The sequence below is a fragment of the Streptomyces sp. NPDC014864 genome, from assembly GCF_043081525.1.
GTDB lineage: Bacteria > Actinomycetota > Actinomycetes > Streptomycetales > Streptomycetaceae > Streptomyces.
Genome location: NZ_JBIBWT010000010.1, coordinates 1 through 115,343, shown reverse-complemented (window position 1 = coordinate 115,343; position 115,343 = coordinate 1). Strand labels below are relative to the sequence as shown.

Annotated in this window: 93 protein-coding genes and 6 pseudogenes (1 of these 99 running past the window's edge); 57 read left to right on the top strand and 42 right to left on the bottom strand. The window is 72.9% G+C overall.

Annotated elements, in window-relative coordinates:
• The 3 genes from ACF1A5_RS19780 to ACF1A5_RS19770 form a co-directional block, all read right to left on the bottom strand.
• A protein-coding gene (locus ACF1A5_RS19780) for a futalosine hydrolase (RefSeq protein ID WP_392194153.1) crosses the window boundary here: on the bottom strand, positions 1-240 show its beginning. It extends 507 nt beyond the left edge of the window; only the first 240 of its 747 coding nucleotides appear in the window; the start codon lies at positions 238-240; its stop codon lies beyond the left edge, outside the window.
• Positions 210-683, bottom strand: a complete 474-nt coding sequence (locus ACF1A5_RS19775) for a DUF2771 domain-containing protein (protein ID WP_392194152.1) — start codon at positions 681-683, stop codon at positions 210-212. Before ACF1A5_RS19775 ends, ACF1A5_RS19780 begins: the two co-directional genes overlap by 31 nt.
• A gap of 85 nt (positions 684-768) precedes the next feature.
• Positions 769-2,211, bottom strand: a complete 1,443-nt coding sequence (locus ACF1A5_RS19770; protein ID WP_392194151.1) for an MFS transporter — start codon at positions 2,209-2,211, stop codon at positions 769-771.
• Positions 2,212-2,591: 380 nt separating this feature from the next.
• On the opposite strand from ACF1A5_RS19770, the gene ACF1A5_RS19765 reads away from it, so the two are divergent.
• From ACF1A5_RS19765 to ACF1A5_RS19750, 4 genes are all read left to right on the top strand, one after another.
• Positions 2,592-3,521 (top strand): DUF3027 domain-containing protein, encoded by a 930-nt coding sequence (locus ACF1A5_RS19765; RefSeq protein ID WP_392194150.1) that lies wholly within the window; start codon positions 2,592-2,594, stop codon positions 3,519-3,521.
• 586 nt (positions 3,522-4,107) lie between these two features.
• A complete protein-coding gene (locus ACF1A5_RS19760) occupies positions 4,108-7,218 on the top strand; it encodes a sacsin N-terminal ATP-binding-like domain-containing protein (RefSeq protein ID WP_392194301.1) in 3,111 nt (1,036 codons plus the stop codon).
• Positions 7,219-7,434: 216 nt separating this feature from the next.
• A complete protein-coding gene (locus ACF1A5_RS19755; RefSeq protein WP_392194149.1) occupies positions 7,435-8,316 on the top strand; it encodes a calcium-binding protein in 882 nt (293 codons plus the stop codon).
• A gap of 257 nt (positions 8,317-8,573) precedes the next feature.
• Complete coding sequence (locus tag ACF1A5_RS19750) at positions 8,574-9,437, top strand: hypothetical protein (protein WP_392194148.1); 864 nt, start codon at positions 8,574-8,576, stop codon at positions 9,435-9,437.
• Positions 9,438-9,551: 114 nt separating this feature from the next.
• Here the strand turns inward: ACF1A5_RS19750 and ACF1A5_RS19745 are convergent, their stop codons facing one another.
• Together ACF1A5_RS19745 and ACF1A5_RS19740 are read right to left on the bottom strand one after the other, a co-directional pair.
• A complete protein-coding gene (locus ACF1A5_RS19745) occupies positions 9,552-11,945 on the bottom strand; it encodes an HAD-IC family P-type ATPase (RefSeq protein WP_392194147.1) in 2,394 nt (797 codons plus the stop codon).
• Between the two features lie 98 nt (positions 11,946-12,043).
• Complete coding sequence (locus tag ACF1A5_RS19740) at positions 12,044-12,331, bottom strand: DUF2530 domain-containing protein (protein WP_392194146.1); 288 nt, start codon at positions 12,329-12,331, stop codon at positions 12,044-12,046.
• 268 nt (positions 12,332-12,599) lie between these two features.
• On the opposite strand from ACF1A5_RS19740, the gene ACF1A5_RS19735 reads away from it, so the two are divergent.
• Entirely contained in the window at positions 12,600-14,051 is a 1,452-nt protein-coding gene (locus ACF1A5_RS19735) for an NCS2 family permease (RefSeq protein ID WP_392194145.1), read from the top strand.
• 55 nt (positions 14,052-14,106) lie between these two features.
• On the opposite strand, the gene ACF1A5_RS19730 is transcribed toward ACF1A5_RS19735, so the two are convergent.
• A complete protein-coding gene (locus tag ACF1A5_RS19730; protein ID WP_392194144.1) occupies positions 14,107-14,289 on the bottom strand; it encodes a ribbon-helix-helix protein, CopG family in 183 nt (60 codons plus the stop codon).
• Between the two features lie 166 nt (positions 14,290-14,455).
• Between ACF1A5_RS19730 and ACF1A5_RS19725 the strand changes: the two genes are divergently transcribed.
• The 3 genes from ACF1A5_RS19725 (at position 14,456) to thpR (ending at position 16,994) form a co-directional block, all read left to right on the top strand.
• Entirely contained in the window at positions 14,456-14,893 is a 438-nt protein-coding gene (locus tag ACF1A5_RS19725) for a MarR family transcriptional regulator (RefSeq protein ID WP_356189020.1), read from the top strand.
• 26 nt (positions 14,894-14,919) lie between these two features.
• Complete coding sequence (locus tag ACF1A5_RS19720) at positions 14,920-16,284, top strand: MFS transporter (protein ID WP_392194143.1); 1,365 nt, start codon at positions 14,920-14,922, stop codon at positions 16,282-16,284.
• A 137-nt stretch (positions 16,285-16,421) separates the two neighbouring features.
• Positions 16,422-16,994, top strand: coding sequence for an RNA 2',3'-cyclic phosphodiesterase (gene thpR / locus ACF1A5_RS19715; RefSeq protein ID WP_392194142.1), 573 nt, complete (start codon positions 16,422-16,424; stop codon positions 16,992-16,994).
• 215 nt (positions 16,995-17,209) lie between these two features.
• Here thpR and ACF1A5_RS19710 read toward each other — a convergent pair whose 3' ends face one another.
• Together ACF1A5_RS19710 and ACF1A5_RS19705 are read right to left on the bottom strand one after the other, a co-directional pair.
• Entirely contained in the window at positions 17,210-18,202 is a 993-nt protein-coding gene (locus ACF1A5_RS19710) for an aldo/keto reductase (RefSeq protein ID WP_392194141.1), read from the bottom strand.
• Between the two features lie 218 nt (positions 18,203-18,420).
• On the bottom strand, positions 18,421-19,098 hold the full coding sequence (locus tag ACF1A5_RS19705) for an SGNH/GDSL hydrolase family protein (RefSeq protein ID WP_392194140.1): 678 nt from the start codon (positions 19,096-19,098) through the stop codon (positions 18,421-18,423).
• A 97-nt stretch (positions 19,099-19,195) separates the two neighbouring features.
• On the opposite strand from ACF1A5_RS19705, the gene ACF1A5_RS19700 reads away from it, so the two are divergent.
• Entirely contained in the window at positions 19,196-20,167 is a 972-nt protein-coding gene (locus ACF1A5_RS19700) for a WD40 repeat domain-containing protein (RefSeq protein WP_392194139.1), read from the top strand.
• Positions 20,168-20,234: 67 nt separating this feature from the next.
• Here the strand turns inward: ACF1A5_RS19700 and serC are convergent, their stop codons facing one another.
• A complete protein-coding gene (serC, locus tag ACF1A5_RS19695; RefSeq protein ID WP_392194138.1) occupies positions 20,235-21,353 on the bottom strand; it encodes a phosphoserine transaminase in 1,119 nt (372 codons plus the stop codon).
• 212 nt (positions 21,354-21,565) lie between these two features.
• Between serC and ACF1A5_RS19690 the strand changes: the two genes are divergently transcribed.
• The 11 genes from ACF1A5_RS19690 (at position 21,566) to ACF1A5_RS19640 (ending at position 37,465) form a co-directional block, all read left to right on the top strand.
• A complete protein-coding gene (locus tag ACF1A5_RS19690; RefSeq protein ID WP_392194137.1) occupies positions 21,566-24,448 on the top strand; it encodes an FAD-linked oxidase C-terminal domain-containing protein in 2,883 nt (960 codons plus the stop codon).
• 189 nt (positions 24,449-24,637) lie between these two features.
• Complete coding sequence (locus ACF1A5_RS19685; protein WP_392194136.1) at positions 24,638-25,624, top strand: DMT family transporter; 987 nt, start codon at positions 24,638-24,640, stop codon at positions 25,622-25,624.
• Positions 25,625-25,808: 184 nt separating this feature from the next.
• On the top strand, positions 25,809-26,612 hold the full coding sequence (locus ACF1A5_RS19680; RefSeq protein ID WP_392194135.1) for a TIGR03084 family metal-binding protein: 804 nt from the start codon (positions 25,809-25,811) through the stop codon (positions 26,610-26,612).
• The gene (locus ACF1A5_RS19675) at positions 26,609-28,303 is read left to right on the top strand and encodes an acyclic terpene utilization AtuA family protein (protein WP_392194134.1); all 1,695 of its coding nucleotides are present in this window, start codon (positions 26,609-26,611) and stop codon (positions 28,301-28,303) included. The genes ACF1A5_RS19680 and ACF1A5_RS19675 overlap by 4 nt, the downstream gene beginning before the upstream one ends.
• Positions 28,300-29,898: an acyl-CoA carboxylase subunit beta gene (locus tag ACF1A5_RS19670; RefSeq protein ID WP_392194133.1), complete on the top strand. Its 1,599-nt coding sequence runs from the start codon at positions 28,300-28,302 to the stop codon at positions 29,896-29,898. Before ACF1A5_RS19675 ends, ACF1A5_RS19670 begins: the two co-directional genes overlap by 4 nt.
• 8 nt (positions 29,899-29,906) lie before the next feature.
• Positions 29,907-31,748: a biotin carboxylase N-terminal domain-containing protein gene (locus ACF1A5_RS19665; RefSeq protein WP_392194132.1), complete on the top strand. Its 1,842-nt coding sequence runs from the start codon at positions 29,907-29,909 to the stop codon at positions 31,746-31,748.
• 78 nt (positions 31,749-31,826) lie between these two features.
• Positions 31,827-32,987, top strand: a complete 1,161-nt coding sequence (locus ACF1A5_RS19660; protein WP_392194131.1) for an acyl-CoA dehydrogenase family protein — start codon at positions 31,827-31,829, stop codon at positions 32,985-32,987.
• 93 nt (positions 32,988-33,080) lie between these two features.
• Positions 33,081-34,712 carry a 4-coumarate--CoA ligase family protein gene (locus tag ACF1A5_RS19655; protein WP_392194130.1) on the top strand — a complete coding sequence of 544 codons (1,632 nt, stop codon included), beginning with the start codon at positions 33,081-33,083 and terminating at the stop codon, positions 34,710-34,712.
• Positions 34,709-35,443 (top strand): enoyl-CoA hydratase family protein, encoded by a 735-nt coding sequence (locus tag ACF1A5_RS19650; RefSeq protein ID WP_392194129.1) that lies wholly within the window; start codon positions 34,709-34,711, stop codon positions 35,441-35,443. Before ACF1A5_RS19655 ends, ACF1A5_RS19650 begins: the two co-directional genes overlap by 4 nt.
• Complete coding sequence (locus ACF1A5_RS19645) at positions 35,431-36,039, top strand: TetR/AcrR family transcriptional regulator (RefSeq protein ID WP_392194128.1); 609 nt, start codon at positions 35,431-35,433, stop codon at positions 36,037-36,039. Before ACF1A5_RS19650 ends, ACF1A5_RS19645 begins: the two co-directional genes overlap by 13 nt.
• 385 nt (positions 36,040-36,424) lie before the next feature.
• Entirely contained in the window at positions 36,425-37,465 is a 1,041-nt protein-coding gene (locus ACF1A5_RS19640) for an isopenicillin N synthase family dioxygenase (protein WP_392194127.1), read from the top strand.
• A 74-nt stretch (positions 37,466-37,539) separates the two neighbouring features.
• Here ACF1A5_RS19640 and ACF1A5_RS19635 read toward each other — a convergent pair whose 3' ends face one another.
• Entirely contained in the window at positions 37,540-38,640 is a 1,101-nt protein-coding gene (locus ACF1A5_RS19635) for a citrate synthase 2 (RefSeq protein WP_392194126.1), read from the bottom strand.
• A gap of 368 nt (positions 38,641-39,008) precedes the next feature.
• Here ACF1A5_RS19635 and pdxH point away from each other — a divergent pair, with 368 nt between their 5' ends.
• Together pdxH and ACF1A5_RS19625 are read left to right on the top strand one after the other, a co-directional pair.
• Positions 39,009-39,638, top strand: a complete 630-nt coding sequence (pdxH, locus tag ACF1A5_RS19630) for a pyridoxamine 5'-phosphate oxidase (protein WP_392194300.1) — start codon at positions 39,009-39,011, stop codon at positions 39,636-39,638.
• Between the two features lie 319 nt (positions 39,639-39,957).
• Positions 39,958-40,349: pseudogene (locus ACF1A5_RS19625) on the top strand (RidA family protein).
• Positions 40,350-40,377: 28 nt separating this feature from the next.
• Here ACF1A5_RS19625 and ACF1A5_RS19620 read toward each other — a convergent pair.
• Entirely contained in the window at positions 40,378-41,799 is a 1,422-nt protein-coding gene (locus ACF1A5_RS19620) for a PAS domain-containing protein (protein WP_392194125.1), read from the bottom strand.
• Between the two features lie 229 nt (positions 41,800-42,028).
• A complete protein-coding gene (locus ACF1A5_RS19615) occupies positions 42,029-42,784 on the bottom strand; it encodes an SIS domain-containing protein (protein WP_392194124.1) in 756 nt (251 codons plus the stop codon).
• Positions 42,785-43,162: 378 nt separating this feature from the next.
• Here ACF1A5_RS19615 and ACF1A5_RS19610 point away from each other — a divergent pair, with 378 nt between their 5' ends.
• The 3 genes from ACF1A5_RS19610 (at position 43,163) to ACF1A5_RS19600 (ending at position 46,185) form a co-directional block, all read left to right on the top strand.
• Positions 43,163-43,855, top strand: coding sequence for a metal-dependent transcriptional regulator (locus ACF1A5_RS19610; protein WP_392194123.1), 693 nt, complete (start codon positions 43,163-43,165; stop codon positions 43,853-43,855).
• Positions 43,856-44,352: 497 nt separating this feature from the next.
• The gene (locus ACF1A5_RS19605; RefSeq protein ID WP_392194122.1) at positions 44,353-45,291 is read left to right on the top strand and encodes an alpha/beta fold hydrolase; all 939 of its coding nucleotides are present in this window, start codon (positions 44,353-44,355) and stop codon (positions 45,289-45,291) included.
• Between the two features lie 72 nt (positions 45,292-45,363).
• Entirely contained in the window at positions 45,364-46,185 is an 822-nt protein-coding gene (locus ACF1A5_RS19600; RefSeq protein ID WP_392194121.1) for a class I SAM-dependent methyltransferase, read from the top strand.
• Positions 46,186-46,314: 129 nt separating this feature from the next.
• Here ACF1A5_RS19600 and ACF1A5_RS19595 read toward each other — a convergent pair whose 3' ends face one another.
• The 3 genes from ACF1A5_RS19595 to ACF1A5_RS19585 form a co-directional block, all read right to left on the bottom strand.
• Positions 46,315-47,931: a transporter gene (locus ACF1A5_RS19595; protein WP_392194120.1), complete on the bottom strand. Its 1,617-nt coding sequence runs from the start codon at positions 47,929-47,931 to the stop codon at positions 46,315-46,317.
• Positions 47,928-48,719, bottom strand: coding sequence for an ABC transporter ATP-binding protein (locus ACF1A5_RS19590; RefSeq protein WP_392194119.1), 792 nt, complete (start codon positions 48,717-48,719; stop codon positions 47,928-47,930). Before ACF1A5_RS19590 ends, ACF1A5_RS19595 begins: the two co-directional genes overlap by 4 nt.
• Before the next feature lie 284 nt (positions 48,720-49,003).
• A complete protein-coding gene (locus ACF1A5_RS19585) occupies positions 49,004-49,669 on the bottom strand; it encodes a bifunctional DNA primase/polymerase (protein WP_392194118.1) in 666 nt (221 codons plus the stop codon).
• 315 nt (positions 49,670-49,984) lie between these two features.
• Here ACF1A5_RS19585 and ACF1A5_RS19580 point away from each other — a divergent pair, with 315 nt between their 5' ends.
• On the top strand, positions 49,985-51,370 hold the full coding sequence (locus ACF1A5_RS19580; RefSeq protein WP_392194117.1) for a transcriptional regulator: 1,386 nt from the start codon (positions 49,985-49,987) through the stop codon (positions 51,368-51,370).
• Between the two features lie 292 nt (positions 51,371-51,662).
• Entirely contained in the window at positions 51,663-53,297 is a 1,635-nt protein-coding gene (locus ACF1A5_RS19575) for a hypothetical protein (RefSeq protein ID WP_392194116.1), read from the top strand.
• A 39-nt stretch (positions 53,298-53,336) separates the two neighbouring features.
• On the opposite strand, the gene ACF1A5_RS19570 is transcribed toward ACF1A5_RS19575, so the two are convergent.
• Positions 53,337-54,647 (bottom strand): ABC transporter substrate-binding protein, encoded by a 1,311-nt coding sequence (locus tag ACF1A5_RS19570; protein ID WP_392194115.1) that lies wholly within the window; start codon positions 54,645-54,647, stop codon positions 53,337-53,339.
• Positions 54,648-54,764: 117 nt separating this feature from the next.
• Between ACF1A5_RS19570 and ACF1A5_RS19565 the strand changes: the two genes are divergently transcribed.
• Both ACF1A5_RS19565 and purU read left to right on the top strand, forming a co-directional pair.
• Positions 54,765-55,265, top strand: a complete 501-nt coding sequence (locus ACF1A5_RS19565) for a hypothetical protein (protein ID WP_392194114.1) — start codon at positions 54,765-54,767, stop codon at positions 55,263-55,265.
• 160 nt (positions 55,266-55,425) lie between these two features.
• Positions 55,426-56,307, top strand: coding sequence for a formyltetrahydrofolate deformylase (purU, locus tag ACF1A5_RS19560; RefSeq protein ID WP_392194113.1), 882 nt, complete (start codon positions 55,426-55,428; stop codon positions 56,305-56,307).
• Positions 56,308-56,351: 44 nt separating this feature from the next.
• On the opposite strand, the gene ACF1A5_RS19555 is transcribed toward purU, so the two are convergent.
• Together ACF1A5_RS19555 and ACF1A5_RS19550 are read right to left on the bottom strand one after the other, a co-directional pair.
• On the bottom strand, positions 56,352-57,629 hold the full coding sequence (locus ACF1A5_RS19555; RefSeq protein WP_392194112.1) for a zf-HC2 domain-containing protein: 1,278 nt from the start codon (positions 57,627-57,629) through the stop codon (positions 56,352-56,354).
• Positions 57,626-58,207: a sigma-70 family RNA polymerase sigma factor gene (locus tag ACF1A5_RS19550; protein ID WP_392194111.1), complete on the bottom strand. Its 582-nt coding sequence runs from the start codon at positions 58,205-58,207 to the stop codon at positions 57,626-57,628. Before ACF1A5_RS19550 ends, ACF1A5_RS19555 begins: the two co-directional genes overlap by 4 nt.
• Positions 58,208-58,663: 456 nt before the next feature.
• On the opposite strand from ACF1A5_RS19550, the gene ACF1A5_RS19545 reads away from it, so the two are divergent.
• Positions 58,664-59,032, top strand: coding sequence for an STAS domain-containing protein (locus ACF1A5_RS19545; protein WP_392194110.1), 369 nt, complete (start codon positions 58,664-58,666; stop codon positions 59,030-59,032).
• A gap of 212 nt (positions 59,033-59,244) precedes the next feature.
• A complete protein-coding gene (locus tag ACF1A5_RS19540) occupies positions 59,245-59,757 on the top strand; it encodes an EF-hand domain-containing protein (protein ID WP_392194299.1) in 513 nt (170 codons plus the stop codon).
• On the opposite strand, the pseudogene ACF1A5_RS19535 reads toward ACF1A5_RS19540, so the two are convergent.
• Positions 59,736-60,043, bottom strand: a pseudogene (locus tag ACF1A5_RS19535) (cyclohexanecarboxylate-CoA ligase); the annotation flags it as partial. The gene ACF1A5_RS19540 and the pseudogene ACF1A5_RS19535 overlap by 22 nt on opposite strands.
• Positions 60,044-61,093: 1,050 nt before the next feature.
• Here ACF1A5_RS19535 and ACF1A5_RS19530 point away from each other — a divergent pair.
• The gene (locus ACF1A5_RS19530; protein WP_392194298.1) at positions 61,094-61,561 is read left to right on the top strand and encodes an ATP-binding protein; all 468 of its coding nucleotides are present in this window, start codon (positions 61,094-61,096) and stop codon (positions 61,559-61,561) included.
• A gap of 647 nt (positions 61,562-62,208) precedes the next feature.
• Here ACF1A5_RS19530 and ACF1A5_RS19525 read toward each other — a convergent pair.
• The gene (locus ACF1A5_RS19525; RefSeq protein WP_392194109.1) at positions 62,209-63,204 is read right to left on the bottom strand and encodes a GlxA family transcriptional regulator; all 996 of its coding nucleotides are present in this window, start codon (positions 63,202-63,204) and stop codon (positions 62,209-62,211) included.
• A gap of 71 nt (positions 63,205-63,275) precedes the next feature.
• Here ACF1A5_RS19525 and ACF1A5_RS19520 point away from each other — a divergent pair, with 71 nt between their 5' ends.
• Entirely contained in the window at positions 63,276-64,619 is a 1,344-nt protein-coding gene (locus ACF1A5_RS19520) for an MFS transporter (protein ID WP_392194108.1), read from the top strand.
• Between the two features lie 152 nt (positions 64,620-64,771).
• Here the strand turns inward: ACF1A5_RS19520 and ACF1A5_RS19515 are convergent, their stop codons facing one another.
• Complete coding sequence (locus ACF1A5_RS19515; protein WP_392194107.1) at positions 64,772-65,986, bottom strand: flavin-containing monooxygenase; 1,215 nt, start codon at positions 65,984-65,986, stop codon at positions 64,772-64,774.
• Between the two features lie 149 nt (positions 65,987-66,135).
• Here ACF1A5_RS19515 and ACF1A5_RS19510 point away from each other — a divergent pair, with 149 nt between their 5' ends.
• The gene (locus ACF1A5_RS19510; RefSeq protein ID WP_392194106.1) at positions 66,136-66,867 is read left to right on the top strand and encodes a GNAT family N-acetyltransferase; all 732 of its coding nucleotides are present in this window, start codon (positions 66,136-66,138) and stop codon (positions 66,865-66,867) included.
• 39 nt (positions 66,868-66,906) lie between these two features.
• A complete protein-coding gene (locus tag ACF1A5_RS19505) occupies positions 66,907-67,767 on the top strand; it encodes a GNAT family N-acetyltransferase (protein WP_392194105.1) in 861 nt (286 codons plus the stop codon).
• Positions 67,768-67,886: 119 nt separating this feature from the next.
• On the opposite strand, the gene ACF1A5_RS19500 is transcribed toward ACF1A5_RS19505, so the two are convergent.
• Both ACF1A5_RS19500 and ACF1A5_RS19495 read right to left on the bottom strand, forming a co-directional pair.
• Positions 67,887-68,552 (bottom strand): pyridoxal 5'-phosphate synthase, encoded by a 666-nt coding sequence (locus ACF1A5_RS19500; protein ID WP_392194104.1) that lies wholly within the window; start codon positions 68,550-68,552, stop codon positions 67,887-67,889.
• Positions 68,553-68,719: 167 nt separating this feature from the next.
• A complete protein-coding gene (locus tag ACF1A5_RS19495; protein WP_392194103.1) occupies positions 68,720-69,343 on the bottom strand; it encodes a LysE family translocator in 624 nt (207 codons plus the stop codon).
• A gap of 82 nt (positions 69,344-69,425) precedes the next feature.
• On the opposite strand from ACF1A5_RS19495, the gene ACF1A5_RS19490 reads away from it, so the two are divergent.
• A complete protein-coding gene (locus tag ACF1A5_RS19490) occupies positions 69,426-69,878 on the top strand; it encodes an Lrp/AsnC family transcriptional regulator (RefSeq protein WP_392194102.1) in 453 nt (150 codons plus the stop codon).
• 107 nt (positions 69,879-69,985) lie between these two features.
• On the opposite strand, the gene ACF1A5_RS19485 is transcribed toward ACF1A5_RS19490, so the two are convergent.
• Positions 69,986-70,621 (bottom strand): TetR family transcriptional regulator, encoded by a 636-nt coding sequence (locus ACF1A5_RS19485; RefSeq protein ID WP_392194297.1) that lies wholly within the window; start codon positions 70,619-70,621, stop codon positions 69,986-69,988.
• A 134-nt stretch (positions 70,622-70,755) separates the two neighbouring features.
• Between ACF1A5_RS19485 and ACF1A5_RS19480 the strand changes: the two genes are divergently transcribed.
• The 3 genes from ACF1A5_RS19480 to ACF1A5_RS19470 all read left to right on the top strand — a co-directional run bounded on the left by ACF1A5_RS19480 (position 70,756) and on the right by ACF1A5_RS19470 (position 74,701).
• Positions 70,756-71,484 (top strand): VOC family protein, encoded by a 729-nt coding sequence (locus ACF1A5_RS19480; protein ID WP_392194101.1) that lies wholly within the window; start codon positions 70,756-70,758, stop codon positions 71,482-71,484.
• Between the two features lie 191 nt (positions 71,485-71,675).
• On the top strand, positions 71,676-74,015 hold the full coding sequence (locus ACF1A5_RS19475; RefSeq protein ID WP_392194100.1) for a PQQ-binding-like beta-propeller repeat protein: 2,340 nt from the start codon (positions 71,676-71,678) through the stop codon (positions 74,013-74,015).
• Between the two features lie 101 nt (positions 74,016-74,116).
• A complete protein-coding gene (locus ACF1A5_RS19470; RefSeq protein WP_392194099.1) occupies positions 74,117-74,701 on the top strand; it encodes a hypothetical protein in 585 nt (194 codons plus the stop codon).
• Between the two features lie 131 nt (positions 74,702-74,832).
• Here the strand turns inward: ACF1A5_RS19470 and ACF1A5_RS19465 are convergent, their stop codons facing one another.
• From ACF1A5_RS19465 to ACF1A5_RS19455, 3 genes and pseudogenes are all read right to left on the bottom strand, one after another.
• Complete coding sequence (locus ACF1A5_RS19465; RefSeq protein ID WP_392194098.1) at positions 74,833-75,012, bottom strand: hypothetical protein; 180 nt, start codon at positions 75,010-75,012, stop codon at positions 74,833-74,835.
• 205 nt (positions 75,013-75,217) lie between these two features.
• Positions 75,218-78,166, bottom strand: coding sequence for a BTAD domain-containing putative transcriptional regulator (locus tag ACF1A5_RS19460; RefSeq protein ID WP_392194296.1), 2,949 nt, complete (start codon positions 78,164-78,166; stop codon positions 75,218-75,220).
• A 290-nt stretch (positions 78,167-78,456) separates the two neighbouring features.
• Positions 78,457-78,726: pseudogene (locus ACF1A5_RS19455) on the bottom strand (phosphoesterase); the annotation flags it as partial.
• 205 nt (positions 78,727-78,931) lie between these two features.
• Between ACF1A5_RS19455 and ACF1A5_RS19450 the strand changes: the two are divergent.
• From ACF1A5_RS19450 to ACF1A5_RS19430, 5 genes are all read left to right on the top strand, one after another.
• Complete coding sequence (locus tag ACF1A5_RS19450; protein ID WP_392194097.1) at positions 78,932-79,783, top strand: LLM class F420-dependent oxidoreductase; 852 nt, start codon at positions 78,932-78,934, stop codon at positions 79,781-79,783.
• Positions 79,784-79,849: 66 nt separating this feature from the next.
• On the top strand, positions 79,850-82,435 hold the full coding sequence (locus ACF1A5_RS19445) for a bifunctional FO biosynthesis protein CofGH (RefSeq protein ID WP_392194096.1): 2,586 nt from the start codon (positions 79,850-79,852) through the stop codon (positions 82,433-82,435).
• A 90-nt stretch (positions 82,436-82,525) separates the two neighbouring features.
• Positions 82,526-83,092 carry a hypothetical protein gene (locus ACF1A5_RS19440; protein ID WP_392194095.1) on the top strand — a complete coding sequence of 189 codons (567 nt, stop codon included), beginning with the start codon at positions 82,526-82,528 and terminating at the stop codon, positions 83,090-83,092.
• Between the two features lie 60 nt (positions 83,093-83,152).
• Positions 83,153-83,602 (top strand): hypothetical protein, encoded by a 450-nt coding sequence (locus ACF1A5_RS19435; protein WP_392194094.1) that lies wholly within the window; start codon positions 83,153-83,155, stop codon positions 83,600-83,602.
• A gap of 215 nt (positions 83,603-83,817) precedes the next feature.
• Positions 83,818-84,936, top strand: a complete 1,119-nt coding sequence (locus ACF1A5_RS19430; protein ID WP_392194093.1) for an ADP-ribosylglycohydrolase family protein — start codon at positions 83,818-83,820, stop codon at positions 84,934-84,936.
• 278 nt (positions 84,937-85,214) lie between these two features.
• On the opposite strand, the gene ACF1A5_RS19425 is transcribed toward ACF1A5_RS19430, so the two are convergent.
• The 3 genes from ACF1A5_RS19425 to ACF1A5_RS19415 form a co-directional block, all read right to left on the bottom strand.
• On the bottom strand, positions 85,215-85,406 hold the full coding sequence (locus ACF1A5_RS19425; protein WP_356188912.1) for a DUF397 domain-containing protein: 192 nt from the start codon (positions 85,404-85,406) through the stop codon (positions 85,215-85,217).
• A gap of 216 nt (positions 85,407-85,622) precedes the next feature.
• The gene (locus tag ACF1A5_RS19420; RefSeq protein ID WP_392194092.1) at positions 85,623-86,480 is read right to left on the bottom strand and encodes a helix-turn-helix domain-containing protein; all 858 of its coding nucleotides are present in this window, start codon (positions 86,478-86,480) and stop codon (positions 85,623-85,625) included.
• Between the two features lie 294 nt (positions 86,481-86,774).
• Entirely contained in the window at positions 86,775-87,527 is a 753-nt protein-coding gene (locus ACF1A5_RS19415; protein ID WP_392194091.1) for a GPP34 family phosphoprotein, read from the bottom strand.
• Positions 87,528-87,778: 251 nt separating this feature from the next.
• Between ACF1A5_RS19415 and ACF1A5_RS19410 the strand changes: the two genes are divergently transcribed.
• Positions 87,779-90,382 carry a D-alanyl-D-alanine carboxypeptidase gene (locus ACF1A5_RS19410; RefSeq protein ID WP_392194090.1) on the top strand — a complete coding sequence of 868 codons (2,604 nt, stop codon included), beginning with the start codon at positions 87,779-87,781 and terminating at the stop codon, positions 90,380-90,382.
• 260 nt (positions 90,383-90,642) lie between these two features.
• Positions 90,643-92,511 carry an MFS transporter gene (locus tag ACF1A5_RS19405; RefSeq protein WP_392194089.1) on the top strand — a complete coding sequence of 623 codons (1,869 nt, stop codon included), beginning with the start codon at positions 90,643-90,645 and terminating at the stop codon, positions 92,509-92,511.
• Between the two features lie 108 nt (positions 92,512-92,619).
• Here ACF1A5_RS19405 and ACF1A5_RS19400 read toward each other — a convergent pair whose 3' ends face one another.
• From ACF1A5_RS19400 to ACF1A5_RS19385, 4 genes and pseudogenes are all read right to left on the bottom strand, one after another.
• Positions 92,620-93,135 carry a glutathione peroxidase gene (locus ACF1A5_RS19400; RefSeq protein WP_392194088.1) on the bottom strand — a complete coding sequence of 172 codons (516 nt, stop codon included), beginning with the start codon at positions 93,133-93,135 and terminating at the stop codon, positions 92,620-92,622.
• 55 nt (positions 93,136-93,190) lie between these two features.
• Positions 93,191-93,802 (bottom strand): annotated as a pseudogene (locus ACF1A5_RS19395) (ArsR/SmtB family transcription factor); the annotation flags it as partial.
• Positions 93,803-93,859: 57 nt separating this feature from the next.
• The gene (locus tag ACF1A5_RS19390; RefSeq protein WP_392194087.1) at positions 93,860-94,801 is read right to left on the bottom strand and encodes a slipin family protein; all 942 of its coding nucleotides are present in this window, start codon (positions 94,799-94,801) and stop codon (positions 93,860-93,862) included.
• A gap of 114 nt (positions 94,802-94,915) precedes the next feature.
• Positions 94,916-95,581 carry a hypothetical protein gene (locus ACF1A5_RS19385; RefSeq protein ID WP_392194086.1) on the bottom strand — a complete coding sequence of 222 codons (666 nt, stop codon included), beginning with the start codon at positions 95,579-95,581 and terminating at the stop codon, positions 94,916-94,918.
• 325 nt (positions 95,582-95,906) lie between these two features.
• Between ACF1A5_RS19385 and ACF1A5_RS19380 the strand changes: the two genes are divergently transcribed.
• From ACF1A5_RS19380 to ACF1A5_RS19365, 4 genes are all read left to right on the top strand, one after another.
• Positions 95,907-96,401: a DUF4234 domain-containing protein gene (locus tag ACF1A5_RS19380; protein WP_392194085.1), complete on the top strand. Its 495-nt coding sequence runs from the start codon at positions 95,907-95,909 to the stop codon at positions 96,399-96,401.
• A gap of 381 nt (positions 96,402-96,782) precedes the next feature.
• The gene (locus tag ACF1A5_RS19375; RefSeq protein ID WP_392194084.1) at positions 96,783-97,973 is read left to right on the top strand and encodes an acyltransferase family protein; all 1,191 of its coding nucleotides are present in this window, start codon (positions 96,783-96,785) and stop codon (positions 97,971-97,973) included.
• A 203-nt stretch (positions 97,974-98,176) separates the two neighbouring features.
• On the top strand, positions 98,177-99,583 hold the full coding sequence (locus ACF1A5_RS19370) for an MFS transporter (RefSeq protein ID WP_392194083.1): 1,407 nt from the start codon (positions 98,177-98,179) through the stop codon (positions 99,581-99,583).
• A gap of 464 nt (positions 99,584-100,047) precedes the next feature.
• Positions 100,048-100,257, top strand: a complete 210-nt coding sequence (locus ACF1A5_RS19365; protein WP_392194082.1) for a hypothetical protein — start codon at positions 100,048-100,050, stop codon at positions 100,255-100,257.
• A 333-nt stretch (positions 100,258-100,590) separates the two neighbouring features.
• Here the strand turns inward: ACF1A5_RS19365 and ACF1A5_RS19360 are convergent, their stop codons facing one another.
• Positions 100,591-100,944: a hypothetical protein gene (locus ACF1A5_RS19360; RefSeq protein ID WP_392194081.1), complete on the bottom strand. Its 354-nt coding sequence runs from the start codon at positions 100,942-100,944 to the stop codon at positions 100,591-100,593.
• 1,112 nt (positions 100,945-102,056) lie between these two features.
• On the opposite strand from ACF1A5_RS19360, the gene ACF1A5_RS19355 reads away from it, so the two are divergent.
• From ACF1A5_RS19355 to ACF1A5_RS19335, 5 genes are all read left to right on the top strand, one after another.
• Positions 102,057-103,697: an FG-GAP-like repeat-containing protein gene (locus tag ACF1A5_RS19355; protein ID WP_392194080.1), complete on the top strand. Its 1,641-nt coding sequence runs from the start codon at positions 102,057-102,059 to the stop codon at positions 103,695-103,697.
• 30 nt (positions 103,698-103,727) lie between these two features.
• A complete protein-coding gene (locus tag ACF1A5_RS19350; RefSeq protein ID WP_392194079.1) occupies positions 103,728-104,270 on the top strand; it encodes a hypothetical protein in 543 nt (180 codons plus the stop codon).
• 516 nt (positions 104,271-104,786) lie between these two features.
• Positions 104,787-105,374 carry a hypothetical protein gene (locus ACF1A5_RS19345; RefSeq protein ID WP_392194078.1) on the top strand — a complete coding sequence of 196 codons (588 nt, stop codon included), beginning with the start codon at positions 104,787-104,789 and terminating at the stop codon, positions 105,372-105,374.
• A 75-nt stretch (positions 105,375-105,449) separates the two neighbouring features.
• Positions 105,450-107,195 (top strand): M28 family peptidase, encoded by a 1,746-nt coding sequence (locus tag ACF1A5_RS19340; RefSeq protein ID WP_392194077.1) that lies wholly within the window; start codon positions 105,450-105,452, stop codon positions 107,193-107,195.
• Between the two features lie 283 nt (positions 107,196-107,478).
• Complete coding sequence (locus ACF1A5_RS19335) at positions 107,479-107,919, top strand: hypothetical protein (protein WP_392194076.1); 441 nt, start codon at positions 107,479-107,481, stop codon at positions 107,917-107,919.
• A gap of 205 nt (positions 107,920-108,124) precedes the next feature.
• Here the strand turns inward: ACF1A5_RS19335 and ACF1A5_RS19330 are convergent, their stop codons facing one another.
• The 5 genes and pseudogenes from ACF1A5_RS19330 to ACF1A5_RS19310 all read right to left on the bottom strand — a co-directional run bounded on the left by ACF1A5_RS19330 (position 108,125) and on the right by ACF1A5_RS19310 (position 112,389).
• Positions 108,125-108,349 (bottom strand): cold-shock protein, encoded by a 225-nt coding sequence (locus ACF1A5_RS19330; protein ID WP_392194075.1) that lies wholly within the window; start codon positions 108,347-108,349, stop codon positions 108,125-108,127.
• Positions 108,350-108,514: 165 nt separating this feature from the next.
• The gene (locus tag ACF1A5_RS19325; RefSeq protein WP_392194074.1) at positions 108,515-109,963 is read right to left on the bottom strand and encodes a protein kinase; all 1,449 of its coding nucleotides are present in this window, start codon (positions 109,961-109,963) and stop codon (positions 108,515-108,517) included.
• A gap of 433 nt (positions 109,964-110,396) precedes the next feature.
• A pseudogene (locus ACF1A5_RS19320) lies at positions 110,397-110,807 on the bottom strand (transposase); the annotation flags it as partial.
• A gap of 482 nt (positions 110,808-111,289) precedes the next feature.
• On the bottom strand, positions 111,290-111,550 hold the full coding sequence (locus tag ACF1A5_RS19315) for a hypothetical protein (RefSeq protein ID WP_392194073.1): 261 nt from the start codon (positions 111,548-111,550) through the stop codon (positions 111,290-111,292).
• A gap of 632 nt (positions 111,551-112,182) precedes the next feature.
• Positions 112,183-112,389, bottom strand: a complete 207-nt coding sequence (locus ACF1A5_RS19310) for a hypothetical protein (protein ID WP_392194072.1) — start codon at positions 112,387-112,389, stop codon at positions 112,183-112,185.
• A 122-nt stretch (positions 112,390-112,511) separates the two neighbouring features.
• Between ACF1A5_RS19310 and ACF1A5_RS19305 the strand changes: the two are divergent.
• A pseudogene (locus ACF1A5_RS19305) lies at positions 112,512-112,613 on the top strand (integrase); the annotation flags it as partial.
• A 586-nt stretch (positions 112,614-113,199) separates the two neighbouring features.
• Here ACF1A5_RS19305 and ACF1A5_RS19300 read toward each other — a convergent pair.
• A complete protein-coding gene (locus ACF1A5_RS19300; RefSeq protein WP_392194071.1) occupies positions 113,200-113,562 on the bottom strand; it encodes a DUF6924 domain-containing protein in 363 nt (120 codons plus the stop codon).
• 75 nt (positions 113,563-113,637) lie between these two features.
• Positions 113,638-114,126, bottom strand: coding sequence for a MarR family winged helix-turn-helix transcriptional regulator (locus ACF1A5_RS19295; RefSeq protein ID WP_392194070.1), 489 nt, complete (start codon positions 114,124-114,126; stop codon positions 113,638-113,640).
• 58 nt (positions 114,127-114,184) lie between these two features.
• Between ACF1A5_RS19295 and ACF1A5_RS19290 the strand changes: the two genes are divergently transcribed.
• Positions 114,185-115,057, top strand: a complete 873-nt coding sequence (locus ACF1A5_RS19290) for an alpha/beta fold hydrolase (RefSeq protein WP_392194069.1) — start codon at positions 114,185-114,187, stop codon at positions 115,055-115,057.
• Positions 115,058-115,343: the final 286 nt, after the last annotated feature.

Here is a 115,343-nt window from a genome sequence, read left to right as displayed (position 1 = left end):
GCCGAGGGCGGCGGCGGTGAGGGCGGCGGCGGTCGACGCGGCGGACAGGGCCGGTCCGACACCGGCGGCGAGCAGGTCGCAGCCGGCGGTGCGGCGCAGGGTCGCCCCGGGCAGCGCGACCTCGTGGAACGGCCCCGGGAACGCCCGGGCCACCGCGTCCCGTTCGACGGGGACCGCGGTGGCCACGAGGACGCGTAGGGAGGACGTGGTCAGGAGTTCTTCTGGAGCTTGAAGGACCACAGACCGGTCACTTCCTTGTCGCCCTCCTTGACGGAGACCAGCGTCGAGTTGCCGCTGGCGCCGTACTGGGCGTTGAAGAACACGCTGCCCGGGATCGTGCGGTAGGTCTTCGTGCTGGCGTCGGTGAGCGGCTGACCGTTCATCAGAATGGTCCAGCCCTTGTCGGCGATCTCCGGGTCGACACCGAAGCGTACGGTCTCGTCCGGGTCGACCTTGATCGACTTGATGTCGGTGTCCTTGAGGCACTTGGCCAGGTCGGCCGTCTGCAGCGACTTGCCGTCGTTGTAGCAGCTGGCCTCCGAGCTGACCGAGGACTGGCCGACGGTGATCGTGGCCAGAGGCGTCGGCTTCTCGCAGGCCGTGAGGACGAGCAGTCCGGCGAAAACGGCACCGGCAGCGGCGACGGCGCGGCGGCGTCGCACGGCGGATTGCAGCGTGGTCATGGCCGAAGGCTATCGGGCACCTCGGGCGGACCGCCCACGCGGGGGTACGGCGTGCCGCCCGGCCGGTACGCCGGAGTGCCGCGCGTCAGGCCACACGGGGCCGGGGGGCGCCCCCGTGCCGGGCCGAGGCCAGCAGGCCGCGGACGGTGGTCAGCCATCCGGCGGCCACGATGGCGGCGGCCACCGACAGGCCCAGGGTGCCGTTCAGCGGCAGCACGATGCCGATCGCGCCGCCGAGTACCCAGGCCATCTGCAGCAGCGTCTCGGAGCGGGCGAACGCCGAGGTGCGCACGAGCTCGGGCACGTCCCGCTGGATGAGCGCGTCCAGGGACAGCTTGGCCAGCGCCTGCGCGAAGCCGGCGATCCCGGCCAGGCAGGCCACCACGAACGTGCCGAAGAAGATGGCCGCCGTGATCGCCGTGCCCAGCACGATCGCGACGACGGTCACGATGATCAGCTCCGGCGCCCGCGACCGCAGCCACGCGCCGACCGCCGTGCCGAGCGCGTTGCCCGCGCCCGCGGAGACGCCGACGATCCCCAGGGACACCGCGGCACTGGCCCCGCCCAGCGGGTGCTCCCGCAGCAGGAAGGCGAGGAAGAAGATCAGGAAGCCGGACAGGCAGCGCAGCGTGGCGTTCGCGGCCAGGGCGTGCGTGACCGCCGCGCCGACGGTGCGCAGGCCGGGCCGCTTGACCGGCTTGCGGTGCGGGCCGTGCAGGTGCTGCGCGTCCGCGGCGAGCAGGGCCCGGTCCTCGCCCTTGGCCGAGTCCACCTTCGGGGGCAGCGAGAGGGACAGGAAGGTTCCCGCCACGAAGATCACGAAGGCGCCGTAGAGCGGATAGGGGGAGCCGAGGACCTGCAGGCCGGCGCCGATCGGCGCGGCGACGCCCGTGGCGAGCAACCCGCCGAGCGTCACTCGCGAGTTCGCCTTCACCAGCGAGAACCGGGGTGGCAGCAGCCGGGGCACGACGGCGCTGCGGACCACGCCGTACGCCTTCGAGGCGACCAGCACGCCCAGCGCGGCCGGATACAGCTCCAGGCTGCCGCTGGCCGCGGCCCCCGAGATGATCAGCGCGAGCAGGGCGCGGGCCAGCATCGCGCCGGCCATCGCGGCCCGGCGGCCGTGCGGCAGGCGGTCCAGGAGGGGGCCGATGACGGGCGCCAGGATCGTGAACGGCGCCATGGTGACGGCGAGATAGAGAGCGACCCGGCCGCGCGCCTCGTCGGTGGGCACGGAGAAGAAGACGGTGGAGGCGAGCGCGACGGTGATCATGACGTCGCCCGCGCCGTTGACCGCGTGCAGTTCGATCAGCTTGCCGAGCCCGGACTCACCCGCTCCGTGCGCGTGCGTGGCCTTCCGGATACCCCGGGCCGCGCCGGTGAACGGGAGGTGCAGGGCACGGCCGACCGCGCGGACGGACCCGCCGAACCGGCCCGAACCGCTTCCCCGGCCACTTCCCTTCATCCCCTTGAGCCCCTTGGTCTCACCGATCCCGGCGGCTCCCGGAGGCGTCCTCGCGGCTGCCACCCCGTCATAGTGCCCCGAGACGGGCACGGGTAGTGCGATTACGGCACGGAAGGGACCGAAGGGCCCGCCGGAACACACCCTTGCGGTGCCGTCCGGCGGAGCGGGCCAGGTCGGGGGCGGGAAGAAAAGTGCCGCCGCGCAGCGGCGAAGCACCCCGTCGGTGTAGGCCGACGGCACGCGAGAAGGTAGCGTGCACAGCGCGCCGTGGCGAACGTTCTCGGCCGCGCGCCTTACGGGCATACCGCAGAATGGATGACGTAGGTGCGCCCGAGCGCGATCGGGCGCGGACGTCGACGCGGTCCCCGGGCTCCGCTCCGTCCGCCCCGCCCGCCTTCAGGCCGGCGCACCCTGAGAGACGGCGTAGGAGAGAAGCGATACCTGTGAGCGCAGCGACCACGCGAAGCCGCACCCCCGACCGCCTGTGCGCCGAGGCCGTCGACCTCGCCCGCGCCGCAGCCGAGGAGGCTGCCGCGCCCGGCGTCGTCGGGGAGCACACGGGCGTGGTGTCCGAGGGCGACCGCGTCGTCACGCACTTCTTCGAGTGCAAGGAGCTGGGATACCGCGGCTGGCGCTGGGCCGCGACCGTGGCCCGCGCCTCCCGCGCGAAGATCGTCACCCTGGACGAGGTCGTCCTGCTGCCCGGCCCCGACGCGCTGCTCGCCCCGGAGTGGGTGCCGTGGAGCGAGCGCCTGCGCCCCGGCGACATGGGCCCCGGCGACCTGCTGCCCACGGACGCCGAGGACCTCCGGCTGGAGCCCGGCTACAGCGGCGAGGACGAGCCGGTGCCGAGCTCCGCGGTCTCCGCGGACATGGCCGAGCTGGTCGAGGCGGAGGACGCCGAGGTCACCGCCGGCACGCCGCGCAACCTCCCGGCGGCGCCCCTGCGCGGCTCGATCGCGGCCGTCGCCGAGGAACTCGGGATGCGCCGGGCGCGGGTGCTCTCCCGGTACGGCCTGCATGTCGCCGCCGACCGCTGGGAGAAGGCCTTCGGGCCGAAGACACCGATGGCCCAGGCGGCCCCCGCGGCCTGTGTGAGCTGCGGCTTCCTGATGCCGATCGGCGGTTCCCTGGGCCAGGCCTTCGGCGTGTGCGCGAACGAGTTCTCCCCGGCCGACGGACATGTGGTGTCGCTGGCGTACGGGTGCGGCGGGCACTCCGAGGCCGCCGTCATGCCGAAGCCGCCGCAGCCGCCCCCGCCGGTGGTCGACGAGACCCAGGTCGAACCCTTCCCGCTGCGCCCGGCCCGCGACTCGGGATCGGTCCCCGCGGCGGTCGCGGACGAGGAGACGGCCGAGCTGGGCCACTCGTAGGGTCCGCGGCCCGCGTGAGCGTGGCGCCCGCGTAGCCGTGGCGCCCGCGCGCGTGATGCCCGCGCATCCTTGGGGCCCGTGGTGCCCGAGCTCCGCTGGGGCCCGTGGTGCCCGCGTGTCCGGCGCGCGCCCCCCTGGGGCCGGGTGCGCCGGTGCGGCGTCGGCCCGTGCGTGATGGGCGGTCAGGGGCCGCACGGCGGCGGTCGGCCGCGGTCAGGTCCGGCGGCGGCCGGTGCGGGTCCGCGCGCGGTGTGGAACGGGCTTGGTCACTCGTCCTCTGGCGGGTGGGGCTTGGTGGGGTTCTTCCTCTCCCACGTTCCTTGGGAAACGGAGCCGTCGGCACCGGGTTCGTGGATGCGCCCCCGATACGGAGCGTGCCGCCGATCCCGTAGAGCGTCGGCCGGAAGTCCCTCCCGGGTACGCGGCCGTGCGTGACGGCGTCGGCCGCCGGCTCGGCCGCGAGGTGCCCCCGGTCCGTACCGGGAGTGGGGCTATTGCCTGCGGGGGCGGAGCCCTGGACGGTGCGGACGGTGTCCGGCGGGGCGGTACCGTCGACCTCACATATGCGAGGAGATGCAACGTGAGCATGATCGTGCCGTCGCCGGCCGAGGGTGTCGATCCCTTCGGGACGGCGCGTCTGCGCCGCGGCGTGCTGGACGCGTGGGCCACCAGCCCGGCCCGTTTCCGTGAGGACGCCAACGCCGAGGAGGACCTCGTCCTCGGCGGCTACCGGGACCGTCTCGTCGTCGAGCTGGCGCAGAACGCCGCCGACGCCGCCGCCCGCGCCGGCGTCCCCGGGCGGCTGCGCCTCACCCTCCGCGACGACGTCCTGGTCGCCGCCAACACCGGTGCCCCGCTGGACGCGGCCGGCGTGGAGTCGCTGTCCACGCTGCGCGCCTCCGCGAAGCGGGACACCCCGTCGGTCGGCCGCTTCGGCGTCGGGTTCGCCGCCGTCCTCTCCGTCACCGACGAGCCCGCGGTCGTCGGCCGGCACGGCGGGGTGCGCTGGTCCCTGGCCGAGGCCCGCGACCTCGCCGAGGAGACCGCCCGGCACAGCCCCGGCCTGGGCGACGAGATCCGCCGTCGCGACGGGCACGTACCGCTGCTGCGCCTGCCCTTCACCGCCGAGGGCACCGCGCCCGACCCCTACGACACGGTCGTCATCCTGCCGCTGCGCGACACGGCCGCCGCCGACCTGGCCGAACGGATGCTGCTCGCCGTCGACGACGCCCTGCTCCTCGCCCTGCCGGGGCTGGAGGAGGTCGTCGTGGAGATCGGCGACGCCGGTCCGCGCACCCTGCGCCGCCGCACCGAGGGCGCTCTGACCGTCGTGGAGGACACCCGCGAGGGCACGACCCGCTGGCGCACAGCGGAGGCGCACGGTCCGCTCACCCCGGACCTGCTGGCCGGTCGGCCGGTCGAGGAGCGCCTGCGCCCGCACTGGTCGGTCACCTGGGCGGTGCCCGTCGACCCCGACGGCGGCCCGGCCCGGCCCCGTACCAGCCCGGTCGTCCACGCGCCCACGCCCAGCGACGAGCCGCTCGGCGTCCCCGCCCTGCTCATCGCCTCCTTCCCGCTGGACACCACCCGCCGCCGCGCCGCGCCCGGCCCGCTGACCGACTTCGTGGTCGCTCGCGCGGCGGACGCCTACGCCGAACTCCTCGCCGACTGGCGGCCGGTGACGGCCGGGATCATCGCACTCGTGCCCGGTCCGCTGGGCAAGGGCGAGCTGGACGGCGCGCTGCGCCAGGCGGTCCTCGACCGGCTGCCGCGCACGTCCTTCCTGCCGCCCGCCGCCGAGCCGAAGGAGGCCGACTCCGACCTGCCCGAGTCGCTGCGGCCGCGGGACGCGGAGGTGGTGGAGGGCGCGGGTGCCGACACCGTGCGCGTCCTCGCCGAGGTGCTGCCCACCCTCCTGCCCGCCGGTCTCGAACGGCGCGTGGAGCTGCGCACGCTGGGCGTGGCCCGGGTGCCGCTGACCGACGCGATCGACCGGCTGGCCGGGCTGGAGAAGGAGCCGGTCTGGTGGCGGCGGCTGTACGACTCCCTCGCGGGCGTCGATCCGGACCGGCTGTCGGGACTGCCGGTGCCGCTGGCCGACGGGCGGACGACGCTCGGGCCCCGGCAGGTGCTGCTGCCCACCCCGGACGCCGCCCCGGTCGACCCGGAGATGCTCGCCCGGCTCGGCCTGAAGGTCGCCCACCCGGACGCCGCCCACCCGATCCTGGAGAAGCTCGGCGCCCTGCCCGCCACCCCGCGCGCGGTGCTCACCACCCCCCAGGTGCGGGCCGCCGTCGCCGCCTCCCTCGACGACGACGCCGGGGCGTGGGACGAGGACACCCCGGACGCCGAGGAACTCGCCGACACCGTCCTCGCCCTGGTGCGGGACGCGGGCCTGGAGCCCGGCGACGAACCCTGGCTCGGCGCGCTCGCCCTGCCCGACGAGGACGGCGAACTCGCCCCGGCCGGTGAACTGGTCCTGCCCGGCGCCCCGTTCGCGGAGGTCATGCGGGAGGGCGAACTGCCCGCGGTCGACGCCGAACTCGCCGCCCGGTGGGGCGAGCAGCCGCTGGCCGCCTGCGGGGTGCTCGCGCACTTCGCCCTGGTGCGGGCCACCGACGTCGTCCTCGACCCCGACGAACTGGAGCCCCGGGAGGGCGACTTCCCCGAGCCGGACGACCCCGGACTGCTCGACGCGGTCGACGTGTGGTGCGAGGACGTCCTCGACCGGTTCCCGGACACGCCCGTGCCGCCGGTCGCCACCGAGATCGTCGCCGTGCGCGACCTGGACCTCGTCGACGACGACCAGTGGCCCGACGCCCTCGCCCAGCTGGCCCGCCCGCCGCTGCGGGACGCACTGGTCCAGCCGGTGCGGATCCTGCTGCCGGACGGCACCCACGAGATCGTCCGGCCTTACACCGCCTGGTGGTTGCGCGGGCATCCGGTGCTCGGCGGACGCCGCCCGGCCGGTCTGCGCGCCGCCGGCTCCGACCCGCTGCTGCGCGGCCTGTACGACGAGGCCGACGCGACCGGCTTCGACGACGAGCAGGTGCTGCGCGCGCTGGGCGTGCGGACGAGCGTCGCGGCCCTGCTCGACGAGCCCGGCGGCGCCGCGGAGCTGCTCGACCGGCTCGCCGAGCCGGAGCGCCCGGTGACCTCCGCCCAACTGCACGCCCTGTACGGCGCGCTGGCCGAGCTGGACCCGGATCAGGTGACGCTGCCGGACGAGCTGCGGGCCGTGGTCGACGGGCGGGTGGAGGTCGTGGACGCGGCCGACGCCGTGGTGTGCGACTCGCCGGACCTGCTGCCGTTCACCGAGGGCGTCCCCCTGCTGCCCGTACGGCCGTCGCGGGCGGCCGAGCTGGCCGAGCTGTTCCAGGTGCGCCGGCTCAGCGAGTCGGTCACCGGCGAGGTGGACTCCGAGGGCACCGAGCACGACGTACCGGAGCCGGTGCGGGCGCTGCTCGGGCCGCGGGCCCCCGGGACCTACGTCGAGCACGAGGAACTCGTCGTGGACGGGACCGAGTTGGACTGGCGTCTGACGGCGGACGGGGTGCTGCACGCGGCGACCCTGGAAGGCGTGGCCGCCGGGCTGGCCTGGGCGGCGGGTCAGTGGCCGCGCCGGTTCGAGGTCGCGGCCCTGCTGGAGGACCCGTCCCGGACCGAGGAGCTGGCGCGGGACCGCTGGTTCGACTGAACCGCGCGGGCGCCCGCGCCCGGAGGACCGAAACGCCCACGCACCCGCGTCCGAACACCGGGTAAACCCGGGCTCAAAAAAACTTCACAGGGTCGTACAACCTTTCACAATCGCCTCGGGTCTCGTCTGTGGAGTCAGCGGACTCCACAGATTCGACTCGGGCATCGCGAAAGCTCTTGAGCCGCACGCGATCCCCCTCCAACGTGGGGACAACACATGCGCATTCGTGCCTCTGTCGCCGTCGTGACCGGCGCTCTGGCCCTCACCGCCCTCGCTGTTCCGGCCGCGCAGGCGGACGGCCGGGGGAACCTGGCCGCGCACATCCCGACGCTCACCAAGAGCTCGACGGGCTTCAAGGCCGCGCCGTCCGTGGCCGACGCCCCGGCGGACGAGACCCTGGGTGACACCCAGATCACGAGCGTCTCCGTCAACGCCGGCAAGGACATCGTCGTCGGCGTCTCGGCGAAGAAGACCTTCACCGTCTCGGTGACGGCGACCGACCCCAACGGGATCTACGACGCCTTCCCCGTCCTGTGGCACGGCCCGGACATGGACAACATCGACGGCGTGATCGAGCCGACCACCATCGACAACGACCAGGTCGGCTCCTGCACCGCCGTCAACGCGACCACCTCGACCTGCAAGGTCACGATGGTCGCCGACCCGCTGGACAACATCTACAGCAACATCCTGGCCGGCACCTGGAAGGTGTGGGTGGGCGCCGCCGGCAACGACGGCGACTACGTCATCAAGGACGCCTACAAGACCGCCCGGGTCCAGCGCTACTCCAAGCTGACCGTCAACGCCTCGCCGGAGCCCGTCTACAAGGGCAAGACCATCACGGTCACCGGCAAGCTGTCCCGCGCCAACTGGGACGACCTGCAGTACCACGGCTACGCCAACCAGTACGTGAAGCTGCAGTACCGCAAGTCGGGCTCCAGCACCTACACCACGCTGAAGACCATCAAGTCGGACTCGTACGGCAACCTGAAGACCACCACCACCGCGAGCGCCGACGGTTACTACCGCTACAGCTTCGCGGGCACCACGACCACCCCGGCGGTCAACGCCACGGGTGACTTCGTCGACGTGAAGTAGTCCCCGGCGCCGCGTCGTTCCCGAAAGACCCGCACCGCCGCTCCCGACCTGTGGGGGCGGCGGTGCGTCGCGTAATGAGCACGTCAAGCGTTGGGCCGCGGGCGACAAAATCGTGAGCGCCCGCCACAACCTTTTCGGCCGGTCGCGGATCTGATCGCGTGAGTCAACAGACTTCAAGATCCTTTGGGCCCCGCGCCGCCGAAGACGAGCCGTAAGGAACGACCTGCGGCCGGGCCCCTTCTCCCACTGGGGAACGCATGCGTATTCGAGCCACCGTGGCCGCCGTCTCCGGCGCCCTGGCCCTCGCCGCCTTCGCCGTGCCCGCCGCGCACGCCACCGACGCCCCGTCCTACAAGGCGCAGGCCGAGAAGGCAGTTTCGGCCTCCGGCAAGTCCGCCTACACCGCCGGGACCGCCGCGGACCTGGACGTCACCTTCTCGAACCTGAAGATCGCCTCCGCGATCAAGGTCGGCACGACCAACCACGTCTCCGCCACGGTCACGTACACGATGACCTTCGGGCCGGGCTACCAGCTCAACGGCGACGACTTCGACAACGGCCCCTTCATCTACAAGGGCTCCTCGCCCGACACCGCGGTCAACGTGCTGTTCGGCGACGCCCCGGCGACCTGCACCGCCACCTCGTCGACGACCGCGTCCTGCAAGGGACTCGTCGACATCCGCCCCGCCGACGGCGACCTGCTCAACTCCGACGCCGGCACCTGGTCGGCCGGCGCGCTGGCCGTGCAGTACAGCACCAACGACGAGACAGTCCAGGGCGGCCTGGGCAGCACCAAGGTCCAGCGCTACTCCAAGCTGACCGTCAACGCCGGCCCGGAGCCCGTCGCCAAGGGCAAGACCCTGACCGCGACCGGCAAGCTCTCCCGCGCCAACTGGGAGGACGGCCTGTACCACGGCTACACCAACCAGCCGGTCAAGCTCCAGTTCCGCAAGGCGGGCACGACCACGTACACCACCGTCAAGACGGTGTACTCCGACTCCTACGGCAACGTGAAGACCACCACCACCGCCAACTACGACGGCTACTGGCGCTTCAGCTTCGCCGGCACCTCGACCACCCCGGCGGTCAACGCCACCGGCGACTACGTCGACGTGCAGTAAGCAACTCCGCTGGGGCCTTTCCTTCGGCTCGGGCCGGCTCGGGCAACGGTGCCTTCCGAGGTGCCAGACCCCGCGACCCCGGCAAGATCCGAAAGAGAGGCCCTTAGGAGGCCCTTAGGCGGGGAAGCGGCGGCCGACCCACTTCCACAGCAGTTCCAGGGCGGCCGCCGCCACCGCGGCGATGCCCACCGCGACCCACGGCAGCGTCGTCCCCACCAGCTCCAGCGCGAAGAAGCGCTGGAGCCCGGGAACGACGAGCACACACAGGAACGCGGCCCCCATGGCCGCCACCAGCGCGATCCGCCACCAGGTGTACGGCCGGGCGATGATCGCCAGCACCCACATCGAGACCAGGAAGAGCGTCAGCGTCGCCGCGCTGGTCTCCGCCTCCAGGGAGCCCGGCCCGGTGTAGTGGTGCCGGGCGACGAGATAGGCGGCGAAGGTCGCCACGGCGGCCACCACCCCGCCCGGCACCGCGTAGCGCATGACCCGCCGGACGAAGTGCGGGCGGGCCCGCTCCGTGTTGGGGGCCAGCGCGAGGAAGAAGGCCGGGACGCCGATGGTGAGGGTGGACAGCAGGGTCAGGTGCCGGGGCAGGAACGGGTACTCCACCTGCCAGGCGGTGACCAGGAGGGCCAGCAGCACCGAGTAGACCGTCTTCACCAGGAACAGGGTCGCGACCCGGGTGATGTTGCCGATGACCCGGCGCCCCTCGGCGACCACGGACGGCAGGCCGGCGAAGCTGTTGTCCAGCAGCACGATCTGCGCCACGGCCCGGGTGGCCTCGGACCCCGAGCCCATCGACACGCCGATGTCGGCGTCCTTCAGCGCGAGCACGTCGTTCACGCCGTCGCCGGTCATCGCGACCGTGTGCCCCCGCGACTGCAGAGCTGCCACCATGTCCCGCTTCTGCCGCGGGGTGACCCGCCCGAACACCGTGCCCTCCTCCAGCGCCCGCGCCATGCCGTCGCGGTCCGCGGGCAGCCGGCGCGCGTCGACGGCGGAGCCGGTGAGACCGACCTTCGCGGCGACCGCGCCGACGGAGACCGCGTTGTCGCCGGAGATGACCTTGGCGCGCACGTTCTGCGCGGTGAAGTAGCCGAGCGTCCCGGCGGCGTCGGGACGCAGCCGCTGCTCCAGCACGACCAGGGCGGCGGGCGTGACGGACCGCGTGATGCCGGGGTCGTCGAGGTCGCCGCCCGCACGGGCGAGCAGCAGCACCCGCAGGCCCCGCTCGTTCAGCCGTCCGGTCTCGGCGAGGGCGGGGGAGCCCTCGGGCAGCAGTACGTCGGGGGCGCCGAGCAGCCACGTGCTCGCCTGCCCGTCGCCCTCGCTGAAGGTGGCGCCGCTGTACTTGCGGGCGGAGGAGAAGGGCAGCGACTCCACGCAGCGCCACTCCTCGCTGTCCGGGTAGGCGTCGATGATCGCCCGCAGGGAGGCGTTCGGGCGCGGGTCGGACTCGCCGAGGGCGCCGAGCACTTGTCGGACGTACGCCTCGTCGTAGCCGTCCAGGGCCCTGAGCTCGCCGACGTCCATGCCGCCCTCGGTGAGGGTGCCGGTCTTGTCCAGGCACACCGTGTCGACGCGGGCGAGGCCCTCGATGGCGGGCAGCTCCTGGACCAGGCACTGCCTGCGGCCCAGCCGGATGACGCCGATGGCGAAGGCGACGGAGGTGAGGAGCACCAGCCCCTCCGGGACCATGGGCACGATCCCGCCGACGGTCCGGGCGACGGAGCTCTTGAGGTCGCTGTGCTTCACCACGAGCTGGCTGACGACCAGGCCGATCGCGGTCGGGACCATCATCCACGTGACGTACTTGAGGATGGTGGAGATCCCGGTGCGCAGCTCGGAGTGGACGAGGGTGAAGCGGGAGGCCTCCTCGGCGAGCTGGGCGGCGTAGGCCTCGCGGCCGACCTTGGCCGCCTGGTAGGCGCCGCCGCCGGCGACGACGAAGCTGCCCGACATGACGGTGGCACCGGGCCGCTTGAGCACCGGGTCGGCCTCGCCGGTGAGCAGCGACTCGTCGATCTCGAGACCGTCGGCCTCGACGCAGACGCCGTCGACGACGATCTTGTCGCCCGGCCCGACTTCCAGCAGGTCGTCGAGGACGATCTCGCCGGTGCCGACCTCGGCGGCGGCGCCGTCCCGCCGGACGGTGGGCCGCGCCTCCCCGATCACGGCCAGCGAGTCGAGGGTCTGCTTCGCCCGCCACTCCTGGACGATGCCGATCCCGGTGTTGGCGAGGATCACGAAGCCGAAGAGGCTGTCCTGGATCGGCGCGACGAACAGCATGATCAGCCAGAGCACACCGATGATCGCGTTGAACCGGGTGAGGACGTTCGCACGGACGATCTCGGGCAGGGAACGGCTGCTGCGCACCGGTACGTCGTTGACCTGCCCGCGCGCGACGCGCTCCGCGACCTCGGCGGCGGTCAGCCCGCCCGCCCGCACCGGCGCGCGCACGGGGTGCGCCTCGGCCGGCCCGGCGCCCGCGTCGATGTGCGTCATGCCTTCGACGGTACGTGCGGTTGTACGGCTTCACCCGCCGAGTGGGCGGAAGATCCGACCTGGGGAGGAGGCGTCGTACGGCGGGTGGACCCGGGGCGTCACTCCGCGGACGTCGGCTGCTGCTCCGACTCGGGCGCGGGCGAGTCCGCCGCCCGACGGAGCGCGGCGTCGCGCCCGCGGACGTACCAGATGCCGATGAGGCCGAGGCCGGCGCCGGCCAGGCAGGTCCAGACCCACCAGGCGCGGCCGTGGTCCTCGAGCCGGCCGTAGAAGGGGAGCTGGACCAGGAAGAGGACGAACCACACGATCGTGCCGCCGATGATGGTGGCTATCACGGGGCCCTCCAGGGGCTCCGGCGCCTCGTGCTTGGGGGTCCACTTCGCCATGGCCCTCAGCTTACGGCCCCCGTGCCGCGGCTCCTCGCGGCCGTCGGTGATCGTTTCGGATCCCTTGCCCGCCAGGGGTCTACGCGCGGAGATGGCCTTTTGGCGTTTATATGTTCATACTGAAACAGTCTGAGTCTGGCCACTTCTGTTCGTAGGAAACACCAACAGAGCCCTGGGGGAGACCTGCTGGTGACCCGAAGGCGGCGAGACTCGATCATGTTTCCGGCCCCGGTACCCCCGTACCCCCCGCACCCCTGAGGTCACCCGCATGTCCACCTCGGCCACCGCCAAGGCTCCCGCTCCCGAGCAGCCGGGCACGCCGCCCGCCTACGGCGCTCTCGACCGCTACTTCAAGATCTCCGAACGGGGCAGCACGCTGTCCCGCGAGATCCGCGGCGGTTTCGCCACCTTCTTCGCGATGGCGTACATCATCGTGCTGAACCCGATCATCCTCGGCAGCGCGAAGGACATGTACGGGCATCAGCTCGACAACGGCCAGCTGGTCACCGCCACCGCCGTGACCGCCGCGTTCACCACGCTCCTCATGGGCGTCATCGGCAACGTCCCGATCGCCCTGGCCGCCGGCCTCGGCGTGAACACGGTCGTCGCCCTCCAGCTCGCCCCGCGGATGTCGTGGCCCGACGCCATGGGCATGGTCGTGCTCGCCGGCTTCGTCGTCATGCTGCTGGTCGCCACCGGCCTGCGCGAGCGGGTCATGAACGCGGTGCCGCTCGGCCTGCGCAAGGGCATCGCCATCGGCATCGGCCTGTTCATCATGCTGATCGGCCTGGTCGACTCCGGCTTCGTCTCCCGCATCCCGGACGCCGCCCACACCACCGTCCCGCTCCAGCTCGGCGCCGACGGTCACCTCACCGGCTGGCCGGTCCTGATCTTCATCCTGGGCGCGCTGCTCACCCTCGCCCTGATCATCCGCAAGGTGCCCGGCGCGATCCTCATCTCGATCGTCGCCATGACGGTGCTCGCGATGGTCGTCGACGCCCTCGTCAAGGTGCCCTCCTGGGGCCTGACCACCCCGAAGTGGCCCGGCAACCCGGTCTCCACCCCCGACTTCGGCCTGATCGGCAAGGTCAGCCTCTTCGGCGGCTTCTCCCAGGTCGGCCTGCTGACCGGCATCCTCTTCGTCTTCACCGTGCTGCTGTCGTGCTTCTTCGACGCGATGGGCACGATCATGGGCGTCAGCGACGAGGCCAAGCTCACGGACGCGCAGGGCCAGATGCCCGGCATCAACAAGGTCCTCTTCGTCGACGGCATCGCCGTCGCGGCGGGCGGCGCCAGCTCCTCCTCGGCCACCACCTGCTTCGTGGAGTCCACGGCCGGCGTCGGCGAGGGCGCCCGCACCGGTTTCGCCAACGTGATCACCGGCGCGCTGTTCGCCGTGGCGCTCTTCCTGACCCCCATCGCCACGATGGTCCCGTCCCAGGCGGCCACCCCGGCCCTGCTCGCGGTCGGCTTCCTGATCCTGGCGGGCTCGGTCAAGGACATCGACTGGGCGGACTTCACGATCGCCGTCCCGGCCTTCGTCACCATGGTGATGATGCCGTTCACCTACTCGATCACCAACGGCATCGGCATGGGCTTCATCACCTTCGCGGTGCTGCGCCTGGCGGTCGGCCGCGGCCGCGAGGTCCCGGCGGCGATGTACGTGGTGGCAGCGGTCTTCGCCTTCTACTACCTGATGCCGGCCCTGGGCCTGACCTGATCCCGCCCGACGGGGTCACGCGAGGCCCGCGCCCGCGCACCCGGCGCGCCCGCGCTCACGTGACCCCGTAGAACTTCTCCGTCTCCTCGACGGCGGTCTGGAACCGCTGGTCGAAGTCATCGCGAATGAGCGTTCGGACGACATAGTCCTGGACGCTCATTCCCCTTTTCGCGGCGTGGCACCGGAGCCGTTCGAGCAGCTCACGGTCCATACGCAGGCTGAGCACGCTGGTCCCCATGCCAACGAGGGTCGCCGCACGCTTCCGCGCGACGTGTCACGTTCCGCGCCGGGATCACCCGTATGGGTGATCTATGGGCGATCCGCCCCCGCAGTGGCCGGGCTCACGGGCATGGGGATGCGTCCCCGTTGGTCTTTAGTCAGGGTAATGAGTTACGCTAAAGAACATGCCGGACCTTACCCATGGCGACGACGCTGCCGCCGTGAACGCCCTGCGCTCCGCCGTGATGCGGTTGTCCCGTCGGCTCAAGCATCAGCGCGTCGACGAGTCGCTCAGCCCCACCGAGATGTCGGTGCTGGGCACCCTGTCCAACTGCGGCAGCGCCACCCCGGGCGAGCTCGCCCGCAAGGAGCACGTCCAGCCGCCGTCGATGACCCGCATCGTGGCGCTGCTGGAGGCCAAGGGCCTGGTCCGTCTGGAGCCGCATCCCGAGGACCGGCGCCAGAAGGTCGTCACCAGGACCGAGCAGGCCGAGACCATGCTCGAGGAGAGCCGCCGCAAGCGGAACGCCTTCCTGGCCGGCCTGGTCGACGGCCTCGACGAGGACGAGTGGGCGAAACTGCGCGCCGCCGCCCCCGTACTGGAGAAGCTCGCGCACCTGTAAGCACGCCGATCGAGGAGGCGACCCTTTTGAGTACGGGATCCGGAGCAGACTCCGCCCCCGCACCAGCCGCCCACTACTCCCCGCCCACCCCCCGCAGCGGCACCTCCGCGAAGTCCTCGATGTTCAGCTCACTGAGGATCCGGAACTACCGCCTCTTCTTCGTCGGCCAGGTCGTCTCCAACACCGGCACCTGGATGCAGCGCATCGCCCAGGACTGGCTGGTGCTCGGCCTCACCGGCTCCTCCGCGGCCGTCGGCGTCACGACGGCCCTGCAGTTCCTGCCGATGCTCCTCTTCGGCCTCTACGGCGGTGTCCTGGTCGACCGTCTGCCCAAGCGCCCCGCGCTGCTGGTCACCCAGTCCGCGATGGCCGCCACCGGCCTCGCGCTCGCCGCCCTCACCCTCACCGGCCACGTCCAGGTCTGGCACGTCTACCTCGCCGCGTTCGCCGTCGGCCTCGCCACGGTCGTCGACAACCCGGCCCGCCAGTCCTTCGTCTCCGAGATGGTCGGCCCGAAGCAGCTGCAGAACGCGGTCAGCCTGAACTCGGCCAACTTCCAGTCCGCCCGCCTGGTGGGTCCCGCCGTCGCGGGCGTCCTGATCACCGGCGTCGGCACCGGCTGGGCGTTCCTCCTCAACGGCCTGTCCTTCGTCGCGCCCATCGCCGGCCTGCTGCTGATGCGCGCCCGCGAGCTGCACGTCGTAGAGCGCGCCCCGCGCGGCAAGGGCCAGCTCCGGGAGGGCCTGCGCCATGTCGCCGGGCGGCCTGAGCTGATCTGGCCGATCGTCCTGGTCGGCTTCATCGGCACCTTCGGCTTCAACTTCCCGGTCTGGCTGTCCGCCTACGCCGACGACGTCTTCCACGCCGGGGCAGGCGCCTACAGCCTCTTCAACACGCTGATGGCGGTCGGCTCGCTGGTCGGCGCGCTGCTCGCCGCCCGGCGCGGCACGGCCCGGCTGCGGGTGCTGATCGCCGCGGCGGCCGCCTTCGGCACGCTGGAGATCGTGGCCGCGCTGACCCCGTCGTACTGGCCCTTCGCGCTGCTGATGATCCCGATCGGGATCTTCGGCCTGACGGTCAACGTCACCGCGAACACCGCGGTCCAGATGGCCACCGACCCGGCCATGCGCGGGCGGGTGATGGCCCTGTTCATGATGGTCTTCATGGGCGGTACGCCGCTGGGCGCGCCGGTCGTCGGCTGGGTCACCGACGTCTACGGTCCCCGTATCGGCTTCGTCCTCGGCGGCGTGGTCTCGGTCGCCGCGGCCGTCACCGTCGGCCTGCTGCTCGCCCGGGTGGGCGGCCTGCGCCTGTCGGTCGGCTGGCGGGGCGGCCACCCGCACGTCCGCTTCGTACCCCGCGAGTGCCGGGAGGAGCCGGCGCCGGCGTAGGCCCCCGCCCCCCGGCCCCGCCGGGGGCCGGTCCAGTCCCGGGGCAACTCCTCGGTCCCGAGGACCGGGCCGACAGGGGTGTCGGCGGTCACCAGGGCACGCCCGCGCGCACGGACGGGCAGAGCGACACTGGTGGCATGAGGCTCTTCGCCGCCGTGCTGCCGCCGGAGGACGTTCTCCGCGAGGTCGATCGCGCGGTCGCCGGGTTGCGGAGGCTGCCCGGCGCCGCGGATCTGCGCTGGACCGGCCGCCCCGCCTGGCACTTCACGCTCGCCTTCTACGGCGAGGTCGACGAGGAGCTCGTAGCGGAGCTGTCGGCCCGGCTGGAGCGCGCGGCCCGGCGCACCGAGCCGTTCCCGCTGGCCCTGCGCGGCGGCGGGCAGTTCGGGCGGGGCCGGGCGCTGTGGGCCGGGGCGGAGGGCGACCTGGCGACCCTGCGGCTGCTTGCCGACCGCTCGGAGGCGGCGGCGCGCAAGGCGGGCCTGCCGATGGGGGAGCACCGCCCCTACAAGGCCCACCTGACCGTCGCGCGCAGCCGGGCCGCGGTGGACGTCCGGCCACACGTGGAGGCCCTGGGCGCCTTGGGCAGCCGCCGGTGGACCGTGGACGAGATCATCATGTTCCGCAGCCATCTGCCGACGTCCGGGGTGCCCGGCGAGCAGCCCCGGTACGAACCGGTCGCCCGCTGGCCGCTCGGCGGGGCCGGTTAACCTCGACTACGTGGACCCGAAGACCCGGAACCGGATCATGGCCGGTGCGCTCGTGCTGATGTTCGCCGTCGTCGCCGTGGCCGCCGCGCTCGGCAGGTGAACGCCGGGCGCGGCGGCCCGGACGTGCCCCGGCGAGGGGCACACCCGGACCGACCCGGATGTGCCTCAGCGAGGGAGACGCCCGGACGTGCCTCGGCGCGTGACGCGGACGGCCGTCACCAGGCGAAGGCCTCCGGGGACGGCCCCGGCCCCGGGAAGATCTCGTCCAGCGAGGCCAGCAGCTCCTCCGACAGCTCCAGCTCCGCCGCCCGCAGCGCGGAGGCGAGCTGCTCGGCGGTGCGCGGGCCGACGATCGGGCCGGTCACGCCCGGCCGGGTCAGCAGCCAGGCCAGCGCGACCTCGCCGGGCTCCAGGCCGTGCTTGTCGAGCAGGTCCTCGTACGCCTGGATCCTGGCGCGCGCGGAGGGGTCGGCCAGGGTCTCGGCGGCGCGTCCGGAGGCGCGCCGGCCGCCCTCGTGCTCCTTCTTGAGCACACCGCCCAGCAGGCCCCCGTGCAGGGGCGACCAGGGGATGACCCCGAGCCCGTAGTCCTGGGCGGCCGGGATGACCTCCATCTCGGCGCGGCGCTCGGCGAGGTTGTAGAGGCACTGCTCGCTGACCAGGCCGATGGTGAGGTGGCGGCGGGCGGCGATCTCGTTGGCCTGGGCGATCTTGTAGCCGGGGAAGTTGGAGGAGCCGACGTAGAGGATCTTCCCCTGCTGGACGAGGACGTCGACGGCCTGCCAGATCTCCTCGAAGGGGGTGTCGCGGTCGATGTGGTGGAACTGGTAGACGTCGATGTGGTCCGTGCGCAGCCGCTTGAGGCTGGCGTCGACGGCCCGCCGGATGTTGAGCGCGGAGAGCTTGTCGTGGTTGGGCCAGGCGGTGCCGTCCGCGCCCATGTTCGCGTACACCTTGGTGGCTAGGACCACCTTGTCCCGCCGGTCACCGCCCTGGGCGAACCAGTTGCCGATGATCGATTCGGTACGGCCCTTGTTCTCGCCCCAGCCGTAGACGTTGGCGGTGTCGAAGAAGTTGATGCCGGCGTCCAGCGCCGCGTCCATGATCGCGTGACTGTCCGCCTCGTCGGTCTGCGGACCGAAGTTCATGGTCCCGAGAACGAGCCTGCCGACCTTGAGTCCTGTGCGTCCGAGCTGCGTGTACTCCATGGTCCCCCAGCCAACGTCCTGGAGTGCGCTCCATGCAAGGGGAGCCGGGGCCGGTCAGTCTCGCGGGGCGGGCATGCGCTCGAGACGCTCGAACCACTCGTCCGGACGCCTGGTGTTGGCGGCGGCCATCTCGATCCCGTCTTCGAGGACGGTCGTCGTGGCGCTCCTCCCCGGCTGTCTCACGGACGAGTACAGCCAGGAGCAGGAGTCGCCCCGGCTCAGTCGTCCCCGTACGCGTCGCCCCATCCCCACGCCTGGTGCATCGCGTCCGCGAAGGCCTGGGCCAGGCGGTGTTCGCCCTGCGCGTTCGGGTGGGTGCCGTCGTAGGTGTCGGTGTGGATGTCGTAGGAGGCCGGCGGGGAGGCCAGGAGCAGCGGGGAGCGGGGTTCGTCGAGGTCCGCGACCGTCTTCGCCAGGAGTTCGTTGAAGCGGGCCACCTGCTCGGCGAAGGGCGGGTCCGACGCGGCCCGCACGTTCGGGATCACCGGGAGCAGCACCATGCGGATGCGCGGGTTCGCCCGGCGGGCCCCGGCGACGAAGGCCCGCGCGTTCTCCGCGGTCTGCTCGGCGTTCGTGTAGAAGCCCAGGTCGATCAGGCCGAGGGAGACGAGCAGCACGTCCGCCCGGCAGGCGCGCACCTCCCCGCCGATCAGCGGCGCCATGTGCATCCAGCCCTCGCCCCAGCCCGCCAGATGGCGGCGGGGGAACTCCGGGTCGGCGTACAGGTACGACGTCGGCGCGTCCGCCGTCTTGTCGTACAGCGTCTCGCGCGGGCCGACGAGGGTGAACGGGCCGCCGTAGGTGGCGCACAGGTGCTGCCACAGCCGGTACCGCCATGTGTGTTCGCCCGCGCTTCCGATCGTCATGGAGTCACCGACGGGCATGAACCTGAGCATCCGCTCATGATGGACGATCACGGTCCGGCACGGGCCCCGGTGGGGTGTGAGGCCCACCACGCCGGTGAACGGCCGTGCCGGATGGCAGGCTTGGCCCATGCGCCGACCCCTCGCCCTCCTCGCCGGAGTCCTTCTCGCGGGTGCGTCCGCCCTGCCCGCGTCCGCCGCCGACGGCGACGGCGGCTTCACGATCAGGGATCCGCGGATCAAGGAGTCCAGCGGCCTCGCGGCCTCACGCCTGCACCCGGGCGTCTACTGGACCCACAACGACAGTGACGACGGCCCGTACCTCTACGCCGTGGACGGGCGGACCGGCCGGACCGTCGCCACCGTCACCCTCAGCGGCGTCGGCAGGCCGCGCGACGTGGAGGCCGTCTCGATCGGACCGGGGAACCAGATCTACGTCGGGGACATCGGCGACAACCTCGGCGGGACCTGGCCCTATGTGTGGATCTACCGGCTGCCCGAGCCGAAGGAGCTCAGGGACCAGACGATCCGGGCCACGCAGTACGTCGTGAAGTACGCGGACGGCCCCCGGGACGCCGAGTCGCTCGTCGTGCACCCGAGGACGGGGCGCGTGTACCTCATCGACAAGAAGGAGAACGGCGGCCACCTGTACGAGGGGCCCGCCCGGCTCTCCCCCTCCAAGGCCAACGTCTTCAGGCCCGTCGCCCCCGTCGACCTGTGGGCCACCGACGCCGCCCTCTCGCCCGACGGCCAAAGCCTCGCCGTGCGCGGCTACTTCGGCGGCATCCTCTACGCCTTCGACGGCGGGCGGGTCAGGCGCGAGGGCCAACTGGACGTGCCGCTCCAGAGTCAGGGGGAGTCGGTCACCTACAGCGCCGACGGCAGCAAGCTGCTCTACGGCAGCGAGGGCGAGAACAGCCCCGTGCAGGCGAAGGACGCGCCGGGCGGAGGCTCGGACAAGTCGCCCTCGACGAACGGCGGTTCGGCCGCCGGGGGCTCCGGCGGCGCCGGTGCGGACAGCGGCCTGAAGGCCGGCGCCGTCGCCGTGGCCGTCGCGGCGGCCGCCGTCTTCGCGCTGAGCCGCCTGCGCCGCCGCCGCTGAGCGGACGGCGGAGGGGGGCGCCCGCTCTCGCCGGGCGCCCCCCTCACGGTGGGCAGTGGGCCGTGGGCTACAGCTTCTCGATCACGTAGTCGACGCACTTCGTGAGCGCCTCGACGTCCGCCGGGTCGATCGCCGGGAACATCGCGACGCGGAGCTGGTTGCGGCCGAGCTTGCGGTACGGCTCGGTGTCGACGACGCCGTTGGCGCGCAGCGCCTTGGCGACGGCCGCCGCGTCGATCTCGTCGGCGAAGTCGATCGTGCCGATGACCTGGGAGCGCTTGGCCGGGTCGGCGACGAACGGGGTCGCGTACTTGCTCTCCTCCGCCCAGCCGTACAGGCGGGTCGAGGAGTCCTTGGTGCGGGCCGTGGACCAGGCCAGGCCGCCCTGGCCGTTGAGCCACTCCAGCTGCTCGTTGAGCAGGAAGAGGGTGGCGAGGGCGGGGGTGTTGTACGTCTGGTTCTTGCGGGAGTTGTCGATCGCCGTCGGCAGGCTGAAGAACTCCGGCACATGGCGGCCGGAGGCGTGCACGCGCTCGGCGCGCTCGATCGCCGCCGGGGAGAAGACGCCGATCCACAGGCCGCCGTCCGAGGCGAAGGACTTCTGCGGGGCGAAGTAGTAGACGTCCGTCTCGGCGACGTCGACCGGCAGGCCGCCGGCGCCGGAGGTGGCGTCGACCAGCACCAGGGCGCCGTCGTCTGCCCCGGCCACGCGCCTGATCGGCATGGCGACACCGGTCGAGGTCTCGTTGTGGGTGAAGGCGTAGACGTCGACGCCCGCCTCGGCCACGGCCTCCGGGTGCGTGCCGGGGTCGGCGGCGACGACCGTCGGTTCGGCCAGCCAGGGGGCGAGCTTGGCGGCCTTGGCGAACTTGGAGCTGAACTCGCCGAAGGTGAGGTGCTGCGACTTGTTCTCGATCAGGCCGTGGGTCGCGATGTCCCAGAACGCGGTGGACCCGCCGTTGCCGAGGATCACCTCGTAGCCGTCCGGCAGGGAGAACAGGTCGCGGATGCCCTCGCGCACCTTGCCGACCAGGTTCTTGACCGGTGCCTGGCGGTGGGAGGTGCCCATGAGGGACGTTCCCGTGGCGGCGAGGGCGTCCAGCGCCTCCGTCCGCACCTTGGAGGGACCCGCGCCGAAACGTCCGTCCGCGGGCTTGATGTCAGAGGGAATCCGGATCTCAGCCACGTGCCGGAGGGTATCTCTTCGGTGAAACCGGACGGAACCGTGTCCGTTCGATGAGACGACTCCTTCAGCCCTTGGGCTTGTGGGGACCTACGACGTTGACGGGCCGCCGAGGACGGCGGTGCGTGGGCGACGGCGGTGCTCGGGGACGGCCGATGCAGCGGGGGCGGGCGGGGCGCGCGTGGGCCGCCGGTGCGCGTGGGCATCCTGGAGCCATGACGGATGTACCGGGTCTGCGAGCGGAGTTGCGCGAGGTCGTCCGGGGGGAGGTGGGGTTCGGGGTCACGGACCGGGCCCTGGTCACCATGGACGCGTCCAACTACCGGCGGGTCCCGCTGGGCGTGGTGGCGCCGCGGGACGCCGACGACGTGGCGGCCGTGCTGGAGGTGTGCCGGGGCCGCGGGGTGCCGGTGGTGGCGCGCGGCGGCGGCACGTCGATCGCGGGCCAGGCCACCGGGACGGGCGTGGTCCTGGACTTCACCCGGCACATGAACCGGGTGCTGGGGATCGACCCGGAGGCGCGGACCGCCGTCGTGCAGCCGGGGCTGGTGCTCGACCGGCTCCAGGAGGCCGCCGCGCCGCACGGCCTGCGCTTCGGCCCCGACCCGTCCACGCACGGCAGGTGCACGCTCGGCGGGATGATCGGCAACAACTCCTGCGGGGCGCACTCGGTGGCCTGGGGGACGACGGCGGACCACGTGCGGGAGCTGTCGGTGGTCACCGCGCGCGGGCGGCGGCTGCGGCCCGGGCCCGGCTGGGCCGGGGCCCCGGACGGGCTGCGGGAGCTGGTCGAGGGGGAGCTGGCCCGGCTGCGGACCGGGTTCCCGGACCTGCCCCGCCGTATCTCCGGCTACGCGCTGGACGCCCTGCTGCCCGAGCGGGGCGCGGACGTCGCCCGCTCCTTCTGCGGTTCGGAGGGCACGCTGGGCGTGCTGACGGAGGCGGTGGTCGGGCTGGTCGAGGCGCCCCGGGCGCGGGCGCTCGCGGTCCTGGGGTACGCCGACGAGAGCGCCGCCGCCGACGCGGCGGCCGGGCTGCGGCCGTACCGGCCGCTCACGGTGGAGGGGATGGCGCGCGACCTGGTCCCGGACGCGACCGCGCTGCCCCGGGGCGGCGCCTGGCTGTTCGTGGAGACCGGCGGCCGCTCGGTGGCCGAGACCCGTGCGCGGGCGGAGGCGATCGTGCGCGCGGCCGACGCCGTGGACGCGCTGGTGGTGACGGACGAGGCGGCGCAGCGGGCGCTGTGGCGCGTCCGGGAGGACGCGAGCGGCACGGCCACCCGGATGCCGGACGGCTCGGAGGCGTGGCCGGGCTGGGAGGACTGCGCGGTCCCGCCGACCCGGCTGGGCGCCTATCTGCGGGACTTCCGGGAGCTGCTGGCCGCGCACGGGCTGCGCGGCGCGCCGTACGGGCACTTCGGCGACGGCTGCGTCCACGTCCGTATCGACTTCGACCTGCTGACCGGGGAAGGGGTCGGCCGCTTCCGGCGGTTCTCGCGGGAGCTGGCCGAGCTGGTGGTGGCGCACGGCGGCTCGCTCTCCGGGGAGCACGGCGACGGGCAGGCGCGGGCGGAGCTGCTGCCGGTGATGTACGGCGACGAGACGGTCGCCCTCTTCGAGCGGGCCAAGGCCGTCTGGGACCCCGACGACCTGCTCAATCCCGGGATGCTGGTGCGCCCGGCGCCGCTCGACTCCGGCCTGCGCTTCTCCGTGCTGCCGCGCGAGCCCGTCGACGTGGCCTTCGGCTACCCGGCCGACGGCGGCGACTTCCGGGCGGCGGTGCGCCGCTGCGTCGGCGTCGCCAAGTGCCGTACGACGGAGGTGTCCGGGCCCGCCGTGATGTGCCCGTCCTTCCGGGCGACGGGTGAGGAGGAGCACTCCACACGCGGGCGGGCCCGGCTGCTGCACGAGATGCTCGCGGGCGAGCTGGTGACCGGCGGCTGGCGGTCGCCGGAGGTGCGCGACGCGCTCGACCTGTGCCTGTCGTGCAAGGGCTGCCGCTCGGACTGCCCGGTCGGCGTCGACATGGCCACCTACAAGGCGGAGTTCCTGCACCACCACTACGCCGGGCGGCGCCGCCCGGCCGCCCACTACGTGATGGGCGGGCTCCCGGTGTGGCTGCGCTGGACGGCCCGTCTCCGCGCGGCGCCGGTCCTCGACGCGCTCGCCTCGGTGCGGCCGCTGGCGGCGGTGGCCAAACGGCTCGGCGGGATCACCCCGGAGCGGGACCTCCCGCGGCTCGCCCGGGAGCCGTTCACCCGGTGGTGGCGCGGGCGGCGCCGGAACGCGGTCTCGGGCCCCGGCGAGCTGGTCGTCCTGTGGCCCGACACCTTCACCGAGCACCTGTCGCCGTCCGTGGGCCGGGCGGCCGTACGCGTGCTGGAGGCGGCGGGGCTGCGGGTGGCGCTGCCGCCGACGCTGCGGCTGCGCCGTCCCCCGGTGGGCGACGGCAGGTCGGCGGTCCTCGACCCGGTGGCTCTGCTGCGCGGCCGGGGCCGCGTCTGCTGCGGGCTCACCTTCGTGTCGACCGGTCAGCTCGACCGGGCCCGTACGGTGCTGGTCCGCACCCTCGACCTGATGGCGCCGGTGCTGGAGACCGGCGCCCCCGTCGTCGTGCTGGAGCCGAGCTGCGCCGCCACCCTGCGCACGGACCTGCCGGAGCTGCTGCACGACGACCCGCGGGCGCGGCGGCTGGCCGACCGGGTGCTCACCTTCGCCGAGACCCTGGAACGCCACGCGCCCGGCTGGCGGCCACCCCGGCTGGACCGCCCGGTCGCCGGGCAGACCCACTGCCACCAGCACGCGGTGCTCGGTGACGCGGCCGACCGGCGGCTGCGCGCCGCGGCGGGCCTGACCGGCGAGCTGTCCGGCGGCTGCTGCGGCCTCGCCGGGAACTTCGGCTTCGAGCGGGGCCACTGGGAGGTGTCCCGGGCCTGCGCGGAGGAGCAGCTGCTGCCCTCGGTGCGGCGGGCCCCGGGGGCGGCGGTGGTCCTGGCCGACGGCTTCTCCTGCCGGACCCAGCTGGAACAGCTGGCGGGGGTGCGCGGACGGCATCTGGCGGAGGTGCTGGCGGAGGCCCTGGACGGGGAGGAGGCCTGACCTCCTCCCGGACGGGGTACCGGCCGCCGACGGATGCGGAGCCGCCGGCCCGGGTCCGGCCGGTCTCGTGGCCCGCGGTGATCGGTACAGCAGTGTAAAGGGTTCACACGCCTGACCGGGTCCATTACTCTGGACTTGGTAGTACATCGCGATGAACGAATGTCCGAGCTCAGCCCCCTGGACCGCCCTGTGAGCATCCCCAGCACCCCTCGTGCCGCCGCCCCCTCCTCGTCGACCCCGGCCACCTCCTCCGCGGGGGCCGGCGCGCCGCACCGGCGGGGCTCCCTCGGTCCCGTCGGGCTGGTCCTGGCCGGGGGCGTCTCGGTGCAGTTCGGCGGCGCCCTGGCCGTGACGCTGATGCCGCGCGCGGGTGCGCTGGGCGTCGTGGCGCTGCGGCTGCTGGTGGCCGCCGTCGTGCTGCTGCTGGTCTGCCGGCCCCGGCTGCGCGGCCACTCGCGCACCGACTGGGGCACGGTCGTCGTCTTCGGCGTCACCATGGCCGCGATGAACGGCCTCTTCTACCAGGCGCTCGACCGCATCCCGCTCGGCCCCGCCGTCACCCTCGAGGTCCTCGGCCCGCTCGCCCTGTCCGTGCTGGCCTCGCGCCGCGCCGTCAATCTCGTCTGGGCCGCGCTCGCGCTGGCCGGGGTCTTCCTGCTCGGCGGCGGGGACTTCGGCGGCCTCGACCTCGCCGGTGTCGCCTTCGCGCTGGGCGCGGGCGCCATGTGGGCGGCGTACATCGTCTTCAGCGCCCGCACCGGCCGCCGCTTCCCGCATGCGGACGGGCTGGCCCTGGCGATGGCGGTCGGGGCGCTGGTCTTCCTGCCGCTGGGCATCGCGGAGTCGGGGGCCAGGCTCGCCGACCCGGTGACCTTCGCGCTGGGCGCGGGGGTGGCGCTGCTGTCCTCCGTGCTGCCGTACACCCTCGAACTCCTCGCGCTGCGCCGGCTGCCCGCCCCCACCTTCGCGATCCTCATGAGCCTGGAACCGGCCATCGCCGCCACCGCCGGCTTCCTGGTCCTCGGCCAGTCCCTGTCCGTCCCGCAGGCCCTCGCCGTCACCCTGGTCGTCGCCGCGAGCATGGGGGCGGTGCGTACGCAGGTGCGGCGGCGGGGCGGGGCCCCGGGCAGCGGGCCGGGAGCCGGTCCGGGGCCCGAGGCCGCGTCGGGGCAGTGACGCGAGGGCGCGTGGGGCAGTGACGGAGGGCGCGGACGGTCCGTTCCCGATGCGGGACGCCGTCCGGGTGCCGGCGCGGGGGCGCGGCCTAAATTCATGCAAGCATGCTTGATTGTTTCTCTGCGCGCTGCCATGCTCCTCACCACATCGCCGCACACCGCCGTGCCCCGAGGGGAGCGTCACCGTGTCCGACCCGACGCCCGTGATCGACGACCTGCGCGAGGAGAGCGAGGAGCTCGACCGGATCGTCGGCGGGTTGAGCCCGCAGGAGTGGGCGCTCGCCACCCCCGCCCCCGGCTGGACCGTCGCCCACCAGATCGGCCACCTCGCCTGGACCGACCACTCGGCCCTGCTCGCCGTCACGGACCAGGACGGCTTCCACGCCCTGGTGGAGAAGGCGCTCGCCGCACCCCACTCCTTCGTCGACGAGGGCGCCGAGGAGGCGGCCCGGCTCGCGCCCGCCGAGCTGCTGGCGCGCTGGCGGGACGGCCGGGCGGCCCTGGACAGGGCGCTGCGCGCCGCGCCGCCCGGCGCCCGTTTCCCCTGGTACGGGCCGCCCATGGCGGCCGCCTCCATGGCCACCGCCCGGCTGATGGAGACCTGGGCCCACGGCCTGGACATCGGCGCCGCGCTGGGCGTGGCCCGCCCGCCCTCCGACCGGCTCCGGCACGTGGCCCGGCTCGGGGTGCGCACCCGGGACTTCGCCTTCGGGATCCACGGACTCGACGTGCCCGCCGGGCCGTTCCGCGTCGAACTGACCGCCCCCTCCGGCGGCCTGTGGACGTACGGCCCCGAGGACGCCCCCCAGCGCGTCACCGGGCCCGCCCTCGACTTCTGCCTCCTGGTCACCCAGCGCGCCCACCGCTCCGACCTGGCCCTGCGTGCCGAAGGACCGGCCGCCGACCGCTGGCTCGACATCGCCCAGGCCTTCGCGGGCCCGCCCGGTGCCGGGCGGAAGCCGGGGAGCGCCGGGGGAGCCCGGCCGTGACCGCGCCCCTGCGCATCGGCAACGCCTCCGGGTTCTACGGCGACCGCTTCGACGCCCTGCGCGAGATGCTCACCGGCGGTGAACTCGACGTCGTCACCGGCGACTACCTCGCCGAGCTGACCATGCTCATCCTGGGCCGGGACCGGCTCAAGGACCCCGCCGCCGGGTACGCCCGCACCTTCCTGCGGCAGTTGGAGGAGTGCCTCGGGCTCGCGCACGAGCGGTCGGTCCGCATCGTCACCAACGCCGGAGGCCTCAACCCGGCCGGACTCGCCGAGGCGGTACGGGAGCTGGCCGGCCGGCTCGGCATCCCGGCCCGGGTCGCCCACGTCGAGGGCGACGACCTCACCACGGCGTTCCCCGGCAGCCTCGCCGCCCACGCCTACCTCGGCGGGTTCGGCATCGCCGCCTGCCTGCGCGAGGGCGCGGACGTCGTCGTCACCGGCCGGGTGACGGACGCGGCCCTCGTCACCGGGCCCGCCGCCGCGCACTTCGGCTGGCGGCCGGAGGAGTACGACCGGCTCGCGGGCGCCGTCGTCGCCGGGCACGTGCTGGAGTGCGGCGCCCAGGCCACCGGCGGCAACTACGCCTTCTTCACCGACCACGCCCCCGAACGGCTGCGCCGCCCCGGCTTCCCGCTCGCCGAGCTCCACGAGGACGGCAGCAGCGTCATCACCAAGCACCCCGGCACCGGCGGCGTCGTGGACGTCGGCACGGTCACCGCCCAGCTGCTCTACGAGACGGGCGGCGCCCGGTACGCGGGACCCGACGTCACGGCCCGGCTGGACACCGTACGGCTCGGCCAGGACGGCCCCGACCGGGTCCGTGTCGAGGGCGTGCGCGGTGAGGCCCCGCCACCCACCCTCAAGGCCGGCCTCAACCGTCTCGGCGGCTTCCGCAACGAGATGACCTTCGTCCTCACCGGGCTGGACGTCGAGCGCAAGGCCGCCCTGGTGCGGCGCCAGATGGAGGACGCCCTCGACGCCGCGAAGGCGCGGCCCGCCGAGGTGCGCTGGGAGCTGGTGCGCACCGACCGGCCCGACGCGCCGACCGAGGAGACGGCCGGCGCCCTGCTCCGGCTCGTCGTCCGGGACCCGGGCCAGGAGGCCGTGGGGCGCGCCCTGAGCGGGGCCGCGGTGGAACTCGCGCTGGCCAGCTACCCCGGCTTCCACCTGCTGGCCCCGCCCGGGAAGGGCGCGCCCTACGGCGTGTTCGAGTCCGCCCGGGTGCCCCAGGACGCCGTGGCGCACGTGGCCGTCCTCCACGACGGCCGGCGCGTCCCCGTGCCCCCGGCCCCCGGGGCCCGCGCCCTCGACGACGTGCCCGAACCGCCCCTGCCGGACCCGCTGCCCACCGGCCCCACCCGGCGCGCCCCGCTCGGCCTCGTCGCCGGAGCCCGCAGCGGCGACAAGGGCGGCGACGCCAACGTCGGCGTGTGGGCGCGCGGTGAGGACGCCTGGCGGTGGCTCGCCCACGAGCTGACGGCCGACCGGTTCCGGGAGCTGATCCCCGAGAGCCGCGACCTGCCCGTCACCCGGCACGTCCTGCCCCGCCTGCGCGCCCTCAACTTCGTCGTCGAGGGCGTCCTCGGCGAGGGCGTCGCCGCCCGGCACCGCTTCGACCCGCAGGCCAAGGCCCTTGGTGAATGGCTGCGCTCCCGCCACCTGGACATCCCGGAGGCCCTGCTGTGACCGTCCTCTCCTCCGCCCTGGACACCGGCGCCCCGGACTACCAGGCCCACCGCGAGACCATGCTCGCCCGGCTCGCCGACCTCGACGCCGAGCACGCCAAGGCCCTCGCGGGCGGCGGCCCCAAGTACGTCGAACGGCACCGGGGCCGCGGCAAGCTGCTCGCCCGCGAACGGATCGAGCTGCTCCTCGACCCCGACACCCCGTTCCTGGAGCTGTCGCCGCTCGCCGCCTGGGGCAGCGACTACGCCGTCGGCGGCTCGCTCGTCACCGGGATCGGCGTCGTCGAGGGCGTGGAGTGCCTGATCACCGCCAACGACCCGACCGTGCGCGGCGGCGCCAGCAACCCGTGGAGCCTGAAGAAGGCGCTGCGCGCCAACGACATCGCGCTCGCCAACCGGCTGCCCTGCATCAGCCTGGTGGAGTCGGGCGGGGCGGACCTGCCCTCCCAGAAGGAGATCTTCATCCCCGGCGGCGCCATCTTCCGGGATCTGACCAGGCTTTCGGCCGCCGGCATCCCCACCGTCGCCGTCGTCTTCGGCAACTCCACCGCGGGCGGCGCCTACGTCCCCGGCATGTCCGACCACGTCATCATGGTCAAGGAGCGCGCGAAGGTGTTCCTCGGCGGCCCGCCGCTGGTGAAGATGGCGACCGGCGAGGAGAGCGACGACGAGTCGCTGGGCGGCGCGGAGATGCACGCGCGCGTGTCGGGGCTCGCGGACCACTTCGCCGTGGACGAGCCGGACGCGCTGCGCCAGGCCCGGCGCGTGGTCGCCCGCCTCAACCACCGCAAGGCGTACCCGGATCCGGGCCCGGCGGCCCCGCCGAAGTACGACCCGGAGGAGCTGCTCGGCATCGTCCCGGGCGACCTGAAGATCCCCTTCGACCCGCGCGAGGTGATCGCCCGGATCGTCGACGCCTCCGACTTCGACGAGTTCAAACCGCTGTACGGCACCAGCCTCGCCACCGGCTGGGCCACCCTGCACGGCTATCCGGTCGGCGTCCTCGCCAACGCGCGGGGGGTGCTGTTCAGCGAGGAGTCGCAGAAGGCCGCCCAGTTCATCCAGCTCGCCAACCAGCGCGACATCCCGCTGCTGTTCCTGCACAACACCACCGGCTACATGGTCGGCCGGGAGTACGAGCAGGGCGGCATCATCAAGCACGGCGCCATGATGATCAACGCGGTCGCCAACTCGAAGGTGCCGCACCTGTCGGTGCTCATGGGCGCGTCGTACGGCGCGGGGCACTACGGCATGTGCGGCCGGGCCTACGACCCGCGCTTCCTGTTCGCCTGGCCCAGCGCCAAGTCCGCCGTCATGGGCCCGCAGCAGCTCGCCGGCGTCCTGTCCATCGTGGCCCGCCAGTCCGCGGCCGCGAAGGGACAGCCGTACGACGACGACGCGGACGCGGCGCTGCGCGCCATGGTGGAGCAGCAGATCGAGTCCGAGTCGCTGCCGATGTTCCTGTCCGGGCGGCTGTACGACGACGGCGTCATCGACCCGCGCGACACCCGCACCGTCCTCGGCCTGTGCCTGTCCGCCCTGCACACCGCCCCCTACCAGGGCGCGCGCGGCGGCTTCGGCGTCTTCCGGATGTGAGGGACCACGTGATTTCGACTCTGCTCGTCGCCAACCGGGGCGAGATCGCCTGCCGGGTCTTCCGCACCTGCCGTGAACTCGGCATCCGCACGGTCGCCGTGCACTCCGATCCCGACGACGGCGCCCTCCACACGCGCCTGGCCGACGCCGCCGTACGGCTGCCGGGCGCGGCGCCCGCCGAGACGTACCTGCGCGGCGACCTGATCGTGAAGGCGGCGATCGCCGCGGGCGCGGACGCCGTGCACCCGGGCTACGGCTTCCTCTCCGAGAACGCCGACTTCGCCCGCGCCGTCCAGGACGCCGGCCTGGTCTGGATCGGTCCGCCGCCCGAGGCCGTCGAGGCGATGGCGTCCAAGACCCGGGCCAAGGAGCTGATGGGCCTGCGCCCGCTGGAGCACGTCACCGACGCCGACCTGCCCGTGCTGGTGAAGGCGGCCGCGGGCGGCGGCGGGCGCGGGATGCGGATCGTGCGGCGCCTGGCCGACCTGGACGCCGAACGGGCCGCCGCCCGCGCCGAGGCGGCGAGCGCGTTCGGCGACGGCGAGGTCTTCGTCGAGCCCTACGTGGAGGGCGGCCGGCACGTCGAGGTGCAGGTCCTCGCCGACACCCACGGGACGGTGTGGGCGCTCGGCACCCGCGACTGCTCCCTCCAGCGGCGCCACCAGAAGGTGATCGAGGAGGCCCCCGCACCCGGCCTCTCCCCGCGCCTCGAACAGGAGCTGCACCGGAGCGCCGTACGGGCCGCCCGCGCCGTCGACTACGTCGGCGCCGGCACCGTCGAGTTCCTGGTCTCCGGCGACACCGCGCACTTCCTGGAGATGAACACCCGCCTCCAGGTCGAACACCCCGTCACCGAGGCCGTGTTCGGCATCGATCTGGTCGCCCTGCAGATCCGCGTCGCGGAGGGCCACGCCCTCGACACCGAGCCGCCCCGCCCGCGCGGCCACGCCGTCGAGGCCCGCCTCTACGCCGAGGACCCCGCCCGCGACTGGACCCCGCAGACCGGCACCCTGCACCGCCTCGCCGTGCCCGACGGCATCCGCCTGGACACCGGGTACGGCGACGGCGACACGATCGGCGTCCACTACGACCCGATGCTCGCCAAGGCCGTCGCGCACGCCCCCACCCGCGCGGAGGCGGTCCGCAAGCTCGCCGGCGCGCTGGAGCGGGCCGCGATCCACGGCCCGGTCACCAACCGGGACCTGCTCGTGCGCTCCCTGCGGCACGAGGAGTTCACGGACGGCCGCATGGACACCGGCTTCTACGACCGCCACCTCACCGCCCTCACCACACCCGCCCCCGACCCCCACGCCCCGCTCGCGGCCGCCCTCGCCGACGCCCACGGCCGCTCCCGCTTCGGCGGCTGGCGCAACCTGCCCGCCGAGCCGCAGGTCAAGCGGTACGCCATGGCCGGCGAGGAGCACGAGGTCCGCTACCGGCACACCCGCCACGGCCTCACCGCCGACGGCGTCCGCGTCGTGCACGCGGGCCCCCACCGGGTGGTCCTCGAAGTGGACGGCGTGCAGCGGACCTTCCACGTCGCCCGGTACGGCGACCAGGTCCACGTCGGCGCCACCACCCTCACCGCCCTGCCCCGTTTCCCCGACCCCGCCGACCAGCGCGCGCCCGGCTCGCTGCTCGCCCCCATGCCCGGCACCGTCGTCCGCGTCGCCGACGGCCTGACCACCGGATCCGCCGTCCAGGCCGGACAGCCCCTGCTCTGGCTGGAGGCGATGAAGATGGAACACCGGATCACGGCACCGGTCACCGGAACCCTGACGGCCCTGCACGCCACCCCCGGCCTGCAGGTGGAGCCGGGGACGTTGCTGGCGGTGGTGCAGGAGACCTAGGGGCGCGGGGCTGTATCGACATGCGGCTCCGCCGCGTGAGCGCGACCGACCACGGACCACTCGCACTCGGGAGAAGACATGAACCCCGTCATCGAATCCGAAGAACACAAGGCACTCCGATCCGCGGTGGCCGCCCTCGGCAGGCGCTACGGCCGCGAATACATCACCCGCACCGTCGCCGAGGGCAACCCGCCCACCGAACTGTGGGCCGACGCCGGCAAACTCGGCTACCTGGGCGTCAACCTCCCCGAGGAGTACGGCGGCGGAGGCGGCGGCGTCAGCGAACTCTCCATCGTGCTGGAGGAACTGGGCGCCGCCGGCTGCCCGCTCCTGCTGCTGGTCGTCTCCCCGGCCATCTGCGGCACCGTCATCGCCCGCTTCGGCACCGAGGAGCAGAAGCGCGCCTGGCTGCCGGGCCTCGCCGACGGCTCCCGCACCATGGCCTTCGGCATCACCGAACCCGACGCCGGCTCCAACTCCCACCGCATCACCACCACCGCCCGCCGCGACGGCGCCGACTGGCTGCTCACCGGCCGCAAGGTCTTCATCTCCGGCGTCGACATCGCCGACGCCGTCCTCATCGTCGGCCGCACCGAGGACGCCCGCACCGGCCGTCTCAAGCCCTGCCTGTTCATCGTCCCGCCCGACGCCGAGGGCTTCCAGCGCCGGGCGATCGACATGGAACTCAACGCCGCCGAGAAGCAGTTCGAGCTCGTCCTGGACGACGTACGGCTGCCCGCCGACGCCCTCGTCGGTGACGAGGACGCCGGGCTGCTCCAGCTCTTCGCCGGACTCAACCCCGAGCGGATCATGACCGCCGCCTTCGCGATCGGCATGGGCCGCTTCGCCCTCGGCCGGGCCGTCGAGTACGCCCGCGACCGCAGCGTCTGGAAGAGCCCCATCGGCGCCCACCAGGCCATCGCCCACCCGCTCGCCCAGGCGCACATCGACCTCGAACTCGCCCGCCTGATGATGCAGAAGGCCGCCGCCCTGTACGACGCCGGCGACGACGTCGGCGCCGGGGAGGCCGCCAACATGGCCAAGTACGCGGCCGCGGAGGCCTGCGTGAAGGCCGTCGACCAGTCCGTGCACACCCTCGGCGGCAACGGGCTCACCCGCGAATTCGGCCTCGCCTCGTTGATAACCGCCGCCCGTGTGGCCCGTATTGCTCCGGTGAGCCGGGAGATGATTCTCAACTACGTCTCCCACCAGACCCTGGGCCTGCCCAAGTCGTACTGAGCCGGACCCGGCCGTACCCGAGCCGGCCGGGCCGTACGCGGCCGGGCCGTCCCCGGCGCACACCGCAGTGCGCCCGTCGTGCGAGGAGGAACCGTGTTCCGCAGCGAGTACGCAGATGTCCCGCCCGTCGAACTCCCCATCCACGAGGCCGTTCTGGGCCACGCCGCCGAATTCGGCGACACGCCCGCACTGATCGACGGCACCGACGGCACCACCCTCACGTACGACCAGGTCGACCGGTTCCACCGGCGGGTCGCCGCCGCACTCGCCGAGACCGGGGTCCGCAAGGGCGACGTCCTCGCCCTGCACAGCCCCAACACCGTCTCCTTCCCGGTCGCCTTCTACGCCGCCACCCGCGCGGGTGCCTCGGTCACCACCGTGCACCCGCTCGCCACACCCGAGGAGTTCGCCAAGCAGCTGCGGGACGCGAAGGCCCGCTGGATCATCACCGTCTCACCGCTGCTGGAGGCCGCCCGCCGGGCGGCCGAACTGGCGGGCGGCATCGAGGAGATATTCGTCTGCGACAGCGCGCCCGGACACCGCTCCCTCATCGACATGCTCGCCTCCGCCGCGCCGGAGCCCGCCGTCGCCGTCGACCCGGCACGGGACGTCGCGGCCCTGCCGTACTCCTCCGGCACCACCGGCGTCCCCAAGGGCGTCATGCTCACCCACCGCCAGATCGCCACCAACCTCGCCCAGCTCGAACCCCTGATCACCGCCGGGCCCGGCGACCGCATCCTCGCCGTGCTGCCCTTCTTCCACATCTACGGGCTGACCGCGCTGATGAACGCGCCCCTGCGCAAGGGCGCCACCGTCGTCGTCCTGCCCCGCTTCGAACTGGAGACCTTCCTCGCCGCCGTCCAGGACCACCGCATCACCGCCCTATACGTGGCCCCGCCGATCGTGCTCGCCCTCGCCAAGCACCCGGCCGTCACCCGGTACGACCTGTCGTCGCTGCGGTACATCATCAGCGCCGCCGCCCCCCTGGACGCCCACCTCGCCGCCGCCTGCTCCCAGCGCCTCGGCCTGCCGCCCGTCGGCCAGGCCTACGGCATGACCGAACTGTCGCCAGGCACCCACGTCGTGCCCCAGGACGCCCTGCACGTGGCACCCCCCGGCACCGTCGGCAAGCTCATCGCCGGCACCGAGATGCGCATCGTCTCCCTCACCGACCCCGGCAAGGACCTCGGGACCGGCGAGGCCGGCGAGATCCTCATCCGCGGCCCCCAGGTGATGAAGGGCTACCTCGGCCGCCCCGACGCCACCGCCGCGATGATCGACCCCGACGGCTGGCTGCACACCGGCGACGTGGGTTACACCGACCGCGACGGCTGGCTGTTCGTCGTCGACCGGGTCAAGGAACTCATCAAGTACAAGGGCTTCCAGGTCGCCCCCGCCGAACTGGAGGCCCTCCTGCTCACCCACCCCGGCATCGCCGACGCCGCCGTGATCGGCGTCTACGACGAGGACGGCAACGAGGTCCCGCACGCCTACGTCGTACGGCAGCCCACCGCCGGCGGCCTCTCCGCCGGCGAGGTCATGATGCACGTCGCCGAGCGCGTCGCCCCCTACAAACGGGTCCGGCAGGTCACCTTCCTCGACGCGGTGCCCCGCGCCGCCTCCGGCAAGATCCTCCGCCGTGAGCTGCGGGACCTGCGCGAACAGCAGCAACGCCGGGCCGAGGAGCACCGGCCCGAGCGGAACCGGCCCGAGGAGCAGCAGTGACCCTGATCGCCCGCACCCGCGCGCGTGCCGTCGAGACACTCGCCCTCGACTCGCCGGACAACCGCAACGCCCTGTCCGCCGCCCTCGTCGGCGAACTCGCCGGTGCGCTGACCGACTGCGCCAAGGACGCCGACGTCCGCGCCGTCGTCCTCACCCACACCGGCAACACCTTCAGCGCCGGCGCCGACCTGCGCGACCCGCCCCACCCCGACGCCCTGGTCGGCCTGCTCCGCCTGATCACCGAACTCGGCAGGCCCGTCGTCGCCCGGGTCACCGGACACGTCCGGGCCGGCGGCCTCGGCCTGCTCGCCGCCTGCGACATCGCCGCCGCCGGCACCCGGGCCACCTTCGCCTTCACCGAGGTCCGCATCGGCGTGGCCCCCGCCGTCATCTCCCTGCCGGTGCTGCCCCGCACCGACCCGCGCGCCCTGGCCCGCTACTACCTCACCGGCGAACGCTTCGACGCCGCCGAGGCGGCCCGGATCGGCCTGGTCACCGCGGCCGGGGACGACGTCGACGCCGTACTCGAACCCGTCCTCGACGGCCTGCGCCGCTCCTCACCCGAGGCACTGGCCGAGACGAAACGGCTGCTCACGGCTAGGGTGCTGGAAGCCTTCGACCGGGACGCGGCCGACCTGACCGCGCTCTCGGCCCGGCTGTTCGCCTCCGCGCAGGCGCGCGAGGGCATGACGGCCTTCCTCGAACGACGGGACCCTTCATGGGTGGTGTGAACACAGCCGAACGCGACCGCGCACCCAAACAGGACCGCAGCCGGGCCACCCGGCAGCGGCTCCTGGAAGCCGCCGTGGCCTGCCTCGCCGAACACGGCTGGGCGGGCTCCACGGTCTCCGTCGTCGCCGAGCGCGCCGGCGTCTCCCGCGGTGCCGCCCAGCACCACTTCCCCACCCGCGAGGACCTCTTCACCGCGGCCGTCGAGTACGTCGCCGAGGAACGCTCCACCGCCCTGCGCGCCCTCTTCCCGCAGGGCGCCGGCGCGGACCGGCGCGCCGTGGTGAGCGCGCTCGTCGGCCTCTACACCGGCCCCCTCTTCCGCGCCGCCCTCCATCTGTGGGTCGCCGCCTCCGACGAGGAGCAGCTTCGCCCCCGCGTCACCGAACTCGAGGCCCGCGTCGGCCGCGACAGCCACCGCATTGCCGTCGAACTCCTCGGCGCCGACGAGTCCCGCCCCGGCGTCCGCGAAACCGTCCAGGGCCTGCTCGACATGGCCCGCGGCCTCGGCCTCGCCACCCTCCTCACCGACGACCGGGCCCGCCGCGAGCGCGTGGTCGCCCAGTGGGCCGCCCTCCTGGACGACGCCCTCGGCTGAACGCCATTCGGCAGGACGCACGCCCCCCGCGGGCCTGCCCGCACCCGCCGGGCAGGCCCGCGCGCACGCCTGCCGCCGGCCGGCCGCGCGGCCGGCCGGCGGCCGAACCCGATGTGAGGCCGGCCACATCCGAAAACCGGCGCCCGCAGTAGCCTGTGCCCATGCTTCCGATGCTCGTACGCCGCCGCCACGTGGACTACGTGCGCGTCACGAGCATGGGCTGTCGGCGCTCCGCCTGACCCAGCCCCCGCCCGGCCGCCTCTGCCCGCCGCGCCCTCTCACCCGGTACCGCCCACCACCTGGCCCGGTACCTCCCACCCGGCACCCACGGCCGCCCGCCCACCCATGACGGCGGCCGGGTCCCCGTACACCCGCGGACGCACCCATGACGAATCCGGTCAGCATCCCGGCGACGACCTCGTCGTACCACCAGCTCCCGATCATCGACCTCTCCGCCGCCGACCGCGGCCCCCAGGCCCGCGCGCTGCTCCACGCCCAGCTGCACAGCGCCGCCCACGACGTGGGCTTCTTCCAGCTCGTCGGGCACGGCGTCACGCCCGCGGAGACCGACGCGCTGCTGGACGCCATGCACGCCTTCTTCCGGCTTCCCGAAACCGACCGCCTCGCCCTCGACAACGTCCACTCGCCCCACTTCCGCGGCTACACCCGCACCGGCGACGAGCGCACCGCCGGCGCCCGCGACTGGCGCGACCAGCTCGACATAGGCGCCGAGCGTCCCGCCCGCGTCCCCGGCCCCGCCGAGCCCGCCTACTGGTGGCTCCAGGGCCCCAACCAGTGGCCCGCCGCACTGCCCGAGCTGCGCACCGCCGCCCTCACCTGGATCGACCGGCTCAGCGGCGTCGCCGACCGGCTGCTGCGCGAGCTGCTCACCGCCATCGGCGCGCCGGCCGACTTCTACGCCCCCGTCTTCGGCGCGCACGCCCACCCGCACCTCAAGCTCGTCCGCTACCCCGGCAGCGCGGGCGACGGCACCGACCAGGGCGTCGGCGCCCACAAGGACTACGGCTTCCTCACCCTGCTGCTCCAGGACGAGGTCGGCGGCCTCCAGGTGCAGCGGGAGGACGGGCGCTTCCACCCGGTGCCGCCGATCCCCGGCGCGTTCGTCGTCAACCTCGGCGAGCTGCTGGAGGTGGCCACCGACGGCTATCTGGTGGCCACCAACCACCGCGTCGTCTCACCGCCCGGCGCCACCGAACGCTTCTCCGTGCCGTTCTTCTACAACCCGCGCCTGGACGCCCGCGTCGAACCGCTGCCCTTCCCGCACGCCGCCACCGCCCCGGGCATCACCGACGACCCGGCCAACCCCCTGTTCGCCGAATACGGCCACAACGAGCTCAAGGGCAAGCTGCGGGCGCACCCCCTGGTCGCCCGGCGCCACCACGCGGAGCTGCTCACTCCGGCGTGATCGGCGCCGACATCCCTTCGGGGGTGCCCGAGGGATTCCTCAGGCACCCCCCCGGGCGTCCGTCAGACACCCGCTCAGTGAGCGATGTCCGCGTAGCCCTCGACCTCCTGCGGACTGCGCGGCCCCGGCCCCACGTAGCGTGCCGACGGCCGCACCAGCCGCCCCGTCCGCTTCTGCTCCAGGATGTGCGCCGACCAGCCCGCCGTACGGGCGCAGGTGAACATCGACGTGAACATGTGCGCCGGCACCTCGGCGAAGTCCAGCATGATCGCCGCCCAGAACTCCACGTTCGTCGCGAGCACCCGGTCGGGCCTGCGGTTGTGCAGCTCCTCCAGCGCCGCCTTCTCCAGCGCCTCGGCGATCTCGTAGCGCGGCGCGCCGAGCTCCCGCGCGGTGCGGCGCAGCACCCGCGCCCGCGGGTCCTCCGCCCGGTACACCCGGTGCCCGAAGCCCATCAGCCGCTCGCCGCGGTCCAGCGCCCGCTTCACGTACCCGGCCGCGTCCCCGGTCCGCTCGATCTCCTCGATCATGCCGAGCACACGGGAGGGCGCCCCGCCGTGCAGCGGGCCGGACATCGCGCCCACCGCGCCCGACAGCGCGGCCGCCACGTCGGCACCGGTGGAGGCGATGACACGGGCGGTGAAGGTGGAGGCGTTCATGCCGTGCTCGGCGGCCGACGTCCAGTAGGCGTCGACGGCCGCCACGTGCTTCGGGTCCGGCTCGCCCCGCCAGCGGATCATGAACCGCTCGACCACGGAGTGCGCCTTGTCGATCTCGCTCTGCGGCACCATCGGCAGCCCCTGCCCGCGGGCCGACTGGGCGACGTAGGACAGCGCCATGACGGCGGCCCGCGCCAGGTCCTCGCGGGCCTGCTCGACGTCGATGTCGAGCAGCGGTTTGAGACCCCACACCGGCGCGAGCATCGCCAGCGCGGACTGCACGTCCACCCGGATGTCACCGGAGTGCACGGGGATCGGGAACGGCTCGGCGGGCGGCAGACCGGGATTGAAGGCCCCGTCGACGAGCAGTCCCCAGACGTTGCCGAAGGAGACGTGACCGACGAGGTCCTCGATGTCGACGCCCCGGTACCGGAGGGCGCCGCCCTCCTTGTCCGGTTCGGCGATCTCCGTCTCGAACGCGACGACTCCCTCGAGTCCGGGTACGAAGTCGGACATCAGGCGGCTCCTCGTGAGGTGTGCGACGGATGGTGCGGTGGGGACGGCGACCAAGGACGCGTTGTTGTCCAAAAGCGGTGTGTGCCGGGGCGGATCCGCGGTCGCGTCCGACGACTCGCGGTCCGAAGCGGTCACCCCTTTGATGCCCCGTACGGTCGGCGGTCACCCAACCTGGACGGCAGCAGCACGATATCCCCGCGTGCCACCGTTGGGGAGGCCGTGCGGCACTCGGTGCCACGCAGTGACGAAGGACACCCGCCGGACCGGGCCCGCCCATACGGCAAGATGACCGGGTGACCGACCGAGAAGCCGCAGCCGGACGAGAAGCCGGAGCAGCCCGAGAGGGCGACCCCTTCGACCTCGCCTCCATGCGCAAGCACTACCGGGCCGAGGGCCTGTCCGAGGCCGATCTGGCCGACACGCCCGTCGCCCAGTTCGCCCGCTGGTTCCAGCAGGCCGCGACGGAGGGCGGCATGTTCGAGCCCAACGCCATGGTCGTCTCCACGGCGGACGCCGAGGGCCGCCCCAGCTCCCGCACGGTGCTGCTCAAGGCGTTCGACGAACAGGGCTTCGTCTTCTACACCAACTACGACTCCCGCAAGGCCCGCGACCTGGCCGAGAACCCCTACGTGTCGCTGCTCTTCCCGTGGCACCCGATGGCCCGCCAGGTCATCGTCCAGGGCATCGCCCGCCGCACCGGCCGGGACGAGACCGCCGCCTACTTCCGCACCCGCCCGCACGGCTCCCAGCTCGGGGCCTGGGCGAGCGCCCAGTCCACGGTGATCGCCACCCGCGCGGACCTGGAGGTCGCCTACGCGGAACTGGCCGCCCGCTACCCCGAGGGCGAACAGGTCCCGGTCCCGCCGCACTGGGGCGGCTTCCGGGTCGCCCCGCAGACGATGGAGTTCTGGCAGGGCCGCGAGAACCGCCTCCACGACCGCCTCCGCTACACGGCGCAGCCCGCCGGCACCTGGCACGTCGAACGCCTGAGCCCCTGACCCCGACAACCCCGCACACGCAGACGACCCGCGAGCTCGGGTCCCCCGCCTGACGGCGGAGAAGCCGGCCGGACGTACCGGCGAGCTCGCGGGTCGGGTGACTGCTTGGGATTGGGCCGGCTGCACGCGTCTGTCACGCACTGGTCCGGCACCGCACTGGATGTGGTGGCGGACCGCTAGCCCGCAGCCACCTCACGCGTCCGGTTCTCATACATCTGCCGAACCACCTCCCTTCTCGTGTACCCGACACCCTAAGAACCGGTCGGCCCCCGATCAACCGCTTTTTTTCGTGCCCGCTAGCGTGCCGCCCATGGCGGACATGACGGAGCGGTGGGCTGTTCTCAGTGGGTCGGTGTTCGAGGAGCGGATCGGGTACGCGCGCGCCGTGGTGGACGGGGAGTGGGTGCACGTGTCGGGGACGACCGGGTACGACTACGCGACGATGACGATCTCCGACGACGTGGTGGAGCAGGCGGAGCAGTGCCTGCGGAACATCGGGGCGGCGCTGGCGGAGGCGGGGTGCGGCTTCGCCGATGTCTAACGGTGCGCTATCTGCTGCCCGAGCGGGCCGACTTCGAGCCGTGCTGGCCGGTGCTGCGGCGAGTGTTCGGGGAGGTGCGGCCGGCGGCGACGATGATGGTGTGCGGGCTGGCGGATCCCCGGATGAAGATCGAGATCGAGGCGTACGCGAGGCGGCGTGACGCCGTCTGACGGATCGGGGCGCGGCCCGCTGGGGCGGTCAGGGCTTTCCGTGTTCCAGCAGTGCGGCCAGGTCCAGCGCGGTGGCGATGCGTGCGGCCACGTCCTCGGCGTAGGCCGCGTCGACGCGTTCGAAGGGGTTGCGGCCGGAGCCGCGCAGGAAGGTCACCACGCCGAGGGTTCGGCCCCGGCTGCGCAGGACCGCGCACAGGGCGTGCACGGTGTCCGCGGGCCACTGCCGGGCCTGGGCCCACTCCCGTGCCTGGCCGGGGGGTACGGCGCCGACGGTGGCGCGCACGGACCCGGTCCGCTGGACGCACTGGAGGGCGGGGTGCCCCTCGCCGTAGCGGACGGGGAGTCCGGCCCGGCCGGTGAGCAGGCTGGGGCCGGGGGCTCCGGAGGGGGTGGCGGCGACCCGTACCAGCCGTACCGGGCCCGTGGTCTCGCCGTCGGTGACGGCGCCGCCCGCCACGCGGTCGACCAGCGCGTGGTCGGCGAAGCCGGCGAGGGCGAAGTCGAGGTGGACGGTGGCGGCCTCCGCCGGGTCCTCGCACTCGGCCGCGGCGCGGGCGGCCCGGTGCAGCTGGTTGCCGCGGAACCGCAGCTGGGCGGCCTCCTGCTCGCCCTGTCTGGCCTCGGTGACGTCGACGAAGAGCCAGGCGACGCCGAGCGGCACCGGCTCCTCCGCCAGCGGCGAGGCCAGCCGAACGAACCCGCTGCGCCAGCAGCGCCGCCGTTCGCCCTCCGGGGCGCGGACGCCCACCCAGATCTCGGCCGGCGCGGGCGGCGCGCCCTCGGCCAGGACGTGGGTGAGGGCGCTCTCGAGTTCCTCCACGCCCTGGGAGAGCAGTTCGCCGAGCGGGCGTCCGAGCGCGGCGGTGCGTCCGGTGCCGAGGGCGCGGGCCGCGTGCGCGTTGACCACGGCGGGCCGCAGGTCGGCGTCGACGAGGACGACGCCCCAGGAGGCGTCCTCGAACAGGGCCTCGCTCAGTGCGATGGACCGCTCCAGGTCGATCTGCGCGTGCACCTCGCTGAAGGCGCAGTAGACACCGGCGGGCTTGCCGTCGGGTCCGAGGACGGCCGCCGACTGGGTGCGCACGAGGACGCGGCCGCCGTCCTTGGTGAGCAGCGCGAACTCGTGGACCTGCCGTCCGGGCCCGTGCATGGCGGACATGAGCCGCCCCTCGACCTCCTCGGCGTCGGCGTTGCGCACGGCCCATCCGGCGAATCCGTGCCGGCCCACGGCCTCGGCGGCGGTCCAGCCGAGGATGCGCTCGGCCTCGCGGTTCCAGTGGGTGACGACGCCGTGCGCGTCGAAGGCGCACAGGGCGGCGTCCATGCCGTCGAGCAGGGCGGCGAGCAGGTCGGAGCCGTCGGAGGCGTCGGAGCCCTCCGGACCGGCCCGCTCGGGCTCGTCCGGCCCGACCTCGTCGGTGGTCCCACTACGCCGGGAAGCACTCACCTGGACCCCCTGCAGGCTGCGTCCGCACGTACGGCGCGTCGGTTCGCTCACTGCCCATCATTCAACTGGAACGTGACACAACACACATCGAGTTCCCCAACATTGGGGCAATCGTTTCACGGTCGAGCCGGTCGGTGCCGGTCCTCTCCGGTTGTCGCTGGTCAGCGACGGTCGGTGACGGTCAGTGATGGTCGGCGGAGGTAAGCGCGGGCAGCGTGCCCCGCGCCGGTCAGCGGCGGTAGAAGATGCGGTCGGCGTACTCGTCGAAGACGCGACCGTTCCACTGGTGGCCGCCGTCGACGTTGCCGGAGCGCAGCAGCGGGGGTTCGAGACCGCGGTCGGCGAGGGCGCCCGCGGCCGTGGCCATGACCGCCTGGAGGAGGGCGGTGGTGACGACCGTGGAGGCGGGGGCGAAGGGCGCGGGGACGGTGTCGAGGGTGAGTTCGGCGTCCCCGACGGCGATCTTCGAGTCGAGAACGATGTCGCAGTGGTCCTTGAGGAACGTCCCCGAGGAGTGCCGGGACCCGGTCTCGGCGGCGTAGGCCACCGAGGTCACGCCGACGACCTTCACGCCGAGCGCGCGGGCCTTCGTCGCCATCTCGACGGGGAGGGCGTTGCGGCCGGACAGGGAGACGATCACCAGGGCGTCGCCGGAGCGGACGGGGGAGCTGTCCAGGACGGCGGCGGCGAGGCCGTCGACGCGTTCGAGGGCGGAGCCGAGGGTGGCGGGCATGACGTCGACGCCGACGGTGCCGGGGACGGCGAGCAGGTTCATCAGGGCAAGGCCGCCGGCCCGGTAGACGACGTCCTGGGCGGCGAGCGAGGAGTGGCCGGCGCCGAACGCGAAGAGGCGTCCGCCGGCGGCCACGGTGTCGGCGAGCAGGGTGCCGGCGGCGGCGATCGGCTCGGCCTCCTCGTCGCGGACCCGCTGGAGCAGGCCGACGGCGGCGTCGAAGAACTGGCCGGCCAACGTACGGTCGCTCATCCCGGGGTCCCCTTCACGGTGTCTGTCACGGTGTCCGCGCGGTCGGTGGTGCGGTCAGGTCCGCGGTCCGTGTGTCGCGGATCACGGTGAGGTCTGGACCAGAGCGGTGTCAATACGGCGGCGGGTGGCCGCGGGGGCTCCGGGTGGCCGGGAGACGGTGGCCGCCGGCGGGCAGGCGGAGCAGGTGCCGGGCGGCCGGAGACCAGGGCGGCAGACGGTGGCGGGCGGACGGGCGCCGGTGCCGACCGGCGCCGCGCCGGGACGGCGTTTCGGCAGAGCGCTCCGGTTGTCAGTGCTATGCGTCAGAATTGGTGCCAGGGCCAGCGCACGCGCCGGAGAGCCGCCGAGCCTTCCGGCAGAGGTAATCGAGGGGCACGTATGTCCGGACTGATCGACACCACGGAGATGTATCTCCGCACCATCCTCGAACTGGAGGAGGAAGGCGTCGTCCCCATGCGCGCCCGGATCGCCGAACGGCTCGACCAGAGCGGGCCGACGGTGAGCCAGACCGTCGCGCGGATGGAGCGCGACGGCCTTGTGTCGGTGGCCGCGGACCGGCATCTGGAGCTGACGGACGAGGGCCGCCGGCTGGCCACGCGCGTGATGCGCAAGCACCGGCTGGCGGAGTGCCTCCTCGTCGACGTGATCGGCCTGGAGTGGGAGCAGGTGCACGCCGAGGCGTGTCGCTGGGAGCACGTGATGAGCGAGGCGGTCGAGCGCCGGGTGCTGGAGCTGCTGCGCCACCCGACCGAGTCGCCGTACGGCAACCCGATCCCGGGGCTGGAGGAGCTGGGCGAGAAGGACGGCTCCAATCCGTTCCTGGACGAGGGCATGGTGTCGCTGGCCGAACTGGACCCGGGGTCCGACGGCAAGACGGTCGTGGTCCGCCGTATCGGCGAGCCGATCCAGACGGACGCGCAGCTGATGTACACGCTGCGGCGCGCGGGTGTGCAGCCCGGTTCGGTGGTGAGCGTCACGGCGTCCGCGGGCGGTGTGCTGGTCGGCAGCGGCGGGGAGGCGGCCGAGCTGGAGGCGGAGGTCGCCTCGCACGTCTTCGTCGCCAAGCGCTGACCGCGCCCGGTCGTCCTCCTCCGGCCGTGACGCAGCGTCATGCTTTCCCTGCGACTTGCCGGAGAGCTGTCAACTCCTGTGAAAGCAGGGGCAGTTGTGGCGCCGCGGCCGATCTCGCCGAATCCGGGATTCAGTGCGGCGAATCGCAGCGCTCGGGCGCTTCGCGTGCAAGGCTGTCGCAGAGGCATATGACCTGAAGGGGGCGGGGCGGGATGTGCCGTCGGGACGTGGAGGGCCCCGGCGCCGTGTGGCGCCGGGGCCTGTCCTCCCCTGTGTCGACCCGGAGCCCCGAGCTCTCAGGGTCGTCCCCCTCGGACCGTTTTCCCCGAGCGGTCCGCCTCCCGATGAAGATCTCCCCCCGAGCGCGGCGATCATTCCTGGCGGGGGGTCACTCGAACGAGGGGTGTTGCCGGCGGAGGCCCCATTTTCGAATGGGTATTCGATAGCGTGTGGGGGAAGCGAGTGGTCCGAGTGGAACCAGGGGGGTGCCAGGACCTATGACGCGGCGCATCGACGTGATCGGGACCGGCGGCGTACGCCTCGCCGCCTGGGAGTTCGCCGATCCGCCCAAGGCCGACCCGGCACCGGCCCTGCCCCGGCAGGCCGGACCGGCGACCCCGCCCGCCCCGCCCGCCCCGTCCGATCCGGCGGGCGCCGGCGGCGAGCGGACCTCCGGGGTGCTGTTACTGCACGGCCTCATGGGCCGCGCCTCCCACTGGGCCTCCACCGCCCGCTGGCTCTCCGAGCGGCACCGGGCCGTCGCCCTCGACCAGCGCGGTCACGGCCAGAGCGGGAAACCGCCGCGGGCGGCCTACACCCGTGAGGCCTACGTCGAGGACGCCGAGGCCGCCGTCGAACAGCTCGGGCTCGCCCCGGCCGTGATCATCGGCCATGCGATGGGCGCCCTGACCGCCTGGCAGCTCGCCGCCAAGCGCCCCGACCTGGTGCGCGGTGTGATCATCTGCGACATGCGGGCCTCCGCGCTCGGCGCGGCCTCCCAGCGCGAGTGGGAGGACTGGTTCCGGGCCTGGCCCGTCCCCTTCGCCACCCTCGCCGACGTCCGCAAGTGGTTCGGCGAGGACGACCCCTGGGTGGAGCGTCCCAACCCGGCCCGCGGCGCCTTCTACGCCGAGGTCATGCACGAGAGCGCCGACGGCTGGCGCCCCGTCTTCGAACCGGAGCAGATGCTCAAGTCCCGCGAGACCTGGGTGTACGACGCGCACTGGGAGGAGCTCGCGCAGGTCCGCTGCCCCGCCCTGGTCGTCCGCGGCCTCGACGGCGAACTCGGCCGCGCCGAGGCCCAGGAAATGGTCCGCGTCCTGCCCCGCGGCCAGTACGCGGAGGTGTCCGACGCCGGCCACCTCGTCCACTACGACCAGCCGGAAGCCTGGCGCACCGCCATCGAACCCTTCCTGGACACGGTCCTCACCGGATGACCCACCCCGGCCCCGGCCGAAAGCCGACGGTCCCGGCCGTCCCCGCGGCCCCCTCGGCGTAGGTTCGGCCGTATGACCACGGCGGCCGCCCAGGAGGCGTTCCTCAAGGCCTTCCACAGTGAGCACCCGGCGGTGACCGGGGACGCGTTCGGCGGCGGACGGGCCCCGGACGGGCGGACCAGCTACGAGATCCTCGGCGACCGGGTGACCGGCCGCCGTCGCGTCCTCGACCTCGGCTGCGGTGACGGACTGCTGCTGGAGGTGCTGGCCCGCACCGAGGGGCGGCGGCTCGCGGGAGTGGACCTCTCGCCCGAGTCACTGGCCCTGGCCCGGCGCCGCCCGGCCCTGGCGCACGCGGCCCTGGCGGAGGCGCGGGCGCAGGACCTGCCGTTCACCGACGGCGCCTTCGACGCCTGCGTCTCCCACCTGGCGCTCATGCTCATGGGGGACGTCGACCGGGTCGCCGCCGAGACCGCCCGGGTCCTGTCCCCCGGCGGAGTACTGGCCTGCGTGATCGGCGCCGGAGCCGTCGGCGGCGAGGCGTACGAACTCTTCGGGACGCTGCTGAGGCAGACCGTCCGGCGGGCGCCCGCCGGACGGCGCATCCCTCCCCTGGGAGACCGCAGGACCCGTGACCGGGACGGGCTCGCCGCGGTCCTGGCACCCGCCGGGTTCGCGATGCTGGACTGGCGGACCGTGCCGATCGACCTGAGCGGCCCCGCGGAGCGGGTGTGGGCGTCCGTGTCCGGCATCTACGACGTCGGCCCGCTCGACGGGGCCGCCGTCTCCCGCCTCCGCCGCGCCTTCCTCACGGAGGCGGCCGCCCTGGCCGGCCCGGACGGACGGGTGCCGTGCGGTTTCCGGATCCTCGTGGCGACGGCCCGCCTGCGGTGACGGCGGTCCGCGGTGGCGGCCGGCCCGTCCGCCGCCGCCGACCATCCGTGGTGACGGGCCGTCTGCCGTGACGCGCGCCAGCGGTGAAGGTGCGCGGCCCTCGGGCGCTCGCCCCTCAGTTCCCGCCCCTCACCCCTTGCTCACCGCGGTGAGGATCTCCGGGAGGCGGGCTGCCGTACGGGGGGCTGCGAGGTGGAGGCCGAGGAGGGCGAGGGACGCTCCGTAGACCGCGCCGGTGGGGAGGAGGAGCAGGGTCCATCCCTCGCCGGCGGCGCTGACGTTCGCCCAGATGGCGAGGGTGATGACGGGGGAGCACAGCAGGGCCGCCGCGACCATGCCGCCGAAGATGGAGATCCAGGCGAGACCGACCTGGCCCGGGACGACGTTCTTGTAGCCCTCCTGCGGGATGGAGTACGGGAAGCGGGCCGAGGTCCACGCGCCGGTCGCCAGCATCGCGCCGAGCAGCGCGAACGACAGGCCCAGTACCTCGGGCAGCCGCGGCCAGTCCCCGAGCAGCGCCGTCGTCAGCACCGTCACGAGGACGGCGTAGGGCAGGGTGACCAGCAGCAGGGCCAGGGCCCGTCCGCGCAGTTCGACGTAGGCGTCGCGGGGGGAGGAGATGGTCAGCGCGACCATCCAGAACGCGGATGTGTCCTGCCCGAACTGGTTGTACATCTGGATGCCGAGCATCCCCGCCGCGAAGCAGGCGAAGTAGACCGACCCGGTGCCCTGCAGCGCGTTGAACACCGGCACGATCAGGCCGATGGCGAGCGAGGTCGCCCAGGCCGCCTTCGTCTTCGGGTCGCGCCACACATAGCGCAGGCTGCGCTCCATGACCGTGCCCGTGCGGCCGGCGGGCAGCAGGCGGGCCAGGCCGCCCCGGCCGTCCGTGCGGGTCCGCCCGCGCCCGGCGGTGTCGCCGACCGGGAGGGTGGAGGCGTCGGGGGAGGTCATCAGCCGGGTCAGGCTGCGCGCCCACAGCGCCAGGACGGCCGTCAACGCCACTGCTGTGAGCACAAGTTGAGCCGCAGCCGCACCCCAGGAGCCCCTGCTCGCCGAGTCCACCGCCCCGATCGCCGACGCGGGCGGCACCCAGCGCAGCACGTCGGCCGCCGGGCCGAGTTGCGCGAGCCCCGCCGTGCCGAGCCGCTGCATGCCGAAGTTGACCAGCTGCGCCCCGATCGCGACGACCAGTCCGCTGAGCACCGCCAGGTCCCGTCCCTTCCGGCTGGTCAGCAGCCGGATGTTGGCGGTGGCCACGGCCCGCGCCAGGGCCACGCAGACCAGCAGGGCGAGGACGAGCGCGACGGCCGAGACGACGTACGCGGCCGTCCCGTGCGCCACCGTGATCGCGCAGCCCGCGAGCAGCAGAACCGTGAACAGCGGCCCGACGCCGACCAGGGAGGCCGCCAGCAGCGCCCGGACCAGCGACCGCGGCCGCAGTGGCAGCATCACCAGACGGCTCGGGTCGAGGGTCTCGTCGCCGCCGGGGAAGAACAGCGGCATCACGGCCCAGCCCAGTGCCAGCACCGCGGTGCCCAGGATCGCGACCGAGGCGATGTGCGGGTGGCCGCGCAGCGCGATCAGCCCGGCCAGTTGCAGGGCGGCGAACAGCAGGGCCACGACGGCCGACGCGAGGAACGCGGCGCGCCGCCCGCCGGACTGCCGGAGCCCGTTGCGCAGCAGCGACAGTTTCAGGCGGACGACGACGGCGGTGGTCGTGGCCGCCTCGGCGCCGCCACTCATCGGGCCCCGCCGCCCAGCCAGTCGAGGTGGGAACCGGTGTCCCGGCCCTGCGCGCCGACGAGTTCGAGGAACGCCCGCTGGAGGGTGGGGGCCTTGCCGCGCACCTCGGCGAGGGGGCCGTGGGCGCGGATGCGGCCCGCGGCCATGACGGCCACCCAGTCGCACAGGGACTCCACCAGCTCCATGACGTGCGAGGAGAAGACGACGGTGGCGCCGGAGGCCGTGTAGCGCTCCAGGACGCCCCGGATGATCTGGGCGGAAACCGGGTCGACGCCCTCGAACGGCTCGTCGAGGAAGAGGACTTCGGGATTGTGCAGGAGAGCGGCGGCGAGGCCGATCTTCTTGCGCATGCCGGTCGAGTAGTCGACGACGAGCTTGTGCTGGGCGCCGGCCAGGTCCAGCACGTCCAGGAGTTGCGTCGCCCTGCGGTCCGTCTCGGCCCCGGACAGACCGCGCAACCGCCCGGAGTAGGCCAGCAGTTCACGTCCCGACAGCCGCTCGAAGAGCCGGAGCCCCTCGGGCAGCACCCCGATCCGCGCCTTCACCGCCACCGGGTCCTGCCATACGTCGTGGCCGACGACCTCGACGCTGCCCTGGTCCGGCCGCAGCAGCCCGGTCACCATGGACAGCGTGGTGGTCTTCCCGGCGCCGTTGGGACCGACCAGCCCGACGAACTTCCCCGCGGGCAGCTCCAGATCGATCCCGGCGACGGCGACCTGCTGCCCGAACCGCTTCCAGAGCCCCCGCACGCGTACGGCGGCCGGCCCCACCCCTGTTCCCTCCGTCATACCCGAACCCTACGGCGGGAGCGGCGACCCGGAGGGGGCGGTGAGCGGGCGTGGCGTGGATCGGTGGGTGCCGGGAGAGGTTCGCCCGGCGGGCGGCGGCCGAGGGGCGGGCGGCGGCCGAGGCGCGCCGGTGGATGCCGGCCACCACTCGCAGCCGCCGCGTCCCGGCCACTCTCGCAGGCGCGTACCGGGCTCCCACAGCCGGGTGCCGCCCGCCCTCGCAGCCGGGTGCCGCAGCCGGGTGCCGGCCAAGGACGCCGCCAGGAACCGCCGTCGACGGCCGCCTACCGCTCGCGCCCGCACGCGTAGGCCAGCGGCGAGACCAGCTCCTCCGCGTCCGGCAGCCACCGGTTCGCCGCCGTCGGCCGACAGGCCCACTGCACGGCGCCGCGCGACCCGTACCGCGTGGGCGGCGCGGCCAGGTACGCGCCCTCGCCGAGGACGACCAGGTCGAGGGAGGACGGCGACCAGCCCAGTTTCCGCACCAGTTCGGGAACCTTGGCCGCGGCGCCCGGGAGCACCAGGAACTGCATGCGCCGCTCCGGCGTCAGGGTCACCGGCCCGAGTGTCAGCGACATCCGCTCCATCCGGGCCAGCGCGAGGAACCCGGCCGTCTCGGGAACGCAGAGCGCGTCGAACGTCCGGCCGGTGGGCAGCAGGATCGACGCCATCGGCTGCTTCTGCCACAGCCGGCGCGCGACGGTCGCACTGCCCGTGGCCTGCATCGCCCAGTCCTCGCGCGCCGGGTGCGCGCCGGGCACGGCGCACGCGGGGTGGCCGCAGGAGCAGCGCTGCACCCCGTCCACGGACTCCAGCCAGGTGCCGGGGAACACGTCCCAGTGCCGTTCCTCGGCATAGCGCACGGCGGTCTCCAGCAGGGATTCCCCGCGCTGCTGAGGGATCTGACCGGTCATCTGTGCGGAGTCCGTGCCCGCGATCGTCTCTTCCACGCTCCACTCAACTCCCGCGTCCACCTGGAGTTACGGCCGCGCCGCGCGCGGGGGAGGGGCATCGCTTCCACGCCCGGGGCGCATGGGTGCATCTGTGGGGGCGCGCGGGAGGATCGACGGCGGGCGCTGGGTAGTCCGGTGTGGGGGTGGATTCGTCTTCACCCCGGCAATCCTCACAAGTCTCGCATTGTCGGCGGTTGGGCGGGGCATCGATCTTCACGGCCGGATCTCTCGCCGGGACGCGAGGGGGCCGGCCGCGGAAGACACGTCAACTCGGTGCGTGGGCAGGCACCGCAGCCACAGGGGGTTAACGCCATGGCCGCAAGGCCTCTCGTCGCGCGGCAGCCGAACGAACGGCTGCAGGCGCTCATCCAGGAAGCGGGCTGCTCGAACGCCGGGCTGGCCCGGAGGGTCAACATGTGCGGCGCCGAGCACGGTCTCGACCTGCGCTACGACAAGACGTCCGTGGCCCGCTGGCTGCGCGGACAGCAACCACGCGGCCGCGCCCCGGCGATCATCGCCGAGGCGCTGGGACGCAAGCTGGGCCGTACGGTCACCATCGACGAGATCGGCATGGCCAACGGCAAGAACCTCGCCTCGGGCGTGGGCCTCCAGTTCTCGCCGACGGTACTGGGGGCCATCGAGCAGGTCTGCGAGCTGTGGCGCAGCGACGTCGGCCGGCGGGACTTCCTGTCCGGCTCGTCCGTGGCCGCCTCCGCGCTGGTCGAGCCCAGCCGCGACTGGCTGATCTCCGCGCCGGACGGCCAGGTCGCGCGCTCGGCCGGGCCGCGGGTGGGGCAGTCCGACGTGGCGGCCGTCAGCGCGATGACCCAGGCCCTGGTCGACCTCGACCACGCCTACGGCAGCGGGCATGTCCGCCCGGTCGTCGTGCACTACCTCAACAGCGTCGTCTCCGGGCTGCTGGCCGGCTCGTACCGGGAGGCGGTGGGCCGGGACCTGTTCGCCGCGGTGGCGCGGCTGACCGAACTCGCCGGGTACATGGCCGTGGACACCGGGCAGCCTGGCCTCGCCCAGCGGTACTACATCCAGGCGCTGCGCCTCGCCCAGGCCGCCGGGGACCGCGGCTACGGCGGGTACGTCCTCGCCGCCTCCATGAGCCATCTCGCCGCGCAGCTCGGAAACTCGCGGGAGATCGCGCAGTTGGCCCGGGCGGCGCAGGAGGGCGCGCGCGGGCGCGTGACGCCGCGTGCGGAGGCGATGTTTCAGGCGGCCGAGGCCCGCGGGCACGCGCTGATGGGGGATGCGCGGGCGGCCCAGCTGGCGGCCGGCCGGGCGGTGACCGCGCTGGAGTCCGCCGAACCCGACTCCGGGGACGACCCGGCGTGGATCGCCCACTTCGACGCGGCCTATCTGGCCGACGAGTTGGCGCACTGCCACCGCGACCTGGGGCAGGCGGAGTCGGCGGCGCGGTGCGCGCGGGAGTCGCTGGCCGGGCATCCCGCCTCGCGGGCGCGCCGGCGGGCCATCGGCTATGTGCTGCTGGCCACCGCGCAGGTGCAGCAGCGGGAGATCGAACAGGCCTGCGGTACGGGGCTGAAGGCGGTGGAGCTGCTGGAGTCCCTGCGTTCCAACCGGGGCGCCGAGTACCTGGAGGACTTCCAGCAGCGTCTGGAGCCGTACCGGGACGAGCCGGTGGTACGGGAGTTCGGGGCACGGCTGGGGGTGCAGGCGGCGGCGTGAGGGCGCTGCCGGGAGTGCGGGCGGCGGCGTGAGGGGGGGCGGTTGGGGGACGCGGGCCGGTGGCGCGGTGGCGCGGCGGGCCGGTGCGTGAACACCCGGCGGATCCCTGTGTGAAGGTGTGGTGAACGGCCGCCGTCCGTGTGTGCGGGAGCAGTAACTGCGTGTCCGGGGCGGGTTTTGTTACTGCGGTCACAGGGGAGGAGGTCACGCCCCGTGCTGCGTGGCACGGGGCTTCGGGGACCCGGTAGCGTGAGCCGACGATTCGGAAGGTCCCCCATTCGTAGGAGTCCCGGTGACGCAGAGTGGACAGGGCGAGGAGCCCTCGGCGCAGCCCGCGCGCGAAGGCATCGTGCTGCCCTCCGACGGGAGCGAGCCCCTGATGCCGGGCATGACGGGCGCCCCGGTGGGCCGCCCGGCCGCGCAGCCGTCCGGGCAGAACACCGCTCCGGCCGGCGGCCAGGCCTGGGGCCAGCCGTGGGGGCCCGGCGACCAGCAGCCCGCGCCGCAGCCCGGCCAGGGCTGGCAGACGCCGGCCGGTCAGCCGTGGAGCACGCCCGGGCACGACCCCTACCAGCAGCAGCCGCAGGCTCCCTGGGGCATCCAGGGCCCGGACACCTCGGGCGCCCAGGAGCCCCCGTCAGGCGCCCCGTCCTACCCGGGTGCCGGGCCGCTGCCTCCTGAGGGCGCCCCGGCTCCGCACCACGACATCCGGGGCTCCGCCCCCTCGGCCTACGGCACCCCGCCGGGTCCGATGCCCTCCGCCGGCGCCGACCCGTACGGCTCGGCCGCCGGGCAGCCCCTGCCGCCCGCCGCCCCCGGGCACGGCATACCGGGCGCCGCCGACGAGGGCGCCACCCAGTACCTTCCGCCGGTCCCCTCCGCCCCGGCCGACGAGGGGGCGACGCAGTTCCTCCCTCCGGTGGCCCAGGGCGGGCTGCCGCCCGAGGTCTCCGGCGACCAGGCGACCCGGTTCCTCGGCCGCCTGCCGCAGGACGGCTCCGGCCCGTTGCCGTACGCCGCGCCCGGCGGCGGTTCCGACGCCGAGGCCACGCAGTACATCGCGCCCGTGGACGCCGGGGCGGGCGGAGCGTCGCCCTACGGCGCCGGGCCGGGCGGGGCCGGGGGACGGCAGACGCCCGCCGAGTTCGACAACCTCTTCCGCAGCGACGCCGGCGGCGGTGCCCCGGAGACCCAGCAGCTGCCGCGCTTCCAGGAGCCGCCGGCCGGACACCCGCACGAGCGGCCCGCGTACGCGCCGCCCGGCCGGGCCGACCGGGGCGACGACGGCGGCCGGGGCGGACGCACCCGCTCGCGCGTGCCGGTGATCGCCGCCGTCGGCATCGGCATCGCCGTGCTCGGCATCGGCGCGGGCGCCCTGCTCAGCGGCGGCGGGGACGGCGGCGACCAGACCGGCGACAACAAGAACGTCTCCGCCACCGCGCCCGCCACCGAGGGCTCCGAGGCCGCCGACCCGGCCCGGCAGCAGGCCGTCGAGCTGGACAAGCTGCTCTCCGACAGCGGCAGCAGCCGCGCCTCGGTGATCAGCGCGGTCGCGGACGTCAAGAACTGCGACAACCTCGGCGGCGCCGCCTCCGACCTGCGCGCCGCGGCCAAGCAGCGCAACGAGCTGGTGACCCGGCTGCAACAGTTGTCCGTCGAGCAACTCCCCCGGCACGGCGAGCTGACCGCGGCCCTGACCGGCGCCTGGCGGGCGTCCGCGTCGGCCGACGCGCACTACGCGGCCTGGGCCGACCAGGTCGGCGGCCGGAAAGCCTGCAAGAAGGGCCACGCCCGCACCACCAACGAGACCCAGGCGGGCAACCGGCAGAGCGGCGTCGCCAGCGCCCAGAAGGTCAAGGCCGCGCAGCTGTGGAACGTGATCGCGCAGAAGTACGGCCTGACCCAGCGCCAGCCGACCCAGCTCTGAGGCCCGGCCCGGCTCTGAGGCCCGGGAGGGCGCGGGAGGTCAGTTGACGTCCGCGTCCTCCAGCGTCCGTCCCAGGTCGACGAAGCCCTTGGCGGCCGGCTCGAGCCGGCCCCCCCGAACCACCTGAAGAGTCACGTCGGCGTTGACCAGGCGGGGGAAGCTGCCGGCGGAGAACGTGTCCCGCAGACGCCACCGCAGGGGCGGGGTCAGACCACCGGTGTCCACCCGGAGCCCGGCGTCGAGGGCGTGCCGCACGCTGTCGGCGCTCACCTCCCCGGCGCCGATCCTGTCGACGACGGCCCGCAGCACGGTGTAGGCGATCCAGGTGGTCTGCACTCCGGCGTCCTCGGGGTCGACGCGGTTGTCGCCGAAGGCCTCCGCGTTGATCACCTTCTTCATGGAACCCCAGCGCGAGTCGCTCGCCACCGGGTACCAGCCGGTGAGGTACGACCCCTCGTACGGCCCCGAGCTGCCACCGCTGGCGTCGACCACCGTCTGGTCGACGCTGCTGAGCACCGCGGCGGTCCGCACCCCCGGGTAGCTCTCGCGGTCACGGCGGAAGGAGTCCATGAAGATGTCGGTGCGCTCCCCGAGGGCCGGTATGACGCAGCCCCTCTTCACCGGGTCGGCGGTCGCCCGCCGCAGCGCCAGGTCGGACTGGCCGGAGTACTCGGTGGCGTCCTCGGCGGCCCGCTGGTCGTGCGCGGGCACGTGCCCGCCGGCCTTCAGCCCGGCGTCGAGCAGGGCGGGCAGCTCGTCGCCCGCGATGGTGTCGGGCCGGACGAGCGCGACGGGGCCGCAGTTCGGCGCGAGCTCCTTGCCGAGGCCGGCCAGCAGGGCGGGCTGGCCGCCGTTCACCGGGTAGGACAGGGCCCGGGTGAACTCCGCGCTGGTGACGCCGTAGCCGCCGATGTAGGGGATGCCCGCGCCCTCCAGGGGCGGGAAGAAGGAGTCGCTGTACTGGCTGTAGGAGCCGACGACGGCGACCACGTTCTCCTTGACGGCGCGCCGGGCGCACTTGGCCGCGGCCACACTGTCGTTGCCCTCGTTGCAGGTCAGGACGTTGAGGCGGCGGCCGGCCAGGCCGCCGTGGGCGTTGATCCAGCGTGCGTAGGCCCGTGCCATGGCGGGCATTCCGGGCTTGTTGGTGGCCGGGGTGTTCTCCGGCGCCCAGGTCATCACGGTGACGGTGCCGTCCCCCGCCGCGTCCGAGGCGCCGGGGACGACCCCGCAGCCCGCCGCGAGCGACGCGCAGGCCACCAGGGCGCCCGCCGCGAGGGCGGCCTTTCTCTTGACGGGCCGGGGGAGAACGGGGAGGAATGTGCTGCGCGTGTGTCGCCTGCCGGTCATGCTCCCGCACGATTCCCCCACACTGCTAACCCCGCAGTGACCCATGGTCAACGGGGGGTGACGCTACGGTGAATTGCGGGGGCCGATGGGGCCACCGGTGCGAGGAACGTACGATCGATGACCGTGCAAGGTTCGGAGAACTCTTCCCGTCGCGGCCGTCGCTCCTCCACCATGGGCGGCATGCCACTCAACGACATGCCGTGGTGGCGCTGGCGCAGCAATGTGCGCTCCGCGCTGCACATGCTCTCCGACCCGGTGTTCCAGCGGGACGTCTGGCTGGCCGGTGTGGAGGGGTACGGGGACGTCACCGACGCCGTGTACCGCCTGGTCGAGGACACCTGGCTGGACAACTGGTCCGCCGAGAAGTACATCGGGACGATCTTCCGCGACTCCCAGGAGGCCGCGCTCGTCGACACCGCCGTGCTGCGTGTGCTGCGCATCATGCACCAGGTCGGCCCGGACGCTCCGGTCTCCGCGTACCTCGACCACCACGGCTGGCCGGAGGCGGTGCGGGCGGCGCGGGACGCGCACCTGCGGATGGCCGCCGGCGACGGCGAGGACCCGGACGCTCCGCCGCGCAGCCTCGAGGTGCTCCGCATCATGACGCGCACCGCGTAACCGGGGCCCGGCCGCCTCATCCGGTCCCTCCGCCTCACCCGGCCCTTCCGGTCACCCCCGCTCGCCCGGCCTCCTCGGCCCGGTGGTGCCCGCCCGCGCCCCCGGTCCGCTTCCCGGACGTCCCCCCGCGGGCCGGGGCGGACGTGAGATCCTGTGGTGCATGAGCGAGCAGTCCACCCGAGCCGCGGCCCAGGCCGATCAGTACGTTCTCACCATCGCCTGCCCGGACAAGCAGGGCATCGTGCACGCCGTGTCGAGCTACCTGTTCATGACCGGGTGCAACATCGAGGACAGCCAGCAGTTCGGCGACCACGACACGGGACTGTTCTTCATGCGCGTCCACTTCTCGGCGGAGGCCCCGGTGACCGTCGACAAGCTGCGCGCCAGCTTCGCGGCGATCGGTGACGCCTTCCAGATGGACTGGCAGATCCACCGGGCCGACGAGAAGATGCGCATCGTGCTGATGGTCAGCCGGTTCGGGCACTGCCTGAACGACCTGCTGTTCCGTGCCCGCATCGGGGCGCTGCCGGTGGAGATCGCGGCGGTGGTGTCCAACCACACCGACTTCGCGGAGCTGGTGAGGTCCTACGGCATCCCCTTCCACCACATCCCGGTGACCCGGGACACCAAGCCCGAGGCCGAGGCGCGGCTGCTGGAGATCGTCCGCGAGGAGCAGGTCGAGCTGGTCGTCCTGGCCCGGTACATGCAGGTGCTCTCCGACGACCTGTGCAAGCAGCTCAGCGGCCGGATGATCAACATCCACCACTCCTTCCTGCCGAGCTTCAAGGGCGCCAAGCCGTACCACCAGGCGCACGCGCGGGGCGTGAAGCTGATCGGCGCGACCGCGCACTACGTGACGGCCGACCTCGACGAGGGGCCGATCATCGAGCAGGAGGTCGAGCGGGTCGGCCACGACGTCACGCCGGACCAGCTCGTCGCGATCGGCCGGGACGTGGAGTGCCAGGCGCTGGCCCGCGCGGTGAAGTGGCACGCCGAGCGCCGCATCCTGCTGAACGGGCGCCGCACGGTGGTCTTCGCCTAGGTCCGGCCTGCTCGCGGCTCCCGCCGGTCCGCCGGGAGCCGCGACTACAGGCGGCTGAGCGACGCCGCGGCGTACAGCACGTCCCTGATGGCCTGCCGGTCGCCGACCTGTCCGGCCGCCGCCTCCTGCGGGGCCACGTGCCCCGCCGCGAGCCGGCAGAACTCCACGCCGTCCAGGGCGACATGGGCCACCTCGTGGTCCGCGGAGCCCGCCGCTCCCGGCGCGTCCAGCGGGATCAGCCACTCGCCGCCGCCCAGCCCCTCGATCTCCAGCCGCAGACTGCGCCCGGGTTCGCCCGCGGGCACGAGGTGGCGGGTGGACGCCGGTGCGGCCAGACCCGCCTGCCGCCGCGCGGCCAGCGCGACGGGCAGCATCCGGGTGGCGAGGTCGATCATGCGGTGCAGATGCCGCGGCGCCGGCGGCGCGTACGGGTAGTCCACCGCCTCCGCGATGTCCTCCGCGTGCACCCAGCACTCGAAGGCCCGGTCCAGCATCGCGTCGCGCAGCGGCAGCTCGAAGTCGCCGTACCCCACCGCCGCCTTCCCGGCGGTGCCGTCGGTGAAGGACACCGTCCGCACCAGGGCGTGCGACTGCTCCCGCCACGGCGCCCGGACGTCCCGGGTGGGCGGGAGGTGTGCGGTCCGCCAGTACGTCTCGGTGCGCTCCGTGGGTCCGGGAGCGGCCGTCGCGAGGTCGCCCAGCGGGTCGTCCAGCCCGAGCGCCGCGGCGACCAGCCCGTCGACGCACAGCAGATGCGCGATGACCCCGGCGACGGTGGTACGGCGGTCCACCGTCTCCTCGTGCTCGAACCACCGCAGCCGCACCGGCGCGTGCCACTCGGAGTCCCCGATGTCCTGGAGCAGCGCGTCCAGCCGCGCCGTCTCGGCGTCGTAGGGCGCCGCCCACTCGGGCACCGGGATGCGCGGCGGCCGCCGGTCCAGGCACTCCCGCAGGACGCGGGTGCGCAGCCCCGGATCGAGGTCCAGGCTCTCGGACGGGTGGAGCAGTCCGACGGCGTCCCGCAGCCGCAGCGCCTCCTCCGCGCAGCCGCCGCACTCGCCGAGGTGCTCCTCCACGGCGGCCGCCTCCTGCGGCGAGCAGGCGGCCAGCGCCCAGGCGCCGAGGAGCGACTTCAGGACGTGGTGCTCCAGCACGAGCGGCGCGCGCCGGTCCGCCGGGGGCGCCTCCGGCCCGGCCGGCACCGGCGGCGGGGGCAGCGGCCGCTCGCCGTCCTCGACGGAGGCGCGGGGCATCGGGATGCGGGGCGGCCCGCCCGGCTCGGGACCGCCGCGGCCCTGGGGACCCTCGGGCGGCCCGCTCACGCCGCACCCCCGTACTCCGGCGGTGCCCCGGGCGCTCCGGCGTGGTGGGCGGTGGACAGGAGCTGGAGGCCGAGACGGAGCCGGCGGCGGGCCTCGTCCTCGGTGACACCGAGGTCGGTGGCGGTCTGGCGGTAGTCGCGGCGCTGGAAGTAGGCCAGTTCCAGCGCGGCGCGCAGCGGCGCGGGCATGGAGTGGACGATGTAGTCGGCCCGGGCGGCGGCCGAGGCGCGGCGCACCTTGTGCTCCAGCTCCTCCGGCGATCCGTGGCCGCCCCGGGCCAGCGCGGCGGTCTCGGTGGTGCGCAGCCGCCGCACGGCGAGCCGGTGGGTCAGCGCGGCGACCCAGGAGCGCAGCGGGCCCTGCTTGGGGTCGTAGGCGTCGGGGTGTTCCCAGACGTGGGCGAAGACCTCGCGGGTGATGGTGTCGGCGGCGTGCTCGTCGCCGAGCACGCGGTGGGCGAGGCCGTGCACCAGCGTGGCGTAGCGGTCGTAGAGCTCGCCGAGGGCGGCCGCCTCACCGCGTGCGAGCCGCTGCTGCATCTTGCGGTCCCAGCGGGGCGGTGCGTCCTGCTTCGCCATACGGCCCCCTTACGCCCTTAATGTCCGTCATATCCGTTACGACCGTTGTGTCGGTCGTGCCGTGCTGTCGCCCCGTTCCGTCTCTCCGTGTCCAACGTGTCCACCGTGTTCCTGCCGTCTTGTCGAATGTAGTCGGCACGTCCGACAGCGCACGCCCCTTTGTGGCAATGTGCGCCCCCCGGTGAGCCGCAGGTGGTAGGGGTCTGCGGGGGTGCGGTCCCGGTTGTGGGGACGTCCGCGCGGCTCATATCGTCCGTCTCGCCTACCCCTGCACTTTCCGACCAAGCACGATCGAACACGATCGAAGGTGACCGAAACAAGACCTTAGTTGACCTTCACCGGTTTGCCTCAAGGAGTTTGGGGGAACGGCCGCTGGGCAGCCGCGCGAAAAGAAGCGTAGGAACTGCTTCCGTTCCGGGCGGTTCCGGGTAAGTTCCGGCGAGCGGAGGACGGACCGTGACGTTCAAGGTGACGGATGACGAACAAGGTGAGTGGGGTGTGCTCCGGGTCTCGGGGGAACTGGACCTGGTGACCTCACCCGTGCTGCGTCAGCGGGTGCACGACGCGGTGGCCCAGGGGCGCCACCATCTCGTCCTCGACCTGTCCGAGGTCTTCTTCTGCGACTCCAGCGGCGTCGGCGTCCTCATCGCCGCCCGCCGCCTGTTCCGCTCCTGCCAGGGCCGGCTGCGCCTGATCCTGCCGGCCCGCGGAGCCGTCGACGGCTCCCACGTCAACCGCGTGCTCGGCGCCCTCGGCGTCCGGCGCCTGTTCGACGTCTACCCGGACCTCGCGGCGGCGGTGGACGAGGAGCCGCTGTCGGCCTGAGCCGCCGTCCACGAGTCCCTCACCCGCCGCGCGGCCGCCCGGCGGTCGGCCCGCCGGTGCTCCGTGCCGCATCAATGTCCGGAAATTCCCCCGGCGGTGTCCCGAAATTCCCCCGGAGTTGGCACAACCATCGGTTTCCCGTCCGCGGACGGTCCTCGGCGTCGTACGCTCCCTGCCAGATGCACCCCACACGTAAGGCGGCCAGAGAAGAGATGGTCAGCAGCGAGTACGAGCGCAGGATCGCGGCCCGGTTCGCCACCTTCGACCAGGACGGCAACGGCACGATCGACCGCGAGGACTTCAGCGTGGCGGCCAAGGCGCTGCTCGCCGAGTTCGCCACCCCCGCCCGGTCCGACAAGGGCCAGGCACTGTACGCCGGGGCGGAGGCCTTCTGGCAGGGCATGGCCGGAATGGCCGACCGCGACGGCGATCAGCGCATCACCCGGGAGGAGTTCGTCGGCGGCGCGGTCAAGCGCCTGCGTGACAACCCCGACCGGTTCGCGGAGATCGCCCGCCCCTTCCTGCACGCGGCCCTGGCCGTCGCCGACCCCGACGGGGACGGGGCCGCCACCGTCGAGGACGCCGTACGGGTCCTCAGAGTCCTCGGCGTCCCCGAGGACGGAGCCCGGGCGATCGCCGCCTCCCTGGACACCGACGGGGACGGCAAGGTGGGCGAGCAGGAGGTCGTGCCCGCGTTCGCGCGCTACTTCACCGTGCCCGAATAAGGCTCGCACAGCCCGTACTTGAGCGCCTTGCGCGGGTCCCGCCCCGCGCAAGGGCGTCCACCGCCTCCAGCGGCTCCGGCGACGTGCGGACCGACAGCCCTTGCGCGCGGAGGTACGACGTCTCCGCGTCGAGCCTCAACTCCGGCGCTCGTGGCGGCTGCTCCACCACCGCGCGGACCCGCTCCTCGCACTCCGGGTCCGGCAGTGCGATCACGGCCGCGTCCCCGGCCGCCGGGTGCCGGTGCGGCAGGTCCTCGATCTCTTCCACGGAGATGTCCCGCCCCCGCGGATGACGACGTCCCCGCTGTGGGCGAAGACGGCGCGGCGGGGCCGCCGGCTCCCAGGGCGTGCGGGACGTGCTCATCCGGCCTGGTGGCGCCCATGTCCCGGCCGCCCTCCTGACCGACGATCAGCCCGCGGCTGTGCCGGTCGCCGCCGGGCAGTTCGGCACGGCCTCGACGGCGTGCCGGGCCGGCCGTGCAACACGCCCGGGCGCGTGAGCAGTTCGGTCGGCCGATCGGGGCCCCCCGGGCCGTGCGGCACCCGCGCGCGGGCCGGCTGATCCGGACGGAGACGGCCCCGGGTCGCTGGCTGCGCGGCCGTCCTCACCGCCGACCTCGTGGACGTCGCCGCGTGCCCGGCTGCCCGCCCGCGGGTCCGTCGTGCGCGGGTCCCCGACTGCCTCCGGCGCACGGCGGCATGCGCTTCACCTGGGAAAGCGAGACCCATCCACCGCTGGAGCCGGCCTGGGCGCGGCCCCACCGTGGCGGCGGTGTGACGGAGAGTGAGGAACTGTCCGCAGTCGATCCGGTGTCCGGAGCGGGGTGAAGGGGCCCTGGGCTGCGGTGACCCGGACGCGGCGGATCGAATGTCACGGATCGTGGCATACCGGAATTACAGAGCGTTGATATCGGGTTGTGTCCTAGGTGTGACTCGTCACGTCCTGGAGTCGCCGCCCGGCTCGGGTACCTTGTGTGCAATGCGAGTGGTTCCGAGAATGAGCCATCCCGGTGCGGCCCCTGAGGCGGCGCCGGATCAGGCGGTGCGCGGGCCTGTTCGCGAGGTCGGGCGGCCTTCGCCGCCCCTCCGTTCGACTTCCCGCGACGAGCGTCGCACAGTATGCCGCACGAGTACCCCTTCGCGCGGGAATATGCCCGAAGCGCTTGTAGCGGTGACAGTACGTCAACCATGCTGTCTCGCAAGGGAGTCACGTTCCGTGACCCTTGCTCTGGCCGTTGTTCTGGCCATGCAGAAAATGGCTACGATCGTGGCCCTCGTGTGGCGCGAGGCTATGTGTCCGCCGGTTCGGATGGTGTGAGCGGTGCAGGTGCTTCAAGTGCAGCTGGAGATCCGGCCCGACCCCACGGAGGTCGGGCGAGCCCGGAAGTGGGCCCGCTCCCGGCTCGCCGGGTCGGGCATAGAGGTCGACGAGCCGCTCGCCGAGACACTGATCCTGCTCGTCTCCGAACTGGTCACCAACGCCGTGGTGCACACCGGCTGCCCGGCCGTGCTGCGGCTGTCGCTGCCCGGAGGGGCGGCCGAGGCGGCCACGGTCCGCCTGGAGGTGGCCGACACCAGCACCCGCGCCCCCGTGCCCCGCTGCGCGGACGACGACGCCACCGGCGGCCGCGGGCTCGCCCTCGTCGACGGCCTGGCCGACCGCTGGGGCTGGAGCCGCGAGGGGGCCGGCAAGCGCATCTGGTGCGAACTCGACCGCTGCGCACCCTCCGCCCAGGGTGTGATGCGCAGACGCCGCGGCAGCGAGGTCCCCGCGTACGACGGGCTGGCGTACGAAGCCGTCTGAGGCGGTGACGGGGCGCGCCGGGGCGGAAGGCCGGTTCCACCGTTGCGGAAAGCGCTGTCAGTGCGGCCGGTGGGTGGACCGTGCGCCGGGAGATGCTTCCGTGCGCGGCCGCTGTGAAGCGGACGCAACGGGCAAATCCCCTCGTGACTGTTGACGGGACGTGCGCGCTTGATCACGCTTGGGGACAGCGATTCGCCGTGAGGGGACGACGAGGGCCCGCGTGACGGAGGCCCTCGGCGAGTGTGAGTCGTGCGTCGGCGTCGACCGGTCCCTTCAGGGCCGAGGGGGGCGGGGATCGGTGCGCCGGAGCCGGATGGTGGCGCGGGGTGCCGTGCTCGGGGCGGGCACAGCGCGCCGCCACCCGGACTCGCCGCGCTGCCCCGGAGGTCGCGTCGATGGCCGCCCCGAAGAACGGCCGCCGGTGCGAGCGGTGTGCCCGTCGCGCCGACGAACGGCTCGGGCGTCGCCGACGGCGGAAACGCGGAGCGGCCCTCTTTTCCACAGGCTGTGGACAACTTCTCGGGCTTCCCGTTCCGGCCCGGAAACCTCCGCCTCCCCACGACGTGTCCACGATGGCGGGCGGACAGTGGTCGACGTCGAGACGCCCCGGGGCGGCGCGGAGGCGGGGCGCGTGGCACACGCCGTGCTCACGTTCTGACGGCCGCCCGGAACGTCCGCCGGTACGCCGTCGGCGTCACCCCGAGCGCCGCCTGCAGATGCTGGCGCATCGACTGGGCCGTGCCGAAACCGCAGTCCCGGGCCACCTGGTCGACGGACAGGCCGGTGGACTCCAGCAGGTGCCGTGCCCGCTCCACCCGCTGCTGGGTGATCCACTGCCCGGGGCTGACCCCGACCTCCTCGCGGAAGCGCCGGGTGAACGTGCGCACCGACATGGACTCCTGGGCGGCCATCTCGCGCAGCTGGATCGGCTCGTGCAGCCGGCCCAGCGCCCACGCCCGGGCCGTGGTGGTGGTCGCCTGCTGCGGGTCGGGCACCGGTCGCTCGATGAACTGCGCCTGCCCGCCGTCGCGGTGCGGCGGCACGACCATCCGCCGGGCCACTTCGTTGGCGACCGCGGTGCCGTGGTCACGGCGCACCATGTGCAGGCACAGGTCGATCCCGGCGGCGACGCCCGCCGAGGTCAGCACGTCGCCGTCGTCGATGAACAGCACGCCCGCGTCCACCCTGATCCGGGGGAACATCCGCTGGAAGCGGCCGGCGTCGGCCCAGTGCGTGGTCGCGGGGCGGCCGTCGAGGTATCCGCCCGCGGCGAGGACGTAGACGCCCGTGCAGATGGAGGCGAGCCGGGTGCCGGGCCGTATGTGCGCGAGGGCGGCGGCCAGTTCGCCGGTGAGCACACCCTCCTCGAAGACCGGGCCGAGCTCGTACGAGGCCGGGACGACCACGGTGTCGGCGGTGGCCAGGATCTCCGGCCCGTTCGGGACGTGCACGGCGAAGTCGGCGTCAGTCTCCACCGGCCCCGGCGGGCGCACGGAGCAGGTGACCACCTCGTACAGCGGCCGTCCCGCCGCGTCCTGGGGCCGCCCGAAGACCCGGTGCGGGATGCCCAGCTCGAACGGGAGCAGTCCGTCGAGGGCGAGGACGACGACGCGGTGGGGGCCGGAACCGGTGACCGTATCCATGGCCCGATCCTAACGAACACTGTCCTCCGGGCCACTCGATCGGAGGGACGGAACATCGGAGGCTCGATGACGTGACCCAGACAACGCAATCCGCGGCCACGGGAGCCGCAACGGCGGAACCCGCGGCCGCCGAAACATCCGCCCCCCGGCCCGACCGGAGGCCGTCCCGCGTCCACCGGGCCTGGTTCGTCGCCGCCGTCACCTTCGTGACGATCCTCGGCGCGGCCGCCTTCCGCTCCCTGCCGGGCCTGCTCCTCGACCCCCTGCACCAGGAGTTCGGCTGGTCGCGCGGCACGATCGGCGCCGCCGTCTCGGTCAACCTCGCGCTGTACGGGATCACCGCGCCCTTCGCCGCCGCGCTGATGGACCGCTTCGGCATCCGCCGGGTGGTCGCCGTGGCGCTCGTGGTCATCGCCGTGGGTTCCGGCGCCACCGTGTGGATGACGGCGGCCTGGCAACTCCTGCTCTGCTGGGGGCTGCTGGTCGGCCTCGGCACCGGCGCGATGGCGCTGGCGTTCGCGGCGACGGTCACCAACCGCTGGTTCACCGAGCGCCGGGGCCTGGTCAGCGGCATCCTCACCGCTGCGGCCGCCTCCGGTCAGCTGATCTTCCTGCCCGTGCTGTCCTGGACGGTCGAGAGCCACGGCTGGCGCCCGGCCGCGGTGACGGTGGCCCTGGCCGCCCTCGTGGTCGTCCCCTTCGTCTGGCTGCTGCTGCGCGACCATCCGGCGGACCTGGGCCTGAAGCCGTACGGCGCGACGCGGTTCGTCCCCCGGCCGGAGCCCGTGACCGGCGTGGCGCGGCGCACGCTCACCGTGCTGTCCTCGGCGGTCCGCACCGGGCCGTTCTGGCTGCTCGCGGGCACGTTCGCGATCTGCGGGGCGTCCACCAACGGCCTCATCCAGACCCACTTCGTGCCGGCCGCCCACGACCACGGCATGCCCATCACCGCGGCCGCCTCGCTGCTCGCCGTCATCGGGGTGTTCGACGTGGTCGGCACCATCGCCTCGGGCTGGTTCACCGACCGCTTCGAGCCGCGCCGTCTGCTCGCGGTGTACTACGCGCTGCGGGGCGTCTCACTGCTGTTCCTGCCGATGCTGCTGGCCCCCTCGGTGCACCCGCCGATGATCTTCTTCATCGTCTTCTACGGCCTCGACTGGGTCGCCACCGTCCCGCCCACTCTCGCCCTGTGCCGGGAGCAGTACGGCGAGGACAGCGCGATCGTCTTCGGCTGGGTGCTCGCCTCCCACCAGGTCGGCGCCGCCCTCGTCGCCTTCCTCGGCGGCGCCGCCCGGGACGTCTTCGGCTCCTACGACATGGTCTGGTACGCCTCGGGAGCGCTGTGCGCGGTGGCCGCCCTGATGGCCCTGGTGATCCGCCGCCGCCCGGCGACCCTCGCGCCGGTCCTGGCCTGAAGGGCCTCTCCTCGGATCCCGCCCCGGGCGCGGGGCCCTCGGAAGGCACCGCCGCCCGGAGCGGGCCTGCTCCGAAAGGAGGGCGCCGGCGGAACCGGGCACGGCGGCCCCGGCCCCGGAGAGACCGGCGCCGGTGACGGGCGGGCGGGTTCTCAGGCCGGCAGGCGGGACACTCGGCCGCCGCCGCTGCGCGCGTTCTCCCGTGCGACCGCCCTGGCGATCCTCTCCGCGTCGATCGCCAGCTCGCGGAACATGCCGCTGATGGGATTGGTGAAGCCGGTGAAGTACAGGCCGGGCGCGCCGTGCGGGGCGCGGGGGCCGTGGGCGGACGGCCGGCCGCGGCCGTCCAGCACGCCGAGATGGCCGACGAGGTCCTCCAGGCCGCGGACGTACCCGGTCGCCGCGACGACGGCGTCCGGTCCGATCCGGCTGCCGTCGGCGAGGACGACCTTGCCCTCGTCGAAGGCATCCACGGCGGCGACCACCTCGACCTTCCCGGAGCGCACCGCGTCGACGAGGCCCACGTCCTGGACCGGGATCGCGCCCTCCGTGACACGGGAGTACAGGCCGGTCTCCGGGCGCGGCAGGCCGTGCGCCGAGAGGTCCGGCACGCTCAGCCTCGCCAGCGGCCGGGCCAGCCGGTCGACGAGCCCGACCGGCAGCCGTCGTACCACGATTCCCGTGTACTGCGCGGCCCACCCGGCGGTCGACCGGCGCACGATGTGCGGCGCGGTGCGCACGGACAGCCGGACCCGGGCGGCCCCGCCCTCCACCAGGTCCACGGCGATCTCGGCGCCGGTGTTGCCGACGCCGACGACGAGGACGTCACGGCCCGCGTAGGGCCCGGCGTCGCGGTACGCGGACGCGTGCAGGAACTCGCCGGTGTAGGTGTCTCTTCCGGGCCAGTCGGGCACGCGCGGCGTGTGGTTGAAGCCGGTGGCGACGACGACCGCGCCGCCGGTCAGCTCCCGGCCGCCGGAGGCGCGCAGCAGCCAGCCGCTGCCGTCGGGCAGGCGCTCGACGCGGGAGACCTCGACGCCGGTCACGATCTCCAGTTCGTGGTGCTCGGCGTACTTCTCCAGGTAGCGCACCACGTCGTCCCGGGCGACCCAGCGCCCGAACCGGCGGGGCATCGCCAGACCCGGCAGGGCCGACAGGCGCCGGGTGGTGTGCAGGCGCAGCCGGTCGTAGTGACGCCGCCAGGACGCCCCGACCCGGTCGGACCGCTCCAGGACGACGGCGCGTATCCCCCGGGCGCGCAGCGCGTACGCGGCGGCGAGCCCGCCCGGGCCGCCCCCTATGACGTAGACGGGGCGGTCGGCGGGTTGCGGAGCGCCGGAGAGGACGGATACGGAGGAGTCGGTCATGGTCGCGAGCGTAATCACGCAACCCGTTGATGGGTCTCGGTCAAGACCGGAATTGGTTGCGGATTGATCACGCCTGTGGGGAGAGTGTGCGGGAGCGATGACACCGGCCACCGCTTGTGCGGCCGCGCCGGACGCCGTATGCCGCCACCGTGGCCGAACTCACCGATGAACCAAGGACGATGACCGAGGAGGCGGTGGCCGGAGAACTGCGGGCCGGGCGGCCGCCGGCGGTGGTGTTCCGCGCGGCCGGGGAGTTCAATGAGGCGGTGACCGCCGAGCTCAGTGACTCCCCGAACCTCTCGTCCATACGGCTGGCAGGCCGGGGCCTGCGGTTGCGCCCCTGGGACCCGGACTCCGACGCCGACGTCGAGGCGTGGCTGCGCGGACTCACCGACCCCGAGTTCGCGCGCTGGAACACGCCGCTCACCCCGATCACGGACGGGACGGCCGCCCGTGACTCGCTCCGGGTGCGGGCAGGACGTGCCTCGGAGGGGACGAGCGTGTCGTTCCTGATCGCGGACGCGGAGAGCGGTGCGACGCTCGGGCACATCGGGGCCACCGACATCAGGTACGCCCTGGGTGCCGCCACGCTCGGGTACTGGGTGCTCCCCGAGGCACGCGGGCAGGGCGTGGCCACCCGGGCACTGGGCCTCGTCGCCCGCTGGGGGCACCACGAACTGGGACTTCACCGGCTGGAGTTGAACCACGCGGTGGGCCACGAGGTGTCCTGCCGGGTCGCGGAGAAGTGCGGGTTCCGGTACGAGGGGACGATGCGCGGCTCGGTCTTCGCGGCGGGGCGGCGGGACGCGTTCCGCGACGCCCACCTGCACGCGCGCCTCGCCACGGACCCGGAGCCGGAGAGCCGGCCGGAGGCGCCGTAATTCGGAGGCGACGGCCGACTGGGGGCGGCACCATGGGGCATGACTTCCGGCGACGACTGGTACCTGACCGGCGCTCTCGACGAATTCCTCGCGCTCGCGGGCGACTTCCTCCGCGCGCGGCCCGCGCAGCACACCGTGCAGCTGACCGTGACGGAGAGTCTGCGCGCCCGCGGAGTGCACCTCTACGGCGACGGCGCACCCGAGTTCGGCGTGCTGCGCGGCGAGGGGACCGTGCGGGCCGCCTTCTTCCGCACCCCGCCCCATCCGCTCGTGCTCACCTCCCTCACCGAGGAGGAGGCCGACGCGCTGGCCGGGCGGCTGGCCGCCTCGGGGCGCGCCCTGCCAGGGGTCAACGCCGACCGCGACACCGCCGCCGCTTTCGCCGCGGCCTGGCAGCGCCGCACCGGCGCCGAGGCGGCCCTCCACCGGCGGATGCGGCTGTACCGGCTGGGCGAGTTGACCGTGCCGGAGCCGGTCCCGCCGGGCCGGGCGAGGGTGGCGGGCGCGCAGGACCGGGAGCTGCTGGCCCGGTGGTACGCGGAGTTCTGCGCCGAGGTCGGCGAGCCGGCCGGCCGTGACCTGGGGGACTGGGCGGACGAGCGGGTCGAGAACAAGGACCTCATGCTCTGGGAGCTGCCCGACGGCACGCCCGCCGCCATGGCCGGAACCGCCCCGAAGGTCGCCGGGCAGGTGCGGGTGCTCGCGGTGTACACCCCGGCCGGGCTGCGGGGCCGGGGCTGTGCGGGCGCGGTGACGGCGGAGGTCACCCGGGGCGCCCTGGCCTCGGGGGCCGACGAGGTGCTGCTGTTCACCGACCTCGCCAACCCGACCAGCAACGGGCTGTACCTGAGGATCGGCTACCGGCCGGTCTCGGACTTCGCGGTGTACGCCTTCGCGTGAGCCGTGCCCCTCCGGCGGGCGGGGGCTGAGGTCACCTGGGCGGGGGCACCTGGTCCGGGATCATCGGCGCGGAGGTCGCTCGGGCAGGGACCACCGTGGCAGGGCCGATCGGCGCGAGGTCAGGGCCACAGCAGCTCGTGCCTCCAGCCCTCCCCGGCGCGGCGGTAGCGCAGGCGGACGTGCCGGCGCCGGGCCTCGCCCTGGAAGAACTCCACCTCCTCGGGCCTGAGGTGGAACAGGGTCCACGACGGCACCTCGGCGCCCGGCTCGCTCCGGGCCCGCTCCCAGGCCGCCTCGGACGCCTGCCGCAGCTCCTCCAGTGAGCCGAGCACGTCGCTCTGGTGGCCGGTGAGGGCGGCGGCCAGCGCTCCGGTCGAGCGGGCGTGCAGATCCGTCCGGGACTCCTCGGCCGGCGCCGGGGCGACCGGCCCGCGCACCCGGACCTGACGGCCCTGGAGCGGCCAGTAGAAGGCGAGCGCCGCCTGCGGGCGGGCCGCGAGCTGGCGGCCCTTGCGGCTGCCGGCGTGCGTCCCGAAGGACCACCCGCTCTCGTCGGCGCCGTGCAGCACCACGATCCGGACGTCCGGCCGGCCCTCCGCGTCGGCGGTGGCCAGGGACATGGTGTGCGGCTCCCGCTCCCCGGCGGCCACCGCCTCGGCGAACCACGTCTCGAACAGGGGCAGCGGGTCCGCGGGTACGGCCCCGGGGTCGAACGACGCCAACTCGGTGACCTCCGGGTCCCACACCCGCAGCGACCTCAGCAACTCGTGCAGCTCCGTCTCCATCCCCCGAGTATCGGTCACGCCCCGACACCACGTCCCCGACGGGCGGGCCCCCCGGCCCCGGACGCCACCGCCGCCCGGGGCAGCGAGCCGTCCGGGCGGCGGACCCGGCGCTCGCCCGCTCCTCCCCGCAGCCGCGGGCCCGGGCCGGCGCGGGGCCGTGGGCGCGGCTACAGCGTCGCCAGTCGCTCCACCAGCAGGAACGCGCCGATCCCCAGCATCGCCGCCCCCGACGTCCGGGTCACCGCGCGGGCCGTCGACGGCCGGGCGCGCAGGAGCGCGCGGGCCAGCGTGCCGACCGTCAGGTAGACGGCCGCGCAGCACGCCATGTGCAGCAGGCCGAGGACGGCGGTCTGCACGGGTACGGGCACGGGCGCGTCCCGCGTGACGAGGAACTGGGGCAGGACGGAGAGGTACAGCAGCAGCCCCTTGGGGTTCAGGCCGCTGATCGTGGCGCCCCGCAGGAAGACACGGGGGCCGGTCGCGCCGAGCCGCTCCTCGGCCGCACCGGGCGCGGCAGGGGAGCGCAGCACGCCCCACCCCAGCCACACCAGATATCCGGCGCCCGCCACGGTGAGGGCGGTGAGCAGCCGAGGGGAGCCGGCGACCAGGACCGCGAGACCGGCCACCGCCAGCACGGTGTGCAGGGCATAGCCGGCGACCAGGCCTCCCACCGCCACCGCGACCGAGCGGTTCCTGAGCCCGGCGCCGATCGCGTACGCCCAGTCGGCGCCCGGTACGCAGACCAGCAGCAGGTCGACGGCGAGGAAGGAGAGCAGCGGTCCGTAGTGCATGGTAGGGACATTAGGCGCGATTGTCCCGAAAGTGTTTCTTAAGTTTGCTCAAAACGGCGATGAGCGAGGGAGAATCTTCCTCATGGACGACGTGGACCGGAAGATTCTTGCCGAGCTGCAGCAGGACGGGCGGCTGACCGTGACCGAGCTGGCCGGGCGGGTGCGGCTGAGCGTCTCGCCGTGCCATCGCCGGTTGCGGGAGCTGGAGCGGTCGGGGGCCGTGCGCGGCTACCGGGCCGTGGTGGATCCGGCCGCCGTGGGCCTGACCTTCGAGGCGCTGGTCTTCGTCTCCATGCGCCAGGAGGACCGCGACACGGTCGCCGAGTTCGAGCGGGCGGTGAGCGAGGTGGAGCACGTGCTGGAGGCGCAGCGGCTCTTCGGCGACCCGGACTACCTGCTGCGGGTGGCCACCGCCGACCTCGCCGCCTTCCAGCGCCTGTACGACGAACGGCTGGCGACGCTGCCGGGTGTGCAGCGGCTGACCTCCACCCTGGTGATGAAGCACGTCGTCAGGGACCGGCCCCTGCCCGCGTAGCGAAGGGGGCCCCACAGCGCGACAGGCGGCGGTCCACCCGGGTGGACCGCCGCCTGCCTGACAGGACTTGGGGCGTGGAAAAAAGGAGGCCGGAGCCGTGCCGCGGGCTACCGCGTCGGCTTCCGGCCGGTGACGCCCAGGTGCACCAGCAGCGCCAGGTTGGGCTTCAGTTCGGCCTGTTTCACGCCCCAGGAGGTGAAGCCCTTCTGGTGCGAGGCGACCGCGGCGAGCATGGTGACCAGCGAACCGGCGATCGCCGCCGGGTTCACGTCCTTGTCGACCCGTCCCTTGGACTGGAGTTCGGCGACCGCGTCCGCGAGGGAGTTGTTCACCGAGTTCAGAATCTTCATGCGGAGCTTGTAGAAGCGCTTGTCGCCCTCGGCGGCCCCGAGGTCGACCACGCGCAGGATCGCGTCGTTGCGGCGCCAGAAGTCCAGGAATCCGTCGACGAGTTCCTGGGCCGTCTGCCAGCCGGCCTTGCCGACCCACGACCGCCCTTCGAGCAGGTCGGTCAACCCGGCTCCCTCGGCGGCCACTTGCTCGGCGATCTCCAGGACGGCGCCCTCGACGTCCGGGAAGTACTGGTAGAAGGTCGCGGGCGAAGTGCCCGCCTTCCGGGCGACATCGATGACTTTGACGTCGCGGTACGGGGAGGAGCTGAGCATCTCTCTGAGGCAGTCGAGCAGCTTCTGCCGGGTCGCCTGCCCACGCCGACCGGCCACGCGGCCGTCGACGGTACGCACTTGTCCTGTCATGACGTCAGCTTACCGAGGGGTGATGGGAGCGCGATTCGGCCGACTGCAAATGGGGTGCACGGGCTCGGAAAGCCTGGTGTGCCTGGTCTGCGGCCTGCGGGGGAGCCGGTTACGTTGACGGTATGGCCGAAAACAGGGCATCCGCATACGCGGAGGGCGTCCCCTGCTGGGTGGACGCGCAACTCGCCGACGTCGGCGCGGGCCGGCGCTTCTACGGTGAGCTCTTCGGGTGGACCTTCGACGAGGAGGAGGCGCCCGAGGGCTATGTGTGGGCCCTCCTGGACGGTGAGCGCGTCGCCGCGCTCTCGCCCAAGTCGGACGGCCGGATGCCCACCGTCTGGACCGTGTACTTCGCCACCCCGGACGTCCGTGCCCTGGCCCGGCGCATCCGGGTGCGGGGCGGGCAGCTCGTGTTGCCGCCCGTGGCCGTCGACGGCCTCGGCACGGCCGCGCTGGCCGTCGACCCGGAGGGCGCCGCCTTCGGCCTGTGGGAACCGGCCGGCCTTCCCGGCTTCGGCCGGCGGCACGAGCCGGGCACCTTCGCCTGGGCCCAGTTGTACGCCCGCGACACCGACACCGCCAACGCCTTCTACGGCGACGTCTTCCACGAGGCCCTCTTCGGGCCGGACGCCAGGCCCGACTTCGGCCGTGCCCCCGTCACCGACGTCTTCCCGCCCGAGATGCCGCCCCACTTCCTGGTGCACTTCCGGGTGGCGGACCGCGCCGGCGCCCTCGGCGCCGTCCAGCGGCTCGGCGGGCGGGTGCAGGTGCCGCACTTCGAGACGTCCTACGGAACCGTGGCCGTCGTCGTCGACAATCAGGGGGCGTCCTTCGCCCTGCTGGAGAGGTGAGGGCCGCCCCTCACCGGGGAAAGTGGGGGGATTTGCGGCAGGACATCCCGATTCGTCGCAGGGTTCGCAACCAGTGCCCGGGCCAGGAAGAATCGGGGTGCGTGCCGCCGCGGCGGTGTGGTGGTGAGACGCTGCACTTCGGTCGCGTACATATGTGGGTGGCGCGGCTCGTACGGGGAGGTGGCAGGCAAGTGGTGGATCAGCTGACACAGCACGATCCGCGGCGGATCGGGCCGTTCGAGGTGCTGGGACGGCTGGGGGCCGGCGGCATGGGGCTGGTCTATCTCGCGCGCTCGGCGTCCGGCCGGCGCGTGGCGATCAAGACGGTCCGCACCGAGCTGGCCGAGGACCAGTTGTTCCGGGTGCGCTTCACACGCGAGGTGGAGGCCGCCCGCGCGGTCTCCGGCTTCTACACGGCCGCGGTCGTCGACGCCGACCCGCGTGCCGCCGTGCCGTGGCTGGCCACCGCGTACGTCCCGGCGCCCTCCCTCGAGGAGATAGTGACCGAGTGCGGGCCCCTCCCGGCCCAGGCGGTGCGCTGGCTCGCGGCGGGCGTGGCGGAGGCGCTCCAGTCCATCCACGGGGCCGGGCTGGTCCACCGGGACCTGAAGCCCTCCAACGTCCTCGTCGTCGAGGACGGCCCCCGGGTGATCGACTTCGGCATCGCCTCCGGCGTCTCCAACACCCGGCTGACCATGACGAACGTCGCCGTGGGCACGCCCGCCTACATGTCCCCCGAGCAGGCCAAGGACTCCCGCAGCGTGACGGGCGCCAGCGACGTCTTCTCGCTCGGCTCGACGCTCGTCTTCGCGGCCACCGGGCACGCCCCGTACCACGGGGCCAACCCGGTCGAGACGGTGTTCATGCTGCTGAGGGAGGGCCCGGACCTGGAGGGTCTGCCGGACGAGCTGCGCCCGCTGATCGAGTCCTGCATGCAGATGGAGGCCCCCGGGCGGCCCTCGCCCGCCGACCTCCAGGCCCAGCTGGCCCCCCACCTCTTCGGCTCCGGCTCCGACGACAGCGGTACCGCCTCGGCCTGGCTGCCGGAGAAGGCGGTGGCTCTCATCGAGGGCCGCCGCGGCGGCCGTCCGGCCGCGCGGCCCGCCGCCGGGCCCCGCAGCGGCGGCCGGGCCCATGTGCCGCCCCCGCCGCCGCACGACCCGGTCGTCCCGGCGCCCGTGCCCGCCCCGGCGCCCGCCCCCGAGTCCGGCCCGGTGCGGCTGGCCGGTGCCCAGGTCCCCATCGGCCCCGGGCCGCGGGTCGCCGACGCCCGCGCCGCCGCCGTCAAGGCGCCCCCGCCGGAGGCCGGCCTCGCCGCCACCTGGTCCCGGCCCCGCCCCGGCGTCAACGGCGCCGACCCCGCCGTACCGGCCGTGCCCGCCGCGCCCCCGGAGACCGCCACCGGCTGGCGGCCCTGGCGCTTCCGCATGTCCAACGACGTGTGGGGGACCCCGGCCGTCGCCGACGACCTCGTCTACGTCACCTCCTTCGAGGTGCACGCCCTGGACGTGGCCACCGGCCGCCGCCGCTTCAAGACGCGGGACGTGGCCTGGTCGATGGCGGTCGCGGACGGCAGGGTGCACGCCTCCGACGGGCCCACCCTGTTCGCCCTGGACGCCCGGGAGGGCGCCGACCTGTGGCGGCTCCAGACGGACGCCTGGGTGTACTCGCTCAAGGCCGACCGGGGCACGGTCGTCACCGGCACCAGGGGCGGCGGCGTCCAGGGCTGGGAGGCCGCGAGCGGTCAGAAGCTGTGGGAGCTGACGGGCGCCCAGAGCGACTTCGAGTCGCCGGAGGCCGGCCCCCTCGTCCACGACGGCACGGTCTACGTCTGGCAGGACGCCCGGCTGCGCGCCCTGGAGGCCCGCACGGGTGAGGAGCGATGGTCCTACCCGATCGGCGACGCCGCCTCCTGCGGCGGAGTCCCGGTGCGGCTGACTCCGGCCCCGGACGGCTACGTGTACGTCTCGGCCGGTACCCGGGTCCTCGCCCTCGACGTGGCGAGCGGCCGGGTGCGCTGGCACTTCGAGGCCCCGGCGGTGTTCCTGTGCCCGCCCGCCTTCGCGCCGGGGCCCGCGGTGACCGGCGGCGGTGTGTACCTGGCCGACTACCTCGGCACGGTCTACGCCCTGGACGCCACCGACGGCCGCGACCGCTGGCGCATCGCCACCGAGTCCCGCGCCGGGATCGATCCGGTCCTGGTGGCCGCGGGCCACGTCCACGTCGGCAGCGGCAAGGGCCTGTACACCCTGGACGCGGTGACCGGCACGCCCAAGTGGCGCTTCCAGGCGGGCGGCGAGATCGTCGGCTCCCCGGCGGTCGCCGAGGGCCGTATCCACTTCGGCTCCACCGACCACCTGCTGTACACCCTCAAGGCCGACGACGGCCGGCTGCGCTGGAAGCTCGCCACCGGCGGCGAGATCACCGGCTCACCGGTGGTCAGGGACGGGGTGGTGTACGCGTGCAGCAAGGACCGGTGCGTGTACGCGCTGGACGCGGAGAAGGGGACGGGCACGGCCCGCACGACCTGACCCGGGCCGGCGGCGGGGCGACGGCGGCGGCCGCCGCCCCCGGTGCGGGGCGGTCGCCGCGCAGTGACATGCCCGTGACAGGCGGCTCGTAGGGTGGGGCCATGCGATCACGGGGGCACACGCTCAGGCTCACGGCGGTGTCGGCGCTGGTGGTCCTCTCCCTGACGGGTTTCTCGTCGGGGCGCGGGCACGGCCACGGACACGGCTACCACAGCGGCGGCTCGGGCGGCTGCAGCAGTTCCAGTCAGGACCACGACAGTTCGTCGTCCACCACCGGCGGCGTCTCCAAGGACGACGGCACGGACGACTCCTCCGGCGGGTCCTACGGCGGGTCGTACGGCTCCGGCTCCCACCGGGACCGGTACGACACGGACGACGACCAGGGTGGCGGCAGCGGTACGAGCACGCCGGCCCTGCGGGACGCCACGGCGAGGCTGGTGAGCTGCGCCACCCCGAAGGCGCCGTACGCGACCGTCGAGGTCACCAGTCCCAACGGCTCCGACGGCACGTTCGCCGTCACCGTGAGTTTCCGGGACGCCGGGAACGACGAGATCGTCTCCCGGACGGCGGAGGCCGAGGTGCCCGCGTACGGGAAGGTGACGGTGCGGGTACCGCTGCCGGGTGACGACCGGGTCGCCCGGACCGACCACTGCGCCCTGGACCCGGCCGCCCCGGCCACGTCCTGACGGGCTCCAGGACCTGTCCGGCCGTATGAACGACGTGCCGCCCGCACCGTCTTGCGCGGTGCGGGCGGCGTCGTGCGGCCGCGGCGGCTCCCCTCCGTGCTCCCGCGGCCGTCCCCCTGGGGGCAGTCGGGTCAGGCGGGCTCGTCCGTGGCGTGGATGTTGTCCGTGGTGGCCTCGCCGGTGCCCTCGTCCGCCGTGAGCGGGTTCTTGCCGCTCAGCGGCTCGCTGGTGGCGTGGATGTTGTTCGTGCTGACGGTGCCCGACTTGGTGTCGGTCGCGTGGATGTTGTCCGTGGTGTTCTCGTCGCTCATGTCGACTGCCTCCCCGTGCGGTTCCTGATCTGTCGTCGAGCGCCCGGCCGGCAACTCCCCCGTGGGCCGCCGGCCGGGCAACTCGGGGCCGTTCACCCTATGGCACGGCCACCGGTCGTCCCGTCTGCCCCCCGACGCGACGGTTCGACATGTCCGAGACTGCCGGGCGGCGATAAACGAATGATGAACGCCCCGTCGGGCCTGCTCAGGCCACGGCCAGCGGGGCGAGCAGGGCGCGCACGGCCGCGGCCTCGGGCGCGCCCAGCGCCTCGAACAGGCCCAGCGACTCACGCCAGCACACCTGGGCCCGGCCGATGTGGCCGATGTCGTGCAGGGCGCGGCCGAGGACGACGAGCGCGTTGCCCCGCCGCCAGTCGCCGCCGATGTCCCGCAGCACGCTGAGCGCCGTCTCGGCGTTCGCCGCCGCCTGCGCCGGGCGCTGCGCGGCCAGATCGACCTCGGCCAGCCGGAACAGGGCCATGCCCTCCCACAGTTGCTGCCGGCTGTCCCGGAACACCGCCAGCGCCTCCTGCAGCCGTGCCGCGGCCTCCCCGTGCCGTCCGCTCTCGGTGAGCGCCAGGCCCAGCGCGTAACGGCCGTTGGCGCCCTTGAGCGCGTGCCCCATGTCGTCGTACGTGTCGGCGCCCTGCTGGGCCAGGGACACCGCGCTGTGCGTGCGCCCGGTCGCCAGGTGGATGCGCGAGAGGTTGCACAGCGCGCTCGCCTCGCCCGGCCGGTCCAGGCAGGCGCGGAACCCCGCGATGGCGCGGGTGAGTTGCGCCTCGCCGTCGTCGTACCGGTTCTGGTAGAGCGCGATCACGCCGAGGGTGTTGTACGCCCAGCAGGCCGCCAGCGGATCGGCGCCGGTGCTGAGCTCCGCCGCCCGCTCGGCGGCCCGCACCGCCAGGTCGAAGCGGCCGGTGATGTGGTGGACGTAGGCGGTCATGATCAGGGCCCGCGCCTCGGCGCGCGGGTCGGCGGCCCGTGCCGCCGCGTCCCGCAGTGCCGCCGCGACCCCCTCGTAGGCCTTGGAGTTGGTGCCCGACTCGGCGAGGTCGACGGCCGCCCAGAGGGTGTCGACGGCGCGCCTGAGGAAGCCTGACCGGGTGGACTGGCGGACGCAGGCGAGCAGGGAGACGGCCTCCGCGTACAGCCAGTCCTGCGCCCGGTGCCGGTCCTCGAAGACCAGACCGGGGTACTCCGCGGCCTCCAGGTGGTCCACCAGCCGGTCGCCGGGCCGCTCGATGGCGTACACCCCCGCGGCCGTCGCCAGGTAGAAGTCCAGCAGCCGCGCGAGCGCCGCGTCCCGCTCGCTCGGCGGGTGCTCGTCCCGCTCCGCGCAGGCGCGCGCGTACAGGCGGACCAGGTCGTGGAACCGGTAGCGGCCGGGCGCCGCCGACTCCAGCAGGGAGGTGTCGACGAGGGACTCCAGCAGGTCCTCGGTCTCCTCCGTGGGCAGGTCCAGTACGGCCGCGGCGGCCGCCAGGGAGATGTCCGGGCCGTCCGCCAGGCCCAGCAGGCGGAAGGCGCGGGCCTGGGCCGGCTCCAACTGGCCGTAGCCCAGTTCGAAGGTCGCCTTCACCGCCAGGTCCCCGGCCTGGAGCTCGTCCAGGCGGCGCCGCTCGTCGGCGAGCTTGGCCGCGAGTACCGACACCGTCCAGGTGCGGCGGGCGGCCAGGCGGGAGGCGGCGATGCGGATGGCCAGCGGCAGGAAGCCGCAGGCCGCCACCACGTCCAGGGATGCCTCCCGCTCGGCGGCCACCCGCTCCTCGCCGACGATCCGGGTGAACAGCTCCAGCGCCTCGTCCGGGGACATCACGTCCAGGTCGACCAGGTGCGCGCCCGCCAGGTCCACCATCCGCACCCGGGACGTCACCAGCGCCGCGCAGCCGTCCGTGCCCGGCAGCAGGGGCCGCACCTGTGCCGCGTCCCGTGCGTTGTCCAGCAGCACGAGCACCCGACGGCCGTCCAGGACCGAGCGGTACAGCGCTGCCCGCTCCTGGAGCGAGTCGGGGATCGCGGAGTCCGCGGTGCCCAGCGCCCGCAGGAAGGAGCCCAGCACGGTCTCCGGATCCGCCGCGCGCGGCCCGGCGCCCTGGAGGTCGACGTAGAGCTGGCCGTCCGGGAAGGCGGCGCGCGACCGGTGGGCCATGTGCACCGCCAGCGTCGTCTTGCCGACGCCGCCGATCCCGGCGAGCGCCGAGACCGCCATCACCCGGCCCTTGGCCGACGCCAGCACCTCGCTCAGCTCGGTCACCAAGGACGCCCGGCCGGTGAAGTCGGGCACGGTGGCCGGGAGCTGGGCCGGGCGGACCGGCACCACGGCGGGCTCGGCCACCGGGGAGGAGGGCTCCGCGAGGGCCGGGTCCGCCTGGAGGATCCGCTGCTGGAGCTCGCGCAGGCCCGGACGCGGGTCCACGCCCAGCTCGTCGGCGAGCAGCCTGCGGGTGTCCGCGTAGACGGCGAGTGCCTCCGCCTGCCGGCCGCTGCGGTACAGCGCGAGCATCAGCAGTTCGCGCAGCCGCTCGCGCAGGGGATGGGCCGCCGTCAGCGCCGTCAGCTCCGACACCGCCTCCGCGTGGCAGCCCTGCTCCAGGTCCATGTCCAGGCGGGACTCCAGCAGTTGCAGGCGCCACTCCTCCAGGCGGACCCGCTGTGCCTGGGCGTACGGCCCCGGCACCCCGGCCAGCGGCTCCCCGTCCCAGCGGTCCAGCGCACGGTTCAGCAGGTCCCGGGCGCGGCCCAGGTCGCCGCCGGACCGGGCCTTCTCCGCCTCGGCCACCCAGTCCTGCGCCGCCGCCAGGTCCAGCGCTCCCTCGCCCAGGCCCCGCACCGCGTACCCGCCCGACTCGCTGACCAGCACCCCGGCGTCCAGGGCCTTGCGCAGCCGGGAGGCGTACGTCCGTACCGCCGCCAGGGCCTGCGACGGCGGCTCCTCACCCCACACCGCGTCGATCAGCTCGGCCGCGGTCGCGGTGCGGCCTTCGCGCAGCAACAGGGCCGCGAGCAGGGCGCGTTGCTGGGGGGATCCGGTGGCCAGCGGCGTGTCGCCGCGCCAGGCGCGCACGGGTCCGAGCACGCTGAAGCGCAGCCGGTCCGGCTCCGCCGGGGAGCCGGGACGCCGCTGCTCCGGTACGCGCGGCACACCGTCCACGGCTCGCGGTACACCGTCCATGCCGTCCCCCTAGCCATCCTGACCGACCACGTCAGTCTGCCTTGTTCACGCCGGATGCGTCAGCCGCCCGCGAGGCCGATCACAGGGCGGCACACGGGAGTCCACAACCCCCACACATACTCTCCGCACCCGCGGCCGTGCCCCTGAGCGTCAAGTCCGCCCGTATCGAACCGTATTCCGGTCGCTGACGGCCCGTCAGGTTCACGAGGGGGGCAACGCGCCGGCCGGCGACAGCGACCACGGCAGCGCCGTACTCGTCGAAGACGCCGTGCGTTGCCGGGGGTGCCGGCCGGGACGGACGGCTTGTCGTAGGTGTAGCAGACCCTGAGCTCCCGCACGCCGGACGGGACTTCGACCGGGACGTACACGTAGTCCGGCGACCGGGCGGCAGAGTGCCGTGGATCGTCCGGGTCCGCCGGTCGCCGTCCGCCGCCTCGGCGCGGCTCGCGAAGGTCACGCTTCCCAACGTCAGGGCCGCCTCTGCCCCCGTCACGAACAAGGGGCGTCCGCCGGCCGTGGTGGTGGTCGCCCTGGCACATGCCGCCGCTCCCGGCGGGTCGTGGGTGGCGCCGTGCACCCCGGGTGCTCAGGCGTGAACCACCGGGGAAGGGAAGGCGATCGTGGGCTTTCGGGGAGCGGGGGAGGACGGTTTCCGGACAGGTGGTTCCGACCGGTCGGTATGGACTCCGGCGGCTTCCGCCGGTACAAGAGGGGGCATCAGCCGCGCACCGAGAGGCCGCCGCCATGCAGATCGCCGTCACGATCTTCCTCACCGACGAGACCGTCACCCCCACCGTGCTCGCCCGTGAGCTGGAACAGCGCGGTTTCGCCGGGCTCTACCTGCCGGAACACACCCACATCCCGGTCGAGCGGACCACCCCGTACCCGGCGGGCGGGGAGCTGCCGCGCGAGTACGGCCGCACCCTCGACCCCTTCGTCGCCCTCGGCCAGGCCGCCGCGGTGACCGAACGGCTCGGCCTCGGCACCGGCATCACCCTGGTCGCCCAGCACGACCCGATCGTCCTCGCCAAGCAGATCGCGACCCTGGACCACCTCTCCGGCGGACGCTTCACCCTCGGCCTCGGATTCGGCTGGAACGTGGAGGAGGCCGCGGACCACGGCGTCGACTGGCGCGGCCGGCGCGACCTCGTACGGGACCGGATGGCGCTGATGCGCGCCCTGTGGAACGAGGAACCGGTCGTCCACCGGGGCCCCTTCGGGAGCGTGCGGGCGAGCCTGGCCTTCCCCAAACCGGCGCAGAAGCCGCGCGGGCCGGTCGCCGGGCCGCGCACCCTCGTCGGCGGGGCGGCCGGCCCGAAGCTCTTCGCGCACATCGCCGAGTACGCCGACGGGTGGCTGCCGATCGGCGGGCGCGGCCTGGCGGAGTCGCTGCCGGTGCTGCGCGCCGCCTGGGCCGACGCCGGGCGCGACCCGGCCGCCCTCCAGGTCGTCCCGTACGCCGTCCTGCCCACCCCCGGCAAGCTCGCGCACTACGCGGACCTCGGTATCGAGGAGGTCGTGGTCCAGCTGCCGGCGGCGGGGGAGGCCGAGGTACTGCGCGCCCTGGACGGCTTCGCGGCCTTCCTGGGGGCCTGACGGGACGCGGCTCCGGGGCCCGACGGGACTCCGCCCGTCTGATCACCGCGATCGTATGCTCGAAGAATGACGACCTCCGCGGCCTCCGGAACCGGCCCCACCGAGAACTCCATGCGTCGCGCCCTCAAACGCGCCCGGGACGGCGTCGCCCTCGACGTCACGGAGGCGGCGGTGCTGCTCCAGGCGCGCGGCGAGCACCTGCGGGACCTGGCCGCGTCCGCCGCCCGGGTGCGGGACGCGGGCCTGGAGGCGGCCGGCCGGCCCGGCGTCATCACCTACTCGAAGAGCGTCTTCGTCCCGCTGACCCGGCTGTGCCGGGACAAGTGCCACTACTGCACGTTCGTCACCGTGCCCGGCAGGCTGCGCCGCGCCGGGCACGGGATGTTCATGTCGCCGGACGAGGTCCTCGACATCGCCCGCCGGGGCGCCGAACTCGGCTGCAAGGAAGCCCTCATCACCCTCGGCGACAAGCCGGAGGACCGCTGGCCGGAGGCGCGCGAGTGGCTCGACGCGCACGGCTACGACGACACCATCGCCTACGTCCGTGCCGTCTCCGTCCGCATCCTCGAGGAGACCGGGCTGCTGCCCCACCTCAACCCGGGCGTCATGACCTGGACGGACTTCCAGCGCCTCAAGCCCGTGGCCCCCTCCATGGGCATGATGCTGGAGACGACCGCCACCCGCCTGTGGTCCGAGCCCGGCGGCCCCCACCACGGATCCCCCGACAAGGAACCCGCCGTGCGCCTGCGCGTCCTGGAGGACGCCGGCCGCTCCTCCGTCCCCTTCACCTCCGGCGTCCTCATCGGCATCGGCGAGACGTACGAGGAGCGCGCGGAGTCCCTTTTCGCGCTGCGCAAGGTCGCCCGCGCCCACCACGGCATCCAGGAACTGATCATCCAGAACTTCCGCGCCAAGCCGGACACGGCCATGCGCGGCATGCCGGACGCCGAACTGGACGACCTGGTCGCCACGGTGGCCGTTGCCCGGCACATCATGGGCCCGTCCGCCTGCCTCCAGGCCCCGCCCAACCTGGTCGACGCCGAGTACGAGCGGCTCATCGGCGCCGGCATCGACGACTGGGGCGGGGTCTCCCCGCTCACCATCGACCACGTCAACCCCGAGCGCCCCTGGCCGCAGATCGAGCAGCTGGCCGAGCGGTCGGCGGCCGCCGGCTTCGAGCTGCGCGAACGGCTCTGCGTCTACCCGGAGTTCGTCACCCGCGGCGAGCCCTGGCTCGACCCGCGGCTGCTGCCGCACGTGCGGGCGCTGGCGGACCCGCGGACCGGGCTGGCGCGCGAGGACGCCGTGGTGGAGGGCCGGCCGTGGCAGGAGCCGGAGGAGGTGTTCACGGCCTCTGGGCGTACGGATCTGCACACGTCGATCGACACCGAGGGCCGAACGTCGGACCGGCGCGCCGACTTCGACGAGGTGTACGGCGACTGGGACGCCCTGCGCGAGGCGGCCGCCCCCGGGATGGCGCCGGAGCGCATCGACACCGACGTACGGGCCGCCCTGCGCACGGCCGCCGACGACCCGACGCGGCTGACGGACGAGGAGGCACTGGCGCTGCTCCACGCGGACGGCCCGGCGCTGGACGCGCTGTGCCGGATCGCGGACGACGTGCGCAGGTCCGCGGTGGGCGACGACGTGACGTACATCGTCACCCGCAACATCAACTTCACCAACGTCTGCTACACCGGCTGCCGTTTCTGCGCCTTCGCGCAGCGCCGCACCGACGCCGACGCCTACACCCTCTCCCTGGAGCAGGTCGCCGACCGAGCCCAGCAGGCGTGGGACGTGGGCGCGGTGGAGGTGTGCATGCAGGGAGGCATCCACCCGGACCTGCCGGGCACGGCGTACTTCGACATCGCGCGGGCGGTGAAGGAGCGGGTGCCGGGCATGCACGTGCACGCCTTCTCCCCGATGGAGGTCGTCAACGGGGCCAGCCGCACCGGCATGTCCGTGCGCGAGTGGCTGACGGCGGCGAAGGAGGCCGGCCTCGACACCATCCCCGGCACGGCCGCGGAGATCCTGGACGACGAGGTCCGCTGGATCCTCACCAAGGGCAAGCTGCCGGCGGCGACCTGGATCGAGGTCGTCACCACGGCCCACGAGCTGGGCATCCGCTCGTCGTCGACGATGATGTACGGCCACGTCGACCAGCCCCGCCACTGGCTCGGCCATCTGCGCACCCTCGCCGGCATCCAGCAACGCACGGGCGGCTTCACCGAGTTCGTCACGCTCCCCTTCATCCACACCAACGCCCCCGTCTACCTGGCGGGCATCGCCCGCCCGGGCCCGACCACCCGCGACAACCGCGCGGTGACGGCCATGGCGCGCCTCCTGCTCCACCCCCACATCCCCAACATCCAGACCAGCTGGGTGAAGCTGGGCACCGAGGGCGCGGCGGAGATGCTCCGCTCCGGCGCCAACGACCTGGGCGGCACGTTGATGGAGGAGACCATCTCCCGCATGGCGGGGTCCTCCTACGGCTCGTACAAGTCGGTCAAGGACCTGATCGCGGTGGCGGAGGCGGCCGGACGCCCGGCGAAGCCGCGCACCACGGTCTACGGCGAGGTCGCCGAGGAACGGCGGCGCACCGCGACGGCCTCGGACGGCCACCTGCCGGAGCTGCTGCCGGTCCTGGACTGACCACCGGGTCGCCGGAGCGCGGGCCGGCCCACAGTACGATGATCCGGCCCCCGCCGGAGGGGCGCACCGTAGCCGAGGAGATGCGTGCCCATGCCTGCCCGAATACCGTCGTGGGCCTGGGTCGGCGGGCTGACCGTGGGAGCGGTCGCAGCGGTCGTCGTGCTGGCGGTGCAGGCGGACCACGGGCCTCACCCGACGGCCGGCACCGCCCGGCCGAGCGCCTCCGCGTCGGCGGGCGCGCGTCCTTCCGCCACCCCGCGGAAGCCCGCTCCGCCGGCCGTGCCGCCCGGCACCGGGACCGGCCGCCGGATCGTCTACTCCGTCGGGCAGCACCGGGTCTGGCTGGTCGACGCGAGCGACTCGCCCAGCCGCACGTTCACGGTCTGGCCCGGCACGGTCGACCCGGACCCCGGCACCTACGCCGTCTCCCACCGCCTGGCCGCCACCACGGGCTCCGACGGCGTCCAGGTCGAGCACATCGTCTACTTCGCCGCCAAGTCCGGCGTCTCCGTGGCCTTCTCCAACGCCGTGGACGGCTCCTCGCCGCCCCCGCCCGCCGCGGGCAAACAGACCGGCGGCATCCGCATGCCCAAGCCCGACGGCACGGCTCTGTGGACGTTCACCTCGGCCCCGACGAAGGTGACGGTCGTCAAGTAGGAACCGGCCGGCCGCCGAAATCGGTTGCGGGTGGACGCGCGGGGGCGCTGTCATGCGGGCATGAGCAGAATCGCCGAGGTCATCGTGCTGGCGCAGGACGCCGACGAGATCATGGAGCCGTTGACCCGCTACGACGACAGCCGCACCTGGAAGGGCGTCTTCCACGCGATGGCCCCGGGTGGGAACTGGGGGTTCGGCTGGGGTGCGGAGTTCGTCCGGGTGGGGTCCCGCTCCGGGCTGCTGAAGCACCTGGAGTCCCTGCCGTGGCCCAGACCGGAGTCGGTGCAGGTGCTGATCCACGACGAGGAGGACGACTGTTTCGGCCTGTGGATGATCCACGACGGCAGGCTGGTCGAGATACCTCTCCCGCGCACCCGGCGGTACTGGAGCGGGCCGCACGACGACGAGTTCCCACCGGACCCGGGGATCCTGGCCCGGACGGACCATGGATCCGTCGACTGGGCGAAGGAGACCGCGAGCGAGGACCCCTCCCGCCCCCCGGCCTGGTGAGCGGCCGCCCCTCGCCCCCTCGCCCCACGGAGATCGCACGGACCCGTGACCCGGCGGCGCACGTGGGCAACGTCACCCGCCACGCTTGGGAAGTCTTCACGGTGCGACCATCCGGGCTCCACTTCCGGTACCGATCCTGGTCCTGAACACACCGTTCCCGTTCGAATACAGTGCTGAGCTGTCGTACGTACGGACGGTGCCGGGAGGAGGCCAGGGTGAGCACGACGTCCGGTGCCGTCTGGGGACGCGGTGAGCAGCAGGACTTTCGCAGCCGGGTGCGCGGCACCCTGCTCGGGGTGGCCGTGGGGGACGCCCTGGGGGCGCCGGCGGACCGGCTGGACCTCGCCGGGATGCGGGAGGCGTACGGGGCCGAGGGGCTGGTCGACCTCGCTCCGTCCTACGGGCGGCGCGGCGCAGTCACCCACTTCACCCAGCTCACCCTCTTCTCCCTCGACGGGCTGATCCGGGCGCAGGTTCGCCGGGACACCGGCGTCTGGCACCCGCCGACCGATCTGCACCGGGCGTATCTGCGCTGGGCCGCCACCCAGCGGGACTGGGGCCCCGACGAGCGCCGCAAGGACGACGGCTGGCTGGCCCGCGAGGAGTGGCTCTACGCGCGCCGCGACCCCACCCGGGCGCTGCTCACCGGCTTCGGCGACGAGACCATGGGCACGCTGGAGGTGCCCAAGAACCCGGGTGAGCACGGCCCCGAGGCGGCCGTCCGCTCCGCTCCCTTCGGCCTCCTGGTCGGCTGGGAGCCCCAACTCGTCATGCAGCTCGCCGTGGAGTGCGCGGCGCAGACCCACGGCCACCCCGCCGCCTGCCTGACGGCCGGCGCGTACGCCGCGATCGTGCACGCCCTCGCCCGCGGCGACGGCCTCGACGGCGCCGTGCAGAAGACGCTGGCGCTGCTCGCCGTGCGCCCCGGGCACCAGCCGGTGTCGGACGCCCTCCAGCACGCCCTCGGCGCGGTGCGGCAGGGGATGCCGACCCCGTCCCGGGTGGAGGAGGTGGTGGGGGAGGGCGCGGCGGAGGGGCTGCTGGCCGCCTCCGTGTACTGCGCCCTCGTCGGCGAGGACGTCCGGCACGGGCTGTGCCTCGCGGTGAACCAGAGCGGGCCCTCGGGCGCGGCCGGCGCCCTCACCGGCGGTCTGCTCGGCGCCCTGCACGGCGAGACGGCCCTCCCGCCGGCCTGGCTTGCCGAGCTGGAGGGCCGTCCCACGCTGCTGGTCCTGGCGGACGACTTCGCGATGGAGATGACCCAGGGACCCGCCCTGCACGGACCCGCCGGGTCGTCCCCGGGGTGGCTGGCCCGCTATCCGCGCGGGGCCTGACCGGCCGGAGGCCGCGGAGGATCCCTGCGACGGCTGCCGCCCACCACGTCGTGCCCCGCCCCGCCGGAGCCGGGACGGGCGGTCGGGGCTGCCGCGCCGTTCGTACCGGCCGCGGCGGGCATGGACACGTGCGTCGACGGGCTGCGGTAGGGCACAAGCCGAGCCCCCTCGGCGAGGACGGCGAACTGGTCGAGAGGGCTCTTGCGATGGTGCTTGTGCGGTTGACGACGGTGCCGGGGTCGGTCCCGGCGTCGGCGAGGATCAGGAAGACCCTCCCCTCATGCCTTGACGGAGGCCACGAAGGCGTTCCACGCCGCGGCGGGGAAGCCCAGCACCGGGCCCGCGGGGACCTTGGAGTCCCGGACCGCCATGGCCGCGACCACCGGTGACTTGACCTCGACGCACGCGCCGTTGCCCGTGGAGTACGAGGACTTGGTCCACGTGTCCGTGGCGCCCTGACGAATTGCCATTTCTGCTCCGGATTGCAAGTTGTCGAATTGCTGTCACCGCACGACGCGTTCCGGTTCGGGAACCCACCGCGCGGTTTGCGCCAACGTTGGTGTCCGTTGGCGTGATCGACGCTACTCGCCACGCTCGGCATCCGAAGCGACTATTCACTCGACCGGATGGCATATACCACTGGAGCTTCCAATTCGGCCGGGCGAAGTGTAATGTGCGCGCACCTCTCAGCGTGCGTAGTCCTTGGCGATGTCCGCGATGAACTGGCGCGACTGCTCCACGTTCAGGGCCTGCGCCCGAAGGTGCTCGTACATCACGCTGTACTTCTGGACGTCGTTCGCCTTCTCCAGATACAAGTCGCTCGTGACGCCCTCGATGTAGACGACGCTGGAGTCGGCCGCGTCCGGGAACTCCAGGATCGCGTACTGGCCGTTGAGGCCCGGATGCGCCCCCATGTCGAACGGGATGACCTGCACGGTCACATGCGGCAGGTTCGACTGTTCGACGAGGTACTCGAGTTGATCGCGCATCAGGGACCGGGTGCCGACCACCCGGCGCAGCGCTGCCTCGTCCAGCACCGTCCACAGGCGCAGCGGGTTCTCGGCGGCGGAGATTCGTTCCTGCCGCCGCATCCGGACCTGGACGCGCTTCTCGATGTCCGCGGACGCCGTCTCGGGCAGCGCTCCCGCGATGAGCGACTCGGCGTACTGACGGGTCTGGAGCAGCCCCGGCACCACCTGCGGGTCGTACACTCTCAGGCTCGCCGCGTCCGTCTCCAGGCCGATGTAGACGCTGTAGGGGATGTCGCCGAAGGAGTGCCACCAGCCCTGCTGGCGCGAGTCCTTGGCCATCTGCATCAGTGAGTCGACGATCCGGTGGTCCTCCACCTCGTAGACCCCGCACAGGTCGCGGACGTCGCGCTGGCTGATACTGCGCCGCCCGTTCTCCAGACGGCTGATCTTCGACTGCGACACCAGCAGCCGCTCGGCCACTTCCTCGGCCGTCATGCCCTTGAGCTCGCGGAGCCTGCGCAGCTCCTGGCCCAGCCGGCGTCGCCTGACGGTGGGATTGACATTGGACGCCACGGGACGCGCACCTCCGGCTGCATACTTCTACTTTGCGTATCTGCTGCTGAGCAGACTGCCACCACGGTGCTTCTTACCGCTGGAAAACGCCGGATATGCGGCACGTACGCGTCAGTTGGGCCGGTCGCCCGAGAAGCCCGGACATGCGGCCGGGCGGGGCGGCGGGACCTCGTGGTCCCGCCACCCCGCTCGCCGGTGGCTTCCGTACCGGGTCATGGGGACTGACGGTGCGGCGCTGGGTGGTGCGGGGCGCGCGGCTCGCCGCGCCCCGGCGGTGCTGTGGTGCCGGTGCGGCTAGTGGGCCACGGCGCGCGCCATGGATCCGTGGCGCGGCTGCATCGGGACACCGCGGGCGGGTTCCGCTGCCGGCCTCACGCCGGGGGCCTGGCGGCCCGTCGGGCCCGGGCTGCGGCGCGGCTGGGCCGCAGCGCCGTTCTGGACGTCCATCACGGCGTGCGCGACGAGCCCGCCCATCGGGTCGTGCCTGATCAGGTCCCGCAACCGGGAACGCGACGAGCGTCCTTCGTTGCCCGGGTACAGGTGCTTGCCGAGGCCGACCGCGTGTGCCAGGGCGGCGAGCGCCGCGGTCCGCGGGTCCGGCGGTACGCCGGTGCGGATCGCGGAGTCCAGCCGGGACCTGATCTCCCGGCTGATGGCGGTGTCCGTCGCCTGGTAGCGAGTCGTCGGCAGCACCCCGCACATCTGGCCGGGCACGGCGGCGACCATGCCGCACCTCTCCAGATGCGTCAGGTAGATCTGGCGGAGCCCGAGACGCGGCCCGCCGATCCAGTGGACGGCCCGTACCGGAGCGCCGCGCCTTCGCAGCAACTCCAACGCGCAGTCCAGAGTTGGATCTCCTGTCGGCCGTGGTGCCACCACGGCGATACGATCCCCGTCTGGGGCTATCCGTCCGGCCAGCGCCAGCTCCACTAGCTGTGCTCCGGCCAGACCGAGGTCGAGCGACTGCGGCTGTGCAGTGGTACCCGTGGCCGGGTCCAGTGCCAGCAGCAGAAGCTCCTCCGGAAGTGTTCTGCGGCTCCTGCCCATCCATGCCTCCCCGCGTGGATGAAAGACAGGGTGACCCCTCTCACATTGGTCTGTCGAGGGCGCGTGACCGGTTCGTAAGGGAACCGATAGATATGTCGTTCTCGTCTACCGCACGGGTATAGCCCGCACACAGGACACTGGTACATGGTTCGGACAGCGGTACGGCCGGGTGGGTACGGCCGCTTCGTCCGGGCGGTGGTTCACGGTTGGGTAGGCGCACGCGGGGCGTGCGGCGCGAGGAGGAGGCATCGGTGGCGGGCGAGTCCCCCGACAGGTCGAAGCAGCGCGAGTCGTCGGCAGAACCGACGTCGGGGAGCGCGGGTCCGGTTCCCGAGGCCAGGGGCGAGGGGCGCGAAGTCCGCGACCCCCGGCTCGCGCTGGCGGGGAACTCCGGGGCGTCCGGGAAGCGCGGCGGCGTCGACACGGCGACGAAGGTGCTCTCCGTGCGCGACGTGACGCCGAAGGCCGTGAAGGCCGAGGACGGGGACGTCGAGGACGCTGAGGACGCCGAGGCTGCGGCGGAGGCCGCCGACGACGGCGAGGAGGCCGACGCGGCGGGCGGCTCCCGCGACGACGGCGAGGCCGGGACCGAGGCCGAGGGTGCGGCGGGTGACGCGCGCCTGCGCGACGCGGTGGCCGCCTGGGTGGACTCCGCGGACGGCGGCGAGGGCGGGCCGGCGGAGGCGAAGAGCGCCGAGGACGTCGAGGAGTCCGGTGAGGACTCCGACTCGGCCGAGGACGCCAAGAGTGAAGCCGCGGCCGGGACCGAGGATTCCGTCTCCGCCTCCGACGCCGGCACCGAGACCGACGTCGAGGAGCCCGCCGACGCGGCCGAGGACGTCGAGGAGCCCGCCGCCGCGGCCGAGGACGCCGAGGAAGCCGCCGACGCCGACGAGGACGCCGAGGAGCCCGCCGCCGACACCACGGGCGCGACGGACGAGGGCACCGCCGAGGACGAGTCCAGGGACAAGTCCGAGGCCGCCACCGCCCCCGAGGATGCCTCCGAACCCGAGGACGCCCCCCAGGACTCCCCGAAGGACGCCCCCAAGCCCCTTGCCGAGGACGCGCCGAAGGCCGACGCCACCTCCGACGCCAACGACGCCAACGACGCCAACGACGCCAACGACGCCAACGACGCCAACGACGCCAACGACGCCAACGAATCCGACGAAACTGCCCAAGCGGATGAAACCGGCGAGACGTCTGAAGGCGGCGAATCCACCAAGTCCGACGGCGGCGCCAAGCCCAAGCCCCCCGTCGACCAGCCCACCACCATGCTGAAGCTGGGCGGCGCCGCCAAGTCCCGCCCCGCCGTCGACCAGCCCACCACCATGCTGAAGCTGGGCGGCAAGAGGCCCGAGTCCGATGCCGAGCGCACCGGCAAGAGGCCCGAGTCCGACCCCGAGCGCACCAGCAAGTTCGTCGCGCTCAAGCCGCTGGACGCGCCCGAGACGCGTCGGCCGAAGCCGTCCGCGCCCGCCGCCGAGGCCACGACCGCGCTGCCGAAGGTGCCGGCGGACGCCACCGCCCCCGTCCCGCAGCTCGGCCCCGAGCGCACCACGCAGCAGCCCCTGCCGCCGAAGCCGCCGCTGGACCTGCTGGCGGAGCTGACGAACACTCCGCCGCCGCCGGAGACCCCGCTGCGCACCGCCGTGCGCCGGGTCAAGATCTGGACCCCGCTGGTCATCCTGCTCGCGATCGTCTTTGCGATCGCGCAGGCCCTGCGTCCGCTGCCCACGCCCACCCTCGCGCTCACCGCGAAGGACAGCTACACCTTCGACGGCAGCCGGGTGAACCTGCCCTGGCCGACCGAGGGCCAGGGCTGGATGGACGTCAACGGCATCGGCACGATGGACCACTTCGGCAAGCAGACGCCGGTCGCCATCGGCTCGGTCGCCAAGACCATGACCGCCTACATCGTCCTCAAGGACCACCCGCTGAAGCCGGGTCAGGAGGGCCCGCGGATCACGGTCGACGCGACGGCGGAGAAGGAGGGCGGTTACGACAAGGACAACGAGTCCACGCTCAACACCGTCAAGGAGGGCGACAAGCTCACCGAGAAGCAGGCGCTGTCCGCCATCATGGTTCCCTCCGCGAACAACGTCGCCCGGCTGCTGGCGCGTTGGGAAGCGGGCTCGGAGGCGGCGTTCGTCAAGAAGATGAACGCCACCGCCAAGGAACTGGGGATGACCGGCACGACGTACACCGACCCCTCGGGTCTGAAGGAGACCACGGTCTCCACGGCCGAGGACCAGGTGAAGCTCGGCAACGCGGTGGTGGAGATCCCGGCGCTCGTCGCCATCACCAGCGCTTCCAGCTGGAAGGACCCCTCCGGGCGCAACTGGCCCAACTACAACCAGCTTCCGTACGCCATCGGCGCCATCGGCATCAAGACCGGCACGACCACCGCGGCCGGCGGCAACCTGCTCTTCGCCGCGCGCAAGAAGGCCGGCGGCCAGACGGTCACCGTCGTCGGCGCCATCCTCGGCCAGCACAAGCCCTCGATCCTCGACACGGTCAACGCGGTCAGCAAGACCGCCCTGGTCGCCGCGCAGAACGCGCTGACGTCGGCGAAGATTCTGAAGAAGGGCGACGTCGTCGGCTATGTGGACGACCAGCTCGGCGGGCACACGCCGGTCGTCGTCACCGAGGACGTCCCGGCGGTCGGCTGGGCGGGCCTGAAGGTGAAGCTGTCCTTCGCCTCCGACCAGGTGCCGCACATCGCGAAGACCGGCACCAAGGTGGGCACGCTCACCGTCGGTGACGGCTCCGGCGGTGCCGTCCGGGTCCCGGTCGCCCTCCAGGAGGACCTCACCGAACCTGGCTTCACGGACAAGCTGACCCGCATCCTCTGACCGACCGCACCGTCCCCGGCCGGCGCCTCACCCGGCCCGCCCCGGCCGGCCCGCGGGTCACCGGGGCGCCGCACCCGCCGGCGCGCACTCCCCGTCGGGCGGCCCCACTCCAGGGGCTGCCCGGCGGGGTGCGTGCTAGCGTCACGAAACGGGGCACGTCATGGGTCGCGGGACCCGGCCGCGCACGGACGGGGAAAGGCCGGGCACCCGAACGGGACGCGGCCGAGAACGGAATGACGGGACACGGGGAGTGCCTTCAGGTGGCCACTGCGGAGCCGACACGCGCCGACGACGCCGATCCGGGCTCGGAGACCGGCCCGCGAATACGCCTGTCCACGACCGGCACGGACGGTGACCACGGACCCGTTCACCCGAACGGCCCTACGCGCCGGGGGCCCTGGGGCGGCACCGTCGTCCTGGCCGTCCGGGAGCGGATGCTGCGGCACCCCGCGCTGTCCGTCACCGCCCTCGCGGGCCTGCTCCACGTCGTGTGGTTCTTCACCTTCGCCAACAGCGGCGGCGACCTCGCGGCACAGGACGCCTGGGCCGAGTTCGTCGGCCGCCACCCCGACTCGGCGTACAACCTCGCCTGGTACGGCGGGATGCACCCGGTGTCGTACAGCGTGGTGTCGCCGTATCTGATGTCCGTCCTCGGCGTCCGTACGACCATGATGATCGCGGGGACGGTGTCGGCGGGCCTGCTGACGATGGTCCTCATCCGCAGCCGCTCGGTGCGCAATCCGCTGTGGGCCGCGCTGGCCGGGGTCTTCGGGCTGCTGTGCAACGCGGTGTCCGGCCGGGTCACCTTCGGCCTGGGCACGACGTTCGCGCTGGGCGCCGTCGCGGCCGTCTTCTGCTGGCCGTACCGCTGGCGCTACAAACGCTGGGCGAAGGCGCTGGTGGCGGCTCCGCTGGCCGCGCTCGCCACCATGTCCTCACCGGTCGCCGGGCTGTTCGTGGGCCTGGTGGCCGTGGCGCTGTTCCTGCAGAAGCGCCGGCCGGGCGCCTGGGCGCTGGGACTGGCGCCCGCCGCGGTGGTCGCCGTGTCGGCCTGGCTGTTCCCCTTCTCGGGCACCCAGCCCATGACGTTCGCCTCGGTGCTCCTGCCCCTGTTCTACTCGATCCTGTGTGTCGTCCTCGTCCCCGAGGAGTGGACGACGGTCCGTCTGACGGCCGGGGTGTACGGCCTGTCGGTCGTCCTGGTCTGGCTGGTCAGCTCCCAGATCGGCTCGAACATCACCCGGCTGTCGATGCTGTTCGCCGGAGTGGTCCTGGTGGCGGCCCTGCCCTTCGCCGTCCCGCGCTCGCGCACCTGGTACGCCCTCGCGGTGGCCCTCGCCGGATTCGTCGGCTGGATCGGCTTCAAGTCGGTCGACGACATCGTCCACACCACCCCCGTCGCCTCCTGGGCGCGCGAGCTGGCGCCGCTCGTCCACCAGCTGCAGCAGGTCGGCGCGGAGAAGGGCCGCGTCGAGGTGGTCCCGGCCCGCTCCCATCGCGAGGCCTCCGCGCTCGCGCCGTACGTCAACCTGGCCCGCGGCTGGAACCGCCAGGCCGACATGGAGCGCAACCCGCTCTTCTACGACGACACCCTCAACTCCGCGAACTACCACGAGTGGCTCCAGCGCTGGGCCGTCCACTACGTGGTGCTGCCCAAGGGCGAACCGGACGGCGACGGCGGCGAACGCGAACGCACGCTCGTGCAGCGGGGTATGCCGTACCTCACGCAGATCTGGGGCGACGCCAACTGGCAGCTGTTCCGGGTGACCGACCCGGCACCGCTCGCCGAGCCCGGCGCCGTCGTCGACCGCGCCGAGCAGGGCGAACTGACGATCGAGGTGCGCCACGCGGGCCGCATCCTCATCCGCATCCCGTACTCGCCCTGGCTGAGCCTGGTGGACTCCGAGGGCAAGAGCCTCAAGCCGCCCCAGGAGACCGAGGCCTCCCGGCACCGGCCCGAAGGAGCGTCGAAGACCTACGTCAACGTCAACGGCTGCCTGCGGGAGACCGAGCAGGACGCCAAGGGCGACCGATGGACGGAACTGCTGGCACCGAAGGCGGGCACCTACCGCCTGGCAGCGCCGTACCAGCTGCCCCGGGGCACCCCGTGCCCCGAGGAACTGAAGTGACGCCCGGGTGAGCCGCGCCACGACCCCGAGCCGCGCCACGATCCGGTCCGCGTTACGGCCCGGTCCGCGCCACGGCCCGGTCCGCGCCGTGCCACCGCCCGATCCGGGCTACGGCCGGCCGAGCTGCGCCTCGACGGCCGCGACGACCTCGGCGGCCTCCGGGTCGGTCTGCGGGGAGAAGCGGGCGGCGACCCGGCCGTCCCGCCCGATCAGGAACTTCTCGAAGTTCCAGCGGATGTCCCCGCTGTGCCCCTCCGCGTCGGCGAAGCCCACCAGACGGTCGTAGAGCGCGTGCCGCCCGGCCCCGTTGACCTCGACCTTCTCGGTCATGGGGAAGGTGACGCCGTACGTGGCCGAGCAGAACTCGGCGATCTCCTCCGCGCTGCCCGGCTCCTGCCCGAGGAACTGGTTGCACGGCACGCCGAGCACGGTGAAGCCCTGCGCGGCGTACCGCTCGTGCAGCCGCTCCAGGCCCGCGTACTGCGGGGTCAGGCCGCACTTGGACGCCACGTTCACGACGAGGACGGGCCGGCCCGCGTACCTCTTCAGGTCCGCCGATCCGCCCTGGAGGGCGCCGATCTCCACCTCGAGGGGTGCGGCGCCGTTGCTGTCTGCAGTGGTCATGGCCGGATGCTAACGCCGCCCGTCCGGGCGTCCACGCGCCGCCCCGCCGTCCCGCTCACCCCGTGTCCCCCGCGGTGTCCACGAGGACCTGGCCCGCGCCGGTGCGGACGTACAGGAACGAGCGGCCCGCCCGGCGGCGTTCCACCAGGCCCGCGTCCAGAAGCACCTTCAGGTGGCGGCCGACGGAGCCGAGGGCCTGTCCGGTGACGGCGGTCAGCTGGGCCGTGCTGAGCGGGGAGTCGAGCAGCACCAGCACCCGCGCCCGGCCGGGACCCAGCAGCGCGCCGAGCGCCGTGGGCACGCGGGCCCGCCGTCCGCCGGTACCGGCGAGGGCGCCCGCGCACGGGCACACGACGGCGTACCGGCGCGGCTCCTCCCAGGACACCCAGCCGCTCCGCGGGGTGACCGGCACGAAGACGAGCCGGGCGCCGGAGATCTCGCGCGGCGGGTACTCGTGCGCGTTGACCTGGAGCCGGCTCTCACCCAGCCGGCGCGTCCCGGGCCGCAGCGCGTCCAGCACGGCGGCCCGGCCGCCCCGGCTCACCTGCGCGGTCCGCGCCACCACATCGGCCTCCAGGACGCGCCGCCGCCGGTCCCAGTCCGGGCGTACGGCGTCGGCCCAGACGTACTCCAGGAGCCGGGCCGCACGCTCGGGCAGGTCGTCCCGCGCCGACCACAATGACGGCGACGGCCCTGGCCTCGGCCGGGGTGACGCTGGCCCTGGCTACGGCAGCTCGGCGGACGCCGGCCCCTGCTCCACGGTCGGCTCCGGCGCCGTAGCGGCCGGCGCCTCCCGGCCCTCGGCGGCCGGCCGCGGTGCCGCGGGCGCCGCCGCCTCCTGCGCGGGGACCGCGGGCGCCGCGGCCTCCCGCGCGGGGACCGCCGAAGCCGGTGCCGTGCCGCCCAGGTGCTGGGCGGCACGGTCGAAGTACCTCAGCAGCTCCACCGGGAAGGGCATCACGAGCGTCGAGTTCTTCTCGGCCGCGACCTCCACGACCGTCTGGAGCAGACGCAGCTGCATGGCCTCCGGGGTGTCCGACATGATCCGGGAGGCGTTGGCGAGCTGCTGCGCGGCCTGGAACTCGCCGTCCGCGGTGATGACCCTCGCCCGCCGCTCCCGCTCGGCCTCCGCCTGCCGGGACATGGACCGCTTGAGCGACTCGGGAAGCTGTACGTCCTTGATCTCGACGCGGTCGATGTGGACGCCCCACCCGGCGGCCGGGCTGTCGATCATCAGGGCCAGCCCCTCGTGCAGCCGCTCCCGGTCGGTGAGGAGGTCGTCGAGATCGCTCTTGCCGATGATGGACCGCAGCGAGGACTGGGCGACCTGGCCGACGGCGAAGACGTAGTCCTGCACCTCGATGGCGGCCCGCACCGGGTCCGTCACCCGGAAGTACACGACGGCGTCCACCTTGACCGAGACGTTGTCCTTGGTGATGCCCTCCTGCGTGGGCACCGGCATGGTGACCACCTGCACGTTCACCTTGCGCATCCGGTCGGCGAACGGGATCAGGAAGGTGATGCCCGGCTGCCGGTAGCCCGGCCGCGCACGGCCGAAGCGGAACACGACCCCGCGCTCGACCTGGTTGACCACCTTCATCCCACTGCGCAGCACGAGCAGGGCCAGCACGGCCACCACCACGACCGCGACGACGGTGCCTTCCATGGCACTCCACTCCTCAAAGTGTCGGCTGAGACACCGATGAGGACATGACGCACGACGGAAAGGATGCGGCCGCCAGTGTCAGGACTTCGTCAAGAAAGCGACGGTGGCGGCCCGTCACTCGTCCTCGGGTGCCGCGGACTCCGCCAGCCGCTCGCCGATGTCGTCCGCCCACTCCTGCGCCCACCGGCGAAGCCCGGCGACGGCCGCCTCGTCGACCCCGTGGGCGGCGAACTCCCGGTCGTCGATCAACTCCGTACCGTCGAGGCGGGCCTGGAGGTCGGCGAGGTCGAAGGCGTCCCCGGCGTGGCGGCGGCCGAGTTCCTCCAGCTCCGGGTGGCTCCAGCGGTCCGCGGCGGCGTGCACGTCGACGAGGTCGGCGGCGAGCCCCTGCTCGGCCAGCGCCCGCACCCTGGTCCCGACGAGGTCCTCCAGGGAGAGCGCCGGGCCCGACCCGGTCTCGGCCGGCGGCCGCCACAGCACCTCCTTGAGCACCTGCACCGCGCACTCCGCACCGCTGACCGGATCGCTGACGACCAGTCGCCCGCCCAGCGGCTCGGTCTCCGGCGCCCGCACTCCCCAGCCGCGCTCCTCCAGCCCGCGCAGCAGCGCGCCCACGATGTCCTGCGTGTCCACCGCGCTCTCGGTGGCGACGTCGATGTCCCGGCTCGGCCGGTCCACCAGCCCGTGCGCCCGCACCGCGTGCCCGCCGGCCAGCAGCAGACCGTACGGCGCGCCCACCGCGAGCACATCCACCAGCAGCCGCCGGCGCTCCTCATCCACCAGTCCGGCCCTCCCGACCACGGCCCCCGGACACCCGGCGGACCCTCGTCCCCGGACGCGTCCCGCGGACCTCGCGCAGTGAAACGATCACGCGCCGATTATGGCCCGCACGCGCACCGGGCCGGCCGTCGGCGGGCCCCGATCACGCGGTCGGTGGGGTGTCGTCACCCGGTCCCGATCGGGGTGTCCGCCCGAAATGGTCCCGCCTTGATCACGATCATGTGACAAACAATCACTTCAATCGACAACTACCTTCACAACGCGTCGACTTGCCTGCCAGTCTGCTCCGGCTGAGATCAGCACCAGTCTTGGGAGCAGAAACCACATGGACGACATCCAGCCCACCGCCCAGGCCGCCCAGAGTGCCGCCGGCCCGGCCGCCGGGGCCGTTGCGCCCGGGGCCCCTCTCGCGCAGCGTCTGACCGGCCTGGCCATGAAGCGGCGCGGCCCCGTCGCGGTGTGGCTCGGCCTGCCGCTGATCACCCTCGGGATCTACCAGCTGGTCTGGTACTACAAGATCCACAAGGAGCTGCAGGAGTTCGACCGGCGCCGCGCCCTCAGCCCGGCGGGCAGCCTGCTCGTCATGATCTTCCTGGGCTGGACCCTGATCGCGCCGCTGATCTCGTTCCACAACACCGGCAAGGCCGTCGCGAACGCCCAGCGCGCGGCCGGCCTGCCGGTGACGTGCAGCCCCGCCGCGAGCACCTGGCTGGCCTTCGTCTTCGGCCTGAACACCTGGTACATCCAGCGCCAGCTCAACCTGGTCGTCGATGCCTACCCGGCCGCCACCCCGGGCACCGAGGTCCCCCTCGCCGCCTGACCTTCCCACCGCGAGACCTTTCCCCCAGAGGAGCCCCGGCCGCTTCCCCCCGTGCGGCCGGGGCTCCTGCCTTGCCGGGAACAGGGGAGTCCGGGAGGGGGCCCCGACGGCACCCGGTGCCGGGTGGGAGCGGCGGCGGTCCGCGTCGGGTGGAGCCAGGGCAGTCCGCGCCGACCGGGGTGAGGGCGGTCCGTGTCGGGTGAAGCGGCGGAGAACGTCGGGTGGCGTGTCCGCGAGAGTCTTCGGGAGTTCGGCCGGCGTACAGGCGGATGGCCACGGTTCGCCCGGTTTGGCGGGATCGCGGGGAACGTAGCGTGAGCCGTCCGGAGCCATCCGGCCCGGGCCCCCGTCGGTTCACCTCGTGAGGATGGCTCAGTTCTGATGCGGAGCAGGTTTCAGCAGCCGCTTCCCCCGGCCGGTGATGCGCTCGGGCATGCCGGCCTCGCCGTGGCCGAGCCGCCGCCCCGGACGGCACCGGTGCGGAAGGCGGGCGCCGCCGTACGGGCCCGGCCCCGGCTCTACGTGATCGACGGCATACGCCTGATCGCGGCGCTCATGGTCGTCCTGCACCACTACGCGGGCACCCGGCGGCTGAACCAGCCGGGCAACGCGATCTGGGGCCGGCCGGTGTCCGAGATCATGCCCACGGTCTTCCACCTCGCGTCCTTCGGCTGGATCGGCGTGGAGATCTTCTTCGTGATCAGCGGCTTCGTGATCTGCATGTCGTGCTGGGGCCGCGCTCCGAAGGACTTCTTCGTCTCCCGGGTGATCCGCCTCTACCCCGCCTACTGGGTCGCCGTGGCCTTCACCGTCACCGTCCTGTTCGTCCTGCCGGGCGCCTGGCGGCGGCCGCAGGGGCGGGACATCCTGCTGAACCTCACGATGCTGCAGTCCGGCTCCGGCGTGCCGAACGTGGACCTCGTCTACTGGACCCTCTGGTCGGAGCTGCGCTTCTACCTGCTCTTCATGGCCGTGGTCGCCATGGGGCTGACCTACCGCAGGGTCGTCGTGTTCTGCTGCGTGTGGGGCGCGGCCGCGATGCTCGCCCCCGTGTCCGGCTTCCCGCTGCTCGTGCTGGTGGCCGACCCGAGCAGCACCTGGTACTTCGTCGCCGGCCTGGCCCTCTACCTCATGCACCGCTTCGGCCAGGACCTGCTGCTCTGGGGCATCCTCGCCATGGCATGGCTGATGGGCCAGCGGGAGCTGGGCCTGCGGGTCGCGTACGAAGGGGTCTCCAGCTGGCGAGGGTCCCTGCTGATCTTCACGGCGTTCCTTCTTTTCATGGTGGCCGTCGCGCTCGGCTGCACCGACCGCGTGCGCTGGAAGTGGCTGGCCACCGCGGGCTGTCTGACCTACCCGCTCTACCTGATGCACTACGTCGCCGGTACGACGCTGATCAGCCGCCTGCGCGACACCATGGACGCCCGGTTGCTGGTCGCCCTCCTCGTCGCCGTCTTCCTGATCCTGAGCTGGCTGGTCCATCACCTCGTCGAGCGGCCGTCCGCGCGCCTGCTGAAGCGGGGACTCGACTCCTCCTTCACCCGTCTGCGCACCTTCGGCCGCGCGGCGTGACCCACGGCTCCCGCCGCGCGCCCGGGCGCCACCGACGTCCGCCGACCACGCGCCGGGGTGCCGTGCTGGGAACAGACGTCCGCGCTGACGCCGGGCGCGGGCCGGCCGCTCCGCAGTCCTAGGTCCATCGGGGTACCGGCCACGTCCCTCGTCTACGGCCACCGCCCGAGGCGGAAACGCCTCCTCCGGTGGACAGTTGGGCCATGCGCGCCTCCTCCCGGCCGGCCCGCCGGCGCCCCGGAGGCATGGCCTATCTCGTAGCGTTGTTCGTCGACGCACTGGGCTCGGGCCTGTACCTACCGCTGACCTTGGTGTTCATCCGCGCGGTGACGGGCCTGCCGGCGACGGCCGTAGGACTCGGGGTCACCGTCGCGGCGGCCTTCGGCCTCGCGGCGAACCCTCTGGCGGGCATCCTCGTGGACCGGTTCGGTTCCCGCCCCGTCCTGATCGGCACGTACCTGGTGCGGGCACTCGGCTTCGCCCTCTACCCCCTGGTGGGGAGCTTCCCGGCACTCATCGCCGTGGCGGGCCTGATCGCCCTGGGCGACCGCGCCTACTACCCCGCGACCGCCGACCACACCGCCGCGATCGCCGATGGCGCGGACCGCGACAGGCTCTACGCCTGGACGGCCATGGCCCGCAACGTCGGCTTCGGCCTGGGCGGACTGCTGTCGGCGGCAGCTCTCACCTTCGGTGACGACCACGGCTTCGCAACGATGGCCGTCATCAACGCGATCAGCTTCCTCGGAGCCGCCGGATGCCTGGCCTTCGCCACTCCCGGCCCGATCAGCACGTCCCGGCCCACCGGCACCGGCACCGGCACCCGTACCGGCGTCCGTGCCCGTACCGGCACCGGCACCCGTACCGGCGTCCGTGCCCGTACCGGCACCGGCAACGCACCGCGGAAGCACGGCGGATACCGGGCGGTCCTGTCCGACCGGCCGTTCCTCGCGCTGGTCGGAACCGAGCAGGCGTTCACCCTCGCGCACTCCGTCCTGCCGGTCGCCCTGCCCCTCTACGCCGTGACCGTCCTGGACACGCCCCCCGCCGTCCTCGGCCTGCTCTACACGCTCAACACGGCCCTGCTCGTCGTGGGCCAGCTCCCCGTACGCCGGCTCCAGGCCACGTCCCGCCGCACCCACGCACTCGCCCTGGGCGGCGCCGGGTTCGTCACCTCCTGCGCCGCCTACGCCGCGGTCGCCTGCCTGCCCCGCGGCGGGTGGCAGGTGGCCGGTCTGGTGGCCGCCACGCTCCTCCACACGGCCGGCGAACTGATGCACACCGCCCCGTCCTCCGCCCTGGCCGCCGAGATCGCCCCCGCCCACGTCCGTGGACGCTACCTCGCCGTCTACCAACTGACCTGGGCCGTTGCCGCCGTACTCGCCCCGGCGGGATTCTCCGCGCTCCTCGACACCGCCGCCCCACTGCTCTGGGCCGTCCTGGGCACTCTCCTCGCGCTCGCGTGCGCCACCGTGCTGCGACTGTCCCGCGGACTCCCCACCGCCGCCGTCCTCCCGCCCCCCGCGACGGCGACGTCAGCACACGCCACCGAGAGCAAGGCGAAGGCCGCAGGCCCGGCCACGGCGTACGACGGCGCGGCTGACGGCTGACGGCTGACGGCTGACGGACGTCGGCGGCCACGCGTCGCCGGCTGCGATCACGCCCCCTTGCACAGGGGCTGACCGGGCCCCGGGGATGCGTAATCGGCTCTGCGACCGAATCTGCACAGCGAAGGCGCAATTGCGACACGACTGCGTTCCGTTGATACGGAGTTGTCCGCGGCGGAGCCGTAGTGGCAAGAGCCGACGGTTGCCCGGGCGGCGCTGGATGTAGAGAAGCTGCCCCCAATTCGTGTACGCGCGCGCACGGATGAGAAGCCCACCGTTTCAACTGTCCTGCCTGGAGCGGAGGACGACTGGATGCCCGGCACGCCACGTGATTTGATCCTTCGCACCGCCGGGATCGCGCCAAGGCGTCCGGAAACGGATGACGCGCGCTGCGATGGCGGCTGACCGTCCGTCCCCACCTCGGCCGCTCCCCCTTGTGGAACATTCATACGAAGGGCAGTTTCATCATGAACTCCGCTCCCCAGGTTCAGACCCTTGAGATCTCTGACGCCGACCTCGACGCCGTCTCCGGCGGCCTGAGGCCGCAGGTCGGCATCGCTGCCGGTCCCACGGCGATCAGCAGCACGGACCTCGCGGCTCAGTTCGGCGCGGCCAAGGACGAGGTCGTGGACACCGTCAGCCAGTACCACCAGGCCGGCATCACGGTCTCCTTCTGATCGCCGGATCGCGGGACTTCCTCTCCACGCGATCGCCGATGGTCCGAACGGCGGCCTGACAGCCGATGGGCGACCACGGCACCAAGCCCCCTACCCGCGGTTCTCCGCCGGCAGGGGGCTTGATCGTTGGGGGTTCCTCTTCCCGCGCTGTGAGTCGGCCGCGTCGCCCCGGCCGGCCGCGGCGCGGCAGTACTTGGGCCCCCGGGCCCGGAGGGCCGAAGACTGCAGGGAACGGCCTTCGGCTCTCCGGACGGGTGTGGCGGCCGTGCCGGCTATGACGACGGGTGGCAGAGGGTGGAGGCCTCCGCGTCACAGCCCAGCCGCCGGGGCGGGCTAGCGGCGGCCGGGGTAGCGGTCGTGATCCCAGCGCCGGTCGTTGTACCAGCCGTGGTGCCAGCCCCGGTTCCAGCGGTGGTCCCAGTCCCGGTCCCAGCGGTGGTCCCAGCGGTGGTCCCAGCGGCGGTCCCAGTCCCGGTCGTGGTGCCGGCCGCGGTCGCGGTCGCCGTCCCGGTCCCAGTCGCCGTAGTGGCGGTCGTGGTCGCTCCTGTAGCTCTGCGAGTACCCCCTCCCGCTGTCGCGGTCATGGCCGGATCCGGCGGCCAGGGCCGGCATGGCGGCCGCGCCGACGAGCGCGCCCGAAGCCACGAAGGTGGCGATCAGGCGGACCGTCGTACGAGAAACAGACATGAATCTGTCACCTCACGTTCGTGCACACCGACCCTGGCCGGGGCCGGGTGTGCGGTCCGAAATTCCCGGCTCGGTGCCGAGGCCCCACACTGTGGCCCGCCACGGCGACACGAGACCGAGGAAAGGATGCGCGTTACAGACCGCAGATAGATCCGTAACTCTCCCTTGTATGGGCCATTGATGTCGGGGAGGTGGCCGCGTGCCGGTACTGTCCCGGCTTGGAATCAAGGCCGAGAGCAGGAAAAAGGACAACTGGCGGTCCGTGAAACCAATGGCGGTATCACTGGCTTGAATTCCGCCGAACGGCCCAATGGCTTCAGTAACGACGGGAAGCCCCTGTTCGGGGGATGGCCGCGATGCCTCCGGAACAGTCCACCGGCCTTGTGCCACTCGGTGAGATACGCATGGAAGAGGTAGGTTTGGATCAAGGTCGGCAGTGATCTGCCGAGGACATGAATGCCGGGCCGGAGCACGGGGAGTCTGACCAACTCGCCCGTCCGGCTACGGCTCGCGGAACGGGGAGACTCATGACCAAGTACCAGCGCGTGCCCGCTGCGGCGGGCGCGGTTGCCGTCGGCGCCGCGCTTCGATCAAAACGGAGCGGATGACCGGGGAATCAAGCTTTCCCTGAAGCAACGGCTGGAACGGCGAAGTCGTCGCGACCGCCACCGGAAGAAGCGTCTCCCGCTGCCGCGGCCCCAGCTACCACCGTGCCCGCAGTCGGGCTTGCCCGTGTCGAGTCCGGCATGCGTCGAGCCGACTGCGCCGCCCGTACCGGGCCACCAGCATGCCAAGAGGTCCATACATGTTGAGGAATCATGCGCATAACTCGCATACGTAAGTTACTGATGTCGGCCGGTGCGCTCGTCCTGGCAACCGCCACGCCCGCCATCGCAGACAGCTCTCCCCAGATTGCACTCTCCACCAGTCCCGCGCCCTCCACGCCGTCGGATCCCTCCGCACCCTCCACGTCGGCAACACCCCCGCCCTCTGCACCCTCGGCTCCATCCACTGCGCCCTCTACGCCCGCACCCTCCGCCGACGATGACGGTGCGGTCCACGACGACCGGTGGACGAGCGAAGCGGCCGAGGAGTTCTGGACACCCGAACGGATGGCCGCGGCCACACCGGACTCTCCCCGCCCCGAGGCGCCTGCCGACTGGAAGCCCGCCGCGCCCCTGTCGGCTGCGGCAGCCGCCAAGGACGGCCACTACTTCGCAGGTGTCCCCACCGTGGGCACCTTCTTCCACTACACACGGAACCCAGCCACCGACAAACTGGAAGGGCGCTTCTGCTCGGCCAGTGTCATCGACAGCCCGCAGGGCAACGTCGTCCTGACCGCCGCACACTGCTCGGGCGGCAGCAAGGGCATGTTCGTGCCCCGCTACGACGGCGCGGCGGCGAACCCCGCCCCCTACGGCAGGTTCCCGGTGCAGAAGTGGATCCGCGACTCCCGCTGGTACAAGGTGGGCGACAAGCCCACCCGTGACGCCTACTCCGACCTGGACTACGCCTTCGCCCGGGTAGGTACCAACAGCAGCAACCACAGCCTGCAGAAGGCTGTCGGCGCCGCTCTCAAGCTCGGCCGGGTGAACGGCGACTACAGCCAGACCGTGACCGTCGTCGGCTACCCGGGAAGCCACAATCCCAAGAACCGGCCGATCATCTGCCCCGGCGTCACAACCCGGCAGCTGCCCGGCTACCGGCAGATGCGCATGGAGTGCGGCGGCTTCTACGGAGGCACCTCCGGAAGCCCTTGGATCACCGGCCTGAACACCACGACAGGCAGCGGAACCGTGATCGGCAACCTCGGCGGCTACTACGGCGGCGGCCTGGAGAACGACAGCGACCGCATCTCCTTCGCCGTCACCTACGACAAACGTGCCCTGGAGATCTACGCCGCCGCGAAGAACAACACCGAACCGCGGAAATACCCGCGTGGCTACAGCATGTACCCCACCGGCGGCGGCCTGTGGACCAATGCCAAGAAGATGGCCTCCGGTGACTACAACGGCGACGGCAGGGCCGACATGATCGTGGTCTGGGCGGACGGCGAGGTCACCCTCTACGCCGGTGACGGCAAGGGCGGCTTCTCCGGCGAGAAGAGGATCACGAAGTCCGCCACCTGGAAGAACGCCAAGGTCATCGCCGGAGGAGACTTCACCGGCAGCGACTCCTCAGACCTCGTCGTCGTGTGGGTGGATGGCGAAGTCACCCTCTACACCGGCGACGGCAGGGGCGGATTCGCCAAGGAGACGCAGCTCCAGAAGCCCGACGACACCTGGCGGAACGCCGTCCAGATCACGGCCGGACGCTACAGCGACAACAAGTGGACCGACGACCTCATGGTCCGCTGGGCCGACGGGGAACTCTCCCTCTACACCGACGTCGACAGCCGGGGCCTCCTCCACGAGCACAAGCTCAAGGACCCCGACGGCACCTGGAAGCACGCCACGATCCTCGCCGCCGGCAACTTCACCGGCGGCTCCCACTGGGATGTGATAGTGCGCTGGTCGGACGGAGAGCTCTCGCTCTACCGCGACGCGGGCCCCACCAGTGTGGGAACGGAAGTCCGGATGCTGTCCTCTAACCGGATGTGGACCCACGCCTCCGTCATGACCGCGGGCGCCTACACCCGGGGCGAGCCCGACGACCTGCTCGTGCGTTGGTCGGACGGTGAGACCACCCTCTACACCGACACCTCCACCACCCTCGGCCGTGAACACATGCTCGTACCGCCCAAGGCTGGCTGACCACCCTTTCAGGAAGGCGAGGTACGCGCGATGTATCTGCGCACTGCAGCGACCGCTCTCACCGCGACCGTCATCGGCCTCACGGGCTCTCACACGGCCTCGGCGGCGGACGGTCCGGGCCTCAGCATCAGCATTCGCGGAAACGACAGCGACAGCACCGTGGACGGCCCCCTTCAGCAGGGTGCGCCCGTCGTGGTCACGTCCGACGTCGACCTGACCTCTCTGGCCGCGGACGGCAACGGCAGGTTCACGGTGAAGTCTCCGGCGTTCACCAAGGACGTGACGGTGGAGATGCGGAAGAACAGCTTCGGGGAGGGCAACGGCACCATCAGCTGCGACATCGGTCCGGGAAGCTACCCGGTCGACATCGCCGGGCAGCACGAGAAGTCCGCAGCGATCGGCAACCGGGGGCACCTGACGATCACCGTCAAGGACGACAACGACCAGTACTGCGAGAAGGCGGCCGGTTCCTTCGGCCGCACCGGCACCGTTGCCGCGGTCGGCGGCGGCACGATGGTCCTTGCCGCAGTCGGCTACACCCTCTTGCGCCGCCGGAGGACCAGGAAGACCTGACCCCGGCAGCACCGGGGGGCCGCCGTCACGGCACGGCGGCCCTCCACAGAATCGGCCACCAGGCCCCGACTTCACCTCCCGGCCGACCCGCACGCCTGAACTCGTCCGGGATCAACGGGCGCCGGTTTCGAGCGGGGCCGGGATGCGGCCGACTTCGTCTCCGCGGCCCGGATGCTGGGCCTGCATGCGCGATACGGGCCCCCTCCGGAGGAGGCCAGAGAGGTTGCTTCAGTCGCATACGGGCCGCAACCGTACGGGCCAGAACCGGACGTGCCGGATTCGGACAGGAGCGGACGGACCGTCCCGCGGTTGACCTCGTCGCCGCTGGTCCTACTCCTCGTGGCCCCGGTGCGCCTCCTCCGACGCACGCTGCGCCGACGGCCGTAGAGGAGCCGGACGCACCAGTCGGATCCGGTCGGTTTCGCGTGGTGAAGCTTGATGCGTGCTTGACATGCGCATGCTTATTACAGCACTGCGGAGCCGCCCACCTGGATTCCAACCCCACTAGGAGCCACGGTGCCCAGAAGACTCACCGCCGCCGGCGTCGCGCCGGCGGTGACTTTCGGCGTGGCGGCCCTGCCCGCCACCGCGGCCGCGGCCGGCCCGCCCGCGGCGGCCAAGGCCGATCCCGCGCCCAGCCCGCGCAGCCGGGCGACATCCGCCGCCGACAAGGCGGCCACCAGCGGCTTCCACGCCCTCGCCAAGGGCCCCTCCGAGCGCTACGACCGCAAGCAGGTCACGCCCTGGGGCAACGGCCTCTGCTCGATCGCCTACGAGCGCACCTACCGCGGCCTGCCGGCGACCGACACGATCGGCCAGACGGTGACGATCCCGGCCGGCTGCACCAAGGCGACGCTGAGGTACTGGCTGCACATCGACACCGGCGAGTCGGGTGCGACGGCGTACGACACCTTCCAGGTCAAGGTCAACGGGACCGCGAAGCAGACGTACTCCAACGTCGGCGCCGCCGCGGGTTACACCGAACGCACCCTGGACCTGAGCCAGTTCCTCGGCCGGCAGATCACCCTGACCTTCACGGCCACCGAGGACTCCAGCCTCCGGACCAGCTTCGTCGTCGACGACCCCACCCTCACCACGAGCTGACCTTCGCATCGGCCGGGAGGCGGGGGCACCCCAGGCCCCGCCTCCCGTTTCCCCCCACCCCACAAAGGAGCCCCGGTGCTTCGAAGAACCTTCCCGACCGGCTTCACCCTCGCCGCCGCGCTGGGCCTGGCGGCGCTCCCCGCGAGTGCCGCGCCGGCCCCCGAGGACGTCCACACTGCGGCGGCCACGGCCACCCTGACCGCGGCCACGACCGACATCGACGTCACCAAGGTCCAGGCAGACCTGACCGAACTGAACGCCATAGCCAACCGCAACGGCGGCACCCGCAGGTCGACCGGGCAGGGCTACCGCGACTCGGTCGCCTATGTGAAGGGCAAGCTCCAGGCGGCCGGTTACACGGTCACCGAGCAGGCCTGCACCTCCGGCTGCACCAGCGGCGCCGGGCCCAACCTGATCGCCGAGTGGCCGCACGGCGACACGTCGAAGGTGTACATGTTCGGCTCGCATCTGGACAGCGTGTCCGCCGGGCCCGGCATCAACGACAACGGCTCCGGCAGCGCGACCCTCCTGGAGGTCGCCCTGAAACTCGCCGAGACCAGCCCGACGATGGCGGCACGCGTCCGCTTCGGCTGGTGGACGGACGAGGAGCAGGGCCTCAACGGCTCCGACTTCTACGTCCGTTCTCTGACCTCCACCCAGCGCTCTGCGATCAAGGCGTACTACAACTTCGACATGGTCGCCTCGCCCAACGGCGGCTACTTCATCAACCACATCACCTCCACCGCCGCCGGGCCGATGAAGGGGTACTGGGACTCGCTGAACCTCCAGCCCGAGGAGAACACCGAGGGCGCGGGCCGCTCCGACGACTACTCCTTCGAGAACTACGGCATCCCCACCTCCGGTTACGCGATGGGCGCGAGCGCCCGCAAGACCTCGGCGCAGGCGGCCAAGTGGGGCGGCACGGCAGGCGCCGCGTACGACAGCTGCTACCACTCCTCCTGCGACACCACCAGCAACATCAACGCCACCGGGCTGAACCGCAGCGCCGACGGCGTCGCCTACACGCTGTGGCAGCAGGCGGTCTCGGACACCGTCCCGGCGAACGACTTCTCGGTCTCGGCGAGCCCCGCCACGGGCAGCACCGACCCGGGTGCCTCGCTGACCACCACCGTCTCCACGGCCACCACCAGCGGCTCCGCGCAGACGGTGAACCTGTCCGCCTCGGGCGCCCCTTCGGGTGTCACGGTCTCCTTCAGCCCGGCCTCGGTGGCCTCCGGCGCCTCGTCCACGGCGACGATCTCCGTCGGCTCGTCCGTGCCGCCCGGCACGTACAACCTGACCCTCACGGGCACCGGCACCACCACCCGCAGCGCGCAGTACACGCTGACGGTGAGCGGCGCGGGTGGCTGTACGTCCTCGCAGGTGGTGTCCAACGGCGGTTTCGAGAGCGGTACTTCGCCGTGGACCGGTGACACGGGCGCGATCGGCTCGTTCAGTGGCCAGTCCGCGCACTCCGGTTCCCGGTTCGCATGGCTGGCGGGTTACGGCTACGCGGCGACCGACACGATCGGCCAGACGGTGACGATCCCGGCCGGCTGCACCAAGGCGACGCTGAGGTACTGGCTGCACATCGACACCGGCGAGTCGGGTTCGACGGCGTACGACACCTTCCAGGTCAAGGTCAACGGGACCGCGAAGCAGACGTACTCCAACGTCGGCGCCGCCGCGGGTTACACCGAACGCACCCTGGACCTGAGCCAGTTCCTCGGCCGGCAGATCACCCTGACCTTCACGGCCACCGAGGACTCCAGCCTCCGGACCAGCTTCGTCGTCGACGACACCACCCTGACGACCAGCTGAGCACACGGTGGGACGGGGAGGCACGTCGTGCAGGGCACGCCGCGCGCGGCCATGAGGACATGGATCGGCTGTCGCGGAGGCGTCCCGGTCGTCAGTGACCACCCGCGTTGATGTCAGCAGTGGACGTCAAAGGCCTCGGACCATCATCGGTCCGGGGCTCTTCCCTTGTGGCCCCGGCACGGTTCGAACCTGTGGCACCCGGGCGTCCCGCTTGCACGAGCGGGTGTCAGTGGCTGCTGTTAACGTCCGGCCGTTCTGGCAAAGCTGGATAGGGAGGGGCCGTATGGGCGCGTCGGGATGGGACTATTCCGTGCCGTATCAGGAGGATCTCGTCGGGGCGTTCGATGGGCTGCGACGAAAGGTCTTTGAGGATCGGGAGTACTACTGGGGCCCTGGTGCCGACTGGCGGCCGGAGGGGGAACGGCTGCCGTGGCCGGAGACCATGGACGAGCTGTGGGAGCACGAGTCGGTCCAGCACGACGGGACACACTCGATCCTCGACATCTTCCGGATCATCGGGCCGGATGAGGAGCCGGACTACTGCACGATGAAGCAGGTGACCGAGGAGGCGCTGCGCGTCCTGGGCACGCGGAAGCCCACCCGGGCTCATGTGCCGCGTTTCGGGGAATTCGACCACTGGCGTTGGTACGGCCGGTGCGCCGTGCTCCAGGACGACGAGGGTGCACCGCAGGAGATCCACTTCTGGGGCTACTCGGGCGACTGAGCCGACCCAGTGGATCAGGCGCGGACCGTCGACGGCGGTTGAGTCGACGGCGGTTGATGAGTGCGCTTGGCGATCACGCTTCCTACCACCGGTACCCCCACTCACCCCAGCTCCGTCCCGTCCGCCGACAGCCCGTGCGTCGGTCAGCCGGCGGGGCAGGTCGCCTCGGGCGGCACCACCGACATCTCACCGTCAGGTGTGGATGTCAGGCCGGCCGAGGCACGATGTTCACTGCCCGGTAGGCGTAACCGTCTTGCTGGAAGCCGGGGGCTTCCCACTGGAGGTCCACCCGTTGCCCCGGCGACAGCGTGCGGAACCCTTCCATCTGGATGTGGGAGTAGTGGCCCCAACAACCGCCGGGCGTCTCAGGGGAGTCGAGCACGCCCCAGCCTTCCTCGTCGCGCCACTCACGGACGGTCGCAGTCACCATGCGGGGAACCTTACGGTTTCCGGTTCCGCCTGCGTATCGGGATTTTCAGCCTGGGCAGCCGCGATCACTTGGGGCCGGTCGGGGTGCTGACCTGGGCAACCGTCGGGTTGTGGCCCCGTGGGCTCGGTTGCCTGCACCGTGATTCCCCGCCCCTTCCACCCGTCACTACCGGTGCGGTTTGCCTCGGCCGCCGCCCTGGTCCGGCGTGTCCCTCCCCGCCTTTGCCCCACTCCCGGCCGGTTGTTCGCCGCTGGAACGGGGGTCTTGCCCCTGTCCCTCGTCCCTTTCGGCGTCATGGTGGCTCCTGTCGCGGACGGTTCCTGAGCGGGGGAGCCGAGCTGAGAGGGGTGCGGCCGCGACCTCTTCGGCGTGACGGTGGCCCCTCTTGCCGGCCGGTTCCGACCGCGTGAACCGAGCCGAGACAGGTGTCGCCGAAGCCGGAACCAAGCCCTCGGCCGCTACGGCACCCGTGGGCACCGGCTCGCCCGTAGGGGCAGGCGTGGCAGCGCTGTTCCCAGCCCTGTGTTCCCTGCTCCCGGCGGAAGCCGAGTCCTTCTGCGGGGTGGACCCGCTCGCGGACGGTCCTCGCGCGGCAGGAGCCTCGGAGCCCCACGTCGGCACCGTCATCGCGAGTGCTGTGGCGGCGACCATCGCTCCGGCCGCGGCGTACGTCCTCCTGCGACGTCGGGAAGCCAATCGGCTCCCTTCGCGACGGGTGCCGCACTCGGATCCGGGCCGTATCCCGTCTGGTGGGCCGCCTGCCGTCACCGAGGCGCCGGCAGCTCCCCCGCTCCGCTGCAATCCCGCCAGGACTGCCGCGCACGTCTGCGCGTCGGGCCGGTCCGCCGCCTCGGTCGCGGTCATGGAGCGCAGAAGATCGCGCAGTTCCGCCGGCAGTCGCCTGGGTATCCGCGGCGCACGGTGCAGCCGGGCGACCGCAGACTCCAGCGGGGCGCCCTCGTACTCCAGCCGACCCGTCAGGCACTCCAGCAGTACGAGACCGAGAGCATAGACGTCGGCCTTCTGCTCGACGCGACGGCCGGTGACCTGCTCGGGGGCCAGATATGCGGCGGTTCCCACGAGTGCGCCGGCCTGCGTGGACGCAGTGGCGTCAATCGCGCGGGAGAGCCCGAAGTCGGTGAGGTAGGGCCGGTTCTGCGCGTCCAGGAGGATGTTGGACGGCTTGACGTCACGGTGCAGGATTCCCGCCCGGTGTACGTGCCCGAGGGCCTCGGCCAGCCGGATCCCGAGCTCGACCAGAGCGGGAACGACCATGGTCGTTTCGGTGATGCGCCGGCGCAGGGTGCTGCCCTCGACCAGTTGCATGACGAGAAAGGCCTGCCCGTCGTGGCGCCCGACGTCGAAGACGGTGACCAGTCCCGGATGTTGCAGGCGGGCCAGTACGAGGGCTTCGTCCTCGAACCGGTCCTTCAGACCCGTGCCACTCCCGGGCCGGAAGACCTTGACCGCCACCGCACGACCAAGCCGCAGATCCGTGCCACGGTAGACGTCCGCGGCACCGCCGGCCCCCAGACGCTCACCCAGCTCGTACCGACCTGCGAGCCGGGAAGCCTGCGAGGGATCAGGGGACCGGACATCCGGAGGGGCCGTCATTTTTCTCCCAGGGGCGTGGCGGCATGGTTGCCGTACGGCAAATGTTGTTACCGTGGGTACCCGAGAACTGCGCCTCCTACCGGGTGAAAATTAGTTGGCTCGCCCCCTCCGCAGCGTCGCGGACATCGTCCTCGACCGTTCCGGGCACCATGCAGGGTCGACTTCCCCTTGCGATCGGAGGGGCACGCCTATCGTCACCCCGCAGGTAGGCCATCGGCGCGGCTCAGAGGCAGCGGCAAGATGGCCGCATGGTCGATGTCCACCGAGGTCTGGTGTCGACCGCGGCTGGTGTCGACCGCGGCTGTTCGTGTTCGTCGGTGTCAGCCGGTCGTGTCAGCCGCCGCACGCGGTCTTGTGCCGCTCCTGCGCAATCGCGAGCCTTTCGCGGGCTGCCGCCACCCAGCGCAGGACGCCGTGCGCTTCCGTGTCCTCGGTCGCCGGTGTGGCGTCCGGAGTCGCGCGGAACGGGCACGAGGCCGGCGACGGAGGCGAGGGCCCTGAGTCGGGGTAGGCGGCGATGTCACCCGCGGCGCGATGAACTCGGCGCCCAGGATCGGACCCATGCCCGGGAGGGACTCGGTGATGGGGGCCTGCGGGTGAACCCGGAAGGTGTGCCGGATCTGCTGGTCAATACGCTTGATTCGCTAGTCCAGCGCGAGGATCTGCGTGGCGGTGTCCGCGACGATGCCGGCGGCCAGGTCCTGTTCGGGCAGCTCGGTGTGCTGTGTTTGCGCGGCTTGCAGCGCGGTGGCGGCCACCGCGTCGGGATTGCGCACATTGCGGCCAGCCAGCCAGCCAGCCAGGCGGTGCGGCGGCTCTGGCCGCGGCGGCGTATGGCCGTCGGTGCTGGAGGCCATACCGGCCGACGAGTTCCAGCGATGTGGACTCGGTGAGCGAGCTGACCTCTTCGTCCCGAAGCTGCCGAGACGTGTTCATCGGTCCGCCAGCAGGAGCGGAATCCGTGGAGCGGTTCAAGTGCGGCAGGGCCCAGGAGCGGTGGGCCGGAACACCTGGTGGTCGTCGTTGGTCGTCATTGGACACTGCCGAGTGGCCTCCGACGGCCCAGGGACGGCCAGACAGAGGCCCGTCGGCCCATACGATGGCCTACGAGCTGGCGAGCAAGTCCCTTGCTTGTTGCCGGCCTTGGGCCCCTCCTGCCTGCCGGCCGGTGCGAACGCACCGGCACAGAGACGGACGTCTCAGGAGCGCCCCCAGTCCGTCCCTCCCGTTTGCGGGCCGGCACATGGAACCGGGTACCCGTGGGGTCGAGCACCCGGATCCACCCTTCCCTTGTCCTTGTCAGGGGGTGTGGCTCACTGCTGAGGTTCAGTCCCAGCCCCAGCCGCCGCCCCAGCCCCAGCCGCCGCCGTCTCCCCAGCCCCAGCCCCAGCCGTCTCCCCAGCCCCAGCCCCAGCCGCCGTCTCCCCAGCCCCAGCCCCAGCCGCCGTGGTGGTAGGAGACGACGTTCTGCGGGGCAGCGGTGGTGGCGGCTGCGTGGGCGGCTCCAGCCCCGGCCGCGATGGCCAGGATCGGCGCCGAGCAGATTGCGATGGCCACTCTCTTCATACGGGTGGTGTGCGCGCGCATGATGCGCCCCTCTCCAGAGGGTGTTTGGTTTTCCCGGGGGCCTCCACGGGCCGCCCGCCCGCGCTCGGGGAGCCTGTGTGTAGCTCCGGCGCTCACCCGCCGCACGCGGCACGCGGCCTGCGGCGGGTCACCACTTGCGGTAAAAAACCGACATAAGTGGCTTCTGGTAAATCTACGACCAGATCGCCGGGCAGTCAAAGCGAGGAACGCGAGCCTGGGCCCGGTGCGCCAGCTGTGAACCGCTTGGGGTCTCCACAGCGGCGGCCCCATGAACGCACGCGTCACGGAACGTCAACGAGCCCCCTTCCAGGGAGGGGAAGGGGGCTCGCGGGGTCACGCAGTCACGCACGGCTGGTATGGACCTCAGACCCACAGCGCCGCCGGCGTCCTCTCGGACGCCGTTGCCGGAAGCCCTGCGGAAGGGCGGCACATCGAGGAGACCGCTGACCGGGTCCTCCACGCAGCGGTCGCGGTGGACCACGCAGACGATGTGGCCGCGATGCTCATCCGACTCACCTGACCGCATCAAGCCGGCGGAGCGCCATCAATCGGGCGACGGCGCCCGCGCCGAACGCGGGCCACGCGGCAGCCGGCACCTCATACCCTCACCCCTGCGCCATTCTCGGCCCAGCTCACAGGCCAAGCACGAACCACATCAGCACGAGAAACAGAAATCCAACGACGATCCATATTGCGATCTTCCGCGAGTAACTTCTGCGCCCCGCTGGGTCGAACGACGACATGTTCTTGCGCTCATACCAGGCCGTATTCGCAAGCCCGAAGGAGAAAAAGGCGGCGACCATGAGCACAAAACCAATGCACCAAAACAGGATTCTCACTATTACTCCGATCGTCCCTGGGGTAGAAATTCCTGTCGAAGAACTCAATTGCCGGCAGCCCGAGAGCACCCGATGATCTCACCCGCACCCGCCCACAACTCACCCCAGCTCCCATCCCGTCTGCCGTCGACATGGATGTCTCCACCCACGTCGTGCAGGACACCCAGCGCGAGGCCATGAGCCACATGGACCGGCTGTTGCGGAGGCGTCCCGGTCGTCAGTGACCACCCGCTTGAGGAGAGAGGCTGGGCTGCAGGACGGGTGACCTGCGGCTTTGCTGGCCGAGCCAGCGGGCACGAGTGCGGCCGTCAGCCACCCTGGTTGACCGTGGCTGACCCCCGCATCTGGCACGGCTGTGGCACGCGCATCCTCCGCAGAGGCGTGCGCGTTCAGCGTCCTTCGCGTTCATGGCGTTCCACCCGACGCGCCAACTTGACGCGATACCTCTCGGGCGAGTGGAAAGCCTGAGAGCGGCGGACCATGTCCTCGGCCCTGAGGCTTTCTGCGTAGGCCTGGAGCGCGGGTATACGGAGGAGGACAGTGCGCTGCGCGTCGGCTTCCTCGACAGTCCCCAGCGGCGTGCCGGCGTTGCGTGCATGGTTGCAGCCCCAATGGGTGGGGCGCACATTGGGGCGCGTGTCAGCGCCGCCGGCCGCGATAGTGCGGACGTGGTCGATGCTCGGCGACCGAGGGTCTGGATGCCGATAGGCCTGGTCCACGGGATCTCGGCATAGGCCACAGATCCAGCCGTCCCGTTCACCGATCTCTACCGCTGTGTAGCGTTCGACGTCCCCATTGCTCCGCATGCGCTCACGGGTCTGCGAACTCCTCGAAGTCCCTATTCCCGATGGAGAGGTTGGCGCCAACGGGCCACAGCTCAGATGCGTTGACCCGAAAGGACCGACCCCGCCCTTCTTCGTAGAGGTCGAGGACGAGGATCGGGTACTCCTTGTCCATCACGGCCCCTTCGTCTGCCAGCAGCAGAAATGTGGGGTCGTTATCGCCCTGGGGCATCAGCTCCGCAAACTGCTCCGCTGTGAGGTCGCGATACGCCAGGTCGTCAACGAAGCCGACATAACCACTTCCGCCATCGGGATCCGCTCCGTGGACCGCTGACCGGAGCGCTCCCGGCCCACTGCCAGCGGATTGGAGGGAACGGTGGTACACCTCCACAGTGCCCGGCAAGTCCTCCGGCCATCGTCCTCCTGCTCGGCGAGGCGGAAGCCGCCGAATTTCATGGGCTGGTAGCTAGCAGGGCGGCTCGGCGTTCGAGACATCGACGTCGTCGAAGAGCGTCAGCATCCGACCCAGCACCCGGACACAGGCGGCGACGTCCGTGTCGGTGAGGTCGCCAGCCGCCTGGCGCAGCAGGGCGTGCTCGCGGGCGGCTATGGCCGTGATCGCCGCGTGGCCGTCGTCGGTCAGCCGGATCAGCGAGGAACGCTGATGCGCGGGGTTCGGGATGCTCTCGACGAGCTTCCTTGCAGCGGCGTCATTGACCATCCGCTGCACGAACTGCCGGCTCAGCGACTGGGCTCGACCCATCTGGGGGACGGTCATCGGCCCGTGCTCGCGCAGCAGGTCCAGCACAGCGCGTACGCCGACGGAGAGACCCTGGGTGGCCTCTAGCTCGATCTTGCGCTGGACGCGACGGTAGAGCGGTCCGACGAGGGCGAAGACCTCCATCAGCCGTTCCGGGAGCTCTTCGGGGGAGAGGAGGCGGTCGGTCTCGGTCACTGAATCATGATGACACCTCGGTTGCCGTATCGACAACAGATGTGACACCTTGGTTGTCATGCATGAGACGTCGATATCCGCACCGGCCGCCGCCTCCACGCCCATGTTCGACACCTACGCATCAGAGGACGGCGTGCTCGCCTATCGCGACGCCGGCCCTCGAGACGGCCGGCCGGTGGTCCTGCTGCACAGCGGCTTCGCGGACCACACCCAGTTCGAGAACCTGATCCCCGGCCTGGCCGCCACGGGCGTCCGGGTCATCGCCCCCGACGCCCGCGGCCACGGCTTCTCCGCGAACGCGAGCAAGCCATTCCGGCAGGCCGACGACCTTGCCGCGCTGCTGCAGCACCTCGATTGCGGCACTCCGGCGACCCTGGTCGGCGTCTCGATGGGAGGGCTCATCGCCATCGACACCGCGATCGAGTACCCCGAACTTGTCCGGGCTCTCGTCGTCAGCGGCCGCGGCATCGGCGAGCCCGACCTCAGCGACCCGTGGTCTGCCGCGAACCAGGAGGCACAGGCCAACGCCCTTGCCGCCGGCGACATCCCTGGCTGGCTGGAGAGCATCGCCCAGTGGGTACCGGGCCCCTCCCGCACGCTCGACGACATCGACCCCGAAATCGTGTGCCACGTGCGGGAGATGGCGATGCGCACCCTCATGAAGCACACCCCGGACGAGCCAAACCACTGCGTTCCGGTCGAAGACGTGGCCTCCCGCGCCAAGGACATCACCGTCCCAGTCCTGGCCATCAACGGCGCCCTGGACACACGCGGTTGCCTCAACACCGTCACTGCCCTGATGGAGGCCGTCCCCAACGGTCGCATCAAGCAGCTGGACGGTGTCGCCCACTACACGACCATGGAGCAGCCGGAGGAATTCACCCGGATCCTCCTGGAGTTCCTGCAGGAGATATACGCCTCAGAGGGCTAGACGAGTAGCGGTGACTTCCTCGATGCGAACTATGGGCACGATGGTCGCTGCGGTCTGTCGGGCACGTCAGACAGTCGCTCAGGGCCGGTGGTGGTCGGGGCTGGTTGCGGTGGTTGCTGTACTTTCCTGTAGTTGCGCGTCTGCCATCCTCGGATGATCTCACCCGCCAGGTGTGGACCACCGCTTTAGGGGCAATACTGGTGATTTAGGCTGTTTTCCGGCTGGTTGAAGTGGCTCTGGTTGGCTCGACCAGCCGGACCGTCGGGGTGTCTGGCCGTGGTGGGCT

Coding starts and splice junctions, on each gene's coding strand:
- ACF1A5_RS19775 (WP_392194152.1), bottom strand. CDS start 683: ATGACCACGCTGCAATCCGCCGTGCGACGCCGCCGCGCCGTCGCCGCT.
- ACF1A5_RS19760 (WP_392194301.1), top strand. CDS start 4,108: ATGATCGTGCCGTCGCCGGCCGAGGGTGTCGATCCCTTCGGGACGGCG.
- ACF1A5_RS19755 (WP_392194149.1), top strand. CDS start 7,435: ATGCGCATTCGTGCCTCTGTCGCCGTCGTGACCGGCGCTCTGGCCCTC.
- ACF1A5_RS19750 (WP_392194148.1), top strand. CDS start 8,574: ATGCGTATTCGAGCCACCGTGGCCGCCGTCTCCGGCGCCCTGGCCCTC.
- ACF1A5_RS19745 (WP_392194147.1), bottom strand. CDS start 11,945: ATGACGCACATCGACGCGGGCGCCGGGCCGGCCGAGGCGCACCCCGTG.
- ACF1A5_RS19740 (WP_392194146.1), bottom strand. CDS start 12,331: ATGGCGAAGTGGACCCCCAAGCACGAGGCGCCGGAGCCCCTGGAGGGC.
- ACF1A5_RS19735 (WP_392194145.1), top strand. CDS start 12,600: ATGTCCACCTCGGCCACCGCCAAGGCTCCCGCTCCCGAGCAGCCGGGC.
- ACF1A5_RS19730 (WP_392194144.1), bottom strand. CDS start 14,289: ATGGGGACCAGCGTGCTCAGCCTGCGTATGGACCGTGAGCTGCTCGAA.
- ACF1A5_RS19725 (WP_356189020.1), top strand. CDS start 14,456: ATGCCGGACCTTACCCATGGCGACGACGCTGCCGCCGTGAACGCCCTG.
- thpR (WP_392194142.1), top strand. CDS start 16,422: ATGAGGCTCTTCGCCGCCGTGCTGCCGCCGGAGGACGTTCTCCGCGAG.
- ACF1A5_RS19710 (WP_392194141.1), bottom strand. CDS start 18,202: ATGGAGTACACGCAGCTCGGACGCACAGGACTCAAGGTCGGCAGGCTC.
- ACF1A5_RS19705 (WP_392194140.1), bottom strand. CDS start 19,098: ATGCTCAGGTTCATGCCCGTCGGTGACTCCATGACGATCGGAAGCGCG.
- ACF1A5_RS19700 (WP_392194139.1), top strand. CDS start 19,196: ATGCGCCGACCCCTCGCCCTCCTCGCCGGAGTCCTTCTCGCGGGTGCG.
- ACF1A5_RS19690 (WP_392194137.1), top strand. CDS start 21,566: ATGACGGATGTACCGGGTCTGCGAGCGGAGTTGCGCGAGGTCGTCCGG.
- ACF1A5_RS19660 (WP_392194131.1), top strand. CDS start 31,827: ATGAACCCCGTCATCGAATCCGAAGAACACAAGGCACTCCGATCCGCG.
- ACF1A5_RS19645 (WP_392194128.1), top strand. CDS start 35,431: ATGGGTGGTGTGAACACAGCCGAACGCGACCGCGCACCCAAACAGGAC.
- ACF1A5_RS19640 (WP_392194127.1), top strand. CDS start 36,425: ATGACGAATCCGGTCAGCATCCCGGCGACGACCTCGTCGTACCACCAG.
- ACF1A5_RS19635 (WP_392194126.1), bottom strand. CDS start 38,640: ATGTCCGACTTCGTACCCGGACTCGAGGGAGTCGTCGCGTTCGAGACG.
- pdxH (WP_392194300.1), top strand. CDS start 39,009: ATGCGCAAGCACTACCGGGCCGAGGGCCTGTCCGAGGCCGATCTGGCC.
- ACF1A5_RS19615 (WP_392194124.1), bottom strand. CDS start 42,784: ATGAGCGACCGTACGTTGGCCGGCCAGTTCTTCGACGCCGCCGTCGGC.
- ACF1A5_RS19610 (WP_392194123.1), top strand. CDS start 43,163: ATGTCCGGACTGATCGACACCACGGAGATGTATCTCCGCACCATCCTC.
- ACF1A5_RS19605 (WP_392194122.1), top strand. CDS start 44,353: ATGACGCGGCGCATCGACGTGATCGGGACCGGCGGCGTACGCCTCGCC.
- ACF1A5_RS19600 (WP_392194121.1), top strand. CDS start 45,364: ATGACCACGGCGGCCGCCCAGGAGGCGTTCCTCAAGGCCTTCCACAGT.
- ACF1A5_RS19595 (WP_392194120.1), bottom strand. CDS start 47,931: ATGAGTGGCGGCGCCGAGGCGGCCACGACCACCGCCGTCGTCGTCCGC.
- ACF1A5_RS19590 (WP_392194119.1), bottom strand. CDS start 48,719: ATGACGGAGGGAACAGGGGTGGGGCCGGCCGCCGTACGCGTGCGGGGG.
- ACF1A5_RS19580 (WP_392194117.1), top strand. CDS start 49,985: ATGGCCGCAAGGCCTCTCGTCGCGCGGCAGCCGAACGAACGGCTGCAG.
- ACF1A5_RS19570 (WP_392194115.1), bottom strand. CDS start 54,647: ATGACCGGCAGGCGACACACGCGCAGCACATTCCTCCCCGTTCTCCCC.
- ACF1A5_RS19565 (WP_392194114.1), top strand. CDS start 54,765: ATGACCGTGCAAGGTTCGGAGAACTCTTCCCGTCGCGGCCGTCGCTCC.
- purU (WP_392194113.1), top strand. CDS start 55,426: ATGAGCGAGCAGTCCACCCGAGCCGCGGCCCAGGCCGATCAGTACGTT.
- ACF1A5_RS19550 (WP_392194111.1), bottom strand. CDS start 58,207: ATGGCGAAGCAGGACGCACCGCCCCGCTGGGACCGCAAGATGCAGCAG.
- ACF1A5_RS19540 (WP_392194299.1), top strand. CDS start 59,245: ATGGTCAGCAGCGAGTACGAGCGCAGGATCGCGGCCCGGTTCGCCACC.
- ACF1A5_RS19525 (WP_392194109.1), bottom strand. CDS start 63,204: ATGGATACGGTCACCGGTTCCGGCCCCCACCGCGTCGTCGTCCTCGCC.
- ACF1A5_RS19515 (WP_392194107.1), bottom strand. CDS start 65,986: ATGACCGACTCCTCCGTATCCGTCCTCTCCGGCGCTCCGCAACCCGCC.
- ACF1A5_RS19505 (WP_392194105.1), top strand. CDS start 66,907: ATGACTTCCGGCGACGACTGGTACCTGACCGGCGCTCTCGACGAATTC.
- ACF1A5_RS19500 (WP_392194104.1), bottom strand. CDS start 68,552: ATGGAGACGGAGCTGCACGAGTTGCTGAGGTCGCTGCGGGTGTGGGAC.
- ACF1A5_RS19495 (WP_392194103.1), bottom strand. CDS start 69,343: ATGCACTACGGACCGCTGCTCTCCTTCCTCGCCGTCGACCTGCTGCTG.
- ACF1A5_RS19490 (WP_392194102.1), top strand. CDS start 69,426: ATGGACGACGTGGACCGGAAGATTCTTGCCGAGCTGCAGCAGGACGGG.
- ACF1A5_RS19480 (WP_392194101.1), top strand. CDS start 70,756: ATGGCCGAAAACAGGGCATCCGCATACGCGGAGGGCGTCCCCTGCTGG.
- ACF1A5_RS19470 (WP_392194099.1), top strand. CDS start 74,117: ATGCGATCACGGGGGCACACGCTCAGGCTCACGGCGGTGTCGGCGCTG.
- ACF1A5_RS19465 (WP_392194098.1), bottom strand. CDS start 75,012: ATGAGCGACGAGAACACCACGGACAACATCCACGCGACCGACACCAAG.
- ACF1A5_RS19450 (WP_392194097.1), top strand. CDS start 78,932: ATGCAGATCGCCGTCACGATCTTCCTCACCGACGAGACCGTCACCCCC.
- ACF1A5_RS19445 (WP_392194096.1), top strand. CDS start 79,850: ATGACGACCTCCGCGGCCTCCGGAACCGGCCCCACCGAGAACTCCATG.
- ACF1A5_RS19440 (WP_392194095.1), top strand. CDS start 82,526: ATGCCTGCCCGAATACCGTCGTGGGCCTGGGTCGGCGGGCTGACCGTG.
- ACF1A5_RS19435 (WP_392194094.1), top strand. CDS start 83,153: ATGAGCAGAATCGCCGAGGTCATCGTGCTGGCGCAGGACGCCGACGAG.
- ACF1A5_RS19425 (WP_356188912.1), bottom strand. CDS start 85,406: ATGGCAATTCGTCAGGGCGCCACGGACACGTGGACCAAGTCCTCGTAC.
- ACF1A5_RS19415 (WP_392194091.1), bottom strand. CDS start 87,527: ATGGGCAGGAGCCGCAGAACACTTCCGGAGGAGCTTCTGCTGCTGGCA.
- ACF1A5_RS19400 (WP_392194088.1), bottom strand. CDS start 93,135: ATGACCACTGCAGACAGCAACGGCGCCGCACCCCTCGAGGTGGAGATC.
- ACF1A5_RS19390 (WP_392194087.1), bottom strand. CDS start 94,801: ATGGAAGGCACCGTCGTCGCGGTCGTGGTGGTGGCCGTGCTGGCCCTG.
- ACF1A5_RS19380 (WP_392194085.1), top strand. CDS start 95,907: ATGGACGACATCCAGCCCACCGCCCAGGCCGCCCAGAGTGCCGCCGGC.
- ACF1A5_RS19375 (WP_392194084.1), top strand. CDS start 96,783: ATGCGGAGCAGGTTTCAGCAGCCGCTTCCCCCGGCCGGTGATGCGCTC.
- ACF1A5_RS19370 (WP_392194083.1), top strand. CDS start 98,177: ATGCGCGCCTCCTCCCGGCCGGCCCGCCGGCGCCCCGGAGGCATGGCC.
- ACF1A5_RS19365 (WP_392194082.1), top strand. CDS start 100,048: ATGAACTCCGCTCCCCAGGTTCAGACCCTTGAGATCTCTGACGCCGAC.
- ACF1A5_RS19360 (WP_392194081.1), bottom strand. CDS start 100,944: ATGTCTGTTTCTCGTACGACGGTCCGCCTGATCGCCACCTTCGTGGCT.
- ACF1A5_RS19355 (WP_392194080.1), top strand. CDS start 102,057: ATGGCCGCGGCCACACCGGACTCTCCCCGCCCCGAGGCGCCTGCCGAC.
- ACF1A5_RS19350 (WP_392194079.1), top strand. CDS start 103,728: ATGTATCTGCGCACTGCAGCGACCGCTCTCACCGCGACCGTCATCGGC.
- ACF1A5_RS19335 (WP_392194076.1), top strand. CDS start 107,479: ATGGGCGCGTCGGGATGGGACTATTCCGTGCCGTATCAGGAGGATCTC.
- ACF1A5_RS19330 (WP_392194075.1), bottom strand. CDS start 108,349: ATGGTGACTGCGACCGTCCGTGAGTGGCGCGACGAGGAAGGCTGGGGC.
- ACF1A5_RS19325 (WP_392194074.1), bottom strand. CDS start 109,963: ATGACGGCCCCTCCGGATGTCCGGTCCCCTGATCCCTCGCAGGCTTCC.
- ACF1A5_RS19315 (WP_392194073.1), bottom strand. CDS start 111,550: ATGCGCGCGCACACCACCCGTATGAAGAGAGTGGCCATCGCAATCTGC.
- ACF1A5_RS19290 (WP_392194069.1), top strand. CDS start 114,185: ATGCATGAGACGTCGATATCCGCACCGGCCGCCGCCTCCACGCCCATG.